The organism is Trichococcus palustris (assembly GCF_900114465.1).
GTDB classification, from domain to species: Bacteria; Bacillota; Bacilli; order Lactobacillales; family Aerococcaceae; genus Trichococcus; species Trichococcus palustris.
The window spans coordinates 1-98,248 of record NZ_FOTD01000011.1 but is presented as its reverse complement, the minus strand read 5'-3'; the positions used below and the strand labels follow the sequence as shown (position 1 = coordinate 98,248).

Here is a 98,248-nt window from a genome sequence, read left to right as displayed (position 1 = left end):
CTACAACGAGAAGTGGGAACAACAGAAAAAAATAATTAAAGATTTGCTTTCGGATGAAAAGACTGGCGCGATCTACGGAAAACGGAAGATCGATGTAGAACCAGTGTTCGGATTCTTGAAGGCTAATTTGTGCTTCACTCGATTCTCGGTCAGAGGAAAGGAGAAGGTGCGCAATGACTTGGGATTTGCGCTTATGGCAGTGAACATGAGGAAATACGCTGTTCAGACAGCCCTCCTTGGGAGGGAATCTGCACCTTGGCCCTCGAAAAAAGGTTCCAACCACCAAAATTCGGTGATTGGAACCTTTTTTAATTCATTTCAGCTAGTTATGTCCCAGCCTCATTTTTTAGGCTTGTTTCACTTTTTTCTTTGCCCATGAGAGCAACAGCATCAAAAATAGTTCAATCAAAATAATGACGAGAACAAAACAGTGCATGAAGAATTCTTCCGGCAAAGCCATGATGATCGGGTCTGTCCGGGAATCAAAAATCCAGTCATTATTGTTGAAGAAAACGCGATGAAAGGCGATAAACAGCTGATCGAAATTGATGAATATCAAGCTTAAGGCAACCAGTGGAGCGGCAATCATGATCCGCAGCGGGTTCAGCAATTTCCAATAGCCCTTCTCTTCCTTCATCTTTTTCAAAAACAAAAGCGAGACGAATGTCGCTATGAGGAAGATGACGTAATCCCATCCGACCAGCTGCTTCACTTCAGAAAAATGAAAGAGTCCGCTTGCCGAGGCCGGGAAGTCAGGCATGCTCAATTCCTTTATCCAAGGGAAATTCAAATAGTCGATTATCACCTGATAATTTTCCAGCAGCACACGTTTCGGCATGTCTGTCATTTGTTCGATGTTCAAATATTCGATATCGAATGCATACAAAGGCGTAAAATTTATGGTAAAGGCAATGCTGAAGCTCAGTGCCATAAAAAACAACGCAACGTACCCGATCAAAGATTTCAATTTTTCAATCACGTTTACACTTCCCACTCCGCCAAAGTCTCGACGATATAGGTTGGCTGTTCTTCGTCTTCTTTATCGATGATATCGGCTATCTGCGAAAAACCGGTCAAGACCATCAGCGTATCCATGCCGTAATGAACACCGGCTAAAATATCGGTATTATAATTATCCCCCACCATCAGCACATCGGCTTTATCCAGTTCCATGCGATGCAGGGCACCTTGCATAATGACCGAATAGGGCTTGCCGATGATGATCGGCTCTCTTTGTGTGCAGGCTTTTAAGAAGGCTGTGATTGCCCCCGCACCGGGAACAAACCCCTTTTCGGTCGGCAGATTCGTATCTGGATTTGTCGCGATGAAACCCGCGCCAGCTTGGATAGCCAAACAAGCCGCTTCCAATTCCTTATAGGTTACCTCTCTGTCCAACGCTTGCAGGACAAAATCAGGCTTTTCATCGACTATCTCAAATCCGCTTTGCGTCACTTGGGTTTTCAAGGAGTCCTCACCGATGACTATGACTCGTTTCCCCATGTCCTTCTCAATCAGATAATCCAAGGCGGCCATACCGCTCGTATAGATATGATCCTCGGTCACGTCGATGCGGAAATTATTCAAGAGGTTCTCCCTCACTTCAGCAGCGGTCTTCGTGGCATTGTTCGTCACAAAGAGGAAAGGTATGTTTTGGGCCTGCAGCTTTTCGATGAATGCTTCCGCAGAAGGGATTCTTTCCGTCCCCTTATACACCGTCCCATCTAAATCAATCAAATATCCTTTATATGTTTTGATAACGATCCGCTCCTTACTGCTGTTCAATTTTATGGATTTGGAATGCTTTTTTCTCAGCTGTATCCGGAGTCACATTTGTCGTTGCGATCCGTTCGCTGCCTGACGGCTCTTTCGTATTTGCGTCTTTGATGACGAAGCTTTTCTTTTTATGTTGTTTTGACTTTTCTTGTTTTTTCGGTTCATCGGATTTTGGCCGTTTTTGTTCTTGCTGTTTCACCGGTTCTTTTGTTTCCGATTCCTTTGCAAGGTCGCGATTTTTCCTCTTCCGGTTTCGCTTTTGCTTGGTAATTTTTTCTTTTTCCGTCCGCATCTTTTCGATTACAAAATAGGCACAGCCGAAATTACAGTATTCATACAAGTAATCTTCCAAGAAACTTATTTTCTTGTCCTGGGCGACTTTGCTGTTATTGTCGCGGTAAAACCCCTTCAAGCGCAGTTGGTCATATCCCCAATCACCGACAATGTAATCATACTTGCTTAGGATGGATGTGTATCTGCCGGCCAATGCCTCGGGCTGAAAGCCTTCCCGATGATCCAGGCTCAATTCATATTCTTGCGAGCCAATCAAAAGATGATTTTCGTCGACCATCTTCACGATGGCCGATTCATCCGCTACGGCAACCTCTTCCGTTTCTTCATCCGCTCCATTAACGCCCGTCAAATTATCCAATAAAGAATCGACCCGATTTTTCAAAGCTTCTTCCTGGTTCTCATTTTTATCCACAAAAGCACCTCACCTTTTACTTTAAAATAGGAAACTCTTTTTCCAGATGCAGTCCGACAACATCCCTCAGGAAATAAGGGAATAATAACCGACTGCGGCCTTCATTCTCGATTGTAGGGAAATAGGAGATATAGCGGTAATGATCGACAGTCACAAATGTGATGTCCTCATCATCCCGGATTGGCTTGCCGTCAATCGTGATCTCCCTCGTATTCGGATCAACCGCAAACCCTCGATAGCAGAGTTCCCCGAATATTCTTCCCCGGAAGCCCATTCCCGAAATTTCTTTTGTCATCAATTCAACCCTTTGCGACTCCATCTCATCAATCATGGCTTTGAAATGCTGCCCTGTCAAGGTACATTCCAACAATCTCATCGGATGCGGCAAAATTTTATGCAGATGGTTCTTGGTTATGATGCCTGCCGGCAAATCGGCCAAAAATAAGCCCGAATTCAATATGCCCAATTTTATTTCGGCATATTCCGTTATCGCATCCAAGCCCAACGACACCAATTCATTCGCGTGTTGTTCGTCTGCTTCTAGAGCAATCGGGTTATCCGCAACCTTAATTTCAGACAGTAATTTTTCCCCTTCTGTTGACAAAGCGGCTATTTCTGTTTGATCTTCCGGGTCTCCGGGCAGCTCTGCGGCAGCAATCAACTCCGCCTTCCTATCCATTATTACATGCGCATCCAGCTTTATCGTCACGTGGCCAATGTACTGGCCCCATTTCCCCGCGCCCAGCAACAGCGAATCATCCACCATCCTGCCTTCCGGCAAGACATGGTGTGTGTGGGCGCCGATGATGATGGGGATGGATCTGTACATTTCGCCGAGATGGATATCCTCGATGATCCCTACATGGGAAAGCAGAACAATCATATCCACTTGGGGTACCAATTCGAGCAGTATTTTAGGAAGGACTTCATCAGACTCTTTCGGTTCCCAGCCATTCGGCACGTAACTGAGATACAAGGGTGCCGTCAAGCCGATGATGCCAACCTTTAATCCACTTTTTAGCGTCTTTATCAGATACGGCTTCGCCCAAGTCGGGATATCATTTGTTTCCGGATCGATAATATTAGCCAACACGACCGGGAAATGGGCTTCATCATACAAGCTGTCCAATTGGTGCTTCGCATTTCCGATCCCTTCATTATTGCCGATGGTCACCGCATCGAAAGGGATCTGATTCAACAAGGTAATGTTCGCTTTCCCATCCGTCGCTTCTGTCAAAGGATGCACACGATCACAGGCGTCCCCAATATCGAAAAGGAGAACATCTTCTCCGATATTCTCATGAAAAGCTTTTTGCTGATTGAGGTACCTTCTTATTTTGGGCCAATTGTCGAAATGTGAGTGTATATCATTAATATGATAAATATGCAGCTTTTCCATGATTCGTTCCCCTTTTTTATCGTATCAGCTGAACGATCATCATTCTTCTTTTTCTTGCGTTATCGTTTCAACTTTTCCATGTGTAACGGCTACCAAATCGGAAGGCGTCAATGCAATCTGTGTGCCGCGCTTACCGCCTGACACCAAAATTTTATCTTCATCTGAAACATGGTGAGAAAGGAATGTCGGATACGACTTTTTCATCCCTATCGGTGAACAGCCCCCTCTTATATAGCCGGTTGTTTCTTCCAAATCTTTTACAGGCAGCATTTCTATCCTTTTGTTTCCGCTGACTTTCGCGAAAGCTTTCAGATCCAACTCTTTTTGGGCAGGTATGACCCCAACCACAACGCCTGTTTTGTCTCCGACAGCAACCAAGGTTTTGTACACGGCTCCGGACTCTGCGCTCATTTTATTCAAAACGGAAACAGCATCAAGATGGTCTTCCGACCATGGATATTCATGAACCTCATATGAGAATTTCATCTTATCCAACATTCTCATAGCGTTTGTTTTTGCTATTTTTTTCTTTTTCACCATCATCTGTCCTTTTTATGTGATATTGCCTATTTTACCATATGTCACAGGGGTTATTCCGGAAAATTGTCCATAAATAGTGAAAATTATTTTGATTTACAAAAAAAGACTGTCGCAGGTTTTCTCTGCGATAGTCTCTACTCTTCTGACCATTTAAAATTGTAACTCTTAGTGTTGCAGACTTTCTGCATGAACGCCTACCCTTTTTACCAAATCAATAAATGTTTCTACTTCCTTGTCCGATAAAACAGAAAATATTTCTTCTATTTGAGCAGCATGTAATGGAAATATTTGGTCCATCAGTTCACGCCCATTATCCGTAATTGCGGTAAAAATCACACGACGGTCAGTTGCACATGGAATCCTTTGCACTAGGCCTTTGTTTTCTAATTTATCTACAACATACGTCAGACTGCTGCTTGCAAGAAGAATTTTCTTCCCGATGTTTTGAATAGGTTGTTCACCTTTATGATACAGCAACTCCAACACGGCAAATTCAGATAAATTCAAGCCATGTTGTGTCATATCTTTCTTCAAATTGTCTTGTACATGTTGAGATGATTTAAATAACACGGTAAGGGCCTTTAATGTATCACGATCTGTATTTGTAGTCATCGCTACACCCCCTTAATTAATTACTTCGATTTCGAAATAAATATACCACGGAATAAAAGTAATGTCAAAAAAATTAAACGTTTCATTCGACAATAATTTCGCTTGCATTTAAAAAATCATCTCGACTTAATGCGGTTTTCCGTATGTCGGAAAACATACGCGTATTTATTTTGCGGGCAGCGTTTCGGCAAGCTCATTCAGCTTATTTTCTAATCCTCGTCTTTGATATCCGGATCTTTCGGAATAGGGGCATCCAAGTATGCTTCCCATTCGCGGTTGTATTTTTCCCGCTGTTCGATAAAGAAATCAAACTGATTTTTGTTCAGTAAAATTTCGTCATCCATGTCCTTGATTGTGCGAACCTGACGTTCACGGATCAGACGATGGATTTCGCTGACTGGCAAATGCAGATATTCGGCTGTTTCCTGGATATTCAGATACATTATGGCACTGCTCCCCATACTTTTTTTGCTTTTAGATTCGAAAACCATGTTACCGCAAAAAAAGCAATTTGGGGAGCATTTTTTCGGTGTAGCTGATAAGAATCCATATCATAATCATATCAACATGCAATGTCGACACCTGCATCGAACTAGTGCGGGGCGAGATTAACGAATACAGGAAGGCTATTCGAAAATTTGGCTCCTGTGCAGGTCTATATTCTCGAATACATCAGGGTCATTCGAGAATTCTCCTCATTTCCGCACCAAAAAGCTCTCCCACCAAGTGTTGGAAGAGCTTCTTTGTATTCCGTTCCTATAAATTGCTGCCGTTTGACGCGATCACTGATTTGTACCAGTAGAACGAATCTTTCTTGATTCTGTTGAACGTGCCCTTGCCGGCATCATCGACATCTACGTAAACAAATCCGTACCGCTTCTTCATTTCGCCCGTGCCTGCTGAAATGAGATCGATGCAGCCCCATGGCATGTATCCGATCAGATCGACGCCATCAATTGTTACAGCGTCCCTCATTGCTGAAATGTGATCACGCAAATAAGCTATTCTGTAGTCGTCGTGAATTTCCCCATTTTCGATAGTGTCGATGTTTCCCATCCCGTTTTCAACGCACATCAATGGTTTTTGATATCGGTCATACCGTTCGTTCAAGACAAAGCGGATACCGGGAACTAAGTTCGTCCAATCTGAAGGATGTCTTTTATGCCTTCAAAGGCGAAAACTTCAGTTTGTATTTCGACGGAAAGGATTTGCGCAGGGAAGATACCCATCATGATGGCACGAACCATTATTTGTTCCGGAAAGTGCGGGCCGGACGGAATATGGATGCCTTGTATGAAAAAATCCTGACTAAAACTGTGTATTAACACTCCCACATGATAAAATAAAAAAGAGCAAGCGTTCTCTTTAAAATACATCAAAAAGGAGTGTTTTAAATTATGATGCAAGCAAACAAAACTGCTTTTCCGGAGAATTTCTTATGGGGTAGCGCCTCGGCAGCCTACCAAGTGGAGGGCGCCTGGGATGCCGATGGCAAAGGGCCATCGATCTGGGATGAATTCGTGAAAGTGCCCGGCACCACCTACAAAAACACAAACGGTGATGTCGCGGTCGACCATTACCATCATCTGGAGGAGGATGTCCGGCTGATGGCCGAAATGGGCCTGAAGACCTATCGTTTCTCCATCGCCTGGGCACGGATTTTCCCTTCCTCGATGGATGAAGTGAACCAAAAAGGACTGGATTTCTACCACAAGCTGATCGACCTGTGCCTGGAGAACAACATCGAGCCGATGGTGACGATCTACCATTGGGATCTGCCGCTGTTCCTGCAGCAAAAATACCGCGGCTGGGAAAGCCGGGAAGTCATCGCCGACTTCAAGAAATACGCCGTGACGCTGTTCGAGGCTTACGGCAGTAAGGTGAAATATTGGATCACAATCAACGAACAGAACATCTTCACACGGATGGGCTGGATGACAGCGCAGCACCCGCCGAAAATGAGCAGCGAAGAAAAACTTTATTACCAAGTCAACCATAACGTGTTCCTGGCGCATGCCGAAGCCGTGCTCGCCTTCCAGGATCTGGTTCCGGGCGGCATGATCGGTGCGAGCTTCGCCCTGCATCCGAGCTACGCCATCGACTGTAAACCGGAAAATGTCGTAGCCAAAATGGATTACGACGACCTGAAAAACTATTGGTGGATGGACGTCTACGCGCACGGTCGCTATCCGAAAGCGGCCATGAAGTATCTCCAGACAAAAGGCGTAGCCCCTGAATTTGAGCCCGGCGACGCGGAATTGCTGGCGGAAGCGGCTAAACACGTCGACTTCATGGGTGTCAACTATTACCGCAGCGATGTGGTCGAATACAACCCGTTGGACGGAGTCGACAGCAGCGGCGTGTTCAACACGACCGGCGAAAAAGGTTCTATGACTATCCCCGGAGTTCCGGGATTATACAAGAATCCGCTCAATTCTAATCTGCCGACGACCGATTGGGATTGGACCATCGATCCGATCGGCATCCGCATCGGTTGCCGCGACATCACCAGCCGCTACAACCTGCCGATCATCATTTCCGAGAACGGACTCGGTGCTTTCGATACGCTTGAAGAAGACGGCAGCATCCATGATCCGTACCGGATCACCTATCTGGCGGAACACCTCAAAGAAATCAAACTGGCAATCGAAGAAGGCTCGGAAGTGCTCGCCTACTGCACCTGGTCGTTCACCGATTTGCTCAGCTGGCTGAACGGCTACCAAAAACGATACGGCTTCGTCTACGTCGACCAGTACGAAGAAGCCGTCGAACCTTCTTTGAAGCGCTACAAGAAAGACAGCTATTACTGGTACAAAGATATCATCGCCAGCGACGGGGAAACGTTGTTTTGAGCGACCTCCCTTCTGGCCGAAAAAGTCATTGAATAGTGAAGCATTCCCGATGAACAATCTTCATCGGGAATTTTTCTGTATGTTGCCATGAAATAAACGGTGAACCGGGTTTGACCGGGAAATCCATTCTTCTTTTCTTGATAATTGCCGGTGAACTGACTCTCACCGGGAATGCTGCTCATATTTCTTCAAAAAAATCGGTGAACCGCCCCCCGCGGGCAATCCCGATTCCATTGCTTGACGAACAATTTTTTACAGCAAAAACCATATCCGAAAAACTTTTTATGAAATAAACTCTTACGAAAATAATCATAATTTGGTATAATATATATACAACGTGTAGTTTTGACGAACGTAAGTCCTGTTGTCAAAATCTGCGCGCTTTTTTTGTTGCTTTCGGAAAAGATATGGAGGAAAAAATGTACAAAGTGAATGATTTGATAGTTTATGGCAATGAAGGGGTCTGCAGAATTGAAGCGATCGAAGTTATGAATGTCACGGCTGTCGCAGATGATCGTCTATACTATGTTTTGAAGCCACTGTATCGGAACGGAAAAGTATATACACCCGTTGATACGAAAATATTTATGCGCCCCGTCATTTCGACTGACGATGCACAGGAAATTATCGAACAGATTCCATCCATCGAAACGGATATCCTATACAGCAGCGCGAATCTTCTTTCCGAGCATTATGATAAAGCGATGGAGCGGCATGATTGCAAATACCTGATTCAGGTGATCAAAACGGTCTACCTTAAGAATCAGATTGCAGCCACAAAAAATAAAAAGGTCTCCGAGACCGACAGACGTTATGTCAACTACCAATGACTGAAGTCACGGGCTTGCCTCCCGTCGTTACACGACGAGTGCGCTTGTTGCACAAGCGCCTTTTAGGCTTATTCCTGTCCGGCAGTGCGGACGCATCCGGAGATGCTCCTGCCTTTGTGTGACGGAATATTCGGGGGTTCCCCCGCAGGACGGTTGACTTCGCCCTTGCCGCAACGGTCATGCCGGAGCGGCACCGGCACTGATGGCTTCGAGGCCTTTTCGGTGCAGGTTCATCGCGCCAATACGGTCATCGTTGGATGTGTACTGGCAGTTTTTGCAACAAAATGTGTGCGTGCGTTTGTTCCGGTTTTCCTTTTCAACGTGTCCGCATTTCGGACAGGTTTGGGAGGTGTATTTTGGATTCACTACAAGTACGCATTGTCCGTTGAGTTGGGCTTTATACGTCAGCATGGTCCGGAATTGATAGAACGCCCACGAAACAGATACGTATCGGTCTTTTGTCCGGACCTTTTCGGTGGCATTACGGACACCGGTCAAGTCTTCGAGGACAAAACAGGTCCCCTTTGGGAACTGTTCGACGAGTGCCTTGGTGATCTGATGGTTGATGTCAGTCACATAACGGTTTTCTCGCGAACCTGTTTCCTTCATTCTTTTGCGGGCAGAAGCGGTTTGTTTTTGTTGGAGTTGCTTGCGAACGGCTTTTTGTTGGGCGCGTTTGTGCTTGACGGTGCGTCCGCTGTAGAAAATGGTTTTACCCTGGCTATCGTAGGTGGTGGCCAGAAAGTTGATTCCCAGGTCGATGCCGACAATGTTATTGGTGTCTGCCAGATCCAATTCTGCGAATGCCTTTGTCATCGGGATGTGCAGGAACCATTTACCGGATTTGTGCACGAGTTTAGCGGTGCCGAACTTCCAAGTGCCATCAAAGTACCGTTTCATGGCTTTTTTCTCAAACTTGACCCGCAATCTCCCATCCAGCGTATTGACGGAAAATAGATTCTGGTTGAGCGAATAATCGCGGTTCCACACAAGGTCGTATTGGGGCAGTTTGAAGGTCACTAGGTTCCAGTTGTGTCCGTTCGATTTGGCAGACTTGTACCGCGCAAGGACCGTTTTCATCACGGATTGCGCCATCTGGCTTTTCAGCCCGAAGGTATTGCGCAGCTCTTTGTAGTACAAGGTGTTCAAATTACGCTGATTGAGTTCTTTGGTTTCAAAGACTTTCCCGCTCAGCCAATTGCAGGCTTTTCGATAGGCGTTGGAGGTCATCGTGAGACTTTCGGCGTCTGAATGGGAAACATAGATTTGAATTTTGGCAGTGACAGTTGCCATTTCATTTCACCTCTTTTCATTAGAACCATTATACCGTTTTTCAAGTGAAACACCCAAACGAGATATAAACAAAAAGAAAGGAGTTCGGAGAACAAAGAAGACTTTCGGCCTGCTGGGCCGAGCGTTTTCTCCTCCCATGACTGAAGTCGCGGGTCTACGAAAACCAAAATAATGAATTTACAACAGGAGCGAATTGTTTATTCAAGACAGCGAGGGGAAAAATGCAAAAGAAAAAAAAGCACGCTCAAATATATGCTTTTGTTACAGTGCTTCTGTGGGCATCGGCATTCGTATTTACAAAAATCGCGCTAACATACTATACAGCAGAAGCGATAGGCGTTCTTCGTTATGTGATTGCTTCTCTATTGTTTATTTCAATTGGAATTTTCAAAAAAATCGGATTTCCGGAAAAAAGGGATATCCCTAAATTCCTGATAGCTGGCATTTTAGGTTTCACACTATATATGATCACCTTTAACCAAGCGTCTAAATCACTGACAGCAGCAACGGGCAGTGTCGTCATTGCCTCAGCACCTATCCTGACTGCCCTGTCCGCCCGGATTATATTCAAGGAAAAGATCAGGCTCTTGGGATGGATCGCAATTATAGTAGAATTTAGCGGAATTCTGGTTTTGACATTATCGAACGGAAGTATTTCCGTTAATGCAGGCATACTATGGATGTTTGGAGCGGCTATTTGCATCAGCAGCTATAACCTTCTTCAACGTTCTTTACTGAAAAAATATTCTCCTTTGCAATCAACAGCTTACAGCATTTTGGCTGGAACACTATTTCTGCTGTGGTATTTACCGGATGCGGCCGTTCAATTTGGCAATGCCCCTCTTCAGCAGTTGTTGGTGATGGGTTTTATGGGTATATTACCGAGTGCGCTTGCATATATGTTGTGGGCAAAAGCACTGACGATGGCGCAAAAAACAAGCGATGTAACGAATTATATGTTTGTCACCCCATTATTAGCTGCTTTGATGGGTTTTCTCATAATGGGAGAGGTACCTACCTTGGCGACATGTGTAGGCGGGTTCATGATATTTGTAGGATTACTGTTATTCAAAAAATCAAATGCATGATTGCGTGATAGCCGCGAAATCACAGAGAACAAAAAGGTTATGCAAAAAAGCACAAAAATTAATCTGTGCTTTCACTGTTACAAGTAGTTTTCTTTATTCCGCATCGCGCCCTATCGGGGTATTCACGTCCTTACAATGTGGTAATAATCGGTCCTTCCTTCGTGACAATAATCGTATGTTCGTATTGGGCTACCATGCTTTCCTCCGTAAAGAAGGTCCAGTCATCATCTTCAACTTGGAAAACTTCCTCTTCGAATGTGGAAATAAAGGGCTCGAAGGCGATGACCATGCCCTCTTTCAGAATTTCGTCATCCCAGCGCGAGTAGTAATTGAAAATATGGTCTGGTGCTTCGTGAATCGCGCGCCCAACACCGTGTCCGGTAAGATTTTTGATGACAGTCAAACCATGGCGTTTCGCCACGTTGTGCACCGATTTTCCGAGATTGCTTGTTTTTGCGCCCGGTTTTACCTTCGCAAGCCCAGCATCGAACGCTTCTTTGGCAACGTCACAGATTTTCTGCAGCATGATATGGCCCTCCCCGACTACAAAGGAAATGCCAGTATCCGCAAAATACCCGTTTTTGGAACCTGAAACATCAATATTCACAAGGTCCCCTTCTTGAATGATCCGATCCCCCGGAATCCCATGCGCCACTTCTTCATTTACGCTGATGCACGTATACCCAGGAAAATTATATTCCCCTTTTGGTGCAGATTGCGCCCCTGCTTTTTCAAAAAGTTCCTTCGCAATTTCATCGATTTCTTTTGTAGTGATTCCAGGTTTCGTGGATTGGACTAATACATCTCGAATCGCTCCACAAATTCCACCAATTTCTTTTAATCCGTTAAAATCCTCTTCAGTCTTTGCAATCATCTTATATCCTCACTTTTTAAAACATTTTGTATTTATCGTTCCAGTTAGATTCTATCACAAACGGAATGGATTTTTCTTCAACGGCATCGCATGTTTGTGGAATGCCAATTATTCACCTGGATTCCCGCCAAACTGTATGATCAATTGAAAAGAAGGAGAAGTAGAAGGTTTTTCCGTTCGAAAAAAGTGGTGGCAGTTTTCATCAGGGGCTTACCTTACTCTGCGATGCGAAAATGAGCGATGTAGCCGAATAAAAAAACGAAAAGATTGTTATACGGTTAAACCGTTTAAATGATCTTTTCATTTTTAAGGTTCTTTAGGACATCCTACGTTTAAACGCCCATTTTTCTTTCCGCCATCCATTTGATCATGTTAGGATCGGAATGGGAGAAGAATTGGCTTTCGCCTTCGTTCAATGTCGCAATCTGCGCTTTGTCTTCATCCGTCAATGCGAAGTCGAAAACGTCCAGGTTTTCGGCCATGCGTTCCGGCTTGGTTGATTTAGCCAGGACAACGATGTCCTGTTCTACCAGCCAGCGGGTGATGACTTGAGCCACCGATTTATTGTATTTTTTCCCGATCGCGACCAACACTTCATTGTTGAAGATGTCATTTTTTCCTTCAGCAAACGGGGCCCATGCTTCCGGCATGATGCCTTCCGCTTTTAACGCTTCGATATTCTTGACTTGTTGGTTGAATGGGTTGATTTCGATCTGGTTCATCTGTGGAACGACCTTATTGAAAGTAGCCAAATCGACAGCGCGGTCAACGGCGAAGTTGGAAACACCGATTGCGCGCACTTTGCCTTGCTCCTGCAATTCCTCCATCGCTCTCCATGCTCCGTAAACATCACTGAATGGTTGGTGGATCAAGAGCATATCGATGTAATCCAATCCCAGACGTTTGAGCGAGCGTTCGAAAGAGGCTTTCACGCCTTCATAGGAAACATTTTCCACCCAAACTTTGGTGGTCACAAAAAGCTCTTCGCGCGGCACGCCGGAGTTCGCGATGGCGCGTCCGACCGCTTCTTCGTTCATGTAGGATTGCGCCGTATCGATATGACGGTAGCCCGCTTTGATCGCCGCAATGACAGACTGTTCTGCTTCAATTGGATCGGTGATCTGAAAAGTGCCGAAACCTAAAACTGGAATCTCTACACCGTTGTTTAATTTTACTGTTTGCATATCATTTCCTCCAAATGGTTTATTTACTACACTGCTTACTTTAAACTATGGAGCACACTCCATAGCAAGCGTTATTTATTATATTTTGAAATGTTTCATCGTCCAGAGCTCCTCTACCTCGTCGTCCCTCAATTCCCCTGCATTGAATTTGGCAACATGATCATCGAAGGTATCAATTTTATATCGCAAAAGGTCCCTGACCCGATTCATTTCCTCCAGTTTCGTTTCGATTTCTACTAATTGGTCTTCGAGTATCTGTTTTTGCGCTCCCCGCACATTATCCTTCGATTGCGCAAGCGTAGCGAATTCGATCAGCGATTCGATCGATAATCCCGCCTTGCGCAAACTTTTTGCCAAAAAGATCCAATTGAGGTCCTTCTTTGTGTAATTGCGATAACCGTTCTTATCGCGCTGAACCGGCGGAATCACGCCTACCCGTTCGTAATATCTGATCGTATCGATCGGCAGATCAAACAACTGCGCCACTTCTTTGCTGTTCATCTTCTTCCCTTCCTTCCCATTCTTATTCGATACCATCATTATAAACCCTGGAGTGGACTCCATGGCAAATCTCAATTTGGTCACTAAGCAAGAAATTTATCAAAGCGCCTTTCAGAAGAGAGGAAAGCAGAACAACAACACTGCAAAATATGCCCCTACCATCAATAGTTGTCCGTTTTTAAGGGATTCTTCATTTCTGACCGACCTCAAAATAATTGTATAATGATGGCGTAAGCAGTTGCTCTATTTATTTCATGCGAAATGTGGATAGCCATCAAAAGAGGGGAACCGGAAGATGAAGACGTTCGAGGAAAAGTCCAGAGAATACTACAATCGCATAGCCGACAACTTTGACCATTCATTTGACAGCATGGTCACCGATAAGTTCAAAAATTTCTTACTGGAAGATATCGTCATCCATCCAAATGACGCTGTCTTGGATGTCGCCTGCGGTAACGGCACCCTCCTAAAGATGCTTTCCGACAGATGGGAAATCCGGGGCTATGGGATCGATATAGCGGAGAAAATGATTAAGAATGCCAAGAGAAAGTGCCCCGAGATGACCTTCGAAGTGAGTGCCTGTGACCGTTCATCATTACCGAGCCAAACATTTGATGTCATCATCGTCTGCGCTGCCTACCATCATTTCCCGGATGTGAAAGCCTTCGCGCAGGAAGCAAGCCGCTTATTGAAGCCAAACGGCCGGCTCTACATCGCGGATATGTATTTCCCGGTTTTCCGTGTTCTGGCCAATCTGTTGTTGCCTTTTTGGAAGGCGGGAGACGTTAAGCACTACTCGCCAAAGGAAATTCAGGCAAACTTCGAATCATTCGGTTTCGAAAAGGCCGGCTTCAAAAAAAGAGGGCTTATGCAAGTCGTGAAAATGCGGAAGCGATGAATCAAAAAAACTCAAGGAATGGGATTGGTTTAAACTACCAACGCTATTCCTTGAGGTATTATTTTGAAGTTCAAAATCAAGCTAAGACATATGATTCTCTGTAACCACTGCTCTTTATATTTATGCTAAAAAGCTCAGTTATGATTTTTAGAACGTATCATCTTTTTTGTAGCCGAAAAACCAAGTCAGTGCAAATGAGACACTGAACGCTACGAGATTGACAAGAATGTAGAATGGCAATTGATCATTTAAATACAACAATGTTCCAGGGATTCCCGTCAATGCCATTCCAGTTGCGCGCAGCTTCAATAAAGAAGCCAGGAATCCGCCCACACCTCCGCCTATCATCGACATCACAAACGGCCTTACCAGTCGCAAGGTTACTCCGAAAACAGCCGGCTCAGTAATCCCCAATGCTGCCGAAAAGGCTGATGGATAAGCAATCTGTTTTATCTTTGGTGAGGTCGTCTTGATTGCAACGGCCAAGACTGCACCTGCCTGCGCTATATTTCCACAAGTTCCTATCGGATTCAGCATGTTCCAACCGGTTTGGCTTAACATACTAATTTCCAGGAAATTCAGAATATGATGGATACCGAAAATACCAAGCAGTTGTCCAAAGCTTCCGTAAATCAATCCGCCAATTCCAAACGGCAGGTTCAACAAGGATTCCACGATATGAAGAACACTCAACTCAACCCCATGAAATATCGGTCCAATAATGAATAGCGCACAAATCAATCCAAGAAATAACGTTAAAAATGGGGTAATAATCAAGTCCAAAGAATCAGGAATTTTCCGCTTCAATGCACGTTCAATCTTCGAGCCTATGATCCCCGTAACAAATGCCGGCAATACGGATCCTTGATATCCAACGACTTTAATAAAACCGAAAAACACCAGAGGGTCCGCTACTTTTTGTCCGACCTCATAAGCATTTGGCAGTACAGAACTGACCAACATCAACCCAAGTACCATCCCCAATATGGGGGTTCCGCCAAATATTTTAAACGTCGACCAAGCCACCAATGCAGGCAGGAAAGCGAAGGCTGTATCCGTCAAAATTTGGGTGAACAATAGGAATTGCTGCGGAATATCGCTAGGGCTTAAGCCCACAAGTCCCAAGATTGCTTCTTGTGTCACCAATCCTCTTAGCCCCATAAACAATCCTGTGGCTACCAATACAGGGATGATTGGGACAAAGACATCACCAAAAATCCGGATCGCGCCTTGGAAAGTCATTTTTTGATCTTTTTGCGAATCGGTGGACGCCTGACTTCCAGGATTCTCCACTAAAGGCGCAAATTCATCGTAAACCTTATTCACAAGCCCTGTCCCTAGAATGATCTGATATTGCCCAGAATTATAGAAACTACCCTTGATTTTTTCCAGGGATTCAATCCCTGCTACATCGATTTCATCTTTATTGTTCGTTATGATGCGAAGTCTCGTTGCGCAATGCGCGACCGACTTCACATTTTTGTTTCCCCCAACAAGTTCCAATATTTTTTCTGCAAGTTCTTTGTTATTCATTCGACTTCCTCCTTATACGAATAATAATCAATTGAGCCATTTTCTTGTAAGCCACTGTAAAAAATTTCACGCTTTTCTTCTGCGCAAAAGTAACGCATGGAGAATACTTTTTCACCTTTATTCATAAAAATTTCCATAGCTGACGCATCGTTGAATATTTGAATTTCAAATAAATTCGGAATGTGCAGCTCCTTTATTTCTCGTTGGCCTGAAACCCAATTCAGACGACTTATAACCAATTTGGATTTGCCATCAAATTGGATGACAGTATTCCCATTATTCATGGATATTTCAAATGGGGTCGTTTGATTGACGAGTTGTATATCCAATTCATAAGCTCCACTGTCAGAAAGTAACTTAGCGTTGGCTTTGGTTAACGTAATTCTCTTCTTCCTCAGACTCTTCAATTCTTCTAACGGTCGTTGATAAAGGCGACTGTTTTCCCAAAATAATTCTCTTGGGATTGTAAGACAATGCAGGTAATTGAAAGCTGTTGTTGGACAATCCTTTTCCTCTGCTTCATCCATCCGGGACATCCACCCGACCAGAATTCTTCTGTTTTTTTCATCAGTAAAAGACTGCGGAGCGTAAAAATCAAACCCTTCATCAATCAACATAATATCGCTCTCCGGACGAAAACACTTGTTATTTTTTTCAAAAGCTCCAACAAGGTAGCCTGCATAGCTGGAAATGTTCTCGTTCCCGTTTAATAGCGAAGTTCTTTTCTGGGGGCAAACCACCAGAATTTCAGCATCGCCCAATTGAAAGTAATCTGGACATTCGCACATTTGATCTAACGTTTGCGCCGAATAGAAGACCCCTTCATATTTCCAGTCTTCCAAATCAGTTGAACTGAATAAATTGATGGCACCAACTTGATCAATTGTTTGCGCCCCTACAATCATCCACCAAATTCCGTTCGATTGCCATACTTTTGGGTCCCTGTGATGTTCTGTAAAACCACTTGGCGTTTCAATTACCTTTTCGCTCTTGATGAATGTATAGCCATTTGAGGAATAGGCCATTCTTTGATACGTTTTGCGAATTCCGCTGTTCTTGGTGTTGCCAGTATAAAAAAGATACATCTTGTTGTCATGTTCAATGGCGCTTCCGGAATAAGCACCGTCGCTGTCTTCTTTGCTGTCAGGCAGTACTGCTGATCCTAAATGATCCCAATGGTTCAAATCGGACGAAGTAAATGCCCCCCATTCCTTGTAGCCATGATCCAGACTAAACCGATTCCATTGATGGAAAAAATAATATCTCCCTTGAAATTGAATTAGCCCATTCGGATCGTTCAAGAGCCCACAATCAGGTTCCAGATGAAACAAATTCCGATATGGATTTTCCTTAATAATAATCACTCCCCCCTTCAAATTAACAAACCGAATCAATGCGCTTTCATTCGTTCTTGTTAGACACATAATAACAGAGCTTGCCTCGAATAGAATATGGGAAAAATACAGAGGTATATGGAAAATTCTAACATCAAGATAGCCAATGAACAGGATATATGTATAATGAAACCATGAATAAAAACATAAGAGAGTACACCGATAAGTTCACAGATTTTTCGAAAAAGAGCATCTCGGACTTCATTCTTTACAACAGTGGGATTGAATATTGTGAAGCTGGGTACAGCTACGGGCCAAAGCGCAGAGATTATCACTTTATTCATTTTGTTAAGGAGGGCAAAGGCTCACTGGAAATCAATGATAAAAAGTTTGAGGTTCATGAGAATCAGCTCTTTATTGTCCCTGCAGGCGAAATTTCGACCTATACCGCCGCTATGGATTCACCGTGGAAATATTCCTGGATCGGATTTCTGGGTATCCAATCGCATAATTATGTCCAAATGCTTATGCAGTCAAGTGAAGAGCATTTTGTTTTGGACTGCGCGAATGCCGAATTGTATGAAACTAAAATAATGAAAATCATCGAAATGTCCAACGATGACAGCACCGCTTCCTTCTTAAAGATCAATGGGGTTATGTATGACATCATCGGAACCCTGCTTGAAGAGTGCGTCAAACATTCCAACACGACCTACTCCTCATCTGTTTCAGCGAAAGCAGTGAGATATATGGATTTACATTATCATGACGATATCCATATTTCTGATATCGCTGACTTTGCAGGCATTCATCCGAGCTATTTGGCGGGAATCTTCAAGTCCGAAATGGGGATAAGCCCCAAAAAATACCTGACAAATTTAAAAATCAACAAAGCGAAAGAGTTGCTGATAGCGACGGAAGATCCGATTAACATCATCGGCAGCTCTGTCGGTTTCAGCGATGCCCTTTCTTTCTCAAAATTCTTCAGAAAAGAAACAAGCCTGTCACCATCCCAATATCGAAAGGATTACAAAAAATGAACAGACAAATGATTGTATACGATGAGCAAAGACAGATTTTTCATCTTATGAACGACAACATAAGCTATGTCTTTGAGGTTATTGAGGATACTTATTTGGCGCATCGTCACTGGGGAAAAAGGATTGAATCCTATTCGCTTTCGAATAAACCGACATTAAAAAAACGGACATTTGCAGCCATGAATATCCCCGAGCGTCCTGAATTCTCCCTTGAGTACGTGCCTCTGGAAGTGAGCTTCCCCAACCAAGGGGATTATCGTGAAGCTTCCGTCCAGATAAGAATGGGCAATGGCTATACCGTCAGCCGCTTCTCCTATGAGAAATTTGAAATTTCAGACGGGACACCTGAATTCACTGCGTTTCCTCATGCACGGGACTTGCCAGAATCAAATTCTCAGACACTGACTATCCATATGGTCGACCCTATTTCAAGCATCCGCTTGTTGCTGTTTTATACGATTTTTGAAGATGCAGACGTAATCATCCGTTCAAGTAAAATCATTAACGAGAGCAATGCCAGTGTGCTGATTGAAAAGCTGTTCAGTGCCTCCGTTGATATGCGTTACGATGGTCACTTGTGCACCACTTTTTACGGAACACATCAACGAGAATTCCAATTGAACCGTCAGTCCATCAGCCATGGGAAGTTTTCCATCGGCAGCAGCCGAGGCGCGAGCGGCCCTCAGTATCCACCCTATCTATCGATTTCTAAGGATGCTACAGAATTTTCCGGTGACGTACACGCAATGACATTGATTTATAGCGGAAACCATCTGAGTAATCTCGAAAGGGATCAGTACAATCATTTGCGTTTACAGATCGGGTTGAACCCTGATACGTTCACATGGCAACTTGGTCCTGGCGAATCCTTCCAAAGCCCCCAAGCTGCGTTAAGTTATAGTGACAAAGGATATAATGGAAATTCGAACGTGTTTCATCGGTTTTTCAATAATCATTTGATCCCCCAAAGCTGGGTAAACAAATCACGTCCCATTCTGGTGAACAGCTGGGAAATGAGTTATTTCAACGTTTCAGAAAAAATAATGATAGATCTTATCGATTCTGCGAAGGAACTGGGCTTCGAGGCTGTCGTACTGGATGATGGGTGGTTCGGGGAACGGAACAGCAGCAAGACTTCTCTTGGCGACTGGGAAATAGATGCAAATAAATTCCCGAACGGCATCAAGCCCTTAGTTGATTATGCGAAGGAACGGGACCTGCAATTCGGCATTTGGTTCGAACCGGAAATGATCTCTCCTAACAGTGCTCTGATGCAGAACCATCCGGATTGGGTCATGCGGACCGCGGAATATGAACCTCTTCTAGGGAGGAGCCAGTACATTCTGGACCTTACGAATGAAGAAGTCCAAGAATTCATTATTGAACTTCTTACTCGAAGCATCACAGATTATGGTGTCAGTTATATCAAATGGGATATGAACCGCCATATAACGGAACCTGCTTCGACCTTGTTGAATCAATCTCATGCGAATGAGTACTCACACCGCTACATGATGGGGCTTTACAGAATACTCAATACGATAACGACACTTTTCCCTGAAGTCCTTTTTGAGAATTGTTCAAGCGGCGGCGGGAGATTGGATCCGGGAATGTTGTACTTCATGCCTCAAACTTGGGCTAGTGACAACACCGATGGATTGGACAGACAGAGGATTCAATACGGTGCTTCCTATCTGTTTCCGCCTTATTCTTTGACAGGGCACGTTTCGTCAATACCCAATCATCAAACAGGACGCATGACAGATTTTGAAACGAGAAAGCATCTCGCTTCTTCTACGAATATGGGATATGAGATGGATATCATTCAACTGAGCAACCACGAGAAGGATATCATCAAAGCTCACGTTGCACGATATAAGGAAGATCGAGATTTCTTGATGGAAAGTGAATTTTATCGATTGGAATCACCCTTTGACACCAATCACTGCACCTGGATGTTTACTGATAAAGCGAGGAATAAAATCATCGTTTATCTCTTCCGCAATACATTTGACATATCAGAGTTATCTTTACTGATTAAGATCCCATTTATTGACTTGAAAGCAGATTATGTTGAGATCAATAGCCAGATGCAGTATTCTGGCTCAGAACTTGCTAATTGCGGTATTGCATTGGAGAACCCGAAAGGAGATTATATATCCGTAAGATTAGATTTTGAAAAGTGTTAAGCTTTCAAAACTAAAATGACATCGCCTTAGCAAGAAGCACAATAAAAACAATAACCACATCAATCGATGCCAAAGACGAAAATAACCTCCACCGAGATGCTGCTCGGTGGAGGTTATTTTGATTGTTACTTTAATGTACAACATTCCTTACCCATTCACGACCAGCTCTTCATCCACGTTCAGCAACAACTGATACAACGCCCCCAACAGGTTCGCATCATTCAGGAAGCGGCAGCTATCGATTTCTACTTCCGTCAATGTGTCCGCCACGAAAGGAAGCCCTGCGCGGATGGCGCGGTATTGTGTCCGGATTTCTTCCGTCACGATCGCTTGGGCACTAATTCCGCCGCCAATCACGATCTTCTCGAGGTCAAGGATGGCTTGGATGTTGCAGATCATATAGGCGATTTCTCTGGCGTATGCCTCGAAAATCGGGTAGACGATCGGATCCTTTTGATTGATCGCCTCAAATGCCGCAGCTCCGTCCGTCAGGTCCTCCGTCCCCAGTTCCTGGTTCACCTTTTTGACAAACCCGACCGCTGATCCTGTCCTACCGTACATATCATCAAAGGAGACTTTGTCTGACTGCTTCATCATGAAGCTCAGTTCCCCGGCTTGAAAATGCTTGCCCTGATAGAGCTTGCCGTCAAGGATCAAACCGCCTCCGATGCCGGTTCCGAGCACAAGCGCCAGGCCGTTCTCGATGCCCTTCAGGTTGCCGAGCCATAATTCGGACAAGGCAGCCGCTTTGCCGTCATTAACGACAGAAATGGGCACCTGAAATTTAGGATAGAATTCGTCGATGAAAGAAACACCATCCAGGAAAGGCAGCGCTCCGCCAAAGGAAATGGTGCCTGTTTCCGTATTCACTTTTCCCGGGCAACAAAAGGCGATTCCGCGAATATCATCCTTAACAAGCTCAATTTCCCGTTCGAGTACAGCAATGAACTCCCCGTATTCATGCGGTGTCCGCACCTATTTTTTGGACTGGATCTCTCCGGAATGGTCGATCAGAGCCAATTTGATGTTCGTGCCGCCGATATCGATGCTTAAGTAGTTTTTCTTCATGCCAGTACCGCCTTCGCTCATTTATTGAATGCATCCGCTCTTCAAAACAAAAAATCAGAGATCGGCGAGTAATCCGCCTCACCCTGAACACTATTATTGTTCCAATTTTCGTTCATCTAATTCTTTGATAATATTATCATATTCTCTGTACAATTTATAGAGGTAGATGAAAATTAGCGAAACCGCTGTCAGTGCCAATGGTACATAGATGTAGACCGCATTGACTGCGCTGATCGCACTGCTTGCTTGCACGGCTGGGGAGCAGTCCTCTCGCCGGAGGAGAACATCCAAGAAAGATGATCACCTCCGATCACAGTGGCTTCGCCGGAGTACAGTCACCCGCAATGTAGCCACCTCCAGCTAGCATTCCCTCGTCGGAGGTGGCTAACGGTCACAGCTTTCTTCTCCGGGGGTGCCCCCCTTTACCAGAGGAAACAATCCTCACCACAACACAAAAAGGCCAGGATTTCTCCTGGCCCCACATTTATGCTCTTATGCGTTTTCTGCGATGAAATTAACCAATTCTTCTGTATCTTCCCAGCCTAGGCATGGGTCGGTGATGGATTGTCCAAAGACTGTTCCGTCGTCTTCTTGACGGCCGCCTACCAAGTAGCTCTCGATCATGAAGCCGCGCGCCAATTTCTTGATGTCTTGGTTCCAAGAACGGTTGAACATCGTTTCTTTGACGATGCGGATCTGTTCCATGTGTTTTTTGCCGGAGTTGTCGTGGTTTGTGTCGATGACGATGAACGGGTTTTTGTAGTCCCCATCTGCGTATCCTTTCACCACTTTGACAAGGTCTTCGTAGTGGTAGTTCGGGATGTTATCGCCGTACTCGTTCGTTCCGCCGCGCAATACGACGTGGGCCAACGGGTTGGAGCTAGACTGCACTTCGACGCCGTTATGGATGAATTTTTGTTTTTGTTGGGCAGCGTAGACCGAATTGAACAACACTTTCAGGTTGCCGCTGGTCGGGTTTTTCATTCCGGCTGGGTGATCGATTCCGCTGGCAACGAAACGGTGCTGTTGGTCTTCAACGGAGCGCGCGCCGATTGCATGGTAGCTGACAAGGTCATCAACAAAATCCAGATTTTCCGGGTACAGCATTTCGTCCGCTGTCGTCAAGCCTGTTTCCGTGATGACACGGTTGTGCAAGCTGCGCACAGCAGCGATTCCTTGGATCAAGTTGCTCTTGCCGGTAGGATCTTGTTTATGCAACAAGCCTTTGTAGCCGTCGCCGGTCGTACGCGGTTTGTTTGTGTAGATACGAGGGACCATGAATACTTTGTCTTTGACTTTTTCTTGCAACTTCGCCAAACGACGCACATATTCCATTACTGCTTCCTCATCATGTGCTGAACAAGGTCCGATGATCAACAGGATGCGATCGTCCTTGCCTTCGATGATGTCGTGCAACTCTTGGTCGCGGGCTGCCTTCATTGCTGCTTGCTCAGGTGTCAGTTTGGATAATTCTTTGACTAATTCGAAATCGATTTTTTCACTCAATGCTTTGAAACTCATATTAATCCCTCCATTTTCTTCAACAAAAAAAGCTTCGCCCATTCCAATTGTTATTGGAAAGGACGAAGCCTTATAGACTCGTGTTACCACCTTTGTTCATAGACCACTCGCGTAGATCTACCTCGACAGGTACATTATAATACCCTAGCGGAATAACGAACGCTATCACCCGTCGCAGCCTACTTGATTTCAGTGCGAAGTTCAAAGACGAATTCGGCTATCTTGCATGAGTGCCTCTCATCAACCGGCACCTTTCTGAACAGCTTGATAACTTACTACCTCTTATCATTACTTTTTTTATTCTTTCTCAGAATATACTCATTTTTCACGGAAATGTCAAATGTTTTTTGAAAAAAGTAATGGATTAGGCATAAGCCTTACTTCATTAGTCCAGATTTTTTGCGATTTCATCCTGAACAGTGACGCCTTCAGCTTCCAAGCGTGCGATTGTTTCAGCGAATTGCGGCAAGTGTTTTTTGTGCGCGATGAATAATTCGTCCATGATTTTTTTCGCAGTTTCGCCTGAACGGATCAGCGGGTTGATCGTGAATGCTTGTAAAGCTGTGCCGTAGTCGCCTGTTACAGCAGCTTCTATCGTCAACAATTCCATGGCTTTCATCACTTGCAACCAGCCTTTTTCAGCAGTCGGCAATTCGCCGAAGGCAACGTTTCTTGCGCCTTGTGCGCCAACGTAAGCTGTGACTTCAACTACGCAGTCAGCTGGCAGGTCCGGAACGGCGCCATCATTTTTGGTCGATACGACGATTTGCGTGTTTTTGTTGCCGTAGATGGCAGCGATTGTCTCGCAGGCAGCGTCGGAGTAGTAAGCTCCCCCACGTTTTTGTAATTGCTCCGGTTTATGATCCAAGTTCGGATCTTTGTACAATTCGAACAATTCCGCTTCAGTCTCTTTAACTTGTTGGGCTCTTGTCCCTACTGTATTGTACTCTTCCAGACCGTGATTCAGCATTTCTTCTTCACGGTAGTAGTAACGGTGGTAACCGCAAGGGATCATGCCCATTTGTTCCAATTGTTCTCTGTAGAATGGAATGTCATAGATATTTTTTGGTAAGCCTGCATCTTTGTCGAACATGGCATCGATCACTTTATAAGTGATGTCATGGCCTTTTGTATCCGCAACTTTATGCCAGTGGAAGTGGTTCAAGCCGGCAAATTTGTAGATCAGGTCGTCCTTCTCAACGCCCAATGCTTTCGGCTCAGTCATTGTCGCCATTACAGGAACGTTACATAAGCCCATTACTCTGTCCCATTTACCGTAGCGGATGATCGCTTCTGTTACCATGCCGCTCGGGTTGGTGAAGTTGACCAACCAAGCATCTGGACATAATTTTTTCATGTCTTCAACGATTTCCAAAATGATAGGGATTGTACGGAATGCTTTGAACATACCGCCGGCACCATTGGTTTCTTGACCCAACATGCCGTAGTAGAACGGGATACGCTCATCTTTGACACGGGCATTCAGTAACCCGACACGGAATTGTGTCGTTACGAAGTCAGCATCTTTTAAGGCTTCTTTGCGATCTAATGTCAAATGGATTTTCACGTCATAAGGGGATGCATCCCACATACGTTGTGCCATTGCGCCAACGATTTCTAATTTTTCTTTCCCTGCTTCGATATCCACTAACCAGATTTCGCGGATAGGCAGCTCATCATAACGTTTGATGAAACCTTCCATTAATTCAGGTGTGTAGCTGCTTCCTCCGCCGATTGTTACAATTTTAACGCCTTTAGTCATTTATATATTCCTCCTCGTTTCGTTTACAAGGTAATTATCCATCATGTAAATTCCGATAGCAATAGACTACCCTACACTTCAAATCCTTTTTACAAAATTCGGGCAAAATCCGCCCAAAAATTGAAAAACTTTTCGCTTTTTGCCCTTTTTCGAGCAAAATATCGTTTACATTCCATTTACATTAAATTATAATTTTTGTAAATAGAAGAAAAGCGATTCAGGGCATGACTGAAGCGCTGGATATTAAGAAAAGGAGGTGCGCCACCTATGTTAATACGCGAAAAAATGGAAACCATCAAGTTTTCGCCGGCTGAAAAGGAGGTCGTGGACTACCTGTTGCGCTATCCGGAAGTGTTGGACCAAAAGACGATGCAGGAAATCGCTGCTGAAACGTATACGCAGCCATCCACGCTGATCCGCATCGCCAAAAAATTGGGCTTTGACGGATGGGTCGAATGCAAAAAAGCCTACCAGGAAGAGCACGACTATCTGACCCGCAACTTCGTCAACATCGATGCAAACCTGCCTTTCGAGGCGAGCGACTCCATCATGACGATCAGCAATAAGATGGCCTCGCTCGGACAATCGACGATCGAGGATACGCTCTCGCTCATCCACCACGATACGCTGCAGCAGGCGAAACAGATGCTGCTGAAGGCAAAGCATATCCAAATCTTTGCCAACAACGCCAATATGCTCATCCCGCAGGATTTTGCCCTGAAGATGAACCGGATCAAGCACCACACTGCCGTCTCCACCATCAAAGGGGAAGACGTCTACACAGCCTACACCTGTCCCGAAGGCACCTGCGCCATTTTGATTTCCTACACCGGCGAAAGCTATGCTATGAAGCAGATAGCAAATATATTGAAATCTGAAGGCATCCCGACGATTGGGATCACGAGCATCGGGGACAATTACCTTTCGCGTGTGGTGGACTGCTATCTGCCGATCACGACGCGCGAAAAACTGTATTCCAAGATCGGCAACTTCACGATCAACCTTTCGATCATCTACCTGCTGGACGTCTTGTATGCGGTCGTATTTGCCGAAAATTATGAGAAGAACCTGTCCCATTTGATCCGCATAGGCAAAATAGCGGACAAAAGGAAAACCAGCTCCGACATCATGCAGGAGGATAACGGCGTGTAAGGCCTACGTATTCTTCTATAATAATGAAAAAACAGCCGGATAAACGTCATCGACGTCTCCGGCTGTTTCAATTCAGTATTCAACTAACGCACTGCTCCAGTACAGAAATCACTAAGTTCCTTCTTGCATCTCATCAGCAACAGATGATCCTTTTATCTCTACAGTAGCACCGTCTAATTGGTTGGCAGCAGTGGCCCCACCCGGCAAAAGATGATCAGTTGATTCCTTTTGTACCATGACTACAGCATCTTCTTTCCAGATTTTATTGTATATAGCCGTTAAGCTAATCTTCCGAGTAATTAATCGTTGTTAATTTGATTCACAACCGTACATGCTTTCCATTTTTTCAGTCAATTCATCTGATAATACGTTGCTCACAAAAGCACCATAGTAGTTTTTCTTCAGTTCCATTTCAACTTTTAAATGTTCGCATTCCTGCAAAGTCATATCGTTCGTATTTAAATAATTTTTCATATCATTTCCTCCTTGTAAAAAAACTTATGTAAAGGGGTGACTAGCCGTAGTACCACCAATAGGCAAACTGGCTGATGAGATGTACTTACTTTATACAATGATATGGACTTCAAGTCAAGGATAACGCATTGTCAACATTGTTGCATTTGTTTCTTATTTCGATTCATACCACAAAAAAGCAGGAAGATTACCCTCTGTTGATAGGATTGTCTTTCTGCTGTTTTTTTTATTATTTGCTCGCTTATTTATTCTGAAAAAAACGCCAGTCATTTCAACTCTCGCTAATTCAACAATGTTTCAGTCGATTACTTCGAGAATCTCGGACAGATCCTGTCTCTTTTTCGGCGTGATTGGTTCATTGCGATAACCCAATCCGAGCATGTAGGAAACACCGAACTGATTCAGATCGACCAGCCCTTTCTCCGCCAAGAAAGCTTCGACTTTGGCTTTATTGAAGCCTTCAATCGGGCAACTGTCGATTCCCAACAGAGCGGCGGTGGTCATCATGTTGGCCATCGCGATATAGGTCTGCTTGGAAGCCCAATCGTACAAGGTGCGCTCGTCCGTCAATTGCTGATTGTTCTTCTGGAAGTTGTCGAAATACTGGCTACGCGGTGAATCGATTGCAAAATCCACTCCGAGCACATCCTCAACAATGTGTCTGACATGATCACTTTCGATGGTCACATTTTTCCTAGCCAACGCGATGACGAAATGGCTAGCACCGTTTAGGCTGTTGACGGCACCCTTTGCGATTCCCTTCAATCCTTCTTTGATTTCCTCGTTGTTGATCAACAGGAATTTCCAAGGTTCATAGCCGAAAGAACTCGGCGATAAACGCGCGGATTCAATGATCGTTTCCCAATCCTCCTCAGAAATCTTTTTCGCCGGATCAAAAGATTTAGTTGCATAGCGGTTTTGGAAGGCTTCCATGATTTGTGCTCTTAATTCAGGTGTCGACATAAATATATCTCCTCACTTTACTCAATTTATTTGGATTTGAAAATGATGCGGATTATTTCTATGAAAAATGAAAACATTGTAAGCACGATGGATTTCCTACATGTTTAAGACACTTTTCAGGATATAACACTTAAAGCTTGAACTGCTTCTCTGTTGTGCTCAAGAAAGCATCCAGTGCATCCTCGCTGTTGATGCCCATCCGGTCAGCCAGCACCATCAGCCACCACATGCATTCCCCGATCTTGTGCTCCAAACCGGCTTCGTTGGACTCACCTACCGGCCAATGTCCCTGCTGCGCCATTGTCAAACGCCCCACAAGCCCCGCATCGGTCAGAAACGCCAACGCATCCTCTTCCACTGACCATTCACTGCCATGGTGCTTTGTTTCCAATATATGGTAGTGTTCCCGGATTTTTTTGGATCTTTCAGCTGCTTCTTTAATTGTTAAATTGTCCATTTTGTACTCCCTTATCTTCATAATTCGGGCTATCATTACAGCTTCGTATACTTCTCTTTGTTCCCACGACTCTTATCCACCGGGTACTTGATGTTGTTCTTCTCCAGCTTTGCCTCGATGATTTCATCGATATCCAAGTCCAGATTGCTTGCCAGCATGTGGGAATAGATCAGCACATCGGCGAGCTCCTCCTTGATCCGTTCGATGCTGGTCTCCCTGACTTCTTCCGGGGATTTCCATTGGAAGAGCTCCAGCAGTTCCGCGGCCTCCAACGAGATCGAGATGGCAAGGTCCTTCTCGTTATGGAATTGGCGCCAGTCGCGGTCATCCCGGAATTTATTGATTTTGTCCATAGTGTTCATGTGGTTCATCCCTTTCTGGCATCCAGTAATGCTCTTCGTAGTTCTTCATCCACCGCATAGATGTACAAGCCGTTGACGCCCCTGGTCAGAAGCACGTTCAGCTCGTTCTTCAGCAGCGTATCGGAAAAATATTCCTTGCTGCCGTCCTTCAGGCTTCTCTTTTGGGTGGCCTTCTTATTTTTGCTCGCTTGTCGGTCAAAGATGACTTTGCCGTTCCGGTATTTTACGGACGGGCCGATGATGACGCCCGCATAGTTCAGATCGAACCCTTGGACCGTAAAGGTGGAACCGACTTCGTCAACGGTCTGCTCTTGTTCTGCCCACGAAAGGTGTCTGTTTTTGATTGACTGCACCTTCGAAGCGACAGGTAATTGCAGATTCCATGGCAATTTCCAGTCACCTACCCGAACGTACCAATAGTCCTCTTCTTCAGGTTTACGCTTGTCGACGTAATCCCAATCGAATGTTGCCGTCAGTCTGGAAATGCCCGAATCCTGACTCTCCGCTTTTGCTTTGATGGCTGCATGCAGGTCTTCCGGGCTGTCGAATATCTGGATATCGTAGTTTTTTGAATCAGCTGGGATTTCCCCGATTTCCTGCTCATCGATCAGGGAGCGGATCCAATTCACTGTTGCTTTATCGGAATTGATGCGCATCTGGTTCGACAGATACATCAAATTGTGATTCAACTGGGCTTCATGCTGAAGACTCATCAGTTCCTCGTATTCCCAATACTGCTGCGTTGAAAGCACCTGGTTTTGGTCGAACACTGCTACAACCACCTTGGCGCGTTCCAACAAATCTTGTAGTTGATTCTTTCCTCGATAGGACTGTTTCCCTTGCGTCCAAAGCAGATGCGCCTCATCGACGATCACGACATCCACTTTATCCTCAGGTCCGTGATTATTGATGAAAGGGGTGGGTTTGGAAACGAGGTCTGGTTGTTTTTTGCTGTAGATGCCCAATTTGGTCGCAATCTGCTGATAGACCTTCAGCTGCTGCTCGTGGTTCACCAAGAGAAAATTCTTGGTATCCTTGAAGATCAGATTATCCGGATCCTCCTTGGATAATTGGTTCAATTCATAAAACAGACTGCTCATCAGGACTGTTTTCCCGGAACCCGCTTCGCCCGTCACAAGGATCAGCTGTCCTGTTTTCCCGGTCGTCAGAGCTTGCATGATGCGTAGAGTGATGAAGTCCTTCGTGCGGACCTGTTCCTCAGTCAGCTTATGGAAAGGCGAAGCCTTGAATAGAGCAGAATCCCTGATGATCTGCTCCACCGGGAACAAATCTTTATTTTTCTTCCGCAACCCTCTCCAGACCAAAGAGAAGATCTTATCCAGCTCCTGCGAGGTGTAATAGTCATTCTGCTGATTGGTCCGGCGGTTGTAGATGGCCTCGATATTTTCAATGCTGGACATGTACAGCATCAGCCTGTTTTCGATATCCAATGTCAAAGATTTGTTGAAATGGTCATGCCCGATCACATACATCTTAGATGAATCCGAAATGGCCAGGTTCTCCCAATCGGTCCTCGATTTCGGATCGACCGTCAGATGCTGCATGGTCCTCTTCTTGATGTCGGACGTTTCCCCGATGTAAACCGAAAACTGTTTCTCTTTGTTCTTGTCATTCACGATATAGACCGTTGGATAATGCAAAAGGTATTTCGCATCCTTTCCGACATGTTCTTGGACGTTCGAATCAAAATTCTTGATGCCCTCACTGCTGTAATCCAGCTCATAGATTATTGGGCCGGAAATGTCTCCCATACCAGCACCTCCTTTATATTGTTATGTTATAACTATCATACAATTTAATAGAAATCTTTACTAGATATTTTTATAGAGAGAAACGATGAAGGAGGAATTTCTATTTACTTTTCGACATCAATATTCTGTTCATGTTACTATAGTGGTTTACAGTGGAAATAAATGATATACGAAAAACAAGCACAAACGTTTATTAGGCGTTTGTGCTTGTTCGGAATTCAGATATTCAAATTAGGGACGTTGTTTCTGAATTGTGAGCTATTGTCCACCCGGATTTTATCTTCAAGTCCGCGGATCAGACGTCCTTCGCGGTCATAGACATGGCTTCGGGCTTTCTTGATGTCCGCCATCGCAAGGATGAGCCTGTCGCGTAGCGGTTCGGCCAATTCGTCGAACAGGAAGGATTCTTTGTTCAGATTGTATTTCGCACGCAGCGATTCCACTTCTCCGGCTTTCTTTACTCGGTAACTTCGTTTGGGCAAGGCACCTTCGATTGTGCGCTTCTCTATCCGATAGACATAGTTGTTGTCGTCGTATTCGATTTCCAAGGCTCCGCTGTTAGTGCGGTTATACTGTACATTCCGATGATTTTCCTTATGCAGTTCCCACCAGGCTTTGATTCCCGCAATCGCCTCTTCTTCACTTTTGTAGCTGCCGTGTTCCTTCCGAATGTTGCCGATCCGATTCTGCCAATAGTTGGTATACACTGTTTGAGTCATATAATCCGCCCTTTCGAGAATGTTGTAATCGCTATCATTGTATGTGTAAAACGAAAAATTTGCAAGGGATGTATCTCGAACAAATTACCCTATTCGTTTCATATTTTTTTAATAGAGTCAAAAAAGTTTAAAAAAATGGTACTTCATGATTGACTTGGAGTGCACTCCATAGTTTACAGTAGGCTTGTACAATATAATAATTGGAGGGAAATGACTATGGAACAAACGTATATCACATTGAACGACGGGAACAAAATTCCGCAATTCGGCTTAGGTGTCTTCATGATTCCGGGGGACGAAAAAACCAAGGAAGCTTGTTTGGAAGCTTTCAAGTTAGGCTATCGCCATATCGATACCGCGCATGCTTATCAAAACGAACGCGGTGTTGGACAAGCCGTTAAAGAAAGCGGCATTCCCAGAGAAGAAATCTGGATCACGACGAAACTTTGGCCAAGCGAATACGGCGAAGGCAAGACAGAAAAAGCCATCGACAAAATGTTGGAGCGTTTGGGAACGGATTACCTCGACCTCCTCCTGTTGCATCAGCAATTCGGCGATTACCTGGGTGCTTGGAAGGATATGGAAAAAGCAGTCGCTCAAGGCAAAGTGAAGAGCATTGGCTTGAGCAACTTCGAATCCGAGCGTCTGGAAGAAGTACTCGCTGTCGCAACGATCAGTCCATCCGTTCTGCAGGTTGAATGCCATCCTTACTATCAACAAAACGATCTGAAGAAACGGATTGCACCCTATCACACGGTCATCGAAAGCTGGTATCCGCTGGGACATGGGGATGCGGCCTTGGTCGAAGAACCCGTTTTCACAAAATTGGCAGAAAAATACGGGAAAACGAATGCTCAGATCATCCTGCGCTGGCACATCCAGGAAGGCACGATTGTTTTTCCGAAATCATCAAATCCGGTGCACATCAAAGAGAACATCGACATTTTCGATTTCGAATTGACGGAGGAAGAAATGAACGAAATCCGTCAACTGGACAAGGGTTTCCGTTACTACACACGGACGCTTGAGGAACAAGAAGCAGCTCTCGGCCAATTTGTACCTGCAGATTAAGAGAAAAAGGATTTAGATGGAAGCAAATTGAAACCCCACCAGATATGCTGTTTTGTAAGCATTTCTGGTGGGGTTTCGTTTTTGTATCTTGATACGATAGTCCCGTTGATTCTGTTCTTTGGAACTTAGCTTCATGTCTGATTAGGTTGTTATCCAATCCCCCTATTTTGCGTTGCCATCAGTTCCTTAATGTATTTGACCCATCCGCGCATCAAATTTCAATGAACTTCGTATATTCATGATAGGTTCTATTTGACACTAACTAAAGTACGTATTATATTACGTATTAAGAAAGAGGCTTGTTATGGACTCAAGGGAATTGATTTCGATGATCATGAATGACGGTTGGGTACTTATTAAATTCAGAGGCAGTCATCACCAATTCAGACACCCAGAAAAGCCTGGACGCGTGACGGTTCCTCATCCGAAGAGGGATTTACCTAAAGGGACAGTGCACAGCATTCTTAAGCAAGCGGGATTGAAATAGCCCCTCGCTTTCTAAGTTGATTCAATAATAGAAAGGAAGTATCCTGATGGTTCTGTATTATGCAATTTTCAATCCCGAGGGTACGCAGTTCAACGTGTCATTCCCGGACTTACCCGAGTTGTTCACTAGCGGCAATGATATGGCGGATGCCCTCCACATGGCAAAAGATGCTTTGGAAGGATATCTGCTCTGGCTCGAAGATGAAAAAGAAGCATTTCCTCCCGCATCTGACTATGATGCTATCCCATTAGTAAAAGGAGACCTGTTGATCCCGATCGAAGCAAATCTAGAAGTGGCGAGGCTCAAAGAAAACACAAAGATGATCAAGAAAACTTTGACGATTCCGAATTACGTCAATGCACTCGCGGAAAAAGAAGGCATCAATTTTTCCCAAACATTGACGGAAGTGTTGAAGGAGAAGCTGCGGATACATTAAGTCATCGTACTGTCCTTATAAATCAGTCCTGGTCGGAGTACCGCCTCTGTTCATTCTGCTAATTTCCGATGAAACGGCTCTCGTCGGAATTTCAGTCGGTTTAGGTTCGGGTTACTCCGGTGAAGCTGTTCTCACCGAAGATTCAGCCCTATTAGTTTTGATATTCTCCGATGAAGCGGCCTTCGCCGGAAATCAAGTTGCACGCTCGAAGCAAAACCCATCATCCTGTATTTCTTAAGGATGATGGGTTTATTTTTTTAGCTTATTTCAACCAGCCGAATAACTTTATCTAAAGTATGGCAGCAAAAGTTTCCTTCAACAAACTGATTTCTTTTGAGGATGTGCAGCAACAGCCGCCGATCCATTTGCAGCCTAGTCCATGCCATTTCAATGCTTCGTTTGAGAACACTTCGTCCACTGCGTGACTGTGCGTCCAAGCTTTTGTAGCGGGGTCATAGATTGCTCCTGAATTTGGGTAGGCAACCAATGACTTGGTCGCATTTTCCTTAAGATACTCCAAAGCCGGTAAAACTAAATCAGGTTGCACACAATTGACGCCGTAGGCAATAATTTGCCCGGACGACTCTGCCAGTTGCTGGAAAACGCGCAAATCGGTCCCGTCACACAAATGGTATGCGTCTTTCAAGGTTACCGTCAGCCAGGCTGTCGCTTTGGGATGTTGGGTCAGCAATTCAATCAAAGCCTGGATTTCCGTTAGATCCGGAATGGTTTCGAAAGCCAATAAATCGGGTTCTGCCTCCAGCAAAAGTCCGAACCGTTCGCGATGGAAATCAACCAATTCGGTCTGCGACAGTCCATAATTGCCTCGATATTCAGAGCCGTCCGCCAAATAGGCACCGTATGGCCCGATCGAAGCCGCCACCCATTTTTCCTGTGTGCCTTGGCTTTTCGCTTGTGCCTGTTTCGCAAGCTGAACCGTTTTTTTGATCAAAGCCCGGCTCTCTTCGGTTGTATGACCCAACCGCTCAAAACCGGCTACCGTCGCTTGATAGCTCGATGTAATAGAGATGTTTGCCCCTGCATCGTAATAGTTCTGATGCACTTTTTCGATTTTCTGCGGTTCGTTCACTAATGCTTTTGCAGTCCACAATTCATCGTTCAGATCCAAGCCTTGTTCCTCCAGTCCCAAAGACATGGAGCCATCGATAAGGATCACTTTTTGGTTCTTTTGCCAATCTCTAAAATTCATCTGAAAGCTCACCTACTTCTTGATTTTCAAATGCAACGGAATCTCTTTTGCTGAAGAAGAATTGGTAATAGAAGAAACACAAGATTGTGAATGGGATGCCGATAATCAAGGCAATCCGCTGGTTCGGATCAAAAGCGATGCCGATGATCGACACGGAGCAAAGGATAATGACGAGCCACGGAACGATTGGATAGAATGGTGTTTTGTAATCCAGTTCTGCCAGCTTATGCCCCGATTTCAGATAGTGTTTCCGGAAATTCAGTTGTGCCCAAGCGATGCTCAACCAAACGGCCACGACCGCGAATGCCGAGATGGATACGAGAGCAAGGTAAACGGTGTCTGCAGAATAAATGCTGGAAAATAGGGAGAGGAGTCCGCCCAGAATGGTCAGGAGCAACCCATAGATCGGCAACCCGCGCTTTGATAAGTTAGCGAACCGTTTCGGCAACGTCCCAGCATTGGCCAATGACCAAAGCATTCTCGATGCGGCATAGACACCGGAGTTCGCACCGGACAGGATCACGGTGATCAGCACGACATTCATGATATCGGCGGCATAAGGAATCCCTAGTTGGCTCAGAATGAAGGTCACCGGACTTTCATCTAAATTCGCAGCAGCATCCGGAAGCAGCGCACCAATCACAACAATAGTTCCGATGAAAAGGACCACCAAAATGACGATTGTCTGCAGGATCGCTTTAGGGATATTTTTCTTGGGATCCGCCGTTTCGCCAGCGGCTACGCCGATCAGTTCCGCACCTGAAAAAGCGAAGTTAGCTGAAAGTATCGCCAAGAAAACAGAGCCTGCTCCTTTCGGGAACCAACCATTTTCCGTCAAATGATGAAAAAGCGGCGCCGTTTCGCTTCCCTGGATCGGCAAAAATCCAAAAATGCCGCCCAGACCCAGGATAAGGAAAATTGCCAGTGCAAGCACTTTGATCAAAGACATCCAAAATTCGCTTACGGAAAACCAACGCACATCTATAATGTTTGATAATAAAATTATGCCTATGAAAAAGATGCACCAGATCCAAGTCGGAATACCGGGGAACCAGCGCTGCGACAAAATCGCCAAGGTGATAAATTGTGAACCCAATGACACTGTCCACGTCAACCAATATAGCCAAGCCACCACGAATCCGACTCCGGGATGGATATATTTCGAAGCATAGTTGTGGAACGAACTTGTGCTGGGTTCATGGACCGACAATTCGCCCAAGCACATCATGACTAGCGTCACCAATAATGCCCCGATCAAATACGCAATAATGGTTCCGATCGAACCCGTCGTTTGAATCAAATACCCCGAACTCAAAAAGATTCCGGTTCCTATTACCCCACCCAATGAAAGCATAACCAGATGTTTCGAACTCATTTCTCTAACAAAAGATTGTCCCATAATTTTTCCCTCCAAAATGTATTAAAATATATAAAAAAAAGCACTCCCCCTATCGAAAGGGCGAATGCTCGCGTTACCACCTTAATTCATAATCAAAAAGATTATCTCTGCAAGGGACTATCATCCCTCCACGCTCTAACGGGCGTACCCGTCACCTGCTAAGTTTCCCTCACACGTGATAACTCAAAGACCATTTTCGCTAATGCCGAAACATCTGCTCTCACCGTTCGCAGACTCTCTGTGGTTTCTTTCTCAACTACTTATCTCATCAAAGTTTCATATATTTTTAACAAATATACAGAAACTGTGATCGTTTGTCAATTATTTTGTATATTTTTTACACATACTTTCATTTCCTGGCGAAACGGCCCTCACCGATAATTCGGGCGCGTCCTGGTCGCTGTTTCTCGGCGAACCGTCTCTCGCCGGGAGAGTGCCGTCAATCGTCTCAGTATTTCCCGTCGAGGTAGTCCCCATCGGGAAATCGGGTGCGGTTGCCTCGCCTTTCCCCGGTGAGGCGGCCCTCTATGGATATTTCGTAAAGTTCCGGAGTCGCTAACCCGCTATCTCCGCAGCCGAGAATCAGTCCAAACCGGTGGATAAATTTCCGCAAGTGTTTGAACCCGTTATTTTGGAGTTGAATATTACTTTTTTTCATGTAATGTTGCGAGTGAGAGAACCCCTTTCTAAGGAAGCATGATGTGAAAATAATTTCTTTTACAAGTTCTCCTGATTCTAAATTAGTCAAATTGTCCGATGCTGCTTTTTCGTGTATGCAGAGGAATCCGCGTTTCGATCTGAAGCAGTGACCTCTCATATTTTTATTTTTGGTTATAAGTGCTATTCTATATGTTAGTGTCATGTGTAATAATAAATTGGAAAACAATAAATCTTTTGATGAAATAAGGGAAGCTTTGAATATAAAAAAGACGGAGGATAAAATAGTGACAATAAAAGCGATCGTATGCGATATGGACGGAACGCTACTCAACTCAAATGGTGAAATAGATGGAAAAACACTAGATAAGTTGATAACTCTTCAGCAAAACGGAATAAAATTAATTCTGGCAAGCGGCAGAAGTTATCTCCGCTTATTGCCTGACGCATTGAAATTGGAAATGGACAAAAACAATGGTATGATCATCGATGTGAACGGAACCTCCATCTACAATGTCAGTACCGAAGAAAGAAATAGATTAGGTATTTTGGATACTGAAGATATCAAGAAACTCAATGATTACTTTTCGCTCTTCAATGTGGAAATCCAATACAGTCAAGACGATACGGTTTACACATACTTGCCTGAAAAAATATACACTCTCAAAAAGAATATTCGCGGTGAAATGAAGCTTCCGCAAGACTATCCATGGATGGGAGGCATGTTCGGTTGGTTATGTGACACGCGGGATGGCTATCCAAACCAACATATGATTCGCGATATTAATTTATCACCCGAATATTGTAATAAAATGTCCGTCGTGCAAGACCCACATTACATGGAATTCATCAAAGAAACTTTGACCAATCATCCCATATACGGTGATTTTGAATTCGTTTTTTCTGATGAGAGAAAAATGGAAATTACCTATAAAAACATCACCAAAGGAAATGCACTGGATGAATTGCTGCAACTATCAGGCATAGAGAATGATGAAATCGTAGTATTTGGGGATAGCGAAAATGATATCTCCATGTTCCATGAGAAAAAATTCTCTGTCGCAATGAAAAACGCCCTTCCTTCAGCGCAACAAAATGCAAATTTCGTTACAAATACGAATGATAATTTTGGAGTCTTTAATATGTTGACGCAATTAGAAGAGCAAGGGCATATTCAGTCCCTACCCTCCAGTTGTCTAAAATAATGTGAATTAATAAAGACCCAGGCAAAGCTCATCAAGTAGATGAGTTTTGCCTGGGCCTTTTACTGTCATCTTTCAGAATCTCCGGTGAGACGGGTCTCGCCGGGAATCGTCTCTGTTCCTCTCGCTCTTTTCCGGTGAGGTGTTCCTCAACGGAGATTCGGCTCTGATTACTGTGCTGTCTCCCGATGAAGCAAACCCCGCCGGGAAATCGGGTGCGGTTGCCTCACGTCCCTCAGGTGAAGCAACCCTCATAGGAGATCCGGCCCACACGCTCCAAAAAATGAAAAAGAAAATCCTCCGTACCCTAACGGTACAAAGGACTTGCTTTCGTTAGTTATTACCAAGGTTGGATAGTCGGTCCGATCGTAAATTCGTTTACGTTGGTGTCCCCGGGCTGATCGATTGCGAAGGCGACCACATTGGCTACGCGATCTGGGCTGATGCCGAATTTTTGATAAATCGCGCCCATATCTTTGGAAGTCTTCTCGTCACTGATGGTTTCAAGCAATTCAGTGTTGATCGCAGCCGGATAGATTGTGGCCGTTCTGATATTGGTGCCTTCCATCGCGGATTCCATGCGCAGCACTTCCATCAGATCGCGGACTGCCCATTTTGTGGCGCCGTAGACTGCTCCGCCCGGGTACGCCTTAAGGCCGGCAACGGAGGATGTGGTGATGACATGACCGAATTTCTGTTTCGTGAATTCCGGAAGGACCGCTGCAATCCCGTTCAGCACGCCCTTGATGTTGACGTCCACCATTTGATGCCAATCCTTCGTTTTCAGCTGCGATAAAGGCGAGTTCGGCATCACGCCGGCATTCAGGAAAATGACATCCACTTTGCCGAATTTTTCTTTTGCCAAATCAACCAATTTTTGGTTGTCCTCGATTTTGGTGACATCCGTAACATGGTAGACAGCTTCCCCGCCGCCCTGAACGATTTCGTCCACTAATTGCTTCAATTTTTCTTCTCTCCGTGCGCCCAACACTAATTTAGCGCCTTTTCTCGCCAATAATCGCGCTGATGCTTCACCGATTCCGGATGATGCCCCCGTGATGATCACTACTTTGTCTTTGATTGTCATAATCTTCATCCTTTCCATTTTGTCCCGGTATTATCCTTGAAAAATCGAACAGCGTCCTTCTCATTCTGCCAACTGCTTGTCCATTTTTATTATAACACCGGGAACTTTCTTTAGGCTTACTGAAACCTTACACCTTAACCTTCAGGTGAAGTCAAGAGATGAAGGCTGGAAAGTGATACTATGATGAGGATCGTGATAATGTGCCGCTTTTTCTTCTGTACCTATACGTCCTCACTTCTGGTTTTTTTCAATCTGAAATCTTGATGACAACTTTCCCTTTAGGATGGCCACTCGACACCAGATTCAACGCTTCATTAACTTGACTTAAAGTAAATTCAGTTGAATCGACAGCCGGGATAATATTATTTTCTTCTATGATTTTTGAGATTGCTTCCAGCTGTGAGCCGTTGGAACGAACAAATATAAAACGATACACGACACCCTGTTTTTTAGCTTTCCGATCAAATTTAGCCCCTGCTAACGCAAAAAGGTGTTGTTTCCATTTTGGAAATCCATGATCTTTTGCAAACTGTTTATTTGGTCCTGTTCGAAGGCTCAACAACCTTCCTCCAGGTTTGATTATCGATAATTCACGATCAAATTCAGCAGCACCGAGTGTATCAATGACAAAATCCACTTCCTTCAGCACTTCCCAATAATTTTCTTTCGTATAATCAATGTATTGAGTGGCACCGGCGGCGAGGATCTGTTCACGAGCAGATGGATTTCCGGATACAATGACGGTCAGTCCCATGGCTTTGGCTATGGGAACAGCCATTTGTCCAAAACTTCCTGATCCACCAGGGATGAATACCGTTTGCCCAGCTTTAGCATTTAGTTCCTCATGCAATCCTTGATACGCCGTTAGACCAGTTAAGGGAGCGGCTGCCCCTGTAACAAAGTCGAGATTCTCAGGCAAATACCAAATTGCTTTAGCGTCAACGGCGACATATTCAGCAAAAGCGCCTATTTTCTCTAACGGAAGTCGCGTATAAATCGCATCACCTTTCTTAAATTCTGAGACAGATTTCCCAACCTCAGAAATAATCCCTGTTAACTCATTGCCGATCGTTAGAGGCATATCGTAATCTTGAATTAATTTGACGCTTCCTGTCATGTTTAGCATTTCCAAATGATTAACAGCTGCTGCCTTTACTTTCACTAAAACTTCGTGATCACTAATCTCCGGTATAGGGATTTCTTCGATTTCAGCTTTCATTTCTTTCGAGTATTTCTTAATTTGAGCTGCTTTCATATCAACATCTCCTTTTACTTTACCTATCTTACTGCATATGTAGGATAATCTGTATAACCATCACTACCTTCTCCAGCGTATAAGGTTTCAGGTTTGACTGGGTTCAAGGGATAGCCGTTTTTTAATCGATCAATAAAATCCGGGTTAGCTAAAGCCCATTGGCCAACTGATGCAAGATCCGCCGCTCCTGCTTGAATATCTTTATCCAAATCCGCTAAAGCTCTTCCAGCCCGATTTACAATTAGGGGGTTCTCCCAAATCGAACGTATGTCTTGCAATAATTCTTCTCCACCTGCATGCATCACATGTAGATAAGAAAGGTGTAACGCATTGAGTTCTTTCACAAGATAACGATAGACATCCGGGCCGAGTGTTCCTTCGTCAATCCCGCCAAGAGGACTTTTTGGAGATATTCTAAAACCAACTCTATCTGCACCTATTTCATCTACAACGGCTTTAGCCACCTCTATAGCAAAACGAGCACGATTTTCAACAGTGGCTCCGTAGCTGTCTGTTCTAAGATTCGAATTTTCTCCCAAAAATTGGTGTATAAGATAACCATTTGCACCATGGATTTCTACGCCATCAGCCCCTGCCTCAATCGCTGATGCTGCTGCTTTGCGAAAATCTGCAATTGCACCTTGAATTTCTTCCTCAGTCAATTCGCGGGGAACGGGTACTTCTCTCATGCCTTTTGCAGTAAAAATCGGAACGCCTGGTGCAACCGCTGAAGGTGCGACTGCTTGATGATGATCAGGAGTATTTTCTGGATGTGAGATGCGTCCAACATGCATCAACTGAATATACATAGAACCTCCAGACTGGTGTACGGCATTCGTAACAGTTCTCCATCCTGCTATCTGCTCCTGAGTATAGATTCCTGGAGTGAATAAGTAACCTTGGCCCTCAGCTGATGGTTGTGACCCTTCACTAATAATCAAGCCCATTGAAGCACGTTGCCCATAGTATTGGGCTGCTAGCTCTCCTGGTACACCATCTCCTTGCGCTCTGCTTCTTGTCATTGGTGCCATTACTAGTCGGTGTGGCAATTCGATAGTGCCTACCTTTGTTTTGTCCCATAGTTTTGTCAATATGTTCACTCCTCGTATACTTTATTATTTTTTAGTCACCCTTTTTCTTCCTGCTGGTAACTTCATTCAACTATCTATTTCCCTTTATTTTAGAACGAACATTCTCAAATAAGTAAAAAAAATATGTGTTCCGTGATTAAAAATTTTCTAGAATCGGATAAATTTGATCCCTTAATCCAAATTCATAATTACCATCAACAAGTCCAATAACTTTATCACTATCGTAAACAGCCATCATAAACCCAGCCATTTCTCTAGCTGTATGAAATTTATCAAATTTTGACTTGTAATCAAAGTTTTGAACATTATTTGCATTGTTTACAAATTCTGTTTCCGTCATAGCTGGTGCTAATATTTTAGCTGTCAATTTTGCATTTTGTAGTTTGAGTTCTCTGGCAAGACCTTCTGTAAAAGCACTGACATAATATTTTGAAGCAGAATATACAACACTTCCTAGTGAAATAGCATATCCCAAAGCGGATGAGACATTAATCAATTGTGCGCCCTCTACATCAGCATAGTCTCTCGCATATAAGGCCGACAAAATCGTTAATGAATCAATATTCACCCGTAACAGGTTTTCTACCTTATCTAAGTCTTCATCAATTATCATTGAGGAATCCCCTAATCCTGCATTATTGATCCATGTCTCAATTTGATAATCTTTTAAATTATGGTATAAATCATGGGCTTGCTTTGTATCAGACAGGTCACTTGTTTGTATAATGACATCCAGATTGGAATCAATACCTTTGATTGTTGACTTAAGTTCTTCCAGTTTGGACTCTCTTCTTGCGACAACAATCAAATTCTTTCCACGTCTTGCAAATGCTAATGCTGTTTCGTATCCTATCCCTGAGCTAGCGCCTGTGATAACTGTGTATTTCATAGTTGTTTTTCCCCTTTAAATTTTTTAAGATTGCTTTGATTGATCATTTTTCAATATGGATAGCGTCATATCAATCGTCGCATCTAACTCTTTTTGATTAGCTGCCATTTTCACTGATACTCTCACACCAATAAGTGCGTTATGGATATAACGTGAGAGTTCGCTAATATCAAATGAACTTGCAACTTCCCCTTTTGCTTGTCCTTTACGCAATAGATCCGCTATTAATTTTTCAGTCTGCTTAAAAGCAGCTTTTATTCTTTGAGACACTTCGTCATCAAGTAATGATAATTCTACTGCCGTGTTGACAAGTAGGCATCCCTTCGGATAGGTATTATCAGAGTAGATGGCGAGTTCAAATATTTTTCTGATGGACTCAACAGTTGTCATGTCTTCTGTTATTTGTTTCTTAATTTGAGAAGTGATAAGCGATTCGTAACGTTCCAAAGTTTGGACAAAAAGAGAATGTTTATCTCCAAATGTATCGTATAAACTCCTGCGATGGATCCCCATCTGATCTACCAAATCCTGAACCGAAGTTTTTTCATATCCTTGTTTCCAAAAAATTTCCATCGCTTTATCCAAAGCTTCTTCTTCATTAAATTCTTTACTTCTAGCCATGACTATTTCCCTCCTTTCAAAATTTGATGCTCTTTTTACCAGATATGAACAACACTAAAAAAGTGTTACCTTCTTTTTAGAATGAACGTTCTCAATATAAAATACCACTTCATATTGATTTAGTAAAGAAAATCATCATACATCTCAACGAATCGTCTAAATCTGGCTATTCGCGAGACGAATTTTCCGATGAGCCTCGCTGGGAATTCGAGCCCCGTTCACATCGCTACAGGCGACCTCTTCGGAATTCGAGTCTGTTCGTCATGTTAATCTCCGGTGAGCGAGTCCTCATCGGAGATTCGGCTCTGATTCCTGTGCTGTTTCCCGATGAACCAACCCTCACCGGAGATTCGAGTGCGTTCGCGTCGCTATTTCCCGGTGAGACATCCCTCGCCAGAGATTGACGTCCAAAATCCACCGTTCTTTCAGGAAATATTCTTATTACTACTATCAAAAACGATAAAAAAGAGCGAAGAGATGGGTTCCCCCTTCTCTTCGCTCTTCGTTCGTTCATAACCGCTCTTCTTATTCAGCAATCAGTATGATTATCTATTTTTCGCAGCATTTTTTCCTGCGATACGTCCGAATGTGAAAATATCCGCTAAAGCATTACCGCCTAGACGGTTACCCGCGTGGATTCCTCCAGCGACTTCTCCGGCCGCATATAATCCTGGAATAATCGTGCCGTCTTTTGTCAACACATGTGTTGCTGTGTCGATTCTCAATCCACCCATTGTGTGGTGGACGGCCGGTTTTCTCGGTGTCGCATAGAATGGTGCAACTTCTACTTTGAGGTCAAACACGTTTTTACCGAATTCAGGATCTTCACCTGCATCAACGTAGGAATTATATTTGTTGACGGAATCCACGAGAATTTCTGGTTCGATCCCTATTTGTTCAGCTAGCCCTTCAATCGTATCCGCACGATAAAGTATGCCTTCTGCTACTTCTTTATCGATTTTGGCTTGGTTGGTGTTCATAGCTGTCTTCTTGATTTCATCATCCGCAATCAAGTAGAATAGTCCGCCGTTATCAATCGCTGCTTGAGTCAACTTATCACGGCTTTCGTATTCGTTGACGAAACGCTTGCCTTCCTGGGTCACCATGACAAAGTTGGCAGGTGGTACTTGGAGGCCTGTGAAGAGCGCGCCTGTGTTCGGGTCGGATACAGGCATCATTTGCGTGAAGCCCATGCCTACCAAATCAGCACCAGCACTTTCGCCCAACTTGATGCCGTCACCCGTGATTGCTGGTGAGTTGGATGTCTTGATGTCATCGTCAATCTCGCTCCAGAAGGTGTTGTACTGTTTCAGCATCTTGGTGTTGGCACCAAAGCCACCCGTTGCCAGGACAACCGCACCAGCATGGACGGTCACTTTTTTATTCCGAGGTCCGCCTGCGATGACGCCAACCACTTTCCCGTCCTCAATCAACAATTCTTTCACCGGTGTGTCGGTGATGATTTGACCGCCATTTTTTTCGACAAATTTTTGGAGAGCCGCTATAAAGGCATAGCCTTGGTTTTCCTTTGGCTTGTGGCCACGACGCCACATCATACCTACCGGCATTTCGACTTTATCCCAATCGAATGCGACGCCGATTTCTGCCAGCCATTTCACTGCATCAGGGGCATCATCCGTCAACGTTTTTACCAAATCGTATTGGCCATAGATGACATTCCCTTGCAGGTCAGTCCGTTTGCCGCCCAAATAAGTCTGGATGCGATGCCAGATGGTGGAATCAAAGAGATATTTATCTTTGCCATCGACTTCAGCAAGGTAGTCCTGGATTTGATTTTTCAGAATCCGGAAGTCTGCTAGATACTCTTCATCAATCTCGGACTCATCCATATGCAGCATTTTTTCCAGGGTGGAGTCTTCCCCGGGAAGTGCAGCAAATTTGTTTTGCCATTGCGGATCAGCCGCACCCAATGGGCCGCCTGTGCGGACGGTGTTGCCGCCGATGGCAGGGAATTTTTCAAGCAAGATGACGTTCTTTCCTTCTTGCAGGGCCGTTGCCGCCGCGCTTAATCCGGCCCCGCCACCCCCGATAACCAAAACATCCGTGGAAAGTTCCACTTCTTCCGGTTTTGGCTGACTACCAGCTTTCGGACGTTTCTTCAGGATGTCAGGATTTGAACCGGCTAATTTGATCGCTTCCGCTACCCCGTCAATGACCCCGTGGCTTGTCACCGATGCCCCGGAGATGATATCGACATTCAACGTTTGACCCTCAATGATTTCTTGAGGGATGCGCGTGAAGACAATATCGGCAATCCCTACGGATTCACCTGAGGAATCAATGTCAATCGACTCGATGCGGTCACTTGATAAAGTAACGACCATTGGCAAATCACCATTGTGGCCAAGTGCTTTGACGGTATATTCCCCGGGTTCGAATACGACATCTTCCGGCAGATTCAAAATATTGGCAACATCCGTAAAGCGCATGAATTTCCTGAAACAGCTCTCCAGGAAATCGATCGTCCCTTTATTTGTCAAATCGCCTTTTTCATCGAATGCTTCATGCGCACGCCCCAGCAGGAACTCGTTGCCTGGCATAACCGTTGCATTGACCCCTGGAGCATCCAATACTTGGCGCAAGTGCAATTGCGCGCGGGAAGACCCTTGCACATCATAGGATGCGCCGACGATCATCACCGGTTTGCCATCGAATGGATGCACTTTGAAGGATAACCACTCCAACACACTTTTCAACGCCGAAGGGATCGAGTGATTGTGTTCCGGTGTGGCGATAATGACGCCGTCAGCTTCTTCAATCTTCTTGCAAAAGAACTGAACCGGCTCACTATCCGTCTGATCATCCGTTTCGTTAAAGAACGGCATATCTTTTATTTCCAATACTTCAATTTCAGCTGTATCGGCAAAATGTTTTTCCATAAATGTTAAAAGCAGACGGTTATATGAAAATTCTGCATTCGTACCAACTATTCCGACAAATTTCATGTAGCTTTCCCTCCATCACTGCTTGAATTATTTCCAAGAAAAATCTTTATTCTGTACTTTGCGAATATGATGCTCTTTCAATAAAGCATTCGTTATCTCAACGAATAAAACAAATTCCTCAAAGCAATCTTCTAATTCTGCTATTTTTTCTCGATCCACCAAATTTCCTTCTTCGTCGAACGCTTGAAGGGAACGACCAAGCAGAAATTCGGCACTTGGCATAATACGTGCCTTCAATTCGGGTGCATCAAGAATTTGTCGTAAATGTGCTTGCGCACGGGATGAACCTAAAGAACCATGCGAAGCGCCCGTAATCATAACGGGTTTATCGATAAAGGGTTGCACACTATATGATAGCCATTCAATGACACTCTTCAGCGCTGCCGGAATGGAGTGATCATACTCCGGTGTACTGATGATCACACCGTCTGCAGCTTCAATTTTTTCTGCAAGTTCTTGAATGCCTGCAGGTGCTGTTTTATCCTTCGGTTCGTTAAAAGCAGGCAAACCTTTAATTTCACAGATTTCAATTTCCGCTTTATCGGCAAAATGTTTTTGGATGAACTGCAACAGCTTCCGGTTTGTAGATTGATCTGAGTTTGTACCAACGATTCCAATAAGTTTCATTGCCATAAGTCCTCTCTTTTGCACATTATGTGATGATTCGAGCATATAAAAAAGTAATGAAAATTGCTTTTCGATAGTCCAATCATAAATCTTATCAACTTATTTGTGAAATATTTATTTTGTTATGACCCTATAAGTAATTTGTTATAATGGTACTATCAATAATAAAAGAAGGTATGATTATGCCCCACATGAAATCGCCATACACGCTTCAATATATCGACGCCTTATTAAAACATGGGAATTTCACGAAAGCTGCAAAAGACTTATATATTTCCCAACCTTATTTGACGCAAACAATCAAAAAGATTGAAAAAGAATTGGGTACAGAAATCATCAACAGAAAAAGCCCGCAAATCCAACTGACAGATGCGGGAAAAATTTATTATCAATATTTGGAAACGATCGAAGAGGAAGGCGATTTTCTAATAAGAAAACTCGCAAAATATACAAAAACAGACAATCCTGCCATTCGAATCGGCATATTGCCGAGTTTAGCAACGTATATACTGCCGTTGGTTTTGCCGACATTTATGCGAAACTATCCCGAAACGCCCTTATCCATCAATGAAGATTTGCCGAAAATCAATGAAATAAAGGCGATAAATCAGGAATTGGATTTCTACATTGGACAAAATCCCGAATCCGTTTCCCCTTCATTGATCACACATGATTGCGGCCATCAAACCTATTATGCCATTATTCCCAAATCCTCTGATTTATATCAAGCAGACAGGCGCTTATTGGCCAAGGGCACAATCCCTATCGATAAATTGCTTCAGCAAAAATTAGTGCTTACTACCAGCGGTTCCGCGATTCGGCGACAAGTTGATCGTTTGCTGCAAAGGTATAAGATCACACCACATATTGCTTTGGAAAGTTCCAATATATATACGGTAGCTGAACTGGCGAAAAATGATGTTGGCGTTGCCTTCGTACCGGAAGGATTGCTTACCAAATCGAAAGCCATAGAATATAACTTATATCCCATTTCGACCGACCTCATCTCCATAGAATATTTCATCGCGTATTCAGCCGCTAAAACATTGACGCCCACTCTGCATGCATTTGTGGAGACGTTTGTCCATGAGATCCGCGCTCTCACACTACCTGATGATCTGAGAGGATAAAGATTTAGAATACAGTAACCTGCCATCTTTTGTTATGACGATGCCGCTCAATCCCTCCTGATCATTCAGAGTCGCTATAACTTGTTCCGGTTTTTGGGCAAACAGCCTTGTTGTCCAGATTTCACCATCAACTGATTTATCGGAAACAACCGTTATGCTGGCGATATCTGTTTCCAGAGGGTATCCGGTCCGGCTGTCAAAGATATGATGGTAGGTTTTTCCATCGACTGTAAAGGTGCGTTCATAAATGCCCGAGGTCACAATGGATTGGTTTTTGGACTTTAGGGCCAGCACGAAATTTCCTCGCGTCTTCATCGGATGTTGAATGCCGATGCGCCAATAGCCGTCTTCATGCTGGGGCGCCTCCCCGTATGTTACGACATTCCCGCCCAAATCAATAATAGCCGATTGAACCCCCTGGGAGATGAAATACTCCAAAATCTTATCCGCAAAATACCCTTTGGCAAGGGCACCTAAGTCAATCGCCATACCGGGTTGTGCCAAGTATACCGTCTGTTTTTCCTCATTGAGGATAATATTTTCGGGCTGAATTATTTTCAATTTTTCTTTTATTTCTTGCTCAGACGGCCGCTTTGCATCTTCAAATCCGATGCGCCACAATTGAACGAGCGGTCCGACGGTGATATTCAAAGCACTATCACTCGGCAAACTATGTGTTTTGCCGAGTGTTATCAGTTCAAATAAGTCCTTATCGACTTGAACCGAATTTTTTCCTGCTTGTTCATTAATTTTCATTAAATCGGAATGTTTATCATTCGCACTAAAACGTTTTTCATATTCACTCAATCGGTTTTCTGCATTTATCAGAATATCTCCGGGATTGTCATGTTGGATCCACAGTTGGATGACGGTGCCCATCAAATGGATTGTTCGTTTCTCTTCTCTCATTTAGTTACTCTTTTCTGTAAGGTTGGCATTTCACAATTGATGACTGATGTCTAATCTTATTCTCTAGTGTCTCAGCAATCCCATTCTACCTATTGAGTGGTTGGACTGAGTCAATTTCTTAGACACGATTTGAAAAAAGTACAGTCTTTCCAACATTCTCTTCACCTTTATAAATCATCAACAGTATATTCTGTATATCCCTCGTAATAATAACTGACATCTATGCCTTTCATGTACACTTCTCGATCGTCAATTGATGAAGTCAAAGCATTGCTGAGCAAGTATCTTATCTCTAAGTCGTTGACGGGACTACGTTCCATTGCAGACAGATAATTTTCCTTATAGATCAAGTTCCAGTCAACAACTTTCTTGAGTTCTTTTTTCAAAATCAAATCCAACCAAATACGTGTGCTGCGTCCATTCCCTTCACGAAAAGGGTGAGCAATGTTCATCTCTACATATTTAGTCACAATTTCCTCGAGGGTAGATTGCGGCATTCTTTCAATATGATTTAAAGACGCTTCCAGATACATTACTGGCGCAAATCTGAAATTTCCCTTCGAGATGTTTACAGTACGAGTCTCCCCTGCAAAATCATAAATATCGCCAAATAAATATTTGTGGATATCTTTTAAGCCTTTGTATGTGCCGACTTCCAGATCATTGATATCACCCGAATCATATAAACGCTTAGCATTAGCTTTGCTGATTCTTTCTTCCGCTTTCGCTAACTCTACTTGGTTCGTAATTCCAAATTTATTGTCTAACATACATTAGGCTCCTTTCAAGAAAAATACGCTGTTTCAGCTGATAAAACTATTATAGCTTATCGTCTACTTGTACACTTTAGGCAAAGAGAAAAGATCTCCATCTTGAATTGAATTAGCTTTCAATAGAAACAAAAAGATCGAAATGCTGATATTTCAACGTTTCGACCACCTAGTATTCCTTACAATGACTCTTTCGGGAAGTACGAAGGTTAAAAAGGTTATTATTTCAATTCTTATAGTAAACTAAACTCACTAGATAATACTATAAAATATTATTAGGTATCGAATGGAACAGAAAATATCGTTGCAAAAAAGCATGTAGAGAAGTTATTTGAAAAATTAGTTTACTATTCCATGATAGAAATCAACAAATTCAATTTCCACTTTTTCATTATAATACTGTAATTTAGTTTCAATCTCGGGCCAAACAACTCCAGTAAGAATTGAAGTAATATCCATCCTAGAGATTGTTGTACAATAATTTCCATACATATGAACTTTACCGTCTTCTATACATATCTGTGTTATTCCTCTATCCCAAAAATCAAAAACAGACAATTTATTTTTAGCATTTGGATTATGAAATACCCATAGCCCGTCAGTTAAAATCTCTGGCGATTCAGTGGTCGTATACTGAACTTTGAATCTCATACTTTCGTCTAAAAAATCCTGATATAAATTAAAAACATCATTCAACTTATAGTTTTCATTTTGCGAACGTACTAATGCTGTCAATTTTCCTATTGTGCAATTTGAGGTAAAAATAACAGCTGAAACATCATCATATTCTTTTGAGTTAAAAATATCTAAAGAAATTTTTGCATTAGTTTCTTTTTTCCGAATAAAATCTTTCTTAATAAAAGTATTGTTGTCTTTTGAATAGTACATTCCATATAGTAGCGCGATGATTCCAAATATATATTCTCTCCCATAATTTACTTGATCATAAGAACTGAGAGCGATTACATAGGGATTTTGATTAGAAACCCAGCTACAATTTCTGTAGTCTTTTTTATATTTTTCAGATTTAGTTCTTAATGAATTAGAATATCGAACTATACATTCGTCAAGCTCTTGTTCAAAATCTGGAATCAATTGCGGCGGAGTAAACATACTACTTATATTTTCAAATGTCCTTGAACTCTCCGGATCACCACCGTATCTAATATTTGCAACTGTCGCCTCAACATAAATCTCTGTACCCAAATTTGAAGATTTTAAAATAAAATCCGGACGATTATGCGTAAAATCAACATTAAAATTTAATTCTTGAAATACTTTAAAAAGAAATATTTCCCAAAAACTAGAATGAAATGTTGTTTGGAATTCTTTAACAATTTTATTATCTCTATCTTGAAAACCACTGAACCACTCATTGAGTAGGTGACGATGAAAAATAAAATTTGAGTTATCTCTTAGCATTAGAAACTTTGGATGCAAAGAATTTTTTATTGGAATACTTATAAATAAATCATTTTCCATGTAGAGTCCCCCCACTATTTAGAATTTTAAAAATAGATACAAGATACTTAGGCCTTTAATATTCAACATCTATTTCTAAGTTTACACTCATGGTAAATTGCGGCATTTTATCGATATGATCTAAAGACATTTAGTAAGTACATAACTGGCACAAATCTGAAATTTCCCTTCGAGATATTTTCAGTACGAGTCTTGCCCGCAAAATCATAAAAATCATCAAACAAATATTTGTGAATATCCGCAAAGCCTTTGTATGTGCCGACTTCCAGATCTTTGATATCACCAGCATCATATAAACCTTTAGCGTTAGCTTTACTGATTCTTTCTTCCGCTTTCGCTAACTCAACTTGGTTTGTAATTCCCAATTTATGGTCCAACATGCTCAGGCTACTTTACATAAAAACACTATGGAACGAACCCATTGAGTGCTTACTATCAATCAACATTGACACTTCCCCGATATAGTAGTATACCCCAATATGTGGTTTATTTTCCTGCACTGTTTAGTCTAAAAGTCAGCATTGGCGGTCTCTTCCCCCAAAATATCTACAGTAAAGAGAGCTAATTTCTACTGATGGCTAGTAGGTTATAAAGCTTGTTAAATCAACGGTCTCTTTCTATAGCTGTATATCTATTTCTGATAATTTTTCCAGATTGGTGTTAGTTTTAGACTTAAAAAATATGGCAAAGCAGTCAACAATCAATAGAAGATCGTTTTATTCGGTATATGGAAACTTATATCTTTATCTCTTTTTTATCTAAAAGGTAGTAATGTATATCGGATTCATTCGAAAAAGTATCTGGAATATTCTCTATCAAATCTTCTAAATCATGCTTTCCTGATAAATATGCCATCTCACTAGTTCCCCCTAAAAAAAGTACACTCCATCCCTCATAGACACCAGTAAAATATTCAAGATATTTTCCTTTTTTCTTTTCTAACTTTATTTTTTCACTTTCACTTAATATACTTGGTGTTATATAGACTCTCAGCAAGTAATCTGTTTTTTCTTCTCTAACAGTTCTTCCATGATCATTTAACTCAAAGAGCCAATAGTTATTATGCACCTGATTATAATTAAGCACCCTATTAGGTTCATCATTTTGGAACCATCCTTTTATTGGGAGTGTGCCAAATCCAACATCTGGAATTAACTGTAGTGATTGTAAGGAACCAATTCCAGATAACCCATTGCCCATCGTACTTATCCAATTCACCCGATCATTGGTAAACATTATTCTTTCACGATAATCATATTTTGCCAGTTTAAATAGATTTGGAGATACTATCGGAAATACCCCAGTTACGACATCATTGTTTGGAAAATGTGTGTCCCAGTTCTCAGCATAAGTTAAAAATGGAACACTTTGATGTTCGTAATAGTGATGAATCAAATTCTGATTTATTACCAATCGCTCATTACATGTAACAAGAATATAATCATCAAATATTTCTATTTTATTTGAGCACATTATTTTACTTAAATATATCAACCATTCTTGCTTATTACATTTGGAAATTAAAAAATTTGGCTTAATCTTAACAATACCAGCTTTGAAAAAATCAGTAATTTGATCGACTTCTAAAACATAATTTAGAAGATTGGGAAATAATTGATTAGGAATATTTTTTTCACTATTCGCTAGGAAGTCGATTATATCGATTTTGAAAATTTTATTATAGTCAATGAGTTTTTCTAAAATCAAATCGCTATTTCCTATATCAGATGATAAGTTCATTACATAATCCAATATTGCAGTACATATTTTATTTTTTAGCATCTCTATCAATGCTTTTAATTCTTCAACTAATTCCTCTGATATTTCAGTTACACTCAAACGATCCACAGAAAGTTTTGGTCTAAATTCACCATCAAAATTTATAATAAAAGGTTGATTATTATTAATGTCTTTAAAAAGTACGTTATCAATTGATTGTTTAATTACTTTGTAATCATCAATTATTATTCCATCAACAGAGACTAGCCCTCCTCTTTTAAAAAATGGAAATGAATATAGATTATTAAGTACCTCGTTTTTATCAGAAGTGGGTAGAATGATAGGAGTTGTCAAGGAGATATTTTTAGAAGAAACTTTCACTACTTGAGATTTAAACTTATCCCAATTATCCTTTATACATATTAGGGATTCTTTATATTCTTCTGAGAAATTCTCCCGTGTTTCATCTAGTAATTTTTCTTTGGTTATCTTTGTCAAATCGAAAGGTTCATAATTATCAACAATATATTTTAAGGAATTATTGCTTAATCTTGTAGCGACTTTAATATTTTGAGGTGTATTATTTATCATATGGAATAATTTGCTGTAAATATTATTTTCAATTGTTTGTATACTTGTTGTAGAATTATCCCCACGTCTATCCGTGCTGCCATCAAAAAAGATTAACTTATTATCCATTTCCTCTACATGTTCATCATTTAATTCTTGAACAGACAGATAAATTTTAATTAAAGTTCCATTTTGACCAACTAGTTCTTTATCTATTTCTTCTGCATTTTTGTAATAAAATTTTTCATGAGGACCATCTACTTTGAATGAAATTAAAGGGGACCCATTTTCACCAGAATTCTTAGTAATTACCTCTATCTCATCGCCAATCATAAAACATGACAAAATTCCTATTCCAAACTGAGATGTTGGGGATACTCCTTTCTCCCAGCTAGCTTTCAATTCATAAAATTGTCTTGATTTATAATAAGACGTTCCGATATTCAAAAAATAGTCTTCAATTATTTGCTTGGTCATTCCTATGCCATTATCTAAACAATATAGATATCTCCCATTAATATCTTCTTCAATCCCGAATTCAATTAAGCCCTCTTTGATTGAACCATTGGCTAAAGCACATTTACAAGCATCCATTGAATTTTGATATAATTCACGTAAACAAAGATATTTATCCTTGTATAAACCTACCCCCATAAGTAATTCTAATATTCGCGTTTGATTAAGTACAAACTTCAGGTTGTCAACTGGTACAAACGAATGTTCATCGTATAGTACCGCTTGCCTATTTACTTTTTCCGCTAAATTTAAATTATAATACTCAGAGAATTTCTTTAAATTATTATCTTTTATTTGAATGGAGTAATAAATATGGTAATTTGATAGTTCAATATCTACCCAATCCATATAGTCTTGGAAAAAATAATAAAGTTTTGGTTCTTTAAAGTACGCGCTATAAGATATCTCTCTGTTGCCCTTTTCATCAAAATCTGTCAACCAAGAATTAATTCCTTCTTGTTTTACTTCCCAATGAATGATGCTTGTATTATCTTGTATCATTTTGGAAGCCATTAGAGACTTAGGTGCTCTTTCAGCGGAAAAATGTATAACATCACCTAATCGAATTAAAACTGTAATAAAGAAGATGTTAGCATAATTTCCATCAGAATATCTTGATCGCAAATCATATTTTTCAATTTCCGAAAAATTTATCCCATGCCCTACTACTATCTTAGCTAAATCATCAGCTAATTTACTTGCTGTAAAAATATCAGAATAAGCCACCATTTTGCGTGAAAGTAGTTCACAATTTTTTTTTGAAAAAAAATGATGATTTCTTCTAATATATTCATAGCGAATATTCTCACTCTTTTCTCTATATTCATTTTTGTCTTTTATATTACTTAACTCGAATGAAAATCCATTCCTAAACTGTTGATAATTTACCAATTTTCTCGCTAAAGAATCAATAAACTGTTCTTCTTTATCTTCTATAAAAATGAAAGATTTAACATTATCGAATTCAGCGTAAATAAATTTTTTGTTGTCTATTATAAATTCTTTTGCTTCAGAAAAGAGAAAAGGCTTTTTCCCATCATTATTTATGGTTATTTCAAGTTCGTCATACAAGCTGAACCAATCATTACCTTCCGTCGCCTTAAACAAATTTAACTCCCACTTCGGTAACGCCATTCCAGTATCATGCATATATGCGGATAGTATAATTAAAAAATATTCGTAGTTAGTTAATTTAAGTGAATTACTTTCGTAATAATTAGAGAGGATTAACATATTTTCTAATACTTGCTTAGCATGAGAATCATCATGAACATCAAAATTTGGAAGTGTTAGCCTAATTTCTTTCAAATGATTTACAATATCTGGAATGATATTATTAAAAATTGCTATCAATTTAACAGTATCATGTTCTGAACTATTTGAACTATTGCTCAGTATTTCTCTCACAAAACTCTCATTCATGTACATGTCCCCGATCACATAGTTATTCAATCCCCATTATATCATTTTCATTATGATTAATTATCTACACTTCTTTATTCCTGTTGCATTATATATTGAAACAAGTCAACTTATTCATGCTTTTTATATGGAAATCTTATAAACAAAATCAAGAAATTTTTGTGCTGTTTTGCATATACTAACGACCTATCTGCCATTCCTCCACCTTCTTACCAGATTATTTGTTCTGAGAAGTATTCTAATTCAGTATAGCATACTGAAGCTTTTTGTAGATTATCATAAAGTTTTTTCGATGGGTTATTATACCCCCAAACACCGATTACTTCACATCGCAATTTGTACATTTTACAAATTAAATCACACTCTGAAAGTTATCGGCGTTCACCGGGTAATCGATCGGCACTGTTCGCGTCGACCTCATTGGGCTATACCCCTATCATTCCTTGAGCCGAGATAACTGTCGGACGAAATACAAAAATAAGCAAAGACGCCGAAATAGGACTATCGGCGTCTTTGCTTATTCGTTTATTTGGATTTGCAGCCCGCGGGGACCGACATTTGTTGAAAAGACAATATGCGTTTTGGTATCGCCAAAGCGTTGCAGGTCAGTAATAAATTCATCAAGTTCTATCGTGTTGGTAAAGAAGACCCTCAATAACATCGAGTAATCACCTGTAATGCAGTCGCATTCGACGACATTGGGGATTTCTTCGACATAACGATAGAAATCTTTTTTGTCCTTCGCATTGACCGCACAATTCACATATGCCTTGATCAAAAAACCCAATTTCTGATAGTCCATAATAGCTTGATACGTATGGATATATCCCAGGCTTTCTAAATTCTGCAAACGTACCGATACAGAAGGAGACGAGATGAAACAGTCTTCAGCAATTTGTTTGACGGTGATCCGGCCATTTTTTTGCAAAATATTTAAAATTTTCTGGTCTAACGCATCCATCCATAAGCCCCTCCACTCTCATCGTTTTCTTATTTTATCGAGAATTGATAAGAGGTGCAAGATTGGGCTCACAAGATGTGTTATATTTTATGACATTTCCTTTCATTGCCAACAAATAGAAGGTAAACAAGCAGAGCTGCTAGTCCAAATCCTCCGCAAAATAGGTACATGACGTGAAACCCAAACAAACTGGCGATCACGCCCCAAAGCATCGCACCACCACCGTACGCTACGTCCAGAGAAGCTGAGAAGACTGCGGTCGCGCGTCCGCGTTCTTGATCTAAAATACTTTGCAAAACAATCGTATTCATGACCGGCAGCAAACTGGCAAAACCGATTCCATATAGCATGGCCGCTAACAGTAAATGCATAAGATCATCGGCATAAGCAAGTATGCCAAACGATGCACTGATGCTCACTATACTGCTGCAAATCAAAAACGATTGGTTGATGCGATTCATCATATAGGGGAAGAGAAAACGAATCAGAACTGTGACGATCGACATCAATGTAAAGTAGTAGCCCGATCCGTTGATTTTCTTTTCGATCGCAAACTGCGCAATAAAAGCAATAACGCCGGAATTCGCAAAGCAAATCAAAAACATGATCAGACTTGGAAAAGTTACGCCTCGATTCTTCATGACGGACAACGCTTTAGTCGTTCCGCCACTCGTCTTTACTCCCGCAAAAAGAGTGCTGGGAGTTTGAGCACTTAAAAAAAAGCTTAAAACAAAAGCCACACTTGTCAACAAAAGCGCCACTCGAAACAATGCCTCAAATCCGTATTTTTCCACCACCGCCAACCCCAGCAAAGGCCCTATTGCGCCAGGGACTGCTTGGGCAATACTAAAGTACCCTAAGCCAACAGATAACTTTTCCTTTGGAATCAAATCTGCCGCCATGGTCGCAGCACTTGTTGCTTGGATACTGTTGCCAACCCCTTGGATCAAGCGTAAACAAAACAGCATCACTAGCGTTTGAAACACATTCAACAAGGCGAAGTCAATGAAAAGAATCCCTAACCCAATGCTGAGCAATAGCCTGCGACCGTATTGATCCAATAATATGCCGATTGGCAAGCGGAAAAATAAAGCCGAGATACCTAAGATCCCCACAATGCTTCCCGCTACCGCTTTTGACCCACCTAGTGCAGTCACATAGAGGGGCAATGTTCCCATTTGGGTCGTGATTGCCGTCATTGCCAAAAAAGTGATACTGTTCACCAAGAGAAAGTCTTTGGTCCAAAGCTTGCTTTTTTCTCCCGTATATTCCACGTGACATCCCTCTCAGATTGCTGTATTAAACCGAACTTGTGTTAAAAATTGTTTTGTCCGCACTTCTTTAGGATCATCAAAGACTTCTGAAGGCGTTCCTGATTCAATGACTATCCCATCAGCCATAAAAACAACTTTATCCGCCACCTCTTGTGCGAACTGCATCTCATGGGTAACGATAACCATCGTTTGACCACTGTCAGCCAATTGCCTCATCACATTCAACACATCCCCGACAAGTTCTGGATCAAGGGCAGATGTGGGCTCATCGAATAACAACAAGTCTGGAGATAACGCCATCGCTCGGGCAATGCCAACCCGTTGCTGCTGCCCGCCGGATAGTTGGCTAGGATACATCCCTGCTTTGTCCGCCATCCCGACTTTTTCTAAGACTGAATAGGCCACTTTTTCTGCTAGTTTTTTGGGGACTTTTCGTGGTGTAACCAATCCTTCCATCACATTTTGTAAAACCGTCATGTGACTGAATAATTCATAGGATTGAAAAACCATCGCTGTTTTTCTGGCAATTTCTCGGCTCTGATGTGTGCCGATGCGACTGAGGTCATAGTGAAGATCGCCAAGTGCATAAATCCCTGCATCCGGCCGTTCCAAGAGATTTAAACAACGCAAGAAGGTGGTTTTACCCGATCCGCTTGGTCCGATAATGCAGACAACTTCGCCTTTATGGATGGTCAAATCTACGTTTTTCAATATCTCATTCTTACCAAAACTTTTTTGCAGTCCTCTTATTTGCGCCTGGATCATCTTCGTCTCCTCCTTCTTTTGATTTCTCAAAGTGAGATCGTATTACGGGAACTTCCTGCTAATAAAATGTCTCGCGCATTTGTTAACGAGGTCTCAACAATTTCTTGTACGGCCAATTCTGTATGGTATGCAATATGCGGTGTAATCATTACATTCGGGAAGGTCATCAAGCGAGAATAATACGGGTTATTCGCCCAACCGACGGAAAAATATTTTTCCTCGTCTTCTAACGTATCCAATGCTGCACCACCCATTTTCCCGGTTGCTAAACATTGAATCAGCGCTTCGGTATCGACAATTTTTCCGCGCGCTGTATTCACCAGGCAACTATCGGGTTTCATTTTTGCAAATGTTTCCTCAGAAAAAAGATAGGTGGATTTTTCAGATAAGGGTACGTGTATGGACAGAACATCCGATTCTTTCAACAGTTCTTCAAAAGAAACATAGCTGACTTTCCCTTTCAAACGAGGATTTTCTCTTGAACTGGAGGCGATCACGCGGCCACCCAAAGCATGGATCCCTTCAGCGACCACAGAACCGATCCGGCCTGTTCCTAAGATTCCGACCGTCACATCTTGTAATTCTCTGCCGATCGCTGTTTTACGGGATGATTTTGTTTGCAGGACGGTTGGAATATTCCGCAGGAGCATTAAAATCGACATGATCGCAAAATGACCGACTGAAGTGGGACTGTAAGAAGGAACATTCGTCACTGTCAATCCATATTTTTGCGCCCATTCGAAGTTGATCCCATCCACACCGGTCGATTTGACCGATAATTGGCGAATCCCTTGTTCCCGCAACTTACGGTAGAGCAGTTCACTTTGACGCATTTCCGGACTTGGATACAGGCAGACCCCATCGTGAAGTCCAGCGAGATGAATATTTTCGCTGGATATCCCTTCTTTGATGATCGTCACGGGTACTTTATTGCTAAAACTCCAACGATTGACGAATTTTACTTCGTCATCGCTGACACCATAATAAATCAATTTCATATAGATACCCTCCTCAAATCACTTGTTTGTACGCTGCAGGCGTCGCTTGTTCCAAAGCTTCACCAATCACTTTTATCCCTTTCTCGATTTCCGGCAGTGTAGGTTTGGTGAAGTTCAATCGGAAATAGCGTTCATACCCTTCCTGCGCCACACTCATCACATTTCCAGGGATGACGGCGACCTTGGCTTCATCCAATGCCGCATAGAATGTTTCCGGATCCAGTTCATCCGCCATCTTGCAGCAGATAAAGTAGCCGCCAGCCGGTTTGATGAACTGAACTTTGTCTTTCGGCAATGCTTCAAGAGCCGCAACCATCGCTTCAAACTTTTCTTTGTAAAATAGCTTCAACGCCGAGACATGTTCTTCAAAGTGATGATTCATCATGAATTCCGCCAACATTACTTGCCAATAAAAATTGGTATGGGAATCCGAGACTTGCTTCGCTAAAATCAATTTTTCCATGATTTCATCCGGCGCCATGATGAAGCCCAACCTTGTGCTGGGTGCTAAAATTTTTGAAAACGACCCCGCATAAAGGACACGCCCGTCCGTATCCATTTCCTTCAGCTTCATGATCGGTTCGCCGTAGTACAAGAGATCTCCATAAGGATCATCTTCGAAAATCAGCACATCATATTTTTGGGCCAAGCTGTAAATCGCTTGGCGCTTTTCTAAAGGAATCGATGTCCCTAACGGATTTTGAAAGGTGGGAATGAGGTATATGAACTTGATGCGTTGGTCAAATTGCAGCATTTCTTCCAGTGCTTCCAAATCGACGGATTCTTCTGCGACGTTCATCGGAATCGGTACGGGAATGGCTCCATAGCCTTTGATCGCATTCACCGCGCCTGAAAAGGTTTGTTCTTCGCACAGAACGACGTCTCCCTCATCACAAAAGACTTTCACGGCAATATCCATTGCTTGGGTGGAACCCGAAGTTATCAGCACCTGCTCCTCATTCTGAAGATTGGCAGTTGCCGCCAGCCGTTCTTTGACCAGCTTACGCAGCAAGGGATAGCCTTCGGAGGCACCATATTGCAAAAATGTTTCTGGATCGACTTCCGTGTATAATTTTTGGGAAATTTTTTGTAGGGTTTCCATTGGAAAAGCTTCAACCGGCGGATAGCCGTAAGCAAATGAGATCACATCTTTGAGTTCCATGTTTTTACTTGCGTTTTCTCTTAAAGGAGATGTTTTCAATTCCTTGATACGATTTGCGAAACGATATGCCATCTTATTTCCTCCCCTATCTAGCCATTTGATTCGTGAAACGGGTCAAAAAGGCTTTGGTCCGCTCTTCTTTCGTTTGTTCAAACACTTCTTTAGGTGTTCCTTGTTCAACCACCTGGCCATTTTCCATAAAGATTATTTTGTCTGACACTTCATAAGCGAATTTCATCTCATGCGTCACCAACACCATCGTTGCTCCCGTTTCAGCGATGTCCCGCAAGAGAGTCAGTGTCTGTCCCACTAATTCCGGATCCAATGCTGAAGTCGGTTCATCGAATAATATCACTTTGGGATTCAACGCCAATGCTCGCGCAATTCCGATTCGTTGCTGCTGGCCGCCGGATAATTGACTGGGATAAAAATCTTGGCGCTCGGATAATCCCACTTGTTCCAGCAACACATCTGCCAATTCATACGCTTCTTGCTTTGTCTTGTTCTTCGTCAGCAAAAGCGGCATCACAATATTTTCGCGCGCTGTCTTATTTTGGAACAACGCAAAATTTTGAAAGACCATCGCTGTTTGTCGTTGATGCGCCAAAATCTCCTTTGCATTGGCTTTATTTACAATCGTTTCAGTCTCCCCTAACACAATACTGCCTTCATCCGCTCGTTCCAAAAAATTCAAGCAGCGTAGAAAGGTTGTTTTACCGGAACCGCTTGGCCCTAAAAGGGTGACAACTTCTCCTTTGGCAACCTCCATATTGATGCCTTTGAGAACTTCTTGCTTGCCAAATCGCTTTTGGATATTGCGTACTTCCATCATAAAATCGCCCTCCTCAGTTTACGGCTCATGCGTTCTTCAAGGATTTGCACAATTTTTTCGATCACTAAACTGATTCCCCAATAAATGACCGCGACCGCCACATATGCTTCTAAGAACCGATAATTTTGCTGCGCTGTGATCTTCGCAGCTGCAAACACATCGACGACACTGACCATTGACGCTAAGGAAGAGGCCTTGACCAAGCCGATCAGTAAATTACTGAACATCGGTAAAGAAATAGGAATCGCTTGCGGCAACAGCATGCGACGAATCGTTTGAAGGTTGGTCAAGCCTATAGATTTGGCCGCATCGAACTGCCCCGGTTTGACAGCTGCAAATGCCCCGCGAAAAATCTCGCTGCTATTGATTGTGGCCATTAAACTCAATGCGGCAACGGCGATCCATACCATGTTGAAATCTTTGAATCGGAGCGACCAATGCATGGATTTAGCCCAAACATCAAACTGTTTAGAAGCAATCAAGTACAAAGCGAGAATAATCAATACCATGGGAATGCCTTTCAACAAAGTGACGACCGCTTGAAAAAATTGGCTAAGTCCTTTGATGCGATACAGTCGAACCAGCGCAATACCTAAGCCTAAAATAACGCCGATTACTAGAGCAGTGATTGCCATGAACAATGTTGTGCCAACGTATTGGCTAGCTACTTTCAATGATTGGAACATCACCTCAAATTTGAAACTCATGGCCCTCATCCTTTCTTATTCTGGCACATAATCACCATCTAGATATTTTTCGGAAAGTTCTTTAATGGTTCCATCCGCTTTTAATTCCTCTAATGCTGTATTCACGGCAGCGATAAGGGCTGGATCCGTTTCTTTATTGAAGAGCAAGTAGGCATCCGAATTGTGGACTGGTTCGCTGCCGACTGCTAAATTTTCATTAAAGGAGCGGTTCCAGTTGTCAACTTGATATTTTGGCGCCAAAGTTGCATCCACTGCTCCTGACGTAACCGCTTGAACGATCTGTTCGTTATTGTATTCGCCATAAACTAATTCAAAGGCACCCGGGTTTTCTTTTAAATAAGTTTCAGCCATCGCTGCCTGATTCGTTGCAGTTGTGGCGTATACTTTTTTCCCGGCAAGATCGGCAAAGGACTGATAAACCGTTCCTGCATCCGGATCCGAAACGATGTAAGTATCCCATACCACGTAGCCGGCATCCCCGTATACAAATTTTTCTTGGCGATCTGCATTCACTTCATATTCAAAGGCAGCCATCTGAACCTTATTGCTCTCTAAATTTGACAATGTTGTGGGAAAGTCCGCTCCTTCAAAAGTGAACGTGTAATCCGTCAGTTTTTCATCAATGGCTTTTACTACAGCGACATCATAGCCATCATATTTGCCGTTTTCATCTAAATAAGCATACGGCAGAGCTTCGTTCCCTGTACCTACTTTGATCTCTGTTGCTCCGCTATCTGCTGCGCTCTCAGTAGCAGCAGAGCCGCTGCTGCACCCAGCCAACAGTATCCCTGCAACCAATAAACTCGCTCCAAATCCCCATGCTGATTTTTTCATCCTGAACACTCCTTCAATTTGTCTCGATTTTTTGGATCCCGATTTTTTGAACTTTTTTAATAAGTGATAGACTTGGGAGTTGGAAAGACGTTTTTTTTGCTTCTGTGAAATTCATCCGTTTTTCCAACAAGTCAAAGACTCGTTCAAGAATAATGCTCAAGGTAATAAACAGAACTGCCGCGCCTACGTAGCCTTCTAACGTGTGGAAGGTAACAGCACCAATGGCCCGCGCTTTCCCTACGACATCCACTATCCCGATCGTAAATGCCAATGAAGTATCCTGCAGCAAAGCAACAGTAGTGGTACCAAATGCTGGTAATGCCACACGAACAACTTGCGGAAGAATGACACGTAAGTACATTTGTGACTTGGTCAGTCCACAAGCAATGCTTGCTTCTTTCTGCGTAATCGGTACACTCAAGATTGCGGCGCGAATGGTTTCTGATTGAAATGCCGCGGTATTCAATCCGTACGTAATATAGATAAAGATAATTTTGTTCCATGATGACACATCGATTTGAATCGCCTGTAAGAGGCTGGGTACACCGTAATAAACGATGTATAGTTGGACAAGAATCGGCGTCCCGCGAATAAAGGAAACAAATACTGCGGCTATTTGACTCACTATCGGTATTTTCTCCACCCGCATGAACGCAATAAAATTTCCCAACATCAAACCTACAAAAGTCGCAATGCCTACAATCAACAATGTTACGGGCAACGCACTGAGAATTTTAGGAAAAAACTCCCATACTAGATCCCAACTAAAGAAACTTGACATTTTATTCCCTCCTCTCATTCCATTGAATTCAGAACTTTTTTTTTCTGAATTTCCATTAGAATACATCACTATCCAGTTCTTGCACAAGATGTGGTGCCTTCTTGATACTTTAATTCGTAAATATCGTGCGTTTGATTATGAAAATAAAAAATGAAGCGTAACCATGGTTATTTTATTATGCAAGAAAAGCGGGACAGGTTCACTTCTTTTGAAGGGCAACCGGAGAAGCGGATTCGTTTTCCTGCTCTTCTCCGGTTGCCGGGTTCTCGCCGAAGATCCGATCCCGCTTTTCCCGCCGTCCTCCGGCGAGATAGTCCTCACCGGAGATTCGGCTCTGATTAATGTGCTGTTTCCCGGTGAAGCAATCCTCACCGATAATCCGACGCCGTTCCATTCGTTATTTCTCGGCGAAGCAACGCTCGCCGGGAACCCGGCCCCCACCCACGCTCAAAGTAAATACGCAAAAAAAACCGCAAACGTCATTATATCAACGTTTGCGGCTGTATTTTTCAATTATTATCCCACTGAACCTTCCATCTCGTAGGCGATAAGTCTATTCAACTCGACCGCATACTCCATCGGCAGTTCTTTGGTGAATGGTTCGACGAAGCCCATGACGATCATTTCGGTCGCTTGGGATTCGGTCAATCCGCGGCTCATCAAGTAATACAGTTGTTCTTCGGATATTTTTGAAACTTTCGCTTCGTGCTCCAAAGACACATGGCCGTTGTGGATTTCATTGAACGGAATTGTGTCGGAAGTCGAAATATCATCCATGATGATCGTATCGCACTCGATGTGCGAAATCGACCCTTGCGAATTCTTGCCGAACTTCACTTGGCCACGGTAGTTGACCGCTCCGCCGTCTTTGGCGATGGACTTGGAAACGATCGAACTGGACGTATTCGGCGCGTTGTGGATCATTTTAGCCCCTGTATCCTGGTTCTGTCCTTTGCCGGCAAAAGCAACCGACAACATCGTCCCTCTTGCGCCACGGCCGTTCAGGATGACGGCTGGATATTTCATGGTCACCCGTGAACCCAAGTTGCCGTCGATCCATTCCATCGTCGCATTTTCATAGGCAACGGCACGTTTCGTCACCAAGTTGTACACATTGTTCGACCAGTTTTGGATGGTCGTGTAACGGCAGTACGCGTCCTTCTTGACGATGATCTCAACGACGGCAGCATGCAGACTGTCTGATGAAAAAGTCGGCGCTGTACAACCTTCCACATAGTGGACGCTAGCTCCTTCATCAACGACGATCAACGTCCGTTCGAATTGGCCGGACCCTTCATTGTTGATGCGGAAGTATGTTTGCAAGGGCACATCACATTTGACGCCTTTCGGCACATAGATGAAGGTTCCGCCTGACCATACCGCAGAGTTCAATGCCGCTTCAAAGTTATCCGTCGGTGGGACGACCGTGGCGAAATACTCCTTGAACAGCTCCGGGTACTCACGCACTGCGGTATCCGTATCCGTGAAGATGATCCCCAGTTTCTCGAATTCTTCCTTCATGTTGTGGTAGACGGCCTCTGATTCGTACTGGACCGTAACACCCGCCAAGTAGGCGCGTTCCGCTTCCGGGATGCCGATTTTTTCAAACGTTTCTTTAATTTCATCTGGTACATCATCCCAAGTTCTGGCTACTTTATCGGTAGCCTTCTGGAAGTAGGTGATTTCGTCGAAATTCAGATCGGATAGGTCGGGGCCCCACTTTGGAAGCGAACTTTTCCGGTATGCTTCTAATGATTTAAGGCGGAAATCCAGCATCCATTGCGGTTCCCCTTTTTCTTCGGACATATCTCTGATGACGCCTTCCGTCAGACTTTTCCCCGTCGAATAAATGATTTCCGCATTGTCATGAAAGCCAAATTTATAATCGCCAACTACTGGTACATCACTCATAAAATCTCTCCTTCATGCGAGGAATCAGCTTGTTTTTCCCCTTTTTCTTGTTCGTCTTGCGTGATCGCTCTTTCCAACGCTTTCCACGCCAATGTCGCGCATTTGATGCGGGCCGGAAATTTGGCCACGCCGTTAAGGACAACCGCTTCGCCCAGATGTGCTTCATTTGGTTCAATCTTATCTTGGACCAGCAGGAAAAATTCTTTCGCCAAAGCAAGAGCCTCATCTTTTGTTTTGCCTATGATCACATCGGTCATCATGCTCGCGCTGGCCGTGCTGATGCTGCAGCCATGGCCGGAGAATTTGGCCTGTTTGATGACGCCATCTTCCATAGCCAATTGCAAGGTGATGACATCGCCACAGGTAGGATTGTTCAATTCGATCTGTTCGTCGGCGTGTTCAAGCGTACCAAAATTATGCGGATGACTGGAGTGATCCAGAATGACATAACGATATAGGTTATCAAGTTTAGATAAAGCCATCTTTGAAAAACTCCTTTATTTTTTTCAGCGAATCAATGAAACGGTCCGCATCTTCAAATGTATTGTAAAAGTAGAAACTAGCCCTCGCCGTCGCATGGACGTCCAAGTAACGCATCAGCGTCTGTGCGCAGTGGTGGCCGGCGCGGACAGCGATGCCCTCCATATCGAAAGCCGTAGCCAGATCATGGGGATGAACGCCGTCCAAGTTGAAGGTGATGACGCCGGTGTGCAGTTCCGGGTCAGCGGGACCATAGACGGAAATGCCTTCGATGGTTTGCAGCTTCGGCAGGACGTATCTGACAAGCTCTTTTTCATAGGCTTCGATTTCATCCATGCCGATGGCTTCCAAGTAATCGACGGCGGCACCGAGTCCGATGCCCCCTACGATGTTCGGTGTCCCTGCTTCAAATTTCCAAGGCAGGACGTTCCAAGTGCTTTCGTAATCGTAGACGAAATCGATCATTTCGCCGCCGAATTCGACGGGTTCCATCGCATTAAGCAAGGCTTCCTTCCCGTATAAGATGCCCGAACCCGTAGGCCCCAGCATTTTATGGCCGCTGAAGGCGTAAAAATCCGCATCCAGCGCTTGAACATCGACTTTCATATGCGGCACCGATTGCGCCCCGTCCACGACGATGTAGCCATTTTGTTGGTGGATCAACTCCGCCAGTTCCTTGATCGGATTCGTGATGCCCAGAACATTGGAAGCATGACAGACGGATAAGATTTTGCCTTTGGCAGAAATGACTTCAGCAGATTTCTGGACATCCACAAACCCGTCCGCCGTCAACGGCAAGTAGACCAGTTTGGCGTTTTTGCGTTTCGCCAATTGCTGCCACGGAACCACATTGGAATGGTGCTCCATGGGCGTGATGTAGATTTCGTCCCCTTCTTCGATGACGCTGTCGCCGAAGCTGCGCGAAACCCAGTTAAGCCCTGTCGTGGTGCCTCTCGTGAAGAGCACCTCTTTCGTTGACGCCGCATTGATGAAACGGCGCAATTTCTCCCGTGCCTCTTCATAGTGGGTAGTCGCACGCTCCGCAAGGGTATGCACCCCGCGATGGATGTTGGCATTGTCATGCTCGTAATAGTGTTGGATAGCATCCAGCACTTGTCTCGGTTTTTGGGAAGTGGCAGCATTGTCCAAATAAATCAATGGTTCATCATTGACTGACTGAAACAGTATCGGAAAATCCTGTTTTATTTTATCGGCATCTATCATGCTTTCTTCAACTTCCTTTCAATCATCTCTACCAAGTTATCCCGGATTTCCTTGATCGGAATAGCTGCGATGACGGTACCCAAGAATCCACGGATGACCAGACGTTCCGCTTCCGCTTTCGGGATACCGCGGCTCAACAGGTAGAACATATCTTCCGGATCGACACGCCCGACGCTCGCCGCATGACCTGCAGTGACATCATTCTCGTCGATCAAGAGGATCGGATTCGCATCCCCTCGCGCTTTATCGGACAGCATCAAGACACGGCTTTCCTGTTGCGCATCTGCGCCTTTCGCGCCTTTGATGATGTGGCCGATGCCGTTGAACGTCAACGTGGAACGATCCATGATGACCCCGTGCTGTAGAATGTGCCCGATCGAGTGTTTGCCGTAGTTCGTCACGCGCGTATCGATGCCCTGCACTTGTTTGCCGGTAGAGATGGCCACAACTTTGATTTCGCTGTGCGAACCGTCCCCGATAAGGTCTGAGTCGAAGTCTGAGATGACATTGCCGTCATTCATGACCCCGATGGCCCAGTCGATGGTGGAATCATTCAGCAGATGGCCGCGGCGGTTCAAATAAACGCTCGTGTTTTCGCCGAACGTATCGACCGCAGAGAACTTCACGTGCGCTCCGGATTTGGCGATGACCTCAACGACCACGTTCGCGTTGTTCTTTTCAGCGCCGTCCGTTTCGAAACGCTCGACGTATTTCACGGAGCTGTTCACATCGGCAACCAAAAGCACGTGTTTCACGAAACTTTCCTTCACATGGGCATTCTGGATGAATAGAGCTTCCAGCGGTTCCTCCACAACGACATTTTTGGGGATGTAGATGAATACGCCGCTGTTCATGAACGCCGTGTGGAATGCCGTGAAGCGATCCTCTTCCGGCTTCACCGCTGTCGTCATATAGTATTCCTTGACCAATTCGGGATATTCTTGGGCGGCAGTGAACAGATCTGTGAAAATGACGCCTTGTTCGATCAAATGTTGCGGCAACTGTTCCATTAGGGTCACTTTGCCGTATTGCACCAGTTTCGGGTTGTTGTTCATTTCATATTGCAAGCCTTGGCTGTTCTCAAGCTCCTCGCCATACGCTTCAACCGAGATGTTTGTCTCCAGCAGCGGCCAACGATGGTAGCTGATCCGTTCCATCAAGGGAAATTCCAGGGTTTCGTATTTTTCGAACATATCCAAGCGTTTTGCGCGCATCCATTCCGGCTCTTCTTTTTCGATGGAAAATAGTCGAACCGCATCCAATAGGGACGCTTTTTCTTCATTCAGCATATTGCGTCCTCCTATTCTTCATCCAAGTGGATATCTAAGCCTAATTCATCGCGAATGCCGCGGTAGCCTTCTGCTTCCAAACGTTTTGCCAGGCTTGCGTCGCCGGATTTGACGATGCGGCCGTCCATCATGACATGCACAAAGGTAGGGTTGACATAATTCAACAGACGTTGGTAATGCGTGATGATCAATACGCCGAAATCGGGACCGGCCATCAAGTTCACGCCTTTGGAAACGACCTTCAGTGCGTCGATATCCAAGCCGGAGTCGATTTCATCCAGGATGGCGAATGTCGGTTCGATCATCATCAATTGCAGGATTTCATTGCGTTTCTTTTCGCCGCCTGAGAAGCCTTCGTTCAAATAGCGTTCCGCCATTTCTTCCGGCATATTCAATATTTCCATCTTTTCATCCAATTTTTTGATGAAGGACATGACGGATATTTTATCGTCTTCCGGACGGCGTGCGTTGATGGCAGCACGCATAAATTCAGCATTCGTGATGCCGGTGATTTCACTTGGGTATTGCATTGCTAAGAAGAGGCCCGCTCTTGCGCGTTCATCGACTTCCATTTCGGTCACATCTACGCCGTCCAACAGAATTTCGCCCTGTGTGATCTTATAGCTCGGATGGCCCATGATAGCTTGTGATAAAGTAGATTTACCGGTACCGTTCGGCCCCATGATGGCATGGATTTCTCCCGTGTTCATAACCAGGTTAACACCTTTAAGTATTTCTTTGTCTTCGATGGAGACATGCAGATCCTTCACTTCTAATGTAGACATAAAATAACTCCTCACAATCTATGTAATTTAATCAAATGTTCATAATTAATACTATCCCTATTCTAAACTAACTGAAAACCTTTCGCAATGAATTAATACTGAAAACGAGCAAATCCAGCAATAAAAATGCTTCACTTTATAATCGTTATAATCTAAAAGGAATAATTACCTGTGTTCCAAGTCGGAAAACTTATCATCGGCAGCGTTCTGTTGTACAATAGGGAAGCAAGTTTTATAACGGAAGGAATGATAAAAATGAGACCTTTAATCGGCATCGCCGGAAATGAATTATTAGAGAGTGTCCCTGTTTTCGGCGGAATGGCTGTTGCTTATTCCCCGAACGGTTTCATCAAGGGTATCCATGCCGCAAAAGGCAACCCGCTGGTCATCCCGATCGGTTCCCCTGAAACAGCGAAAGAGTATGTTTCAAGAATGGACGGCATTTTACTGACCGGTGGACAGGATGTTTCCCCGCATTACTACGGAGAAGAGCCGGGGCTGCATATGCAGGCGACCTTCCCTCTGCGCGATGAATTTGAAATGGCGCTGATAGCGGAGGCCCTTCTGCAGAAGAAACCGATTTTCGCGGTCTGCCGCGGCATCCAGATCCTCAACGTGCAAATGGGCGGGACCTTATATCAAGATCTGGATCACGACTATCCCGACGTCAAAATCCAGCATGTGCAAAAGACCACCTTCAAATTCCCGACACATTCGGTCATCACCGAACCGGGCAGTCATCTGCATGAGCTGGTCGGCGGGAAGATCCAGGTAAACTCCTATCACCACCAAGCCGTAAAGGAGATCGCCAAAGGTCTGAAACCGGTCGGATACAGCCCGGACGGCATCGTGGAAGCCTTGGAGGCATCCGATCTGGAGCAAAGCATCCTTGCCATCCAATGGCATCCGGAAACGATGATTCCCGATTCCGAGCTGATGCAGCTCTTTTTCAACGACTTCATCGAACGCTCTGCAAAAAAATAGGCGAACACAGTGGACAAAACCCGACTGGCGCTCCTGTCGGGAGTTCGGCCCCCATTTCGCTACAAACTAACGACGAACAGGAGTTTCGTCGGGTTTTATGACTTATCGGCAGTGTTTCACTACAAAAATGAAAATGCTCCCCTGGATGGAAACCGACAGTTGTCGTTTCCTCTCCAGGGGAGCATTTTTCTATTCTAAACCGGATAGATTCCGCAGACACATGAATTCTTCGTCATCGACATCCGTCAAAACAGCAATCCAGTTGACGGCATCGTCAGTGCTGTTCAAGTTCTCGGGCTTGTTTTCCAGTGCTGCATTGACCGCTATGATTTTTCCGTTCAGAGGGGAAGTCAGATCCGTCATCGCTTTCGCGGCTTCGACACCGACCAGCGAATCTGCAGTCGTTATGGCCCCTTCCTCCGGCAAATCGATGAAGCTGACTTGGCCTAAATCATCCTGCCCTTTTTCCGATAAACCGATCGTGTACTTGTCGTCTTCTTTCTTTATCCAAAAACCGTTTTCGCTAAATTTCACCATCTTCTCAGACATCATGCTTCCTCCTCTTTCATTTCCAAATCGTTTCGAATTCTTCTTCTTTAAAACCAAAGGTACTGTTTTTACCGTCCGTAATGAACGGTCTGCGGATCAACATGCCATCCGATTGTAGCAGGTCAAGCGCATCCTCGATGCTCATGTCATCGAGTTTGTCCTTCAATTGCATTTCTTTGTACAGATTTCCGCTTGTATTGAAGATGCGGCGCAGGGTCAGATTCCCCGCTTCGAAAGCTTGCTTGATCGTTTCTTTGTCCGGCGCTTCCTCCCGGATATCTTTCAGTTCATACGGTATTTGTTCCTGGTCAAACCATGCTCTGGCTTTTTTGCAAGTCGAGCAGGTCGGATGTTGGTAAATCGTGATCATTCCAGCTTTCCCCTCCTGTCTTTACATTCCAAAATGCTCATCCTCATCGGAGAACATGTAACTGCGGAAATGATATCTCATGGACATCACCAGTCCGATGCCCAACATGTTCCCCAGCAACGCCGATCCACCTTGCGATATGAAGGGCAAAGGGATACCGGTAATCGGCAGCAGGCCGATCGTCATGCCGATGTTTTCCAATACGTGGAAGAGGATCATCATGATAACCCCTGTCGACATGTATGCATAAAACTCGTTTTTCGTATCGAAACAGATGCGGATCATTTGATAAATCAATAAGAAATAAATGAAGATCAAGAAGCAGCCGCCGATGAACCCGAAGTTCTCTCCAATGGTCGAAAAGATCATATCGGAAACCCGGACCGGCACATATACTTCAGAGACGCCCAAGCCCTTGCCGAAGAGTTTTCCCGAACCGATGGCTTTCATGCTTTGCGCCAATTGGTAGGCATCCCCCGTGCTGTCCCCGAATGGGTTGAGCCATGAATCGATGCGGGCGAATTGGTAATTTTTAAACCCAAAATGCAACAAGATGTCGCGGTTGAACACTACCAGGTAAATCAGTGCCCCGCCTAAAAGAGTAATCGTCCCAAAAACCGGCAACATGATTTTCCAGGAAACGCCGGACATGAAGGTCATCCCCACGATGATGGCCAAGAATACCAGTGTCGTACCCAAATCGTTTTGAAGTATGATAAGCAGCAGCATCGGCAAGGACCACATGCCGATTTTCCCCAATAGCCGCAAATCCGTCTTTTCGGTCCGATCGTCGATTTGGATGTTGTGTCCGGTTATGACCCGCGCCAACATGATGATCAGTGAAACTTTGACGACCTCGGATGGCTGAAAAGTCACCGCGCCGAATTTGAACCAGCTTTTCGCTCCTTGCAAGGCGTAGGTGTTGCGGTCGTAGAAGATCAGGACCAAAAACAATAGGAACACGCCGATGCCGTATGCGATCGGCGCCACTTTCCAAAGTTGCTCGGAATCGAAGTGCATGACGATCGCCGCGGCGATGATTCCGATACCGTACCACACAATTTGCATGATCGTTTGTTGGAGGCCCCCCCCCTCCGTTTGTAATACGCTTGTTGAATATATCGTCACGACGCTGATGATAGCCAATATAAAAACAGATAAAATGATGCCGTAATCGATCTTCGACACATCTGCTTTCTGATTAATTTGCTGATTTCTCATTATTAAATCCTTTCTCATTCAAAACTATACTCATTTCATCCTTTCATTATATAGAATTTTACCATAAAAAAAAAGCAGCGAAGATTTAAATTAACTGTAAACCTTCGCCTTCATGTGGCCGAACGGTTGTTTTTCATTTTCCTCATCTCATCATTTTCCACAATGATCAGATTTCTGCGGATCAGTCGCCTTTTCAAGGCCTGCTTTTTGATCGAAGCTTCCATGCCTTTCGCTGAGTAAAGGATGACGTAGCGATTTTCTTCGCGGAGCACTTCCTTCAGCGGTCGGAAATAGTAATAAAGCATGACATTCAAAAATCCGCCCAAAATCAAAACGATTCCCAATAAATACAGCCACAGCATCAAGATGATGAAAACACCGACAGCTCCGTTCCCGGCGGCTTGCCTGGCCGCGAATCCCACATAGCTGGAAAATAATTGCGATATCATCAGGAACGCAACCGTTGAAAACAAGGCGCCCGGGATGGAGAATTTGATGGACCAATAAACATTGGGCACAAAATAATAGATATAGGTCAAAAGGACCCAAATGACAAAAAAAGCACCCACCCATCTGAGATTATCGAACGCATTGATGTACGCGATCTGGATCGGGAAGATATCTCCCAAGAACGCCAAAATATAATTCCCGAACATAAAAATAAACGCAACCAGGGCGATGATCACGACCATCAGGAAAGCGATGATGAACGAAAACATGCGTTGCACAATGATATTTTTCCGGACCGTCGTATTATAAACCTGGTTCAGAACCTTTTGAAAGACACTGAACGCTTTGGAAGACGTCCAAATGGAAATGAGTATCCCGATCGAGATCGCTTGGCCGTTGCCTCCAGACAAATAATCGCTCATTATCGGATTGATCACCTCGCTGATTTCTTTCGGCAAGGTCAGCGCCAAATAAGCTAATAACTCGTCTTTCGGTATCGGCAGAAGGGGGATGAGGTTCCCGAAAACCAACAAGGTTGGGAATAAGGCCAACAACGCGAAATAGGCCAGTTCGGCTGCCTGATGGCTGATCTGCAGTCTTCCCCAATGGGCTTTCATCAATAAGGCGACGCGGCGTAATTTGTCATTTTTTATTTTAGCGAGATAGTCCATGTAGCTCCCCCCCTTCTTGCTTTGTATACTCTTATCATAATGAAAATGAAACTATTTTTCCATAAATACGACGCCGATTCTTCGGAAAAAGGGGGCATCGAACCAAATCGGTTCAATGCCCCCTTTTTATCATTTCATTTTTTAGTCTACTTTTACGATCCAGCCTTCAGGCGCTTCTTTATCGCCGAATTGGATGCCGGTCAATTCATCATATAATTTATGCGTGACAGGGCCCACTTCCGTTTCCGAATAGAATACATGGAATTTATCCCCGTATTGGATGCCGGCGATCGGAGAGATGACTGCGGCAGTTCCGCATGCTCCGGCTTCACTGAATTCATCCAATTTATCGATGAATACATCGCCTTCTTCAACTTCCATGCCAAGGCGGTTTTCAGCCAGATACAACAAAGAATATTTCGTGATGCTTGGCAAGATGGATGGTGAAGATGGTGTCACGAAACGATTATCTTTTGTGATACCGAAGAAGTTTGCTGAACCGACCTCTTCAATTTTTGTATGTGTCGCTGGATCAAGATAGATGCAGTCGCTGAAATTGCGGTCATGCGCTTCTTGTCCTGGCAACAAGCTGCTGGCATAGTTTCCGCCTACTTTTGCAGCACCGGTACCATGTGGAGCGGCACGGTCATAATCGGATACGATGAAGTTTGTCGGCGTCAATCCGCCCTTGAAGTAAGGTCCGACAGGCATCGCGAAGATGGAGAAGATATATTCATCGGCAGGTCTTACGCCGATGTTGTCACCCACGCCGATCATGTAAGGTCGTAGGTACAATGTGCTTCCTGTGTTATAAGGAGGAACCCATTTTTCATTCGCTTTTACTACAGCTTTTACCGCTTCGACGAATTTATCGACAGGAAATTCAGGCATCAACAATCTTTGGCAGCTCTTGATCATTCTTTTTGCATTTTCATCAGGACGGAACAGATTGATGCTACCGTCTTTGGTGCGGTATGCTTTCATTCCTTCGAAACAAGACTGCCCGTAGTGCAACGCTGGAGATCCTTCGCTGATATGGACTTTATTGTCCGTAGTCAGTTCGCCGTCGTCCCATTTTCCGTCTTTCCAATAGGAAATAAAGCGATAATCCGTTTTGATGTAGCTAAACCCTAGATTTTCCCAATCGATGTTTAATTCTTTTTGAGCTTCTGTTTGCGTTATTGCGGTCATTCAAATCACTCCATATCTCTATATTTTAATTAATAAATGCCATTATTAGTGAATATTCATTTACTTCCAAACCCGCGTCACTGAAAGGAATCATTTTGTATGCACACAACAGGTTGTTCTCTGCCGTAGTGAGTGGTCAACACAGGCAGCACTGCTCCGCACAATAAGTATACCCTAACTGTGTGGACCAACCGTTGTTGTCTATCAGGTAAAACGGTGCGACAAATGAACAGAATCCACAGCGCCCTCATTAGACAAAAAAGAATGAACCCTTTATGTGTGGGCTCATTCATAAATGATGAGCTCTTCGTCAACGGAAAGAGTGCTCTACTTGTGAAAGTTAGAATCCTGGGGTCAACAACCCATGACTTTCACCCACGGTGAACTTTTCTCCTAGAAGGAAGTCATAGACTTGTGAGCCTCTTTCGAGGCTCTGGTTTATATACAGCGGACTACGCATCCAGTGACACGCCCTTTAATCCTAGCGAGAGGAACTGTCAGGTACCAAGCAAACCTGTTTCTATGATTAAGCAGCCACCAATAGTGGTGCCAACAATACTTCATCAATCCAGCGGATACCATAATTGCGTAGGTTCAGCCCAGCGTTATGGTCTCTGTCGTGCCATTCATGACAATGATCACACGTCCAATCACGCGTGGAAATATCGCCCTTGAGGGCTGTATTTTTCACGCCACAATCAGAACAGATTTGTGTTGAAGCGAAGGTTTTCGGTGCTTTCACAAAATATTTCCCTTGTTGTTCAAGTTTGTACTTGAGATACAGGCGGAAGTTACCGAACCCATTATCTTGTTGATTTTTCGCCAACTTCAAGGTTTGTCCGATTGCACGAAGGTCAAGGTCTTCCACCACAACCATATCATAACGATTTGCGAGGGCATAGGCCTTCTTGTGGAGCCAGTCTTTCCGTTGGTTCACAACTTTCGTATTGAGTTTCGCTACTACCAAACGTTGACGTTCCCATCGTTTAGAACCTTGTACCATGCGTGATAGTTTACGCTGTTCTTTTGCCAGGCACTCTTCCATAACGAGATAGTAGTGTGGATAATTGGCTTTCTTACCTTCACTATCTACGAAGAAATTGGCTTGTGAGTAATCTAGTCCAAGAATACGTTCAACAGCAGGGATCCCAATGCTTTCGACTTCCATTTCAAATTCAACAGTGATGGATACTTCGAACTTCCCTTGAGCATTCGTCATTACCGTAACATGCTTGATACGACTGCCATTTGGTAATGGCCGATGTGTATTCAATTTGATGGTTACTTCGGATAACTTACTCTTTCGGGCAGTTGGAAGATGGAGAACTTTGTTCTCATCAATAAAGATATTGTCATGTTGGTTGAATGTAGTATAGCTTAGCTTACTGTTCTTACGAGAGTGGAATTTCGGCATTCCCTTAAGGTCGCGGAAAGTAGGCTCGATTCCAAGAGTTTTCTGACGTTTCAGTGCAGACTTCTTGAATTGTCCTTTGAACGCGTTTTTGTCGAATGCGGATATTGCTTTCTTGAAATGCTGTTTCGCTTCGTTCGAAGCGAATGCATCCACTTCGTAAAGGTATTTGTTACCTTCCTCATTCATACGCGTTTGCTTGAATTCTTTGACTGTCGGCATACCCATTTCTTTGAACGTGGGTAGTTTGTCACCGATGGTGTAGCCATTCTTTTCAAGATACTCATATAAGTGAGCGGTATGAAGGTTGTACATCAAGCGGTTTGCACCAAAACATTGATGGAAGTAGCTTTCTGCTTCATCAGATGTTGGTGTTCCACTATACACATAACCACGATTGACTGTTTCTACTGACATTGGTTTCACCTCCTGTCATTTTTGTCGTTGGCTCTGGATGTATTCCCGTACCTGTTCCTCAGTATTTTCGCTGAGTGTCGCAATGAAATAGCTAGGATTCCACATGTGTCCACCCCAAAAGTATTGCTTTATTTCGGGGTGCTGTTTGAACAGTCGTCTTGCTGATTGACCTTTGAGCGTTGTAACTACCGATGGTATATAGTGTTGCGGTTTCATTGAAATGAGAAGGTGGATATGGTCTTTATCCGTTTCCATTTCTTCCACTTTAATCTCTTGTGCAGCACAGATGTCTCGCACGATTTGTTTGAGTGATTGCTCTACTTGATTTACTAGAACTTTACGCCTGTACTTTACACACCAAACCAAATGGAACTGCAAGGAATAGATATACCCTCGACCCTGTTTGACTTCTGCTAAAGCTATCACATCACAAGAATATTATACGAAAATACGTTCGCCTTTTCAAATCATACGTTATTATTTAAGCTCTATTAAATCAAGGTTAATAATGAAAGTCAGAAAGTCATAAGTCGGACTATGAGGTGCCAGTGGCACCCCTAATCCCGAACGGCGATCCATCTCACGACTAAAGTCACGAGGGTTCTCACCTAACTCCTAAAGAATCGAATAAAAGAGAGTTCATAGCATAATGTTTCGTATGATGGCACATTGTTTTGCTTGCTCTAATTTCACTCGCTCCCCTTCTATTTGTTAGAATATGATGTTATTCTATGCTTGCTCCTAATGATTGTCAAACCATTTTTTCATTATTTTATAATAAAAATGTTATTAAATCCTTTCACCTCATCATCCGAGTTCAAAAAAAACACTATTTTTATTCAATATATTGAAAAAAGCGGGCACATTTTGATAGTGCCCGCCTTGTTGTTCATGCTATTTTTTTAATTAGAACGATGAAGGAAATGCTTTGTTGATCAGTTGGATGTCCTCTTCTTCCAGGCGGATTTTTCCTGCCTCCAGATTCTCCAGCACTTGCTTGCGGTTCCGCGCACCAGGGATAACGGCGTCAATGACGTCCTTGCTTAGATAATAAGCCAAAACGATATTTTGCAGGCCTGTTTGGTGTTTTTCCGCTAACGGACGGATTTGGTCGACCCGTTTCAAGATGTCCTTGTAGGTATCGCCCTGGAATTGCGGACGTGCCGACTGCTTCTCCGTCAACGTGCTATTCTCATTGTAGTGTCCCGCCAGTAAGCCTGAAGCGAACGGGAAATAAGGGATAAAGGAAATGCCCTGCTCCCTGAAGTAGGGGAAAAATTTGTTTTCAGCCGATTGATTCAACAAGTTGAATTCATCTTGGACGACATCGATGTATCCATCCGCATTCCCTTCCTTCAGTTGCTCCAAACTGAAATTCGAAACGCCGATTGCCCGGATCTTCCCTTGCTCTTTCAGTCTTTGCAAAGCGCCGACAGCCTCCGCCTTTGGTGTTTTCTCATCCGGAAAATGGATATAGTAGAGATCGATATAATCCGTCTGCAAACGGCGCAGGCTGTTCTCGACCTGTTCTTGTAAAAAGCCTGGCGAATTATTGAGAACGATCCCCTTATCCGTCAACTGATGCGCCCCTTTTGTGGCAATGACGACTTTATCCCTCAAGCTGTGTTCTTTCAAGGTCTTGCCGATGATCGTTTCGGAAGTGCCCTGTCCGTATAGGAACGCCGTATCCACAAAATTCAAGCCCTTTTCGATCGCGCCCAGCAGCACATCGCCGCCATATTCTGTGTTCGTTTCCGGATCAGCTTCCGCAATTTTATTCGCGCCCAGCCCGATCGGATAAACCGACAATCCCGTTCTTCCCAACTTTACCAACTCAGTCATATTCGCTTTCCACCCTTCAACTAAATTATTTGACCCTAACTTCACAGGTGAACTTCATCTGTTATTGCGCCGGGAAATCGACATATGCCCCTGTTACGACGTCCATTTCCTGAAGGCTGGCGGTCGCATCATTGTATCGATAGAAACCCAGGGAACTTGCGACATCTTTGCCGTTCTCACGCACATTTATGGCAACTGTATCTCCTTCGATCGCCTCAACGATGAACAGATAGTTTTCATTTTCCACATAACCGGTCAATTCCGTAATCTTTTGTTTAGCCCGCTCAACCAAAGCAGCCTCATCTGTTACAGGTGCTGTTTGAACTGAAACTGCCGCTTCAGAGGCCGTACTTTCTGATGGTTTGACGGCATCCTTGCTGGCTTGGGAAGATGCTGTCCCACTCTGAACGACTGAAGCAACCGCTTTGCTGCTTACCGCAGCCTCGCTGGCGGGCGCTTTGCTTACGGATGATCCGCTTACGGACGATTCCTGCACCGCACTGGAACTGTTGGCTGAATCTGTCCCCGGATTTTGACAAGCAACAAGTAGCATGGCAGATGATGCCAATAAGAATGCAGATAAATCTTTTCTCCTCATATTTCCCCTTCTTTCAAAAAATGTACTTGCTTACATTGTAACCTTTTCTCAAAAAAAATGCTTTCATTTTAATCGTTAGCAAGGTCCTTCCTGCAATTTTTTAAAACCGACAACACCATCCAAAGATAAGGATGCTTCCCTCATTCGAGCTGATTGCAAAAAAGCAGCATCAAATCCGTGTTAGGGTTCGATGCTGCTTATTGGATTCTATTCGGTCACAGCTTGTTCTTCTGCTTCCATTTCTCTGATGGATTGGGCTACCTTCACCATCATGGAGCATTCTATTCTTTTCTTGAAGATATCACAACTGAATCCATACGTTCCGTTGATGGAACCCGTAGCGTGAAGCGAGTTGGCCGGGCAGCCGCCGCTGCAATACATTTTAGCCCAGCAATTTTCACACTCCGGTTTGGAGTAGCAGTTGCTCTGCTTGAATTGGCATTGAACATCCTTCTGTGTGATGCCGTCCCAGATGTTACCCAAGCTGAATTCTTCATCCCCGACGAATTGATGACAGGGGAAGATTTCGCCCCACGGTGTAACGGCGATATACTCCGTTCCTGATCCGCAACCGGAAATCCGTTTTTGCACACATGGTCCTTCTGAAAGATCCAGCATATAATGGTAGAAAGTAAAGCCGTTGCCCTCTTCATCCCGTTTGAGCATTTCATCGGCAAGGATTTCGTATTGTCTGTAGATTTCGGGAAGATCCTCCTCAGTGAGCGCATACGGCTCGCTCGGATCGCAGATAACGGGTTCCATTGAAAGCTTGTCGAAGCCGATGTCCGCCATGTGGAAGATATCGTTGGTGAAATCGACATTGTTATGCGTGTAGGTCCCGCGCATATAATATTCCTTGTCACCGCGTTTATCGACGAAATCTTGGAACTTCGGCACAATGTGATCGTAGCTGCCTATTCCGGCCACCGTTTTGCGGAGATGGTCATGCACTTCTTTGCGGCCATCCAGGCTCAAAACGACGTTGTACATTTCTTTGTTGCAGAATTCGGTGACTTCGTCGTTCAACAGCATCCCGTTCGTCGTAAGCGTGAAACGGAATTTTTTATTGGTTTCTTCTTCCAGACTTCTGGCATAAGCAACGACTTTTTTGATGACGCGCCAGTCCATCAGCGGTTCTCCCCCGAAAAAGTCGACATCGAGATTGCGGTGGTAACCCGAGCTTTCGATCAAAAAGTCAATCGCTCTCTTTCCGACTTCGAATTTCATGATGGCACGGTCGCCTTTGTATTTCCCTTGGCTTGCGAAACAGTATTCGCAGGAAAGGTTGCACGTGTGCGCCACGTTGAGGCAGAGCGCCTTGATGTAGGTCTGGCGCTTCGTCAAATCGATGGAAAGCTCCTTGTAGGCGTCCTCCGTGAAGAGTTCTCCGCTGTTTTTCAATTCTTCCACGTCCGCGATTGTTTCGCGGATCTCTGCTTCATTGATTTCCGGATCGTTCGCATAGGCTTCCAGCATCTGCGCCACAATTTCTTCGGTCGGAATTTGTTCATAGAGGGCAATGATGTCAAAAGCCAAGTCATCGACGACATGTACAGCACCGCTATAAGTATCCATTACAATGTTATACCCTTTTAATTTATATTGATGGATCATTTACTAATCGATCTCCTTTTATCCATAAAAGGGCCGCCCAACGATAAAGCAATTGGGCGGTCTTTTTACTTTTTTCAGTTTATTACTTGTTTTTGTTTTCGCAAGATTGATTGGCAATCCCACAAGAAGTTTTACAAGCTGATTGGCATGATGTTTGGCATGCTCCACAGCCGCCGGTTTTTGCGCTTTCTTTCAGGTTACGCGTGTTCAATGTAACGATTCTTTTCAAAACAAACAACTCCTTCACTTACATATTAGAAGTAAATTGTCAAATGATTTGCTTCTTACTAACATTTTAGCAATAAACAGCCATTCCGTCAATCTATACTGACGGCGGCAATTCACCGTGTTTTTGGCTATATTTTTGGCGAAAGTTGGGCCGTTTCCGTCACAACGAGCAGCCCACCCGGAAGACAGCCGGAGTCGCTGTTTACGCGTATCCCCTGCAGATGAAGTCCCGCAATGGCCGTGATGATTTCCTCGGATATTCGTTCTCCCGGCGTGACGATAGGGATCCCTGGCGGATAGGCCCAGGCATATTCCGCGGCAATCCTTCCAATCGATTCATGAAGCGAGCAAACCGCTTTCTCCGATTGGAACGCTGCTTGGATGGAAAGGATGCGTTCCGGAATTCCCGGCAGCAAAGCGCCCGTATTCTCGGCAGACTCTTCGAGTGTTTGATCGATTTCCAAAAGGCCCTCCGCCAAGGCGCAAAAGGAATCCTCCGTGTCGCAGACACTCGTGATTGCGAGGGCATAGCCGCTGTATGCCATCTCCAATTCGATGTGGTGTTTTTCCCGAAGCATTCCCATCAGCTCATTGCCGGTGATGCTGGTCCCTTTTGTGGAAATCACGATTTTCCCGGAATCAAAATCGTGGAAGCTTTTGTGTTTCGCTTTGTCATCGTTGCCGTGGCAAAGGATCCTCAGCTTTTTCAATGCCTTCATCTTTTCCGAAAATGCGGCAAGGTGGCGCATGTATTGTCCGAAAAGCTCGTCCGTCCGCTCCGTCATCAGGCGGATGCATTGCTCGATGGACGCCATCAGGATGTAGGACGGCGAACTCGTTTCAAAGATGGCGAGTTGCCGCGCCATCTCCTGCTCGCTCACAAGTTCCCCACAGACATGGGCCAGTGCGGTCGCCGTCAGCGAAGGCAAGGTTTTATGCAGACTCTGGATGACGATATCCGCCCCGAGCGTGACCGCGCTCTCAGGGAATGCTTCAGAATAGTTGAAATGCGCGCCATGCGCCTCATCCACCAGCAAAGGGATGTTGCTCGCATGGCAAAGCGCCGCGATGGATCGAATGTCGCTGACCACACCCTCATAGGTAGGCGAAGTCAAAACGACCAGCTTGATATCCGGATTCTCATCCAGCCTTTTTTTGACCAAATCCGGGTCGATGCCACCATAGAGTTTGAAATCCTCCTCAAGTTCGGGCAATAAATAGATTGGTTCCAGATCCATCAGTTCGACGGCGTTGTAAACCGCTTTGTGGCAATTCCGCGACACCAGGATCTTATCCCTCGGCTTTGTCGCTGCGCGAATCCCGGCAAGAATCCCGCAGGTGCTCCCATTGACGAGGAAGAAGGTCTGCTTTGTTCCATAAAAAGCGGCAAAGCTGTTCATATATTCTTTCAGTATCCCCGCGGCGCCATGCAGATTGTCGAAGCCCTCAATCTCCGTAATGTCCAGCTTGTACGGCAGACTATCTCCGAGCAGTTCCGTGTTTCTCTTATGGCCAGGCATGTGCATCGGAATCATGTCCGTTTCGGCATAAACCTGCAATCGTTGCAGCAAAGATGGATACGCATTTTTTTCTTTCATCGTTTTTTCCTTTTCCTCTATCATATTGGCTTTTATTTATTATACCAGACGCATTCTTGCGGTAGGACAAAAAAAGGACCTAACCCGAAAGTTAAGTCCTTTATAAGTTTAAATTTAGTTTTTAAAATTAAGCTTTTTGAACGTTTGATGCTTGAGGTCCACGGTTACCTTCTTCAACGTCGAAAGTTACTGCTTGTCCTTCTTCTAAAGATTTGAAACCTTCAGATTGGATAGCTGAGAAATGTACGAATACATCGTCTCCGTTTTCGCGTTCGATGAAACCAAAACCTTTTTCTGCATTAAACCATTTAACTGTACCTTTTTCCATAATTAAATTCCTCCTCGTGCGTTTCGCACATATCATACATTATTGCTAACGTTACGGATTGGAATGTCTCTTAAACAATTCTTTTCTTTCACTCACTAACAAAATGTTAAACTTATTGTATCATGGGTAAACCAAATATGCAACCCTTAACAACTAGAAAATTATAAATCCGCTTCCGGACAACAGGATTAGGGGAGCGGATTCTTTTTCCAGAGATTATCCTTTTCTTCAGATAAAAATATTCTTAGCAACCACGTCCTGATCACCACACATAGGGGATCAACCGGTATTTCACTTTTTCTGTGTACTCCTTGTATCCGGCAAGTCCAGCCTTCAGCACTTCTTCCTCGTTCTTGATCCTTGCGATTATTTCGGCGCAAGCCACAGCCATCGGGATCAATGCATAATAGGATCCAAGCAACAAAGGTATGGCCAGATACAAGAGGATCGATCCCAGGTACATTGGATGCCTCACAATCGAATAGAGCCCGGTATCGATCAATTTTTGCCCTTCCTGGATCTCGACAACCCGGGAAGCGTAACTGTTCTGCGCCATCACTACAATAACCATCGCATAGGAAACTTCAAATAAGAGCAAGCTTGCCATGATCAACCAAAAAGGGACATCCGACCAGTGATAGCGATAATCTATGCCCGGCATGATTATCGCTATCATCATGAACAACGATGCCACCTTCACGATTGTACGCTGCTTCTTTTGCGGCTCCTTCAGCCTCATCCGTTTAGCGAGCAACTCGGGGTCCTCCTTCAACAGATAATACAATGTCCCGGACATCGGGATGACCAGCGCAACCAGAAATAGCCAGCCGTTCCAATATCCCAGCGTACCGGCCGTCAGAAACAGAACGGCCCCGATTACGACAATCCCATTAAAAAATCGGGTCAAAACCAACCTGAGCAACGCCTTCCTATCCATTCCGTCATTCGGTTTACTACTCATGCCTGCACCTCCTCAGAAACTTCCGCACTCATCCAGATATCAACGCATCTTTAAAGCCTCCGCTTTGTCGGTCCTTTCCCAAGGTAGGTCCAGATCCGGCCTTCCGAAATGGCCATAGCAGGCGACCTGCTGATAAATCGGTCTCCTCAAATCAAAATCCCTTATGATTGCTGACGGCCGCAGATCGAAGTTCCTCGCTATCAGACCTTCTATTTCCTGATCGTCCATCTTGCCGGTTCCGAACGTGTCGACCATGATGGATACCGGGTGGGACATACCGATGACATAGGCAAGCTGCACTTCGCACTTATCCGCCAAACCGGCCGCCACGATATTTTTGGCGACATATCTGGCGGCATAGGTAGCGGAACGATCGACCTTGGTCGGGTCCTTCCCCGAGAAGGAGCCGCCGCCATGTCTGGCGTATCCGCCGTAGGTATCGACGATGATTTTTTTGCCGGTCCAGCCCGAATCCCCGGCCGGTCCACCTACGACAAATCTTCCGGTTGCATTTACATAGTATTTTGTCCGCTCATCCAGCATTCCTTCCGGAAGGACCGTTTTAATGGCCTTTTCGATCACATCGCGCCTGATCTGCTCATGGGTCGCCGATTCGTCATGCTGACAGGCGACGACGACCGCTTCGATGCGGACGGGCCGATCGCCGAAATATTCCACCGTCACCTGCGTTTTCCCGTCCGGCCGCAAATAAGGGATGGCCCCTGATTTGCGCAACTCCGCCATTTTTTTTGCCAACTTATGCGCCAAAGTGATCGGCAGCGGCATCAGCTCCGGCGTCTCGTTGCAGGCATACCCGAACAGAATCCCCTGATCGCCGGCGCCAAGCCGATCCATTTCATCTCCTGATCCCTGCTTGTATTCCAACGAGGCGTCCACACCCCCGGCAATGTCCGGGGACTGCTTGTCGATTGCCGTAAGGACCGAACAGGATCCCCCATCCATGCCGAACGCGGTATCCGTATAGCCGATTTCCCGGATGATCTTTCTGGCGATTACAGGGATGTCGATTGCGCAGGAAGTGGTGATTTGTCCATAAATCATGATCAAGCCCGTGCTGGCAGAAACGTCGCAGGCCACACGGCTTAAAGGGTCTTTTGTCAAGATGGCATCCAAAATGCCGTCCGCTACTTGATCACAGATTTTATCCGGATGACCTTCCATAACCGATTCAGAAGTAAAAAAATATTTTCCCATTCCATTTTCCCCCTAACCGCCACCTGATCATTGCCGCAAAGCGAAAGTGGCTACCATATAGCCGACACCGAAAGGTCCTTCATAGGACAACACCTCTGTCGCATAGTCTCTGCCTTCAAACACGCCGAACAAAAACAGGATGGACCGTAAGCCGCATTCCGCGCCATTCTCCAGGAAAGAAGGATCGAGATGCAACAAGCTCTCCGCATCCCTTTCGCGTACCGCCTTGACGATCAGTTTATCCAGCATCGGTCCCGCTGGATGATAGCCGTAGGGCCCATCCGTTTTTAATACATGCGACAGATCTCCCGAAGCTATGACGGCTGTCCGTTGATCTGTTTTTTCGATTTCTTTGCCGTACTTTTTCCCCAGCTCATAGTAGTATTCATAGGAAGGATTTGTGACCAGGATCTTTTCTACTTCGATAGCAGGGGACAACTCTTTTCCGAGATAATAGAGCGGCACTTCGTAGCCATATTCCGGGTGCGGCGAAATGATCACGATGCGTTCCGGTTTTGTAGCTGTCAATTTTTTTGCTGTTGCTTCCAAAGCTGCCGTTGTCTTTCTCACTTTTTCAATGTCCTTGCCGCCTATTTCAGGAATGATCAGGGGCGGATGCGGACTGACGACACCAAAAGTTAACATTGCCTTACCCCCTCCTAGACGTTGCCGATGTGCACATACCGCAATCCGGCCTTTTTCCCGATCTCTTCCGCCAACTTCAACGAATCCATGGACGTTATCGGAGCATCCATCATTTTCCATCCCGGGAAAAATCGGTTTACGTGCCACGGGACATCTTTGCCTACTTCATCGGCGATGAAATGGGCCATCTTTTCCAACTGTTCGGGACTGTCATTGACACCCGGTATGACCAGGGTCGTGACTTCGATATGCACGCCCGCTTTGTAGAGATATTTTATGGTCTCCATGACGGGCTGGACTTCGCCGCCGCAATACTTCACGTAAAACGCGTCATCCGGCCCCTTTAAATCAACGTTGGCGGCATCTAAATAGGGCGTGATGGCTTCCAATGTCTCCCTTGTCATATAGCCCGCCGTCTTCCAAACATTTTTCAACCCCTTTCCCCTGGCCAACTTCATCGTATCGAGGGCATACTCCACAAAAATGATGGGTTCCGTATACGTATAGGCAATCGAAGGCACCCCGGCTGCGAGAGCCCTTTTCACATGTTCTTCCGGCGTGATATCTTCGCCGATGATCGGTCGTTGCGGTTTCGGATTTTGCGAAATATCCCAGTTCTGGCACCAGAGGCATCTCAAATTACAGCCGACAGTGGCGAAGGAATAGATTTGCGTTCTCGGCAGAAAGTGAAAAAGCGGCTTTTTTTCGATTGGTTCGATGGCCACAGCCACCGCTTTCCCATAATTTAAAGCATACAGTATGCCTTGACGATTTTCCCGCACACCGCAAATGCCCCTCTTCCCATCCGCAATCGTGCACCGGTGCGGGCAAACGCCGCACTTCACTTTTCCGTCAGCCAATTTTTGGTATAACATGGCCTCTTTCATCGTGCCCCTCCTTTTTCCAATGCACAAACATCCGGTTCGATCGGCTTATCCAAGCTATTGAACTTCATCAAGACAACGCTTACATCTATATGTTACTGCATTTCCATTTAACAATCCACAAATAACCAAGAAAGCCAGGAATCGCGTAAAAGCGTGATTCCTGGCTTTCTTGGTTGAGAAACTGGTGAGTCTCTTTGATAAGTTACCTTTCCCGAATGCGGACCCTCCGAAACAGTTTTAGTCCTCTGCAGAAAGCATTCGCTGCATCGCCTTGTTGACGGAAGCGATCGGGAGACCCACGATATTATTGTAATCCCCTTCTATCCGCTCGACCCAAAGCCCGGCTTCCTCTTGGATACCGTATGCACCGGCTTTGTCCAGCGGGCTGCCGCTTGCGATGTAGGCCCTCACTTCCGCATCCATCTGTGCATCCCAATCAAAAAAATGAACTTTGGTCTCGACAGCAAAGGTTTCCTCCAGTTCGCCCCACTGGATACTTACGCCGGTAAGCACGGAATGTGTCCTTCCGGCCAAGGAGCGCAGCATATCATAGGCTTCATCTGCATCCATTGGCTTGCCTAATACGCGATTATCCAAAATGACGACGGTGTCCGCACCGATTACCATCGCTTTTGTCTGCAACCGGTGGATGACAGCAGCCTTTTCCCGTGCAAGTGTTTCCACCAGCTTTCTTGCCGTTTCGAAGAAATCTTCCTGCCCCGCTTCGGCAAGAATTCTTCGTTCAACTTCCTTCTCGTCGATCTCGGATACTTGAACAGTAAAATCCTTCACACATAAGGACAGCAGTTCTTTTCTCCTGGGGGACTGGCTTGCCAAAATGACTGGTGGGTACATATTTTTTTCTTCCCTTCTGTATATATGTTGAGCTAACTGCTTCATCTTCCCTTTGAAACTGGCCCCTGTGAGGCATGCCGTTCCCTGAACGAAAGAAAAAAGAACCCAACCCGAAAGTTAAGTCCTTATAAGTTTAAATTTAGTTGTTTAAATTAAGCTTTGTTAACGTTTGTAGCTTGAGGTCCACGGTTACCTTCTTCAACGCTGAAAGTTACTGCTTGGCCTTCTTCTAAAGATTTGAATCCTTCAGATTGGATAGCTGAGAAATGTACGAATACATCGTCTCCGCTTTCGCGTTCGATAAATCCAAAACCTTTGTCTGCGTTAAACCATTTTACTGTACCTTGTTCCATAATAAAATTCCTCCTCGTGCGTTTCGCACATATCTTACATTCTTGCTAACGTTACGGATTGGAATAGCTTTTAAACAATTCTTTTCTTTCACTAACAAAATGCTAAAGTCATTGTATCATGGATAATTCGAATAAGCAAGGGCAACCCCGTTGAAATATATTTTGCACCCTGAAACAGTCTGCTCGCTCAAAAAAAATCCCAGCGAAATTCCTTCCGCCAGGAGCTCTTTCTATTAATTGATGTCTAGCGATCCAAGCCTGCCTCAAGGAAGGGAGATGAAGGGTCCTCTTGTCTCTGCGAGCCAAGACATACTGTTCGACTTGTCATGGTTCTTGTCATCTCTGATGACTTAGAAACATGATACAACTGACCGGTACGGTCACGTTGATTCCACTGAATTTAGAAGTCTCTCAGCAATTGCGCTCTACGATGCTCATTTGCATGGTAGTCTTAAGAATTCATTCTTTAGACTACCCGTACAAGGCGACTGTAAGGAGCGTTGCCCCCTTCCAAATTTCCTAAATTGTCATGACTCTTGCGATTTCAATCGCTTAATCCTGTTATCAGACTATCCAAAATGTCTCGCAGTGAGGCCCTCTGATGTCGCACTGTGACATCAGAGTACTTGACCGTCAAGGTCACTGTGTTTCCTTAATCGAAGCAGAGCGGGCTTGTCTCGCTTTTCTTATATTAATCTGTGTAGGAAGCCATCCGTACGTATGATTGGTAACGGTCTTTGGCGGATTCCAAGCCATGGTCAAAAATGTTCTGAACATGCTCTGCATCGTAGAGATTATAGAGCGAAGAATACCGGACTTCTTCCATCAGGAAATCCTGGAATCGTTCAAATTGTGGCTCTTTTGAATCCAGTGTAAACGGATTTTTGCCTTTTGCTTTGTCTTCCGGATTGAAGCGATACAAATGCCAATAGCCGACATCCACTGCATCCTTTTCATGACTCTGTGAAACCGTCAGGCCGCACTTGATGCCATGATTGATGCACGGTGAATAGGCGATGACGATGGACGGACCATCATAAGCTTCCGCCTCGGAAAGGACCTTCAAGGTATGGCGAGGGTTTGCCCCCATCGCTATTTGCGCTACATAGACATAGCCGTAATTCATCATCATCATGCCCAGGTCTTTCTTCTTGACCGGTTTTCCGCCGGAAGCGAATTCCGCAATCGCACCGATGTTGGAAGACTTGGATACTTGTCCACCTGTGTTCGAATACACTTCCGTATCGAGCACAAGGATATTGATATCTTCTCCGCTCGCCAACACATGGTCGATGCCGCCGAAGTCGATATCGTAGGCCCAACCATCGCCACCGAACATCCAAGTGGAACGTTTCATCAGATAGTCTTTGTATTGCAGGATATCGCTGACCAAATTTTGTACGTTTTGGTCGGCTGTTTGCACAGCCTCCAATGCTTCGCTGAACGCCGCCGCCAGATTGCGGGCGCCGCGTTTTTCGTTGAATCCGTCGACCCAAGCCTGCGTAGGCACTCTCAAGTCTTCATCGATCTCTTGTTTCAATAATTGAAGCGCCAAGCCGAGCGTTCTTTCACGCAGTTGCTTGGTTGCATGATGCATCCCGAAGCCAAATTCGGCATTATCCTCCAAAAGCGAGTTAGCCCATGAAGGCCCAAAGCCCTTGTCATTGGTTGTGTAAGGCGCTGAAGGCGCCGATCCGCCATAGATGGACGTGCAGCCCGTCGCATTGGCGATCTGCATGCGGTCGCCAACCACTTGCGTCGCTAATTTGATGTAAGGTGTCTCGCCGCATCCGGCACAAGCACCGGAGAATTCAAACAAAGGTTGTTCGAACTGGCTGCCTTTCACCGTGTTCGTTCCTACAGGATTTTCCTTATGCGGCAAACGGATCATGTAATCCCAGTTTTCGTTTTCTTCCAAATGATCTTCGCGGTTCCGCATTTCGATCGCTTTTTTGCGCGCCGGACAGGTCAAGACGCAAATACCGCAGCCTGTGCAATCGGCCGCCGACACTTGGATACGATACTTGGAATCTTTATACGGACGCATCCCGTCGATAAATCCCATCCCTTCCGGAGCATTTGCGGCCTCTTCTTCCGTCACCAGGAACGGACGAATGGCTGCATGTGGGCAAACAAACGAGCATTGGTTGCATTGGATGCACTCTTCCGGATTCCAGATCGGAATCTGAACGGCGATTTCACGTTTCTCGAATTGCGTTGTTCCTTGCGGGAAGGTGCCATCGGCGCGATCCAAGAAGGCGCTGACCGGTAATTGATCCCCTTCCATGCGGTTCATCATATCAGCGATATTTTTGACGAAGTCAGGCTCATCCTTGATTGGCTGCGGTTCATCCTGAGCGTCTTTCCAATTTTCCGGAACTGCGATTTTCTGAACTCTTTCGACACCGGCCTCGATCGCTTTTTCGTTCATCAAGACGATTTTTTCGCCTTTATGTCCATACGATTTTTTGGCAGCGTCTTTCATATGCTGAACGGCTTCTTCCAAGGGGATGATCGGCAGAATCTTGAAGAAGGCCGCTTGGCAAATCGTGTTGATCCTTCCGCCCAAGCCGATCTCTTTGCCGGCGTTGATCGCATCGATGACATAGAAGTTGATGTCGTTATCCGCGATGTAGCGTTTCATTTTCGCAGGCAGACGCGAGTCCAAGTCTTCGACGGGCCAGTTTGTGTTCAACAGGAACGAGCCGCCGGGTTTCAATGTCTTCACCATATCGTACTTTTTGACGTACGCTTGGTTATGACAGGCAACGAAATCCGCTTGCTCAATCAAATAGGGTTCATGGATCTCTTCTTTACCGAAACGCAGATTCGAGATGGTCACCCCGCCCGATTTTTTCGAGTCATAGGAGAAATAGGCCTGCACGTGCAAATCGGTATGGTCGCCGATGATTTTGATCGAGTTTTTATTTGCCCCGACTGTTCCGTCTGAACCGAAGCCCCAGAATTGCGCCTCGAAGGTACCCTCTGGACGGACATCGATTTTCTCTTCGATCGCCAGCGACAGGTGCGTGACGTCATCGTTGATGCCGATCGTAAAGGGATGCTGCGGTTCTTCCTTATCCAAGTTTTTGAAGACGGCACGGATCTGGTTTGGTGTCGTATCTTTTGAGCCCAATCCGTAACGTCCCCCGATGATGCTCGGGCGATCCTTCACTTGATTGAATGCAGCCACGACATCCAGGAACAAAGGCTCTCCGATTGAACCGCATTCTTTGGTGCGGTCAAGGACGGCTATTTTTTTAACCGTTTCAGGCAATGCCTTCAAGAAATGCCCCATGCTGAATGGACGGTAGAGATGGACGTTCAATACGCCAACCTTTTCGCCATGGCTGTTCAGATAGTCCGCTACTTCACAAGCCGTATCATAGACGGAACCCATGCAAATGATCGCTTTGTCGGCATCCGGCGCCCCATAATAATTGAACAAATGGTAGTCGCGGCCCGTGAGCTCATTGATTTCTAGCATGTAATTTTCGACAATTTCCGGGATGGCATTGTAGTAGCTGTTGGAAGCTTCGCGTCCTTGGAAAAAGATGTCCGGATTCTGTGCCGAGCCGCGCATCGTCGGGTGGTTCGGGCTTAAACTGCGGTCCCGGAAAGCTTTCAAGGCATCGCGGTCAAGCAATTTTGCATAATCCTCATAGTCCTGCACTTCAATCTTTTGAATTTCATGGGAAGTGCGGAAGCCATCGAAGAAATGCATAAAAGGTATGCGCCCTTTGATGGCGGCTAAATGCGCCACTGCAGCCATATCCGTTGCCTCTTGGACACTGGCTGATGACAGCATCGCAAAACCGGTTTGTCTGCATGCCATCACGTCCGAATGGTCGCCGAAAATCGAAAGCGCATGGCTGCCGACCGCCCGGGCCGCAACATGGACAACCGCCGGCAATAACTCGCCCGCCATCTTATACATATCGGGAATCATCAACAACAACCCTTGCGAAGAGGTATAGGAACAAGCCAAAGCTCCCGCCTGCAAAGCCCCGTGCACCGTGCCGGCTGCCCCGGCTTCGGATTGCATCTGCGTGACTTTTACGGTTTGCCCGAATATATTGTTGCGTCCTTCTTGTGCCCAATGGTCAACCGCATCCGCCATGGGTGAAGAAGGCGTAATGGGATAGATACCTGAGACTTCCGTAAAAGCATAGGAAGTGTAGGCTGCTGCGGTATTTCCATCAACAGTCAAATATCTTTTTTCTTTTGACATAAAAAATTCCTTCTCTCAAATCATAAATTTTTCCAGTTTCATTAAGCCCGGAATGTAATTCCAAAAAAACAGCTTCAGCCCTGACCTTAGAAATGCACTACCAAAACTCGAGTGTATCTGCTCTTTTAAATCTCCACGAATCCTTCGCCAAATTCACCTTTTAACAGTATGCATAGGTGATTCACTCGTTCATTATATCAAAAAAGTAAGCGAATCGATAGAGCAATAGTTTCCTTTAAAGATCGTACCTGACAACAGTCGGTATATAAAAAAGACAGAACGGCAATAATGAGCTGTAGTCAGCCTCATTTGCTCTTCTGTCTTTTTCGGTACAAAGTTAGCGCCGATCGTTTCAATTTTTTCTTCTATCAAAGTAATAATAGAAACCCACTCCTAGGAGGGGCACACAAACCCCGATTAGCGAGGTAACGGGATCTTCTCTTAGTGTATTTACCGTCAGCCCAACAAATAAAGCCGTGATCATGACAACAGTGAAAGGATACCCCTTTACTTTATACGGCCTTTCCAGCTCCGGAAACTTTTTGCGGTACCGCAGCACCGCAAAGGTGGTCAATATATTGAACAGCATACTCGAAAAGACAACGAGTGCTATCAGTTGAGGCAATTCTTGGATGAATACGAGCACTACCGAAATGCCCGCTTGTGCCATGATGGCATAATGCGGCACAGCATATTTGGGATGCAATTTTTTGAAGCTGGCAAAGAAATGGCCTTCCATGCTCATTGCGTAATAATTTCTGGGGAAAGCTAAGATGCAGCCGTTCAGCGAACCCAATAGCGCGACGATCATCGTTAGCGACACAAGCCGGCCACCAAAATTCCCCATTGTTTTCATTGCCGCCGCTGTACCTAAATAGAAATCCCCCGCTTGTAACATCGTGTGAATTTCTTCATAAGAAAGCACGCGTAATATGGAATAGTTAAACAGTACATACAACAGCGTGATCGACCCAATCGAAATAATGATGGCTGCCGGCAAAGTGCGTTTGGGATTTTTCATTTCTTCGGCCAAACTGTTCAAATTCGCCCAGCCTTCATAGGCCCAAAGTGTCACGACGACAGCGACTGCTACCATGTTGATGATACTCCCTAGATCATACCCTGCTGTTCCAAAAGGGATGGACAAATCCGGCACATTTCCCCCCTTTATCAAACCGACCACCAAGATGAGTATGATCGGAATTATCTTCCCGATCATGGACAGGTTTTGAACAAGCGTCCCTAGTTCAGCTCCACGATAATTAACAATGCTCAGTCCTAGGATGGATAAAACCGCAACGCTTTTCATTCCAAAATCTCCGAACGGCACAATTTGTTGTATAACCGACGCTAAAACTAATGCCACCGCAGCGATGGAGCCTGGACCAGCCAACAGGAACAGATTAAACCCATACAAAAAACCGACGATCGGGCTGTATGCAGTGGACAGGTAGACTGTAATCCCCCCGGCTCTTGGATCACTTGCACCCAGCTCCGCATAGCATAGTCCGCACAACAGCGAAATAAGGCCACCGGCTATCCAAGCTAAAATCGCTAATCCAAAATTCATGTCCGTCCTGATCAATACATAGGAGCCCAGATAAAAAATACTCGAGCCCAGCATGATTCCACCGATAATGCTGATTCCATCAAAAATCCCGATTTCCTTTTTCAATCCGTTGTTTCCATTCGCCATTCTCCCCCCGCCTCAACTTTCCGCCATTACTTTCGAATAGCAGTTCCCTGCAAAACTAACCAGCAAGCCTACCGACTAGTTGCTTAAAAGGAGTACCGAAAAAGTGCGTTTTTATTTTGGGGTTTTCTGTTCAAGTGGGATTTCAATCCTTTCTATTGATATCCGGATCGAAATAATGCTTCCGTTTTACCCAGACGGGACCGTCACCTTTTGTGATCAACAGCACATCAACCGGCCCGCCGACCGTTTCCACCGACAAGGAAATCCTCCTTTTGAAGGCTGTCATATTCACAAGCGTTTCTGCCAGTGTGGCCAGTTCTTCTTTTGGCATTGAATCGATGATCATCAATACAGGTTCCGTATAGCGCTGTTTTTTCACGTCATCGAAGGCATCGAAGATCGATGCTTCAACATCTGATCTGATTTTATTGATCTCATCAATCTTGGATTTTTTAACAAGCTGCTTGGTCGACACTTCCTTTATGAAGGTGTCGAAACTGACTTTTAAAATCTCCGCTAAATCATCTTGGAGATCGGGAGATATCCCGTTTATGAGCAGATGGACCATATCCTGTTGCGCAAAAGGGACAATCGCCGATGAGCATTTCCCCTCTACGTCCTCATTGGAAACAACGGACATCACATTCAATCTTTTTTTGATGATCCTGTCGACAACACCGGCTATGTCAAATTGGTATAAACTGGGGAAGATTTCGTGCTCCCCAAAACCGGCTATGACTAGGCCCGTATAGATTTCAGGAAAATAGCTGTCGCTATAAAAATAATTCCTTATGATTTTATACAGACTCAACTTAATCTTGTTATATATGTCCGTCCCTAAAAAAATGGTGTCGAACAACTCTTGAAAAACAACGTCGATCTTAGAACCGTAGGCATCCGTGAATGCTTTCACCGTAATTTTCTTAGTGATGCTCTTTAGCTTTTCGCTTTCCTTTAATAATCCGGGTATTTTACTCTGAACGGCATTTTGATAATCTTCCAGATTAAATTTTTCGGACGTCATTTCATAGGTCGTGTTCTCCAATATGCTTTTTAAGCTTTCAGCATAACCCAATATCAATATTTCACTCTGAATGGGGGAATAGATTTCATCCATATTTGCCACATAATTGAAAAATTCCGTACAATAATCCTGGACCTCATCCAACGATTTATCGCCAATTTTATTTTTAAACCCTTTGACGATGATTTCCCAAGGGATGCCCATAAAATCGATGTTGCCAAAGATCATGATGCCAACGGAGTGATTTGATCCTAACGTAAAGATCTTGTTACCGGAATTGAATATTTTAAAGTTCTCGATATTCCCCATCGTCAAAGCCGAATCGGCGGCCAAAACCAGACCATTTGCATTCAACACACCAATTTCCGCAGTCATGAGTAATCTCACCTCGCTTATTCTGTAAATTGTAAATTGAAATCAGTTTTTCCAAATCAGCTGACCCCTATTCCCACTTCTCTTAAACCCAGAATAGCACAGCGGCAATGAAAGCAAGCATTGCTCGCGGGTTCGACTGAATCGTGAAAAATAAATTTCCCGGGTGAAAGATGTCTGAATATTTCATTTCAGACCTCTCTTTACCCGGATTTTCTATCTACAGTTATTTTCCGAAAAATTACAATCTCAAAGGAATATTTTTAAGGATTTGGAGGTGCCGGAGCGTTTTCAGTGGGCGCCTTGTAATGGGCAAGAATCAACGAACCCAATCCGGCCACGACCGTCAGCAATCCGACGATGAAATTCACAAATGGAATCATGTTTAAGAGAGCCAGGATGACAAGCCCCAACAGCACATACCAGACACCTTTGTGCAGTTCTGGCCATTTGAAGCGTTTCGCCAGCCATTGACCGATGAACACTGCGACAATGATCTTTGAAAGGTACATGGCCACCCAATAGACAACCCCCATCAGTATCCCTAATGGTATGCCGATGACGGTAATCATCGCCAGAATGATCAAAAGCGGCGTCACGACAAGCGTCAAGAAGCCGACACCCAAGGTCTTAAGCGGCAGCTCGGCAATCGGCCGGGCCGTATTTATCCAAAAATTCGGTCTCCATATCTTGACCAAGAACCAAATCAGCAATGTGCTTGCAACACCCCACAGAAAGCCCATCACCATTCTGAAAGGTCTGTTGGCTTCCATTTTGTTTTGTTTAGCGGTCATGGATTCGATTTTTTTCCAATCCGTCAGACCCTTGATTTGCGATCCGGTAGCAATGACGGCCTCGTTTGCGCTTGCGTACGAAAGTTTACCCTCGACCACCGCATTGTTCTGCAGTTTCAACTTATCGGCCTGCACATTGACGTCCCCGCCAACCAAACCGTCAACGACAATCTCCGATCCGCCGCCAAATAGTCCCCGACTAATCGTTCCCTCCTGCAGTATGCTGGCGCCAGCGGTAAAGAAGTCCCGCCCGATGATAGCATCTTTGCTGATTGTTATATTCTGTCCTGCTGCGAATACGTCCCCTTCGCTTTGGACGCCCAGTTCCAGATTCTGTCCTGCCACATAGATATTGCCTGTAACGGCTCCATTTATCGTTATGCTTTGAGCGGCGACAAACAGGTCTCCATTTATGTTTCCGTCGATCCGTACTTCCGAGCCGGAAGCAAATGTCGTCCCCTCGACAGTACCATCGATTACAATGCGATTGCCTGCAAAAAATCCGGCTCCGTTGATAGTTTCGCCCTTACCCAGAGTCTGCATACCCTGGACGCCATCAGAATCGTCGACTGCCAGCACCCTCGCCGCCGTTACGGTCACTGACAGAAGCAATAAAGTCATAAAAGCCAGAAACGCACCTTTAAGACGCCGCTTTTGTTGCACCCTTTTCATGGTGAAGCCTCCTCTTTATCCGCAAGTTCTTTGCAATTACCCCTGGATTCACTCGTTTTCTGCCCGCAGCATTTTTGGAATTGACTTGAGTCAACTACCTTTTTTGCAATTATCCTCGCTATGTCCATTTTACCACCTTAAATTTGTAAGCGTTAACCAAACCCATCGAACCGGCCCCAAACTGCTCCTTTTGTCATTCACACTATTGAGTGACAAAAAAAGCCATGAATCCATTTCCTGATCCATGACCCAAGCCTTTGTTTTATGAGTTTTTTAAGACAACTTCTTCGATAAGATTCGCTATGTCTTCAAAAGCGTCACAACATTTTTCGAATTTTTCGTAGATCTTTGTTAAGACAATGATACCGACCACGTCATCTGTTTCCTTGTATAATTCACGAACAGCGTGGATGTACAGCTTATCGCCCTCTTTTTCATGTTCATTGATCCGAATGATGATATCATGGATCAATTTCGACTTCTTGTAGTTTTTGAATTCTTTGAAAGCAAGATTGAGATCATGGGCACACTTCTCGACCAAATCCAGGAACGCCGCCATTTCCGGTGTGATATTCTCAAGATGATACATCTCGATCTGGATCAGGACGTCTTCAATCAGATCAACCGTATTGTCCAGACCGTTCGCCAAGGCAACAATATCTTCTCTGCCGATGGGTGGCAAAAAGTCGCTGTAAAGGTATGCAATCAAAGCATGTTTTTGGTGGTCGGCTTGATTTTCGATCACATGCATCTCATCCACTTTTGCGTTCAATTCATCGATGCGATAATCCGTTAAGGCTTCCTTTAAAAACTGCGCCGACTGGATCGTTAATTCTGAAACCTTGATAAATTCATCAAAATAATTTAGCGTATCCTTCTTTTTTTTTAACATATAGTTCCCCTCTTAAAAAATTCTCATGAAAACCCATGCCATCACATAACCAACGAGTCCACAGCCCGGAAAAGTCAACACCCACGCCCAGACCATTTCTTTTACAGTTGCCCAGTTCACGGAAGACAGACGGTTGCCTGCACCCACACCCATGATAGCCGTCGTTTTTGTATGGGTCGTACTTACCGGCAACCCCAGAAGCGAGGCAATCAGCAAGCAGACGGCACCGGCCAGATCTGCACTAAAACCTTGATAGGTTTCCAATTTGACCATATCCATACCGACCGTCTTAATGATTTTATAGCCGCCGATCGAAGTCCCAAGCGCCATGACAGCGGAACAGAGCACCATCAGCCAGACAGGAATGACAAAATGGGTTGCATCCGAGTTCCCTTGGCTCAAGAAGATGCCTAGCATGAAAATGCCCATGAATTTTTGTCCGTCTTGTGCGCCGTGCATAAATGCCATCGCTGCCCCGCCAACAATCTGCCCATTTTTAAAGAACGTTGTCGTGTTTTGCCGTTTCATGTTTCTACAAACAAATGTCACCGCTTTCACGATAAGGTAACCTGAACCAAACCCAAGCCCTGTGGAAAGCACCAGCCCATAAATGACTTTGATCCACTCGGAGCCATTGATACCACCAATCCCGCCTTGCAGGGCAATCGCTGCACCGGAAATGCCGGCAATCAACGCATGGCTCTCGCTGGTCGGAATCCCAAAATACCATGCCGCCGTCGCCCAAATCACAATCGCAAGGAGCGCAGCACACAGAGCGACAATGGAATCGCTTGAACTACCGCCGAAATCCACCATATTAGCAATCGTCTGCGCAACCGTTGCATTGACCATTGTCATGACGAATACGCCAAAAAAGTTGAAGATAGCTGCCATAATGATAGCATTCTCCGCCTTCATCGAGCGCGTGGACACGCACGTTGCAATGGCATTTGGAGCATCGGTCCAGCCATTCACCAATACTACCCCAAGCGTCAACACCACTATGATCAGCAACGGCGGATTGGATAGTATCATGTCTAAAAACTCGCTAAAAGTAATTGTCATACTGAAAACCACCACACCCTTTTCTGTCTTTGTGCAGAAACGAACGATTTTTTCTGAACCTGCAAGCCATACGGGCTCATTTTAGAATATAAAATAATATAATCCTTAGTTATATTGTGCACTTTTTTAAAAAAAATTCAAATAATATTTCCATCCGATACGATTCATCTTGAAAAAACTTCCTTGATCAACAAAAATCAAATATAGTTTATTTTGATTTTTCCATTCATCTCCACAAGGAGAATTTGCCGCTGTTCCTTATCGGTTTTCCCATTTCCGGCGTACTTCAACCTAATGCCCCAAATCCTGGTCTATATATTGATAATAAAGCCGGCAAGGGATATACTGAAAATAGAAAGCGCTTCATAATACGATCAACAGGGGTGAAAGTATATGGATACCGACAGTAGTGCGGGCATGGCCGATAATCTTCCAAGGACACAATTTCAGCATTTATTATTTTGTCAAAAACCAAATTGCACACCGATTGTCGCAGTACAGGCTAGCCTTTGTATTGGCGGGTCCATTTGTGCAGTCACCTAAATCAAAATAATAAAAATTGGATATTGTCGTCTGTGAACTACTCACGACTCAAGTCGCGAGCTTCCTACGAACTCCTTCCTTGCCTGCGTATGTCTTTACAGACAGAGGGAATGGATATGGGTAGGCTCAAAAGGCAGTCCCTGCCTCATTGTTTTT

Annotated in this window: 90 protein-coding genes, 4 pseudogenes and 2 other annotated features; of the genes and pseudogenes, 16 read left to right on the top strand and 78 right to left on the bottom strand. The window is 44.3% G+C overall.

Annotated features, from left to right (window positions below; translation table 11 throughout):
• Positions 1-214 (top strand): annotated as a pseudogene (locus BM101_RS14610) (transposase); the annotation flags it as partial.
• A 132-nt stretch (positions 215-346) separates the two neighbouring features.
• On the opposite strand, the gene BM101_RS08825 reads toward BM101_RS14610, so the two are convergent.
• From BM101_RS08825 to BM101_RS08790, 8 genes and pseudogenes are all read right to left on the bottom strand, one after another.
• Positions 347-979: a TIGR01906 family membrane protein gene (locus BM101_RS08825; protein ID WP_087033516.1), complete on the bottom strand. Its 633-nt coding sequence runs from the start codon at positions 977-979 to the stop codon at positions 347-349.
• Between the two features lie 2 nt (positions 980-981).
• A complete protein-coding gene (locus BM101_RS08820; protein ID WP_245825772.1) occupies positions 982-1,734 on the bottom strand; it encodes a TIGR01457 family HAD-type hydrolase in 753 nt (250 codons plus the stop codon).
• 34 nt (positions 1,735-1,768) lie between these two features.
• Complete coding sequence (locus BM101_RS08815; RefSeq protein WP_087033515.1) at positions 1,769-2,479, bottom strand: YutD family protein; 711 nt, start codon at positions 2,477-2,479, stop codon at positions 1,769-1,771.
• A 16-nt stretch (positions 2,480-2,495) separates the two neighbouring features.
• Positions 2,496-3,878 carry a bifunctional metallophosphatase/5'-nucleotidase gene (locus BM101_RS08810; RefSeq protein WP_087033514.1) on the bottom strand — a complete coding sequence of 461 codons (1,383 nt, stop codon included), beginning with the start codon at positions 3,876-3,878 and terminating at the stop codon, positions 2,496-2,498.
• A 39-nt stretch (positions 3,879-3,917) separates the two neighbouring features.
• A complete protein-coding gene (gene ybaK, locus BM101_RS08805; RefSeq protein ID WP_087033513.1) occupies positions 3,918-4,418 on the bottom strand; it encodes a Cys-tRNA(Pro) deacylase in 501 nt (166 codons plus the stop codon).
• A gap of 165 nt (positions 4,419-4,583) precedes the next feature.
• The gene (locus BM101_RS08800) at positions 4,584-5,030 is read right to left on the bottom strand and encodes a MarR family winged helix-turn-helix transcriptional regulator (protein ID WP_087033512.1); all 447 of its coding nucleotides are present in this window, start codon (positions 5,028-5,030) and stop codon (positions 4,584-4,586) included.
• 209 nt (positions 5,031-5,239) lie between these two features.
• Positions 5,240-5,473, bottom strand: a complete 234-nt coding sequence (locus BM101_RS08795; RefSeq protein ID WP_087033511.1) for a hypothetical protein — start codon at positions 5,471-5,473, stop codon at positions 5,240-5,242.
• Between the two features lie 313 nt (positions 5,474-5,786).
• Positions 5,787-6,155, bottom strand: a pseudogene (locus BM101_RS08790) (family 1 glycosylhydrolase); the annotation flags it as partial.
• Between BM101_RS08790 and BM101_RS08785 the strand changes: the two are divergent.
• The 3 genes from BM101_RS08785 (at position 6,107) to BM101_RS08770 (ending at position 8,712) form a co-directional block, all read left to right on the top strand.
• Complete coding sequence (locus BM101_RS08785; protein ID WP_087033509.1) at positions 6,107-6,355, top strand: hypothetical protein; 249 nt, start codon at positions 6,107-6,109, stop codon at positions 6,353-6,355. The pseudogene BM101_RS08790 and the gene BM101_RS08785 sit on opposite strands and share 49 nt — an antisense overlap.
• Before the next feature lie 72 nt (positions 6,356-6,427).
• Positions 6,428-7,882, top strand: a complete 1,455-nt coding sequence (locus tag BM101_RS08780; protein WP_087033508.1) for a glycoside hydrolase family 1 protein — start codon at positions 6,428-6,430, stop codon at positions 7,880-7,882.
• 419 nt (positions 7,883-8,301) lie between these two features.
• Positions 8,302-8,712 (top strand): CarD family transcriptional regulator, encoded by a 411-nt coding sequence (locus BM101_RS08770; RefSeq protein ID WP_177194458.1) that lies wholly within the window; start codon positions 8,302-8,304, stop codon positions 8,710-8,712.
• Positions 8,713-8,889: 177 nt separating this feature from the next.
• Here BM101_RS08770 and BM101_RS08765 read toward each other — a convergent pair whose 3' ends face one another.
• Positions 8,890-10,005 carry an RNA-guided endonuclease TnpB family protein gene (locus BM101_RS08765; RefSeq protein ID WP_087033505.1) on the bottom strand — a complete coding sequence of 372 codons (1,116 nt, stop codon included), beginning with the start codon at positions 10,003-10,005 and terminating at the stop codon, positions 8,890-8,892.
• Positions 10,006-10,226: 221 nt separating this feature from the next.
• On the opposite strand from BM101_RS08765, the gene BM101_RS08760 reads away from it, so the two are divergent.
• Positions 10,227-11,093: a DMT family transporter gene (locus BM101_RS08760; protein ID WP_087033504.1), complete on the top strand. Its 867-nt coding sequence runs from the start codon at positions 10,227-10,229 to the stop codon at positions 11,091-11,093.
• 130 nt (positions 11,094-11,223) lie between these two features.
• On the opposite strand, the gene map is transcribed toward BM101_RS08760, so the two are convergent.
• From map to BM101_RS08745, 3 genes are all read right to left on the bottom strand, one after another.
• A complete protein-coding gene (gene map / locus BM101_RS08755; RefSeq protein WP_087033503.1) occupies positions 11,224-11,967 on the bottom strand; it encodes a type I methionyl aminopeptidase in 744 nt (247 codons plus the stop codon).
• Positions 11,968-12,299: 332 nt separating this feature from the next.
• A complete protein-coding gene (locus BM101_RS08750) occupies positions 12,300-13,151 on the bottom strand; it encodes an aldo/keto reductase (RefSeq protein ID WP_087033502.1) in 852 nt (283 codons plus the stop codon).
• Positions 13,152-13,229: 78 nt separating this feature from the next.
• Positions 13,230-13,652, bottom strand: coding sequence for a MerR family transcriptional regulator (locus tag BM101_RS08745; RefSeq protein ID WP_087033501.1), 423 nt, complete (start codon positions 13,650-13,652; stop codon positions 13,230-13,232).
• Positions 13,653-13,947: 295 nt separating this feature from the next.
• Between BM101_RS08745 and BM101_RS08740 the strand changes: the two genes are divergently transcribed.
• Positions 13,948-14,550, top strand: coding sequence for a class I SAM-dependent methyltransferase (locus tag BM101_RS08740; protein ID WP_087033500.1), 603 nt, complete (start codon positions 13,948-13,950; stop codon positions 14,548-14,550).
• A 147-nt stretch (positions 14,551-14,697) separates the two neighbouring features.
• Here BM101_RS08740 and BM101_RS08735 read toward each other — a convergent pair whose 3' ends face one another.
• Entirely contained in the window at positions 14,698-16,083 is a 1,386-nt protein-coding gene (locus BM101_RS08735) for a PTS transporter subunit EIIC (protein ID WP_087033499.1), read from the bottom strand.
• Complete coding sequence (locus BM101_RS08730) at positions 16,080-17,447, bottom strand: glycoside hydrolase family 32 protein (RefSeq protein WP_245825771.1); 1,368 nt, start codon at positions 17,445-17,447, stop codon at positions 16,080-16,082. The genes BM101_RS08735 and BM101_RS08730 overlap by 4 nt, the downstream gene beginning before the upstream one ends.
• A 149-nt stretch (positions 17,448-17,596) precedes the next feature.
• Here BM101_RS08730 and BM101_RS08725 point away from each other — a divergent pair, with 149 nt between their 5' ends.
• Positions 17,597-18,457, top strand: coding sequence for an AraC family transcriptional regulator (locus BM101_RS08725; RefSeq protein ID WP_087033497.1), 861 nt, complete (start codon positions 17,597-17,599; stop codon positions 18,455-18,457).
• Positions 18,454-20,646, top strand: a complete 2,193-nt coding sequence (locus BM101_RS08720) for an alpha-galactosidase (protein WP_087033496.1) — start codon at positions 18,454-18,456, stop codon at positions 20,644-20,646. The genes BM101_RS08725 and BM101_RS08720 overlap by 4 nt, the downstream gene beginning before the upstream one ends.
• A gap of 147 nt (positions 20,647-20,793) precedes the next feature.
• On the opposite strand, the pseudogene BM101_RS08715 reads toward BM101_RS08720, so the two are convergent.
• The 4 genes and pseudogenes from BM101_RS08715 to BM101_RS08705 form a co-directional block, all read right to left on the bottom strand.
• Positions 20,794-21,714 (bottom strand): annotated as a pseudogene (locus BM101_RS08715) (ROK family protein).
• 93 nt (positions 21,715-21,807) lie between these two features.
• Complete coding sequence (locus BM101_RS14120; RefSeq protein WP_177194457.1) at positions 21,808-21,966, bottom strand: hypothetical protein; 159 nt, start codon at positions 21,964-21,966, stop codon at positions 21,808-21,810.
• A gap of 240 nt (positions 21,967-22,206) precedes the next feature.
• On the bottom strand, positions 22,207-23,235 hold the full coding sequence (locus tag BM101_RS08710; protein ID WP_087033495.1) for a 3-deoxy-7-phosphoheptulonate synthase: 1,029 nt from the start codon (positions 23,233-23,235) through the stop codon (positions 22,207-22,209).
• Between the two features lie 55 nt (positions 23,236-23,290).
• Positions 23,291-23,533, bottom strand: a binding site (T-box leader).
• 87 nt (positions 23,534-23,620) lie between these two features.
• The gene (locus BM101_RS08705; protein WP_087033494.1) at positions 23,621-24,997 is read right to left on the bottom strand and encodes a 6-phospho-beta-glucosidase; all 1,377 of its coding nucleotides are present in this window, start codon (positions 24,995-24,997) and stop codon (positions 23,621-23,623) included.
• 267 nt (positions 24,998-25,264) lie between these two features.
• Here BM101_RS08705 and BM101_RS08700 point away from each other — a divergent pair, with 267 nt between their 5' ends.
• Positions 25,265-26,149, top strand: a complete 885-nt coding sequence (locus BM101_RS08700; protein ID WP_087033493.1) for a MurR/RpiR family transcriptional regulator — start codon at positions 25,265-25,267, stop codon at positions 26,147-26,149.
• A 111-nt stretch (positions 26,150-26,260) separates the two neighbouring features.
• Here the strand turns inward: BM101_RS08700 and BM101_RS14390 are convergent, their stop codons facing one another.
• From BM101_RS14390 to BM101_RS08675, 7 genes are all read right to left on the bottom strand, one after another.
• Positions 26,261-26,386 (bottom strand): hypothetical protein, encoded by a 126-nt coding sequence (locus tag BM101_RS14390; protein ID WP_256212194.1) that lies wholly within the window; start codon positions 26,384-26,386, stop codon positions 26,261-26,263.
• Between the two features lie 72 nt (positions 26,387-26,458).
• On the bottom strand, positions 26,459-26,623 hold the full coding sequence (locus BM101_RS14115; protein WP_177194456.1) for a hypothetical protein: 165 nt from the start codon (positions 26,621-26,623) through the stop codon (positions 26,459-26,461).
• Positions 26,624-26,920: 297 nt separating this feature from the next.
• Positions 26,921-27,586: an NAD(P)H-dependent oxidoreductase gene (locus tag BM101_RS08695; RefSeq protein ID WP_087033492.1), complete on the bottom strand. Its 666-nt coding sequence runs from the start codon at positions 27,584-27,586 to the stop codon at positions 26,921-26,923.
• A 130-nt stretch (positions 27,587-27,716) separates the two neighbouring features.
• Positions 27,717-28,043 carry a nucleoside triphosphate pyrophosphohydrolase family protein gene (locus BM101_RS08690; protein WP_087033491.1) on the bottom strand — a complete coding sequence of 109 codons (327 nt, stop codon included), beginning with the start codon at positions 28,041-28,043 and terminating at the stop codon, positions 27,717-27,719.
• A 35-nt stretch (positions 28,044-28,078) separates the two neighbouring features.
• Entirely contained in the window at positions 28,079-28,405 is a 327-nt protein-coding gene (locus tag BM101_RS08685) for a nucleotide pyrophosphohydrolase (protein WP_245825770.1), read from the bottom strand.
• 5 nt (positions 28,406-28,410) lie between these two features.
• Positions 28,411-30,177 (bottom strand): DUF2075 domain-containing protein, encoded by a 1,767-nt coding sequence (locus BM101_RS08680; RefSeq protein ID WP_087033489.1) that lies wholly within the window; start codon positions 30,175-30,177, stop codon positions 28,411-28,413.
• 218 nt (positions 30,178-30,395) lie between these two features.
• Positions 30,396-30,896, bottom strand: coding sequence for a hypothetical protein (locus BM101_RS08675; protein ID WP_087033488.1), 501 nt, complete (start codon positions 30,894-30,896; stop codon positions 30,396-30,398).
• 216 nt (positions 30,897-31,112) lie between these two features.
• Here BM101_RS08675 and BM101_RS08670 point away from each other — a divergent pair, with 216 nt between their 5' ends.
• The 3 genes from BM101_RS08670 (at position 31,113) to BM101_RS08660 (ending at position 32,890) form a co-directional block, all read left to right on the top strand.
• On the top strand, positions 31,113-31,967 hold the full coding sequence (locus BM101_RS08670) for an aldo/keto reductase (RefSeq protein ID WP_087033487.1): 855 nt from the start codon (positions 31,113-31,115) through the stop codon (positions 31,965-31,967).
• A gap of 304 nt (positions 31,968-32,271) precedes the next feature.
• On the top strand, positions 32,272-32,454 hold the full coding sequence (locus tag BM101_RS08665) for a type II toxin-antitoxin system HicA family toxin (protein WP_087033486.1): 183 nt from the start codon (positions 32,272-32,274) through the stop codon (positions 32,452-32,454).
• Between the two features lie 46 nt (positions 32,455-32,500).
• Complete coding sequence (locus BM101_RS08660; RefSeq protein ID WP_087033485.1) at positions 32,501-32,890, top strand: type II toxin-antitoxin system HicB family antitoxin; 390 nt, start codon at positions 32,501-32,503, stop codon at positions 32,888-32,890.
• A 289-nt stretch (positions 32,891-33,179) separates the two neighbouring features.
• On the opposite strand, the gene mmuM is transcribed toward BM101_RS08660, so the two are convergent.
• Positions 33,180-34,100, bottom strand: a complete 921-nt coding sequence (mmuM, locus tag BM101_RS08655) for a homocysteine S-methyltransferase (RefSeq protein ID WP_087033484.1) — start codon at positions 34,098-34,100, stop codon at positions 33,180-33,182.
• Positions 34,090-35,499 (bottom strand): amino acid permease, encoded by a 1,410-nt coding sequence (locus tag BM101_RS08650; RefSeq protein ID WP_177194455.1) that lies wholly within the window; start codon positions 35,497-35,499, stop codon positions 34,090-34,092. Before BM101_RS08650 ends, mmuM begins: the two co-directional genes overlap by 11 nt.
• Before the next feature lie 53 nt (positions 35,500-35,552).
• Positions 35,553-35,780, bottom strand: a binding site (T-box leader).
• 594 nt (positions 35,781-36,374) lie between these two features.
• Between BM101_RS08650 and BM101_RS08640 the strand changes: the two genes are divergently transcribed.
• Positions 36,375-37,361: an HAD family hydrolase gene (locus tag BM101_RS08640; protein ID WP_177194454.1), complete on the top strand. Its 987-nt coding sequence runs from the start codon at positions 36,375-36,377 to the stop codon at positions 37,359-37,361.
• A gap of 337 nt (positions 37,362-37,698) precedes the next feature.
• Here BM101_RS08640 and BM101_RS08635 read toward each other — a convergent pair whose 3' ends face one another.
• The 7 genes from BM101_RS08635 to BM101_RS08605 form a co-directional block, all read right to left on the bottom strand.
• Complete coding sequence (locus tag BM101_RS08635) at positions 37,699-38,445, bottom strand: SDR family oxidoreductase (RefSeq protein ID WP_087033481.1); 747 nt, start codon at positions 38,443-38,445, stop codon at positions 37,699-37,701.
• A 247-nt stretch (positions 38,446-38,692) separates the two neighbouring features.
• Positions 38,693-39,700, bottom strand: a complete 1,008-nt coding sequence (locus BM101_RS08630) for an NADP-dependent oxidoreductase (RefSeq protein WP_087033480.1) — start codon at positions 39,698-39,700, stop codon at positions 38,693-38,695.
• Between the two features lie 23 nt (positions 39,701-39,723).
• The gene (locus tag BM101_RS08625) at positions 39,724-40,791 is read right to left on the bottom strand and encodes an alkene reductase (protein WP_087033479.1); all 1,068 of its coding nucleotides are present in this window, start codon (positions 40,789-40,791) and stop codon (positions 39,724-39,726) included.
• 136 nt (positions 40,792-40,927) lie between these two features.
• Positions 40,928-41,680 carry an SDR family NAD(P)-dependent oxidoreductase gene (locus BM101_RS08620; protein WP_087033478.1) on the bottom strand — a complete coding sequence of 251 codons (753 nt, stop codon included), beginning with the start codon at positions 41,678-41,680 and terminating at the stop codon, positions 40,928-40,930.
• Between the two features lie 24 nt (positions 41,681-41,704).
• On the bottom strand, positions 41,705-42,301 hold the full coding sequence (locus BM101_RS08615; protein WP_087033477.1) for a TetR/AcrR family transcriptional regulator: 597 nt from the start codon (positions 42,299-42,301) through the stop codon (positions 41,705-41,707).
• A gap of 545 nt (positions 42,302-42,846) precedes the next feature.
• The gene (locus tag BM101_RS08610; protein WP_087033476.1) at positions 42,847-45,267 is read right to left on the bottom strand and encodes a flavocytochrome c; all 2,421 of its coding nucleotides are present in this window, start codon (positions 45,265-45,267) and stop codon (positions 42,847-42,849) included.
• A gap of 27 nt (positions 45,268-45,294) precedes the next feature.
• Positions 45,295-45,894 (bottom strand): NADPH-dependent FMN reductase, encoded by a 600-nt coding sequence (locus tag BM101_RS08605; protein WP_087033528.1) that lies wholly within the window; start codon positions 45,892-45,894, stop codon positions 45,295-45,297.
• Between the two features lie 182 nt (positions 45,895-46,076).
• Between BM101_RS08605 and BM101_RS08600 the strand changes: the two genes are divergently transcribed.
• Positions 46,077-47,024, top strand: a complete 948-nt coding sequence (locus tag BM101_RS08600) for a LysR family transcriptional regulator (protein WP_087033475.1) — start codon at positions 46,077-46,079, stop codon at positions 47,022-47,024.
• On the opposite strand, the gene BM101_RS08595 is transcribed toward BM101_RS08600, so the two are convergent.
• From BM101_RS08595 to BM101_RS08530, 14 genes and pseudogenes are all read right to left on the bottom strand, one after another.
• The gene (locus BM101_RS08595; protein ID WP_087033474.1) at positions 47,001-47,933 is read right to left on the bottom strand and encodes an FAD:protein FMN transferase; all 933 of its coding nucleotides are present in this window, start codon (positions 47,931-47,933) and stop codon (positions 47,001-47,003) included. The two genes, BM101_RS08600 and BM101_RS08595, sit on opposite strands and share 24 nt — an antisense overlap.
• 167 nt (positions 47,934-48,100) lie before the next feature.
• Positions 48,101-48,703, bottom strand: a complete 603-nt coding sequence (gene fic, locus BM101_RS08590; protein ID WP_087033473.1) for a protein adenylyltransferase Fic — start codon at positions 48,701-48,703, stop codon at positions 48,101-48,103.
• Positions 48,704-49,042: 339 nt separating this feature from the next.
• Positions 49,043-50,185, bottom strand: a complete 1,143-nt coding sequence (locus BM101_RS08585) for a hypothetical protein (protein WP_087033472.1) — start codon at positions 50,183-50,185, stop codon at positions 49,043-49,045.
• 97 nt (positions 50,186-50,282) lie between these two features.
• Positions 50,283-50,565, bottom strand: a pseudogene (locus BM101_RS08580) (protein adenylyltransferase Fic); the annotation flags it as partial.
• A 355-nt stretch (positions 50,566-50,920) separates the two neighbouring features.
• Positions 50,921-54,412: an HD domain-containing protein gene (locus BM101_RS08575; protein WP_177194452.1), complete on the bottom strand. Its 3,492-nt coding sequence runs from the start codon at positions 54,410-54,412 to the stop codon at positions 50,921-50,923.
• A gap of 517 nt (positions 54,413-54,929) precedes the next feature.
• Positions 54,930-55,373: an Lrp/AsnC family transcriptional regulator gene (locus BM101_RS08570; RefSeq protein WP_087033470.1), complete on the bottom strand. Its 444-nt coding sequence runs from the start codon at positions 55,371-55,373 to the stop codon at positions 54,930-54,932.
• Between the two features lie 80 nt (positions 55,374-55,453).
• Positions 55,454-56,647, bottom strand: coding sequence for an MFS transporter (locus BM101_RS08565; RefSeq protein WP_087033469.1), 1,194 nt, complete (start codon positions 56,645-56,647; stop codon positions 55,454-55,456).
• A gap of 12 nt (positions 56,648-56,659) precedes the next feature.
• Entirely contained in the window at positions 56,660-57,412 is a 753-nt protein-coding gene (locus tag BM101_RS08560) for an amino acid ABC transporter ATP-binding protein (RefSeq protein ID WP_087033468.1), read from the bottom strand.
• Between the two features lie 26 nt (positions 57,413-57,438).
• A complete protein-coding gene (locus BM101_RS08555; RefSeq protein ID WP_087033467.1) occupies positions 57,439-58,410 on the bottom strand; it encodes an NAD(P)-dependent oxidoreductase in 972 nt (323 codons plus the stop codon).
• A gap of 13 nt (positions 58,411-58,423) precedes the next feature.
• Positions 58,424-59,644: an aminotransferase-like domain-containing protein gene (locus BM101_RS08550; protein WP_087033466.1), complete on the bottom strand. Its 1,221-nt coding sequence runs from the start codon at positions 59,642-59,644 to the stop codon at positions 58,424-58,426.
• A 13-nt stretch (positions 59,645-59,657) separates the two neighbouring features.
• Positions 59,658-60,404 carry an amino acid ABC transporter ATP-binding protein gene (locus BM101_RS08545; protein WP_087033465.1) on the bottom strand — a complete coding sequence of 249 codons (747 nt, stop codon included), beginning with the start codon at positions 60,402-60,404 and terminating at the stop codon, positions 59,658-59,660.
• Positions 60,401-61,111 carry an amino acid ABC transporter permease gene (locus BM101_RS08540; protein ID WP_087033464.1) on the bottom strand — a complete coding sequence of 237 codons (711 nt, stop codon included), beginning with the start codon at positions 61,109-61,111 and terminating at the stop codon, positions 60,401-60,403. The genes BM101_RS08545 and BM101_RS08540 overlap by 4 nt, the downstream gene beginning before the upstream one ends.
• 15 nt (positions 61,112-61,126) lie before the next feature.
• Positions 61,127-61,945 carry a transporter substrate-binding domain-containing protein gene (locus BM101_RS08535; protein WP_087033463.1) on the bottom strand — a complete coding sequence of 273 codons (819 nt, stop codon included), beginning with the start codon at positions 61,943-61,945 and terminating at the stop codon, positions 61,127-61,129.
• Between the two features lie 13 nt (positions 61,946-61,958).
• Positions 61,959-62,726 (bottom strand): amino acid ABC transporter permease, encoded by a 768-nt coding sequence (locus BM101_RS08530; RefSeq protein WP_087033462.1) that lies wholly within the window; start codon positions 62,724-62,726, stop codon positions 61,959-61,961.
• Positions 62,727-62,889: 163 nt separating this feature from the next.
• Between BM101_RS08530 and BM101_RS08525 the strand changes: the two genes are divergently transcribed.
• Positions 62,890-63,270 (top strand): hypothetical protein, encoded by a 381-nt coding sequence (locus BM101_RS08525; protein WP_087033461.1) that lies wholly within the window; start codon positions 62,890-62,892, stop codon positions 63,268-63,270.
• Here BM101_RS08525 and sufB read toward each other — a convergent pair.
• Genes sufB through sufC form a run of 5 tightly spaced genes read right to left on the bottom strand, consistent with a single transcriptional unit; the run spans position 63,243 to position 68,415 of the window.
• Positions 63,243-64,637, bottom strand: coding sequence for a Fe-S cluster assembly protein SufB (gene sufB, locus BM101_RS08520; RefSeq protein WP_087033460.1), 1,395 nt, complete (start codon positions 64,635-64,637; stop codon positions 63,243-63,245). The genes BM101_RS08525 and sufB overlap by 28 nt on opposite strands.
• Positions 64,634-65,119: a Fe-S cluster assembly sulfur transfer protein SufU gene (sufU, locus tag BM101_RS08515; RefSeq protein WP_087033459.1), complete on the bottom strand. Its 486-nt coding sequence runs from the start codon at positions 65,117-65,119 to the stop codon at positions 64,634-64,636. Before sufU ends, sufB begins: the two co-directional genes overlap by 4 nt.
• Positions 65,106-66,341 (bottom strand): aminotransferase class V-fold PLP-dependent enzyme, encoded by a 1,236-nt coding sequence (locus BM101_RS08510; RefSeq protein WP_087033458.1) that lies wholly within the window; start codon positions 66,339-66,341, stop codon positions 65,106-65,108. The genes sufU and BM101_RS08510 overlap by 14 nt, the downstream gene beginning before the upstream one ends.
• Positions 66,338-67,630 (bottom strand): Fe-S cluster assembly protein SufD, encoded by a 1,293-nt coding sequence (gene sufD, locus BM101_RS08505; RefSeq protein ID WP_087033457.1) that lies wholly within the window; start codon positions 67,628-67,630, stop codon positions 66,338-66,340. Before sufD ends, BM101_RS08510 begins: the two co-directional genes overlap by 4 nt.
• Positions 67,631-67,641: 11 nt before the next feature.
• On the bottom strand, positions 67,642-68,415 hold the full coding sequence (sufC, locus tag BM101_RS08500) for a Fe-S cluster assembly ATPase SufC (RefSeq protein ID WP_087033456.1): 774 nt from the start codon (positions 68,413-68,415) through the stop codon (positions 67,642-67,644).
• 255 nt (positions 68,416-68,670) lie between these two features.
• Between sufC and BM101_RS08495 the strand changes: the two genes are divergently transcribed.
• On the top strand, positions 68,671-69,399 hold the full coding sequence (locus BM101_RS08495) for a gamma-glutamyl-gamma-aminobutyrate hydrolase family protein (RefSeq protein ID WP_087033527.1): 729 nt from the start codon (positions 68,671-68,673) through the stop codon (positions 69,397-69,399).
• A 189-nt stretch (positions 69,400-69,588) separates the two neighbouring features.
• Here BM101_RS08495 and BM101_RS08490 read toward each other — a convergent pair whose 3' ends face one another.
• The 25 genes from BM101_RS08490 to BM101_RS08370 form a co-directional block, all read right to left on the bottom strand.
• Positions 69,589-69,948, bottom strand: coding sequence for a glycine cleavage system protein H (locus tag BM101_RS08490; RefSeq protein WP_177194451.1), 360 nt, complete (start codon positions 69,946-69,948; stop codon positions 69,589-69,591).
• Positions 69,949-69,964: 16 nt separating this feature from the next.
• Positions 69,965-70,318, bottom strand: a complete 354-nt coding sequence (locus tag BM101_RS08485) for an arsenate reductase family protein (protein WP_087033455.1) — start codon at positions 70,316-70,318, stop codon at positions 69,965-69,967.
• 21 nt (positions 70,319-70,339) lie between these two features.
• The gene (locus tag BM101_RS08480) at positions 70,340-71,539 is read right to left on the bottom strand and encodes an FtsW/RodA/SpoVE family cell cycle protein (protein WP_087033454.1); all 1,200 of its coding nucleotides are present in this window, start codon (positions 71,537-71,539) and stop codon (positions 70,340-70,342) included.
• Between the two features lie 110 nt (positions 71,540-71,649).
• Positions 71,650-72,660, bottom strand: a complete 1,011-nt coding sequence (locus BM101_RS08475; RefSeq protein WP_087033453.1) for a YihY/virulence factor BrkB family protein — start codon at positions 72,658-72,660, stop codon at positions 71,650-71,652.
• 141 nt (positions 72,661-72,801) lie between these two features.
• Positions 72,802-73,851, bottom strand: coding sequence for a branched-chain amino acid aminotransferase (locus tag BM101_RS08470; protein WP_087033452.1), 1,050 nt, complete (start codon positions 73,849-73,851; stop codon positions 72,802-72,804).
• A 526-nt stretch (positions 73,852-74,377) separates the two neighbouring features.
• The gene (locus BM101_RS08465; RefSeq protein ID WP_087033451.1) at positions 74,378-75,679 is read right to left on the bottom strand and encodes an RNA-guided endonuclease InsQ/TnpB family protein; all 1,302 of its coding nucleotides are present in this window, start codon (positions 75,677-75,679) and stop codon (positions 74,378-74,380) included.
• A gap of 15 nt (positions 75,680-75,694) precedes the next feature.
• Positions 75,695-76,105, bottom strand: coding sequence for an IS200/IS605 family transposase (gene tnpA / locus BM101_RS08460; protein WP_409373500.1), 411 nt, complete (start codon positions 76,103-76,105; stop codon positions 75,695-75,697).
• Between the two features lie 480 nt (positions 76,106-76,585).
• The gene (locus BM101_RS08455; RefSeq protein WP_087033450.1) at positions 76,586-77,521 is read right to left on the bottom strand and encodes an aldo/keto reductase; all 936 of its coding nucleotides are present in this window, start codon (positions 77,519-77,521) and stop codon (positions 76,586-76,588) included.
• A gap of 61 nt (positions 77,522-77,582) precedes the next feature.
• A complete protein-coding gene (locus tag BM101_RS08450) occupies positions 77,583-78,119 on the bottom strand; it encodes a hypothetical protein (RefSeq protein ID WP_087033449.1) in 537 nt (178 codons plus the stop codon).
• Positions 78,120-78,326: 207 nt separating this feature from the next.
• Positions 78,327-79,733, bottom strand: coding sequence for a thioether cross-link-forming SCIFF peptide maturase (scfB, locus tag BM101_RS08445; protein ID WP_087033448.1), 1,407 nt, complete (start codon positions 79,731-79,733; stop codon positions 78,327-78,329).
• Positions 79,734-79,815: 82 nt separating this feature from the next.
• The gene (scfA, locus tag BM101_RS08440; RefSeq protein ID WP_245825769.1) at positions 79,816-79,980 is read right to left on the bottom strand and encodes a six-cysteine ranthipeptide SCIFF; all 165 of its coding nucleotides are present in this window, start codon (positions 79,978-79,980) and stop codon (positions 79,816-79,818) included.
• Positions 79,981-80,089: 109 nt separating this feature from the next.
• Positions 80,090-81,559 carry an aminotransferase class I/II-fold pyridoxal phosphate-dependent enzyme gene (locus BM101_RS08435; protein WP_179193095.1) on the bottom strand — a complete coding sequence of 490 codons (1,470 nt, stop codon included), beginning with the start codon at positions 81,557-81,559 and terminating at the stop codon, positions 80,090-80,092.
• 127 nt (positions 81,560-81,686) lie between these two features.
• Complete coding sequence (locus BM101_RS08430; protein WP_087033445.1) at positions 81,687-81,887, bottom strand: cold-shock protein; 201 nt, start codon at positions 81,885-81,887, stop codon at positions 81,687-81,689.
• A 262-nt stretch (positions 81,888-82,149) separates the two neighbouring features.
• Positions 82,150-82,848, bottom strand: coding sequence for a methyltransferase family protein (locus tag BM101_RS08425; protein ID WP_087033444.1), 699 nt, complete (start codon positions 82,846-82,848; stop codon positions 82,150-82,152).
• A gap of 39 nt (positions 82,849-82,887) precedes the next feature.
• A complete protein-coding gene (metK, locus tag BM101_RS08420) occupies positions 82,888-84,063 on the bottom strand; it encodes a methionine adenosyltransferase (protein WP_087033443.1) in 1,176 nt (391 codons plus the stop codon).
• Positions 84,064-84,090: 27 nt separating this feature from the next.
• Complete coding sequence (locus BM101_RS08415; protein ID WP_177194450.1) at positions 84,091-84,708, bottom strand: class III extradiol dioxygenase subunit B-like domain-containing protein; 618 nt, start codon at positions 84,706-84,708, stop codon at positions 84,091-84,093.
• Between the two features lie 14 nt (positions 84,709-84,722).
• Entirely contained in the window at positions 84,723-85,595 is an 873-nt protein-coding gene (gene amrS / locus BM101_RS08410) for an AmmeMemoRadiSam system radical SAM enzyme (RefSeq protein ID WP_087033441.1), read from the bottom strand.
• Between the two features lie 237 nt (positions 85,596-85,832).
• Complete coding sequence (locus tag BM101_RS08405; protein ID WP_087033440.1) at positions 85,833-86,450, bottom strand: Maf family protein; 618 nt, start codon at positions 86,448-86,450, stop codon at positions 85,833-85,835.
• 152 nt (positions 86,451-86,602) lie between these two features.
• Positions 86,603-86,803 carry a cold-shock protein gene (locus tag BM101_RS08400; RefSeq protein WP_068561097.1) on the bottom strand — a complete coding sequence of 67 codons (201 nt, stop codon included), beginning with the start codon at positions 86,801-86,803 and terminating at the stop codon, positions 86,603-86,605.
• Between the two features lie 691 nt (positions 86,804-87,494).
• Positions 87,495-91,034 carry a pyruvate:ferredoxin (flavodoxin) oxidoreductase gene (nifJ, locus tag BM101_RS08395; protein WP_087033439.1) on the bottom strand — a complete coding sequence of 1,180 codons (3,540 nt, stop codon included), beginning with the start codon at positions 91,032-91,034 and terminating at the stop codon, positions 87,495-87,497.
• A 352-nt stretch (positions 91,035-91,386) separates the two neighbouring features.
• A complete protein-coding gene (locus BM101_RS08390; protein ID WP_087033438.1) occupies positions 91,387-92,730 on the bottom strand; it encodes an APC family permease in 1,344 nt (447 codons plus the stop codon).
• A gap of 142 nt (positions 92,731-92,872) precedes the next feature.
• Complete coding sequence (locus BM101_RS08385) at positions 92,873-94,129, bottom strand: hypothetical protein (RefSeq protein WP_087033437.1); 1,257 nt, start codon at positions 94,127-94,129, stop codon at positions 92,873-92,875.
• A 260-nt stretch (positions 94,130-94,389) separates the two neighbouring features.
• The gene (locus BM101_RS08380) at positions 94,390-95,592 is read right to left on the bottom strand and encodes a polymer-forming cytoskeletal protein (RefSeq protein ID WP_087033436.1); all 1,203 of its coding nucleotides are present in this window, start codon (positions 95,590-95,592) and stop codon (positions 94,390-94,392) included.
• Between the two features lie 262 nt (positions 95,593-95,854).
• On the bottom strand, positions 95,855-96,484 hold the full coding sequence (locus BM101_RS08375; RefSeq protein WP_087033435.1) for a DUF47 domain-containing protein: 630 nt from the start codon (positions 96,482-96,484) through the stop codon (positions 95,855-95,857).
• Between the two features lie 12 nt (positions 96,485-96,496).
• On the bottom strand, positions 96,497-97,549 hold the full coding sequence (locus tag BM101_RS08370) for an inorganic phosphate transporter (protein ID WP_087033434.1): 1,053 nt from the start codon (positions 97,547-97,549) through the stop codon (positions 96,497-96,499).
• Positions 97,550-98,248 lie beyond the last annotated feature (699 nt).

Bases quoted from the DNA above. Each gene is read 5' to 3' on its own strand.
- BM101_RS08810 (WP_087033514.1), bottom strand. From the start codon at position 3,878: ATGGAAAAGCTGCATATTTATCATATTAATGATATACACTCACATTTC.
- ybaK (WP_087033513.1), bottom strand. From the start codon at position 4,418: ATGGTGAAAAAGAAAAAAATAGCAAAAACAAACGCTATGAGAATGTTG.
- BM101_RS08800 (WP_087033512.1), bottom strand. From the start codon at position 5,030: ATGACTACAAATACAGATCGTGATACATTAAAGGCCCTTACCGTGTTA.
- BM101_RS08795 (WP_087033511.1), bottom strand. From the start codon at position 5,473: ATGTATCTGAATATCCAGGAAACAGCCGAATATCTGCATTTGCCAGTC.
- BM101_RS08785 (WP_087033509.1), top strand. From the start codon at position 6,107: ATGGTTTTTGATATCGGTCATACCGTTCGTTCAAGACAAAGCGGATAC.
- BM101_RS08780 (WP_087033508.1), top strand. From the start codon at position 6,428: ATGATGCAAGCAAACAAAACTGCTTTTCCGGAGAATTTCTTATGGGGT.
- BM101_RS08770 (WP_177194458.1), top strand. From the start codon at position 8,302: ATGTACAAAGTGAATGATTTGATAGTTTATGGCAATGAAGGGGTCTGC.
- BM101_RS08765 (WP_087033505.1), bottom strand. From the start codon at position 10,005: ATGGCAACTGTCACTGCCAAAATTCAAATCTATGTTTCCCATTCAGAC.
- BM101_RS08760 (WP_087033504.1), top strand. From the start codon at position 10,227: ATGCAAAAGAAAAAAAAGCACGCTCAAATATATGCTTTTGTTACAGTG.
- map (WP_087033503.1), bottom strand. From the start codon at position 11,967: ATGATTGCAAAGACTGAAGAGGATTTTAACGGATTAAAAGAAATTGGT.
- BM101_RS08750 (WP_087033502.1), bottom strand. From the start codon at position 13,151: ATGCAAACAGTAAAATTAAACAACGGTGTAGAGATTCCAGTTTTAGGT.
- BM101_RS08745 (WP_087033501.1), bottom strand. From the start codon at position 13,652: ATGAACAGCAAAGAAGTGGCGCAGTTGTTTGATCTGCCGATCGATACG.
- BM101_RS08740 (WP_087033500.1), top strand. From the start codon at position 13,948: ATGAAGACGTTCGAGGAAAAGTCCAGAGAATACTACAATCGCATAGCC.
- BM101_RS08735 (WP_087033499.1), bottom strand. From the start codon at position 16,083: ATGAATAACAAAGAACTTGCAGAAAAAATATTGGAACTTGTTGGGGGA.
- BM101_RS08725 (WP_087033497.1), top strand. From the start codon at position 17,597: ATGTATAATGAAACCATGAATAAAAACATAAGAGAGTACACCGATAAG.
- BM101_RS08720 (WP_087033496.1), top strand. From the start codon at position 18,454: ATGAACAGACAAATGATTGTATACGATGAGCAAAGACAGATTTTTCAT.
- BM101_RS08710 (WP_087033495.1), bottom strand. From the start codon at position 23,235: ATGAGTTTCAAAGCATTGAGTGAAAAAATCGATTTCGAATTAGTCAAA.
- BM101_RS08705 (WP_087033494.1), bottom strand. From the start codon at position 24,997: ATGACTAAAGGCGTTAAAATTGTAACAATCGGCGGAGGAAGCAGCTAC.
- BM101_RS08700 (WP_087033493.1), top strand. From the start codon at position 25,265: ATGTTAATACGCGAAAAAATGGAAACCATCAAGTTTTCGCCGGCTGAA.
- BM101_RS14390 (WP_256212194.1), bottom strand. From the start codon at position 26,386: ATGGTACAAAAGGAATCAACTGATCATCTTTTGCCGGGTGGGGCCACT.
- BM101_RS14115 (WP_177194456.1), bottom strand. From the start codon at position 26,623: ATGAAAAATTATTTAAATACGAACGATATGACTTTGCAGGAATGCGAA.
- BM101_RS08695 (WP_087033492.1), bottom strand. From the start codon at position 27,586: ATGTCGACACCTGAATTAAGAGCACAAATCATGGAAGCCTTCCAAAAC.
- BM101_RS08690 (WP_087033491.1), bottom strand. From the start codon at position 28,043: ATGGACAATTTAACAATTAAAGAAGCAGCTGAAAGATCCAAAAAAATC.
- BM101_RS08685 (WP_245825770.1), bottom strand. From the start codon at position 28,405: ATGAACACTATGGACAAAATCAATAAATTCCGGGATGACCGCGACTGG.
- BM101_RS08680 (WP_087033489.1), bottom strand. From the start codon at position 30,177: ATGGGAGACATTTCCGGCCCAATAATCTATGAGCTGGATTACAGCAGT.
- BM101_RS08675 (WP_087033488.1), bottom strand. From the start codon at position 30,896: ATGACTCAAACAGTGTATACCAACTATTGGCAGAATCGGATCGGCAAC.
- BM101_RS08670 (WP_087033487.1), top strand. From the start codon at position 31,113: ATGGAACAAACGTATATCACATTGAACGACGGGAACAAAATTCCGCAA.
- BM101_RS08665 (WP_087033486.1), top strand. From the start codon at position 32,272: ATGGACTCAAGGGAATTGATTTCGATGATCATGAATGACGGTTGGGTA.
- BM101_RS08660 (WP_087033485.1), top strand. From the start codon at position 32,501: ATGGTTCTGTATTATGCAATTTTCAATCCCGAGGGTACGCAGTTCAAC.
- mmuM (WP_087033484.1), bottom strand. From the start codon at position 34,100: ATGAATTTTAGAGATTGGCAAAAGAACCAAAAAGTGATCCTTATCGAT.
- BM101_RS08650 (WP_177194455.1), bottom strand. From the start codon at position 35,499: ATGGGACAATCTTTTGTTAGAGAAATGAGTTCGAAACATCTGGTTATG.
- BM101_RS08635 (WP_087033481.1), bottom strand. From the start codon at position 38,445: ATGACAATCAAAGACAAAGTAGTGATCATCACGGGGGCATCATCCGGA.
- BM101_RS08630 (WP_087033480.1), bottom strand. From the start codon at position 39,700: ATGAAAGCAGCTCAAATTAAGAAATACTCGAAAGAAATGAAAGCTGAA.
- BM101_RS08620 (WP_087033478.1), bottom strand. From the start codon at position 41,680: ATGAAATACACAGTTATCACAGGCGCTAGCTCAGGGATAGGATACGAA.
- BM101_RS08615 (WP_087033477.1), bottom strand. From the start codon at position 42,301: ATGGCTAGAAGTAAAGAATTTAATGAAGAAGAAGCTTTGGATAAAGCG.
- BM101_RS08610 (WP_087033476.1), bottom strand. From the start codon at position 45,267: ATGAAATTTGTCGGAATAGTTGGTACGAATGCAGAATTTTCATATAAC.
- BM101_RS08605 (WP_087033528.1), bottom strand. From the start codon at position 45,894: ATGAAACTTATTGGAATCGTTGGTACAAACTCAGATCAATCTACAAAC.
- BM101_RS08600 (WP_087033475.1), top strand. From the start codon at position 46,077: ATGCCCCACATGAAATCGCCATACACGCTTCAATATATCGACGCCTTA.
- BM101_RS08595 (WP_087033474.1), bottom strand. From the start codon at position 47,933: ATGAGAGAAGAGAAACGAACAATCCATTTGATGGGCACCGTCATCCAA.
- fic (WP_087033473.1), bottom strand. From the start codon at position 48,703: ATGTTAGACAATAAATTTGGAATTACGAACCAAGTAGAGTTAGCGAAA.
- BM101_RS08585 (WP_087033472.1), bottom strand. From the start codon at position 50,185: ATGGAAAATGATTTATTTATAAGTATTCCAATAAAAAATTCTTTGCAT.
- BM101_RS08575 (WP_177194452.1), bottom strand. From the start codon at position 54,412: ATGAATGAGAGTTTTGTGAGAGAAATACTGAGCAATAGTTCAAATAGT.
- BM101_RS08570 (WP_087033470.1), bottom strand. From the start codon at position 55,373: ATGGATGCGTTAGACCAGAAAATTTTAAATATTTTGCAAAAAAATGGC.
- BM101_RS08560 (WP_087033468.1), bottom strand. From the start codon at position 57,412: ATGATCCAGGCGCAAATAAGAGGACTGCAAAAAAGTTTTGGTAAGAAT.
- BM101_RS08555 (WP_087033467.1), bottom strand. From the start codon at position 58,410: ATGAAATTGATTTATTATGGTGTCAGCGATGACGAAGTAAAATTCGTC.
- BM101_RS08550 (WP_087033466.1), bottom strand. From the start codon at position 59,644: ATGGCATATCGTTTCGCAAATCGTATCAAGGAATTGAAAACATCTCCT.
- BM101_RS08545 (WP_087033465.1), bottom strand. From the start codon at position 60,404: ATGATGGAAGTACGCAATATCCAAAAGCGATTTGGCAAGCAAGAAGTT.
- BM101_RS08540 (WP_087033464.1), bottom strand. From the start codon at position 61,111: ATGAGTTTCAAATTTGAGGTGATGTTCCAATCATTGAAAGTAGCTAGC.
- BM101_RS08535 (WP_087033463.1), bottom strand. From the start codon at position 61,945: ATGAAAAAATCAGCATGGGGATTTGGAGCGAGTTTATTGGTTGCAGGG.
- BM101_RS08530 (WP_087033462.1), bottom strand. From the start codon at position 62,726: ATGTCAAGTTTCTTTAGTTGGGATCTAGTATGGGAGTTTTTTCCTAAA.
- BM101_RS08525 (WP_087033461.1), top strand. From the start codon at position 62,890: ATGGTTATTTTATTATGCAAGAAAAGCGGGACAGGTTCACTTCTTTTG.
- sufB (WP_087033460.1), bottom strand. From the start codon at position 64,637: ATGAGTGATGTACCAGTAGTTGGCGATTATAAATTTGGCTTTCATGAC.
- sufU (WP_087033459.1), bottom strand. From the start codon at position 65,119: ATGGCTTTATCTAAACTTGATAACCTATATCGTTATGTCATTCTGGAT.
- BM101_RS08510 (WP_087033458.1), bottom strand. From the start codon at position 66,341: ATGATAGATGCCGATAAAATAAAACAGGATTTTCCGATACTGTTTCAG.
- sufD (WP_087033457.1), bottom strand. From the start codon at position 67,630: ATGCTGAATGAAGAAAAAGCGTCCCTATTGGATGCGGTTCGACTATTT.
- sufC (WP_087033456.1), bottom strand. From the start codon at position 68,415: ATGTCTACATTAGAAGTGAAGGATCTGCATGTCTCCATCGAAGACAAA.
- BM101_RS08495 (WP_087033527.1), top strand. From the start codon at position 68,671: ATGAGACCTTTAATCGGCATCGCCGGAAATGAATTATTAGAGAGTGTC.
- BM101_RS08490 (WP_177194451.1), bottom strand. From the start codon at position 69,948: ATGTCTGAGAAGATGGTGAAATTTAGCGAAAACGGTTTTTGGATAAAG.
- BM101_RS08485 (WP_087033455.1), bottom strand. From the start codon at position 70,318: ATGATCACGATTTACCAACATCCGACCTGCTCGACTTGCAAAAAAGCC.
- BM101_RS08480 (WP_087033454.1), bottom strand. From the start codon at position 71,539: ATGAGAAATCAGCAAATTAATCAGAAAGCAGATGTGTCGAAGATCGAT.
- BM101_RS08475 (WP_087033453.1), bottom strand. From the start codon at position 72,660: ATGGACTATCTCGCTAAAATAAAAAATGACAAATTACGCCGCGTCGCC.
- BM101_RS08470 (WP_087033452.1), bottom strand. From the start codon at position 73,851: ATGACCGCAATAACGCAAACAGAAGCTCAAAAAGAATTAAACATCGAT.
- BM101_RS08465 (WP_087033451.1), bottom strand. From the start codon at position 75,679: ATGTCAGTAGAAACAGTCAATCGTGGTTATGTGTATAGTGGAACACCA.
- BM101_RS08455 (WP_087033450.1), bottom strand. From the start codon at position 77,521: ATGACTGAGTTGGTAAAGTTGGGAAGAACGGGATTGTCGGTTTATCCG.
- BM101_RS08450 (WP_087033449.1), bottom strand. From the start codon at position 78,119: ATGAGGAGAAAAGATTTATCTGCATTCTTATTGGCATCATCTGCCATG.
- scfB (WP_087033448.1), bottom strand. From the start codon at position 79,733: ATGATCCATCAATATAAATTAAAAGGGTATAACATTGTAATGGATACT.
- BM101_RS08435 (WP_179193095.1), bottom strand. From the start codon at position 81,559: ATGAAAGAAAAAAATGCGTATCCATCTTTGCTGCAACGATTGCAGGTT.
- BM101_RS08430 (WP_087033445.1), bottom strand. From the start codon at position 81,887: ATGGAAAAAGGTACAGTTAAATGGTTTAATGCAGAAAAAGGTTTTGGT.
- BM101_RS08425 (WP_087033444.1), bottom strand. From the start codon at position 82,848: ATGAGTAGTAAACCGAATGACGGAATGGATAGGAAGGCGTTGCTCAGG.
- metK (WP_087033443.1), bottom strand. From the start codon at position 84,063: ATGGGAAAATATTTTTTTACTTCTGAATCGGTTATGGAAGGTCATCCG.
- BM101_RS08415 (WP_177194450.1), bottom strand. From the start codon at position 84,708: ATGTTAACTTTTGGTGTCGTCAGTCCGCATCCGCCCCTGATCATTCCT.
- amrS (WP_087033441.1), bottom strand. From the start codon at position 85,595: ATGAAAGAGGCCATGTTATACCAAAAATTGGCTGACGGAAAAGTGAAG.
- BM101_RS08405 (WP_087033440.1), bottom strand. From the start codon at position 86,450: ATGTACCCACCAGTCATTTTGGCAAGCCAGTCCCCCAGGAGAAAAGAA.
- BM101_RS08400 (WP_068561097.1), bottom strand. From the start codon at position 86,803: ATGGAACAAGGTACAGTAAAATGGTTTAACGCAGACAAAGGTTTTGGA.
- nifJ (WP_087033439.1), bottom strand. From the start codon at position 91,034: ATGTCAAAAGAAAAAAGATATTTGACTGTTGATGGAAATACCGCAGCA.
- BM101_RS08390 (WP_087033438.1), bottom strand. From the start codon at position 92,730: ATGGCGAATGGAAACAACGGATTGAAAAAGGAAATCGGGATTTTTGAT.
- BM101_RS08385 (WP_087033437.1), bottom strand. From the start codon at position 94,129: ATGACTGCGGAAATTGGTGTGTTGAATGCAAATGGTCTGGTTTTGGCC.
- BM101_RS08380 (WP_087033436.1), bottom strand. From the start codon at position 95,592: ATGAAAAGGGTGCAACAAAAGCGGCGTCTTAAAGGTGCGTTTCTGGCT.
- BM101_RS08375 (WP_087033435.1), bottom strand. From the start codon at position 96,484: ATGTTAAAAAAAAAGAAGGATACGCTAAATTATTTTGATGAATTTATC.
- BM101_RS08370 (WP_087033434.1), bottom strand. From the start codon at position 97,549: ATGACAATTACTTTTAGCGAGTTTTTAGACATGATACTATCCAATCCG.